The 115343-nt window shown below is 66.1% G+C and carries 98 protein-coding genes and 1 other RNA gene (1 of these 99 running past the window's edge); 39 read left to right on the forward strand and 60 right to left on the reverse strand.

Annotated elements, in window-relative coordinates; genetic code table 11:
• Positions 1–684: IS110 family transposase (locus FHT02_RS14050; RefSeq protein ID WP_184088780.1), on the reverse strand; the 684-nt coding region annotated here is incomplete at its 3' end.
• Between the two features lie 330 nt (positions 685–1014).
• Here FHT02_RS14050 and FHT02_RS14055 point away from each other — a divergent pair.
• Both FHT02_RS14055 and FHT02_RS14060 read left to right on the forward strand, forming a co-directional pair.
• Complete coding sequence (locus FHT02_RS14055) at positions 1015–1692, forward strand: extensin family protein (protein WP_184088783.1); 678 nt, start codon at positions 1015–1017, stop codon at positions 1690–1692.
• Between the two features lie 45 nt (positions 1693–1737).
• Positions 1738–2610 carry an LOG family protein gene (locus FHT02_RS14060; RefSeq protein WP_184088786.1) on the forward strand — a complete coding sequence of 291 codons (873 nt, stop codon included), beginning with the start codon at positions 1738–1740 and terminating at the stop codon, positions 2608–2610.
• A gap of 48 nt (positions 2611–2658) precedes the next feature.
• Here FHT02_RS14060 and FHT02_RS14065 read toward each other — a convergent pair whose 3' ends face one another.
• Positions 2659–3354, reverse strand: a complete 696-nt coding sequence (locus FHT02_RS14065; RefSeq protein WP_184088789.1) for a c-type cytochrome — start codon at positions 3352–3354, stop codon at positions 2659–2661.
• Positions 3355–3455: 101 nt separating this feature from the next.
• On the opposite strand from FHT02_RS14065, the gene FHT02_RS14070 reads away from it, so the two are divergent.
• Positions 3456–4346, forward strand: coding sequence for a prephenate dehydratase (locus FHT02_RS14070; protein WP_184088792.1), 891 nt, complete (start codon positions 3456–3458; stop codon positions 4344–4346).
• Positions 4347–4404: 58 nt separating this feature from the next.
• Here the strand turns inward: FHT02_RS14070 and nudC are convergent, their stop codons facing one another.
• From nudC to FHT02_RS14085, 3 genes are read right to left on the reverse strand one after another with little or no spacing between them, the layout of a single operon-like run.
• Positions 4405–5274 carry an NAD(+) diphosphatase gene (nudC, locus tag FHT02_RS14075; RefSeq protein ID WP_184088795.1) on the reverse strand — a complete coding sequence of 290 codons (870 nt, stop codon included), beginning with the start codon at positions 5272–5274 and terminating at the stop codon, positions 4405–4407.
• A complete protein-coding gene (locus tag FHT02_RS14080) occupies positions 5271–6569 on the reverse strand; it encodes a serine hydrolase domain-containing protein (protein ID WP_184088798.1) in 1299 nt (432 codons plus the stop codon). The genes nudC and FHT02_RS14080 overlap by 4 nt, the downstream gene beginning before the upstream one ends.
• Entirely contained in the window at positions 6557–7627 is a 1071-nt protein-coding gene (locus FHT02_RS14085; RefSeq protein ID WP_184088801.1) for an A/G-specific adenine glycosylase, read from the reverse strand. Before FHT02_RS14085 ends, FHT02_RS14080 begins: the two co-directional genes overlap by 13 nt.
• A gap of 320 nt (positions 7628–7947) precedes the next feature.
• On the opposite strand from FHT02_RS14085, the gene FHT02_RS14090 reads away from it, so the two are divergent.
• The 6 genes from FHT02_RS14090 to FHT02_RS14115 all read left to right on the forward strand — a co-directional run bounded on the left by FHT02_RS14090 (position 7948) and on the right by FHT02_RS14115 (position 15599).
• Entirely contained in the window at positions 7948–8613 is a 666-nt protein-coding gene (locus tag FHT02_RS14090; RefSeq protein WP_184088804.1) for a hypothetical protein, read from the forward strand.
• A 563-nt stretch (positions 8614–9176) separates the two neighbouring features.
• A complete protein-coding gene (locus FHT02_RS14095) occupies positions 9177–9725 on the forward strand; it encodes a DUF721 domain-containing protein (protein WP_184088807.1) in 549 nt (182 codons plus the stop codon).
• On the forward strand, positions 9725–10444 hold the full coding sequence (locus tag FHT02_RS14100) for a DsbA family protein (RefSeq protein WP_246352416.1): 720 nt from the start codon (positions 9725–9727) through the stop codon (positions 10442–10444). Before FHT02_RS14095 ends, FHT02_RS14100 begins: the two co-directional genes overlap by 1 nt.
• 25 nt (positions 10445–10469) lie before the next feature.
• A complete protein-coding gene (locus FHT02_RS14105) occupies positions 10470–11213 on the forward strand; it encodes a DsbA family protein (RefSeq protein ID WP_184088810.1) in 744 nt (247 codons plus the stop codon).
• Between the two features lie 25 nt (positions 11214–11238).
• Positions 11239–14640, forward strand: coding sequence for a chromosome segregation SMC family protein (locus tag FHT02_RS14110; RefSeq protein WP_184088813.1), 3402 nt, complete (start codon positions 11239–11241; stop codon positions 14638–14640).
• Between the two features lie 173 nt (positions 14641–14813).
• Positions 14814–15599 (forward strand): helix-turn-helix transcriptional regulator, encoded by a 786-nt coding sequence (locus FHT02_RS14115; RefSeq protein WP_221239494.1) that lies wholly within the window; start codon positions 14814–14816, stop codon positions 15597–15599.
• A gap of 147 nt (positions 15600–15746) precedes the next feature.
• Here FHT02_RS14115 and FHT02_RS14120 read toward each other — a convergent pair whose 3' ends face one another.
• The 8 genes from FHT02_RS14120 to FHT02_RS14155 form a co-directional block, all read right to left on the reverse strand.
• Positions 15747–15950 carry a hypothetical protein gene (locus FHT02_RS14120; RefSeq protein WP_221239495.1) on the reverse strand — a complete coding sequence of 68 codons (204 nt, stop codon included), beginning with the start codon at positions 15948–15950 and terminating at the stop codon, positions 15747–15749.
• 118 nt (positions 15951–16068) lie between these two features.
• Complete coding sequence (locus FHT02_RS14125; protein WP_184088819.1) at positions 16069–18543, reverse strand: PAS domain-containing protein; 2475 nt, start codon at positions 18541–18543, stop codon at positions 16069–16071.
• Positions 18544–18647: 104 nt separating this feature from the next.
• Positions 18648–19592, reverse strand: coding sequence for a DUF4424 domain-containing protein (locus FHT02_RS14130; protein WP_184088822.1), 945 nt, complete (start codon positions 19590–19592; stop codon positions 18648–18650).
• Entirely contained in the window at positions 19592–20593 is a 1002-nt protein-coding gene (locus FHT02_RS14135) for a glycosyltransferase family 4 protein (protein WP_184088825.1), read from the reverse strand. Before FHT02_RS14135 ends, FHT02_RS14130 begins: the two co-directional genes overlap by 1 nt.
• On the reverse strand, positions 20590–22161 hold the full coding sequence (locus tag FHT02_RS14140) for an alpha-amylase family glycosyl hydrolase (protein WP_184088828.1): 1572 nt from the start codon (positions 22159–22161) through the stop codon (positions 20590–20592). Before FHT02_RS14140 ends, FHT02_RS14135 begins: the two co-directional genes overlap by 4 nt.
• Positions 22158–23279, reverse strand: coding sequence for a glycoside hydrolase family 130 protein (locus FHT02_RS14145; protein ID WP_184088831.1), 1122 nt, complete (start codon positions 23277–23279; stop codon positions 22158–22160). Before FHT02_RS14145 ends, FHT02_RS14140 begins: the two co-directional genes overlap by 4 nt.
• 17 nt (positions 23280–23296) lie before the next feature.
• The gene (locus tag FHT02_RS14150; RefSeq protein WP_184088834.1) at positions 23297–24040 is read right to left on the reverse strand and encodes a hypothetical protein; all 744 of its coding nucleotides are present in this window, start codon (positions 24038–24040) and stop codon (positions 23297–23299) included.
• Entirely contained in the window at positions 24037–24321 is a 285-nt protein-coding gene (locus tag FHT02_RS14155) for a chorismate mutase (protein ID WP_184088837.1), read from the reverse strand. The genes FHT02_RS14150 and FHT02_RS14155 overlap by 4 nt, the downstream gene beginning before the upstream one ends.
• 95 nt (positions 24322–24416) lie before the next feature.
• On the opposite strand from FHT02_RS14155, the gene FHT02_RS14160 reads away from it, so the two are divergent.
• Positions 24417–25430: a polyprenyl synthetase family protein gene (locus FHT02_RS14160; RefSeq protein ID WP_184088840.1), complete on the forward strand. Its 1014-nt coding sequence runs from the start codon at positions 24417–24419 to the stop codon at positions 25428–25430.
• A 50-nt stretch (positions 25431–25480) separates the two neighbouring features.
• The gene (locus FHT02_RS14165) at positions 25481–25624 is read left to right on the forward strand and encodes a hypothetical protein (RefSeq protein ID WP_184088843.1); all 144 of its coding nucleotides are present in this window, start codon (positions 25481–25483) and stop codon (positions 25622–25624) included.
• Positions 25625–25826: 202 nt separating this feature from the next.
• Here the strand turns inward: FHT02_RS14165 and FHT02_RS14170 are convergent, their stop codons facing one another.
• On the reverse strand, positions 25827–26048 hold the full coding sequence (locus tag FHT02_RS14170) for a hypothetical protein (protein WP_184088844.1): 222 nt from the start codon (positions 26046–26048) through the stop codon (positions 25827–25829).
• 60 nt (positions 26049–26108) lie between these two features.
• Between FHT02_RS14170 and hrpB the strand changes: the two genes are divergently transcribed.
• Positions 26109–28622: an ATP-dependent helicase HrpB gene (hrpB, locus tag FHT02_RS14175; RefSeq protein WP_184088845.1), complete on the forward strand. Its 2514-nt coding sequence runs from the start codon at positions 26109–26111 to the stop codon at positions 28620–28622.
• Between the two features lie 27 nt (positions 28623–28649).
• Positions 28650–28931, forward strand: a complete 282-nt coding sequence (locus FHT02_RS14180) for an NADH dehydrogenase ubiquinone Fe-S protein 4 (protein ID WP_184088846.1) — start codon at positions 28650–28652, stop codon at positions 28929–28931.
• A 126-nt stretch (positions 28932–29057) separates the two neighbouring features.
• Here the strand turns inward: FHT02_RS14180 and FHT02_RS14185 are convergent, their stop codons facing one another.
• From FHT02_RS14185 to FHT02_RS14200, 4 genes are read right to left on the reverse strand one after another with little or no spacing between them, the layout of a single operon-like run.
• Positions 29058–29585 (reverse strand): NUDIX hydrolase, encoded by a 528-nt coding sequence (locus FHT02_RS14185; RefSeq protein WP_184088847.1) that lies wholly within the window; start codon positions 29583–29585, stop codon positions 29058–29060.
• Complete coding sequence (locus tag FHT02_RS14190) at positions 29582–30250, reverse strand: TPM domain-containing protein (RefSeq protein WP_184088850.1); 669 nt, start codon at positions 30248–30250, stop codon at positions 29582–29584. The genes FHT02_RS14185 and FHT02_RS14190 overlap by 4 nt, the downstream gene beginning before the upstream one ends.
• A 2-nt stretch (positions 30251–30252) precedes the next feature.
• Positions 30253–31089 (reverse strand): TPM domain-containing protein, encoded by an 837-nt coding sequence (locus FHT02_RS14195; RefSeq protein ID WP_184089161.1) that lies wholly within the window; start codon positions 31087–31089, stop codon positions 30253–30255.
• A 31-nt stretch (positions 31090–31120) separates the two neighbouring features.
• A complete protein-coding gene (locus tag FHT02_RS14200) occupies positions 31121–31702 on the reverse strand; it encodes a LemA family protein (RefSeq protein WP_184088852.1) in 582 nt (193 codons plus the stop codon).
• 133 nt (positions 31703–31835) lie between these two features.
• Between FHT02_RS14200 and mscL the strand changes: the two genes are divergently transcribed.
• Entirely contained in the window at positions 31836–32294 is a 459-nt protein-coding gene (gene mscL, locus FHT02_RS14205; RefSeq protein ID WP_184089164.1) for a large conductance mechanosensitive channel protein MscL, read from the forward strand.
• A gap of 119 nt (positions 32295–32413) precedes the next feature.
• On the opposite strand, the gene FHT02_RS14210 is transcribed toward mscL, so the two are convergent.
• Positions 32414–32842: an RrF2 family transcriptional regulator gene (locus tag FHT02_RS14210; RefSeq protein ID WP_184088854.1), complete on the reverse strand. Its 429-nt coding sequence runs from the start codon at positions 32840–32842 to the stop codon at positions 32414–32416.
• Between the two features lie 59 nt (positions 32843–32901).
• Between FHT02_RS14210 and ssrA the strand changes: the two genes are divergently transcribed.
• Positions 32902–33243, forward strand: a transfer-messenger RNA (tmRNA) gene (gene ssrA, locus FHT02_RS14215).
• Between the two features lie 213 nt (positions 33244–33456).
• Here ssrA and uvsE read toward each other — a convergent pair.
• The 11 genes from uvsE to rimP all read right to left on the reverse strand — a co-directional run bounded on the left by uvsE (position 33457) and on the right by rimP (position 46845).
• Complete coding sequence (uvsE, locus tag FHT02_RS14220; RefSeq protein WP_184088856.1) at positions 33457–34581, reverse strand: UV DNA damage repair endonuclease UvsE; 1125 nt, start codon at positions 34579–34581, stop codon at positions 33457–33459.
• Positions 34582–34607: 26 nt separating this feature from the next.
• Positions 34608–35864: a YihY/virulence factor BrkB family protein gene (locus tag FHT02_RS14225; RefSeq protein WP_184088859.1), complete on the reverse strand. Its 1257-nt coding sequence runs from the start codon at positions 35862–35864 to the stop codon at positions 34608–34610.
• Positions 35865–36068: 204 nt separating this feature from the next.
• Positions 36069–38474, reverse strand: coding sequence for a polyribonucleotide nucleotidyltransferase (gene pnp / locus FHT02_RS14230; RefSeq protein ID WP_184088862.1), 2406 nt, complete (start codon positions 38472–38474; stop codon positions 36069–36071).
• Between the two features lie 171 nt (positions 38475–38645).
• Positions 38646–38915, reverse strand: coding sequence for a 30S ribosomal protein S15 (gene rpsO / locus FHT02_RS14235; protein WP_184088877.1), 270 nt, complete (start codon positions 38913–38915; stop codon positions 38646–38648).
• A gap of 24 nt (positions 38916–38939) precedes the next feature.
• Positions 38940–39953, reverse strand: a complete 1014-nt coding sequence (truB, locus tag FHT02_RS14240) for a tRNA pseudouridine(55) synthase TruB (RefSeq protein ID WP_184088880.1) — start codon at positions 39951–39953, stop codon at positions 38940–38942.
• A 33-nt stretch (positions 39954–39986) separates the two neighbouring features.
• The gene (locus FHT02_RS14245; protein WP_184088883.1) at positions 39987–40574 is read right to left on the reverse strand and encodes a thymidine kinase; all 588 of its coding nucleotides are present in this window, start codon (positions 40572–40574) and stop codon (positions 39987–39989) included.
• A gap of 29 nt (positions 40575–40603) precedes the next feature.
• Positions 40604–41005 (reverse strand): 30S ribosome-binding factor RbfA, encoded by a 402-nt coding sequence (gene rbfA, locus FHT02_RS14250; protein ID WP_184088886.1) that lies wholly within the window; start codon positions 41003–41005, stop codon positions 40604–40606.
• A gap of 48 nt (positions 41006–41053) precedes the next feature.
• Positions 41054–43897: a translation initiation factor IF-2 gene (infB, locus tag FHT02_RS14255; protein WP_184088889.1), complete on the reverse strand. Its 2844-nt coding sequence runs from the start codon at positions 43895–43897 to the stop codon at positions 41054–41056.
• Between the two features lie 8 nt (positions 43898–43905).
• Positions 43906–44610, reverse strand: a complete 705-nt coding sequence (locus tag FHT02_RS14260) for a DUF448 domain-containing protein (protein ID WP_184088890.1) — start codon at positions 44608–44610, stop codon at positions 43906–43908.
• A 63-nt stretch (positions 44611–44673) separates the two neighbouring features.
• Positions 44674–46296, reverse strand: coding sequence for a transcription termination factor NusA (gene nusA / locus FHT02_RS14265; protein ID WP_184088893.1), 1623 nt, complete (start codon positions 46294–46296; stop codon positions 44674–44676).
• Positions 46297–46299: 3 nt separating this feature from the next.
• Positions 46300–46845, reverse strand: coding sequence for a ribosome maturation protein RimP (rimP, locus tag FHT02_RS14270; protein WP_184089167.1), 546 nt, complete (start codon positions 46843–46845; stop codon positions 46300–46302).
• A gap of 215 nt (positions 46846–47060) precedes the next feature.
• On the opposite strand from rimP, the gene FHT02_RS14275 reads away from it, so the two are divergent.
• The gene (locus FHT02_RS14275; RefSeq protein ID WP_184088896.1) at positions 47061–48236 is read left to right on the forward strand and encodes a PQQ-dependent sugar dehydrogenase; all 1176 of its coding nucleotides are present in this window, start codon (positions 47061–47063) and stop codon (positions 48234–48236) included.
• Positions 48233–49417 carry a PQQ-dependent sugar dehydrogenase gene (locus tag FHT02_RS14280; RefSeq protein ID WP_184088899.1) on the forward strand — a complete coding sequence of 395 codons (1185 nt, stop codon included), beginning with the start codon at positions 48233–48235 and terminating at the stop codon, positions 49415–49417. Before FHT02_RS14275 ends, FHT02_RS14280 begins: the two co-directional genes overlap by 4 nt.
• 59 nt (positions 49418–49476) lie before the next feature.
• Here FHT02_RS14280 and FHT02_RS14285 read toward each other — a convergent pair whose 3' ends face one another.
• Positions 49477–49854, reverse strand: a complete 378-nt coding sequence (locus tag FHT02_RS14285; RefSeq protein ID WP_184088902.1) for a hotdog fold thioesterase — start codon at positions 49852–49854, stop codon at positions 49477–49479.
• Positions 49851–50300 carry a PaaI family thioesterase gene (locus FHT02_RS14290; RefSeq protein WP_184088905.1) on the reverse strand — a complete coding sequence of 150 codons (450 nt, stop codon included), beginning with the start codon at positions 50298–50300 and terminating at the stop codon, positions 49851–49853. The genes FHT02_RS14285 and FHT02_RS14290 overlap by 4 nt, the downstream gene beginning before the upstream one ends.
• Positions 50301–50357: 57 nt before the next feature.
• On the opposite strand from FHT02_RS14290, the gene FHT02_RS14295 reads away from it, so the two are divergent.
• Positions 50358–51137: a crotonase/enoyl-CoA hydratase family protein gene (locus FHT02_RS14295; protein ID WP_184088908.1), complete on the forward strand. Its 780-nt coding sequence runs from the start codon at positions 50358–50360 to the stop codon at positions 51135–51137.
• A gap of 2 nt (positions 51138–51139) precedes the next feature.
• Here the strand turns inward: FHT02_RS14295 and rarD are convergent, their stop codons facing one another.
• The 6 genes from rarD to FHT02_RS14325 all read right to left on the reverse strand — a co-directional run bounded on the left by rarD (position 51140) and on the right by FHT02_RS14325 (position 58508).
• Entirely contained in the window at positions 51140–52045 is a 906-nt protein-coding gene (rarD, locus tag FHT02_RS14300; RefSeq protein WP_343056952.1) for an EamA family transporter RarD, read from the reverse strand.
• A 65-nt stretch (positions 52046–52110) separates the two neighbouring features.
• On the reverse strand, positions 52111–52578 hold the full coding sequence (locus FHT02_RS14305) for a GNAT family N-acetyltransferase (protein WP_184088911.1): 468 nt from the start codon (positions 52576–52578) through the stop codon (positions 52111–52113).
• A 14-nt stretch (positions 52579–52592) separates the two neighbouring features.
• Positions 52593–53942 (reverse strand): dihydrolipoamide acetyltransferase family protein, encoded by a 1350-nt coding sequence (locus FHT02_RS14310; protein ID WP_184088914.1) that lies wholly within the window; start codon positions 53940–53942, stop codon positions 52593–52595.
• A gap of 5 nt (positions 53943–53947) precedes the next feature.
• A complete protein-coding gene (locus tag FHT02_RS14315; RefSeq protein WP_184089173.1) occupies positions 53948–54952 on the reverse strand; it encodes an alpha-ketoacid dehydrogenase subunit beta in 1005 nt (334 codons plus the stop codon).
• A 29-nt stretch (positions 54953–54981) separates the two neighbouring features.
• The gene (locus FHT02_RS14320; protein ID WP_184088917.1) at positions 54982–56247 is read right to left on the reverse strand and encodes a 3-methyl-2-oxobutanoate dehydrogenase (2-methylpropanoyl-transferring) subunit alpha; all 1266 of its coding nucleotides are present in this window, start codon (positions 56245–56247) and stop codon (positions 54982–54984) included.
• A gap of 173 nt (positions 56248–56420) precedes the next feature.
• Positions 56421–58508 carry a M3 family metallopeptidase gene (locus tag FHT02_RS14325; RefSeq protein ID WP_246352417.1) on the reverse strand — a complete coding sequence of 696 codons (2088 nt, stop codon included), beginning with the start codon at positions 58506–58508 and terminating at the stop codon, positions 56421–56423.
• Positions 58509–58786: 278 nt separating this feature from the next.
• Between FHT02_RS14325 and FHT02_RS14330 the strand changes: the two genes are divergently transcribed.
• The 4 genes from FHT02_RS14330 to FHT02_RS14345 are packed head-to-tail and all read left to right on the forward strand — an operon-like array spanning position 58787 to position 65334.
• Positions 58787–59482, forward strand: a complete 696-nt coding sequence (locus FHT02_RS14330; protein ID WP_184089175.1) for an ImuA family protein — start codon at positions 58787–58789, stop codon at positions 59480–59482.
• The gene (locus FHT02_RS14335) at positions 59403–61391 is read left to right on the forward strand and encodes a Y-family DNA polymerase (protein ID WP_184088923.1); all 1989 of its coding nucleotides are present in this window, start codon (positions 59403–59405) and stop codon (positions 61389–61391) included. Before FHT02_RS14330 ends, FHT02_RS14335 begins: the two co-directional genes overlap by 80 nt.
• Positions 61388–64750, forward strand: a complete 3363-nt coding sequence (locus FHT02_RS14340) for an error-prone DNA polymerase (protein ID WP_184088926.1) — start codon at positions 61388–61390, stop codon at positions 64748–64750. The genes FHT02_RS14335 and FHT02_RS14340 overlap by 4 nt, the downstream gene beginning before the upstream one ends.
• 11 nt (positions 64751–64761) lie before the next feature.
• The gene (locus tag FHT02_RS14345) at positions 64762–65334 is read left to right on the forward strand and encodes a 2'-5' RNA ligase family protein (protein ID WP_184088929.1); all 573 of its coding nucleotides are present in this window, start codon (positions 64762–64764) and stop codon (positions 65332–65334) included.
• Between the two features lie 11 nt (positions 65335–65345).
• Here the strand turns inward: FHT02_RS14345 and FHT02_RS14350 are convergent, their stop codons facing one another.
• Positions 65346–66353, reverse strand: a complete 1008-nt coding sequence (locus FHT02_RS14350) for a fumarylacetoacetate hydrolase family protein (RefSeq protein ID WP_184088932.1) — start codon at positions 66351–66353, stop codon at positions 65346–65348.
• Between the two features lie 135 nt (positions 66354–66488).
• On the opposite strand from FHT02_RS14350, the gene FHT02_RS14355 reads away from it, so the two are divergent.
• The gene (locus tag FHT02_RS14355) at positions 66489–67778 is read left to right on the forward strand and encodes an adenylosuccinate synthase (protein ID WP_184088935.1); all 1290 of its coding nucleotides are present in this window, start codon (positions 66489–66491) and stop codon (positions 67776–67778) included.
• A gap of 39 nt (positions 67779–67817) precedes the next feature.
• Here FHT02_RS14355 and FHT02_RS14360 read toward each other — a convergent pair whose 3' ends face one another.
• The 9 genes from FHT02_RS14360 to FHT02_RS14400 form a co-directional block, all read right to left on the reverse strand.
• Entirely contained in the window at positions 67818–68237 is a 420-nt protein-coding gene (locus tag FHT02_RS14360) for a hypothetical protein (protein ID WP_184088938.1), read from the reverse strand.
• A 133-nt stretch (positions 68238–68370) separates the two neighbouring features.
• Complete coding sequence (gene aroC / locus FHT02_RS14365) at positions 68371–69438, reverse strand: chorismate synthase (RefSeq protein WP_184088941.1); 1068 nt, start codon at positions 69436–69438, stop codon at positions 68371–68373.
• Positions 69435–69962 (reverse strand): GNAT family N-acetyltransferase, encoded by a 528-nt coding sequence (locus tag FHT02_RS14370; RefSeq protein WP_184088944.1) that lies wholly within the window; start codon positions 69960–69962, stop codon positions 69435–69437. Before FHT02_RS14370 ends, aroC begins: the two co-directional genes overlap by 4 nt.
• Entirely contained in the window at positions 69959–70762 is an 804-nt protein-coding gene (gene fabI / locus FHT02_RS14375; RefSeq protein WP_184088947.1) for an enoyl-ACP reductase FabI, read from the reverse strand. The genes FHT02_RS14370 and fabI overlap by 4 nt, the downstream gene beginning before the upstream one ends.
• Positions 70759–71640: a YihY/virulence factor BrkB family protein gene (locus FHT02_RS14380; RefSeq protein WP_184088949.1), complete on the reverse strand. Its 882-nt coding sequence runs from the start codon at positions 71638–71640 to the stop codon at positions 70759–70761. Before FHT02_RS14380 ends, fabI begins: the two co-directional genes overlap by 4 nt.
• An 81-nt stretch (positions 71641–71721) precedes the next feature.
• Entirely contained in the window at positions 71722–72642 is a 921-nt protein-coding gene (locus FHT02_RS14385; RefSeq protein ID WP_343056953.1) for a DnaJ C-terminal domain-containing protein, read from the reverse strand.
• A gap of 95 nt (positions 72643–72737) precedes the next feature.
• Positions 72738–73631, reverse strand: a complete 894-nt coding sequence (locus FHT02_RS14390) for a transglutaminase family protein (protein WP_184088955.1) — start codon at positions 73629–73631, stop codon at positions 72738–72740.
• Positions 73632–73636: 5 nt separating this feature from the next.
• Positions 73637–76117 carry a circularly permuted type 2 ATP-grasp protein gene (locus FHT02_RS14395; protein WP_184088957.1) on the reverse strand — a complete coding sequence of 827 codons (2481 nt, stop codon included), beginning with the start codon at positions 76115–76117 and terminating at the stop codon, positions 73637–73639.
• Between the two features lie 254 nt (positions 76118–76371).
• Complete coding sequence (locus FHT02_RS14400) at positions 76372–76812, reverse strand: glycine zipper 2TM domain-containing protein (protein ID WP_184088959.1); 441 nt, start codon at positions 76810–76812, stop codon at positions 76372–76374.
• Between the two features lie 564 nt (positions 76813–77376).
• Between FHT02_RS14400 and FHT02_RS14405 the strand changes: the two genes are divergently transcribed.
• Complete coding sequence (locus tag FHT02_RS14405) at positions 77377–77682, forward strand: hypothetical protein (RefSeq protein ID WP_184088963.1); 306 nt, start codon at positions 77377–77379, stop codon at positions 77680–77682.
• A gap of 348 nt (positions 77683–78030) precedes the next feature.
• Here the strand turns inward: FHT02_RS14405 and FHT02_RS14410 are convergent, their stop codons facing one another.
• Complete coding sequence (locus tag FHT02_RS14410; protein WP_184088965.1) at positions 78031–80046, reverse strand: calcineurin-like phosphoesterase C-terminal domain-containing protein; 2016 nt, start codon at positions 80044–80046, stop codon at positions 78031–78033.
• A 285-nt stretch (positions 80047–80331) separates the two neighbouring features.
• Between FHT02_RS14410 and FHT02_RS14415 the strand changes: the two genes are divergently transcribed.
• Positions 80332–83346, forward strand: a complete 3015-nt coding sequence (locus tag FHT02_RS14415) for a TonB-dependent receptor (protein ID WP_343056954.1) — start codon at positions 80332–80334, stop codon at positions 83344–83346.
• A 137-nt stretch (positions 83347–83483) separates the two neighbouring features.
• On the forward strand, positions 83484–84209 hold the full coding sequence (locus FHT02_RS14420; RefSeq protein ID WP_343056957.1) for a DeoR/GlpR family DNA-binding transcription regulator: 726 nt from the start codon (positions 83484–83486) through the stop codon (positions 84207–84209).
• On the opposite strand, the gene FHT02_RS14425 is transcribed toward FHT02_RS14420, so the two are convergent.
• The 5 genes from FHT02_RS14425 to FHT02_RS14445 all read right to left on the reverse strand — a co-directional run bounded on the left by FHT02_RS14425 (position 84167) and on the right by FHT02_RS14445 (position 92141).
• Positions 84167–85546 carry a POT-type proton-dependent oligopeptide transporter gene (locus FHT02_RS14425; RefSeq protein ID WP_184088971.1) on the reverse strand — a complete coding sequence of 460 codons (1380 nt, stop codon included), beginning with the start codon at positions 85544–85546 and terminating at the stop codon, positions 84167–84169. The genes FHT02_RS14420 and FHT02_RS14425 overlap by 43 nt on opposite strands.
• 215 nt (positions 85547–85761) lie before the next feature.
• Positions 85762–86961, reverse strand: a complete 1200-nt coding sequence (locus FHT02_RS14430) for a multidrug effflux MFS transporter (RefSeq protein ID WP_184089180.1) — start codon at positions 86959–86961, stop codon at positions 85762–85764.
• Positions 86962–87142: 181 nt separating this feature from the next.
• The gene (locus FHT02_RS14435; RefSeq protein WP_184088974.1) at positions 87143–87898 is read right to left on the reverse strand and encodes a DsbA family protein; all 756 of its coding nucleotides are present in this window, start codon (positions 87896–87898) and stop codon (positions 87143–87145) included.
• Positions 87899–89266: a M48 family metalloprotease gene (locus FHT02_RS14440; protein ID WP_184089182.1), complete on the reverse strand. Its 1368-nt coding sequence runs from the start codon at positions 89264–89266 to the stop codon at positions 87899–87901.
• A gap of 124 nt (positions 89267–89390) precedes the next feature.
• Positions 89391–92141, reverse strand: coding sequence for an Rne/Rng family ribonuclease (locus FHT02_RS14445; RefSeq protein WP_425506441.1), 2751 nt, complete (start codon positions 92139–92141; stop codon positions 89391–89393).
• Between the two features lie 480 nt (positions 92142–92621).
• Between FHT02_RS14445 and FHT02_RS14450 the strand changes: the two genes are divergently transcribed.
• The 4 genes from FHT02_RS14450 (at position 92622) to FHT02_RS14465 (ending at position 98459) form a co-directional block, all read left to right on the forward strand.
• Positions 92622–93872 (forward strand): N-acetylmuramoyl-L-alanine amidase, encoded by a 1251-nt coding sequence (locus FHT02_RS14450; RefSeq protein ID WP_184088977.1) that lies wholly within the window; start codon positions 92622–92624, stop codon positions 93870–93872.
• A 116-nt stretch (positions 93873–93988) separates the two neighbouring features.
• Positions 93989–96508, forward strand: a complete 2520-nt coding sequence (locus FHT02_RS14455) for a penicillin-binding protein 1A (RefSeq protein ID WP_184088980.1) — start codon at positions 93989–93991, stop codon at positions 96506–96508.
• Positions 96509–96579: 71 nt separating this feature from the next.
• Positions 96580–97707: a peptide chain release factor 2 gene (gene prfB / locus FHT02_RS14460; RefSeq protein ID WP_184088983.1), complete on the forward strand. Its 1128-nt coding sequence runs from the start codon at positions 96580–96582 to the stop codon at positions 97705–97707.
• Between the two features lie 26 nt (positions 97708–97733).
• Positions 97734–98459, forward strand: coding sequence for a class I SAM-dependent methyltransferase (locus tag FHT02_RS14465; RefSeq protein WP_184088986.1), 726 nt, complete (start codon positions 97734–97736; stop codon positions 98457–98459).
• Here FHT02_RS14465 and FHT02_RS14470 read toward each other — a convergent pair.
• Complete coding sequence (locus FHT02_RS14470; RefSeq protein ID WP_184088989.1) at positions 98451–98849, reverse strand: JAB domain-containing protein; 399 nt, start codon at positions 98847–98849, stop codon at positions 98451–98453. The two genes, FHT02_RS14465 and FHT02_RS14470, sit on opposite strands and share 9 nt — an antisense overlap.
• Before the next feature lie 291 nt (positions 98850–99140).
• Here FHT02_RS14470 and FHT02_RS14475 point away from each other — a divergent pair, with 291 nt between their 5' ends.
• The 6 genes from FHT02_RS14475 (at position 99141) to FHT02_RS14500 (ending at position 105614) form a co-directional block, all read left to right on the forward strand.
• Positions 99141–99935 (forward strand): thymidylate synthase, encoded by a 795-nt coding sequence (locus FHT02_RS14475; protein WP_184088992.1) that lies wholly within the window; start codon positions 99141–99143, stop codon positions 99933–99935.
• Positions 99936–100086: 151 nt separating this feature from the next.
• Positions 100087–100557 (forward strand): dihydrofolate reductase, encoded by a 471-nt coding sequence (locus tag FHT02_RS14480; RefSeq protein WP_184088995.1) that lies wholly within the window; start codon positions 100087–100089, stop codon positions 100555–100557.
• 92 nt (positions 100558–100649) lie between these two features.
• A complete protein-coding gene (locus FHT02_RS14485) occupies positions 100650–101576 on the forward strand; it encodes a bifunctional riboflavin kinase/FAD synthetase (protein WP_184088998.1) in 927 nt (308 codons plus the stop codon).
• A gap of 237 nt (positions 101577–101813) precedes the next feature.
• Positions 101814–104642 carry an isoleucine--tRNA ligase gene (ileS, locus tag FHT02_RS14490; protein WP_184089001.1) on the forward strand — a complete coding sequence of 943 codons (2829 nt, stop codon included), beginning with the start codon at positions 101814–101816 and terminating at the stop codon, positions 104640–104642.
• Positions 104639–105160 carry a signal peptidase II gene (gene lspA / locus FHT02_RS14495; protein WP_184089004.1) on the forward strand — a complete coding sequence of 174 codons (522 nt, stop codon included), beginning with the start codon at positions 104639–104641 and terminating at the stop codon, positions 105158–105160. The genes ileS and lspA overlap by 4 nt, the downstream gene beginning before the upstream one ends.
• Entirely contained in the window at positions 105153–105614 is a 462-nt protein-coding gene (locus tag FHT02_RS14500) for a DUF3035 domain-containing protein (protein WP_184089007.1), read from the forward strand. The genes lspA and FHT02_RS14500 overlap by 8 nt, the downstream gene beginning before the upstream one ends.
• 235 nt (positions 105615–105849) lie before the next feature.
• Here the strand turns inward: FHT02_RS14500 and uvrB are convergent, their stop codons facing one another.
• The 3 genes from uvrB to FHT02_RS14515 all read right to left on the reverse strand — a co-directional run bounded on the left by uvrB (position 105850) and on the right by FHT02_RS14515 (position 108823).
• Entirely contained in the window at positions 105850–108045 is a 2196-nt protein-coding gene (gene uvrB, locus FHT02_RS14505; protein WP_184089009.1) for an excinuclease ABC subunit UvrB, read from the reverse strand.
• Positions 108046–108113: 68 nt separating this feature from the next.
• Positions 108114–108596, reverse strand: a complete 483-nt coding sequence (locus FHT02_RS14510; protein WP_246352418.1) for a hypothetical protein — start codon at positions 108594–108596, stop codon at positions 108114–108116.
• A complete protein-coding gene (locus FHT02_RS14515; protein ID WP_184089012.1) occupies positions 108593–108823 on the reverse strand; it encodes a hypothetical protein in 231 nt (76 codons plus the stop codon). Before FHT02_RS14515 ends, FHT02_RS14510 begins: the two co-directional genes overlap by 4 nt.
• 129 nt (positions 108824–108952) lie before the next feature.
• Here FHT02_RS14515 and FHT02_RS14520 point away from each other — a divergent pair, with 129 nt between their 5' ends.
• A complete protein-coding gene (locus FHT02_RS14520) occupies positions 108953–109516 on the forward strand; it encodes a DUF3617 domain-containing protein (protein ID WP_184089013.1) in 564 nt (187 codons plus the stop codon).
• 3 nt (positions 109517–109519) lie between these two features.
• Here FHT02_RS14520 and FHT02_RS14525 read toward each other — a convergent pair whose 3' ends face one another.
• Positions 109520–109960: a hypothetical protein gene (locus tag FHT02_RS14525; RefSeq protein ID WP_184089016.1), complete on the reverse strand. Its 441-nt coding sequence runs from the start codon at positions 109958–109960 to the stop codon at positions 109520–109522.
• Positions 109960–111126, reverse strand: coding sequence for an MBL fold metallo-hydrolase (locus FHT02_RS14530; RefSeq protein WP_184089019.1), 1167 nt, complete (start codon positions 111124–111126; stop codon positions 109960–109962). Before FHT02_RS14530 ends, FHT02_RS14525 begins: the two co-directional genes overlap by 1 nt.
• A 72-nt stretch (positions 111127–111198) precedes the next feature.
• On the opposite strand from FHT02_RS14530, the gene ligA reads away from it, so the two are divergent.
• A complete protein-coding gene (gene ligA, locus FHT02_RS14535) occupies positions 111199–113331 on the forward strand; it encodes an NAD-dependent DNA ligase LigA (protein ID WP_184089022.1) in 2133 nt (710 codons plus the stop codon).
• 163 nt (positions 113332–113494) lie between these two features.
• Positions 113495–115343 carry the 5' portion of a TonB-dependent receptor gene (locus FHT02_RS14540; RefSeq protein WP_184089025.1) on the forward strand. 728 nt of this gene lie beyond the right edge of the window, so 1849 of the gene's 2577 nt are visible here — the first part of the coding sequence; it begins with the start codon at positions 113495–113497; its stop codon lies beyond the right edge, outside the window.

The raw sequence follows: 115343 nt of genomic DNA on the forward strand, positions 1-115343 counted from the left end.
GAAGGAAGTCGCCGTGACCACGCCGACGCCAGGAATCGTCATGAGCAGCTGACAAGCCTCGCTACGGCGAGCATCGGCCAGCAGCTTGCGTCCGAGCTCCGCAGCGCGAAGTCGTACTGCATGCCAGGCCTCTAGCAGTGGCCGGATGATCTCAGCCAGTTCGGCGTTGCCGGCGAGCAGCTCCCCCACCTTTTGCTCGAACCTGGTGCCCATGACAGCAGGAACGATAAGGCCGAACGTCTTCATCAGTCCCCTGATCTGGTTCGACAGCTCCGTGCCGATCCGCACCAGCCGGGTTCGAGCCGCCACCAGCGTCCGGGCAAGCATGCTGTCGAAGCTCTTGACCCGCACTTCCTTGTAGAACCCGACCTCCGCCAGATGAGCAAGGCCATCGGCATCGTTGGCGTCGGTCTTGTTGGCTGCCATGTCGAGCCCGGCTTTCGCGTGCCGCGCGTCGATGCAGATCGCCGGCAATCCCTCTGCGGTAAGCGCGTGATAGAACCAGACCGACAGCGGGCCGGTTTCGAACACCACCCGCTTCGCAGCAGGCGCGTGCTTGCGGATCAGTGCCGCGAGCACCTGAGGATCCGACAAACACTTGCCGCGCCAGACCCGCTTGCCGCCGCGCCGAATAGATACCGCCGTGTCTTTCAGCGAGACGTCGAGTCCGATATATTCATCCATGGCTGTTCTCCGTCCGATGTATGGGCCCGGCTTCCAGTCGTGAGCCCGCACCTTCATCTATCGAGGAACAGCCACCCTCCACACCATCGCTGGTCGAGGTAGCCCGCTCCCGCGATTACCCCATGTTCATCAATCCGGCCCCCGGGTTCGAACAGCGGGTGTCCTAGTCGCGACGAAGGGCCGCCAAGGTGGCGCAGAAAGCATCGGGTCCGCGCTTCGGCAGTTCAGGCGCCGGCGCGTCGGCGCGCCCCGGGACAAATGCGGCAGCCAGGTGCGTAGGCATCGGCAAGTCAAACAGGTGCGGTTCATGCGGCTATGCTATGAGGCGGCATGCGTCTGGTTCGTTGGTCCGCCGTGCTCGCCTCCGTCCTGCTCACCGGCTGCGTGTTCAGCAGCGGGCGCGAGGCGCCCCGGAAGCCCCCAGCGGTGCGCGAGCGCGGCTCGCGTCCGGTCACCTTGCTGCGGCCAACGCCCAAGGAAACGCAGCAATGCTTCGCCGACTTGTCGCGTGAGGAGGTGCGATTCAGCCCGCTTCCCGATCGTGATTTCGGCGGAGGCTGCGAAGTGCTCGGCGCGGTCCAATTGATCGATGTTGGAGTCCCGATCACCAACCTGAAGTCGATGCGCTGTCCGCTCGCGCGCAGCTTCATCGGTTGGCTCCGATTCGCCGTGGCGCCGGCGGCCAAGCAGATCCTGGGCAGCGAACTGGTGCGGGTGGAGAGCTTCGGCACTTATTCGTGCCGCGCGATCGTCGGTGGGGCGTCTAACCGGTTGTCGGAGCATGGGCTGGGCAATGCGGTCGACATTGGTGGCTTCGTGCTGGCCGATGGGCGCAAAATCCGCGTGCTCGGCGGGTGGAAATCCGACGACGCCCAAGTGCGTGACTTCTTCAAGGTGATCCACCGTTCCGCGTGCAAGCGTTTCAAGACGGTGCTAAGCCCTGACTACAACGCCGCGCACTACAACCACCTCCACCTCGACATGGGCCGCGGTCCGTTCTGCGCCTGATCTGGGTGTTTGCAGCGCGCGCCCGATGCTCGTAAGTCGGCGTAAATGAACGACACACGCGTACCGAGCCGGGTCTTCCGCCCCGCTCAAGAAGAAGCCGGCAATGCCAACACGGGCAGCGGCACCCCCCAAACCGAGCACCCCGCATACCGGCTCGCCTTCCAGGACATGGACTTCCTGCTGCGCGAAGATCTGCGGCCGGTGCGCTTCCAGCTTGAGTTGCTCAAGCCGCAGCTAATCCTCCAGGAAGCGAACATCGCCTCCACCTTTGTGATGTACGGATCCGCGCGCATTCCCGAGCCGAGCAAGGCGCAGGGCCTGCTGGAGCTGGCCGACACCCCCGAGCAGAAGATCGTCGCCGAGCGGCTGATCGAAAAGTCTAAATATTACGATGTCGCGCGCGAACTGGCACAGCTGGTCAGCAACTTCCCGCTCGATGACGCGGGCAAGCGGCACTTTGTGGTATGCTCGGGCGGCGGCCCCTCGATCATGGAAGCGGCAAATCGCGGTGCGCAGGATGTCGGCGCCGAATCGGTGGGCCTCAACATCGTGCTGCCGCACGAGCAGGCGCCAAACCCGTATGTGACGCCGGGGCTGAGCATGCAGTTCCACTATTTCGCGCTCCGGAAAATGCACTTCCTTCTGCATGCGCGCGCGGTGGCGGTGTTCCCGGGCGGCTTCGGGACGTTCGACGAGAGCTTCGAACTGCTGACGCTGATCCAGACCGGCAAGATCGATCCGATCCCGGTGTTGTTCTACGGCAAGGCGTTCTGGCAGCGCGTCGTGAACTTCGACGCGCTGTGCGAGGAAGGCGTGATCGGCCCGCGCGACCTCAACCTATTCCACTTCGTCGAAACCGCGGAAGAAGGCTGGGAAATCGTGCAGGACTTCTGGCGCGACAAGCAGGCGCAGGGCTGAACAAACGGCGTTGCCCTCCCTCCCCTAGCGGGGGAGGGCAGTGCGCGCTTAGTTGTTGCTCTTGGGCAGCCCAGCCTTTTCCTCGGCCTGGATCTGGTTCTGCTTGCTCTTCTCGGGCGTGTTTTCGCTCGGGGTTGCCTGGTTCGAGATTTCGGCTGGGTCGGCACCTTCCGCGACATTGGCCTGCGCCGCGTTGTCGACGGGCGCCTCACCGGCAGCGGGAGCAGCTGGCAGGGGCAGGTTCGAGCCCTGGCTATTCAGATAGGCGATAATGTTCGCGCGATCTTGCGGGTTTGCGATGCCGGCGAAGGTCATTTTGGTGCCCGGCGCATATTTGCGCGGAGAGGTGAGCCATGCGTCGAGCGCGTCGAAGGTCCAGTTACCCGGGACCGCCTTCAATGCATCCGAGTAGGCGAAGCCGGGGACATGGCCGTGCCCCTTGCCGACCGCGCCGTACAGGTTGGGTCCGATGCCCGAGGCGCCGCCCTGGTTGATCGTATGGCAGGCGGTGCACTGCTTGAACACGTCGGCGCCCTTGGCAGGGTCGGCCTTGGCAAGGCGTACTGCGATCGGTTCAACAGCAGCGGCACCGGCCTCACCCGCTTCCTCGACACCCTCGATAGCGTAGCCCATCTTTTCCGGACGCTCAGAATGGAAGGCGATGCCACTGACGATCGTGAGGCCTAGTGCGGCAATGCCGCCGGCCAGTGCCCAACCCGCAATCGTATTGAACCGATCGTCCATTGCATGCCCCTGAGACTATTCACTTTGCCTTTAAAACGCGGTTCCGCACACCGCAAGCACGGGTTGCCGTAAGTCCTCGCGCTCGCTAGCCGCGGATCATCATGGAGAATTTCGCTGCACCCGCCCGCCCGATCGTGGCCGCGATGTCCGAGCAAGCGTCCGCCGAGCCCAAACGCGCGGTCGCGTTCCAAGGGGCGCCGGGCGCAAATTCGCATATTGCTGCGCTGGAAGCGTTTCCGGACGGACTACCGCTTCCGTGCTTTTCGTTCGAGGATGCGATCGATGCCGTGCGCGAGGGGCACGCCGACCGGGCGATGATCCCGATCGAGAATTCGCTGCACGGGCGCGTGGCGGACATTCACTTCCTGCTTCCCGAATCGGGGCTTGCTATCGTCGGGGAACACTTCCTGCCGATCCGCTACGGCCTGATGGCGATGGGCGGGAGGGAGAATGTGCGACAGGCGATGAGCCATCCCCAGGCGCTGGGGCAATGTCGGCACTGGTTGAAGGAACATGGAATCGCGCCGGTTTCCTATCCCGACACGGCCGGGGCTGCGGCCGTAGTGGCAGAGATGCAGGATCCCACGGTGGCGGCCTTGGCACCGCCTGGGGCCGCGCAACTCTATGGGTTGCAGCTTCTGGCGACCGATCTGGCGGATGCGGATCACAACATGACGCGCTTCGTGGTGCTGGCGCGCGAAGCCCGGGCGCTGGAGGACGTAGGGCCGTGCATGACGACGTTTGTTTTTGAAGTGAAGAACGTGCCGGCGGCCTTGTACAAGGCGCTGGGCGGGTTCGCGACCAACGGCGTCAACATGACCAAGCTGGAGAGTTACCAGCGGGGTGGGAGCTTTGCGGCTACGGAATTCTATGCCGATGTGGTGGGTCGGCCCGGAGAGGCGCATCTGGACCGGGCTTTGGAGGAATTGCGGTTCCATTCGAAGTGGATGCGGGTGTTGGGGAGCTACCCTCAGGCGAGGCCGCGACCTTGAGGCCAGCATCTGGTCGACGCGGAAAACGTTGGTCCCCGCACGTCGACAGACGAAATATTCACGTTTCCGACCAACGGCTTAGCAGCGTATAGGCAATCGCATAAGGCGGCGGTGCGACGAAGGGCGCCGCGGGGTCGCGCGACAAGGCCTGGCGCACTTCCTCGCGGGTGAACCAGCGCGCATCCTCGAGTTCGTGGACGTCCATCGTGATCGCATCATCCTGCGCTTGGGCGACGCAGGCGATCATCAGCGAGGACGGGAACGGCCAGGGCTGGCTGGCGACATAGCGCACCTGATCCACGCAAACGCCTGCTTCTTCAAGCACTTCGCGGGCGACGGCTTCCTCGATCGATTCGCCGACCTCAAGAAAACCGGCAAGCGCGGAATAACGGCCGGCGGGCCAGCTGGGCTGGCGGCCGAGCAGCGCGCGGCCATCATGTTCGGCGATCATGATCACGACCGGATCGGTCCGCGGGAAATGTTCGGCGCTGCATGTCGGGCATTTGCGGCCCCAGCCGGCGCGGAAAATCGCGGTCTTCGTGCCGCAATTCGCGCAAAAACCGTGCCGCGCATGCCAATCGACCAGACTGCGCGCGGCCGCATAGAGCGCCGCATCCTCGGCACGGAAGCGGTCAAGCGCGGCGTTGAGCGCAGGCGAACGTCCGCCCGGCAGCCGCTCGCCCGGGAGCGGCGCCGCCGCGAAGCGCGGCCCCCCTTCCCCATCGAAACCCAGGAACAGAAGTTCGCCCGAGGCAGCGTCGAGGCCGGTCCAGCCGAGCCGGCCATCGGCGTTCACTTGAGGATCGAGGCCGTCGAGCACCAGCAGCCGCGCGCGCGGATCGGCCTGCGCCGCGGCGAGCATGGCGTCGTCGTGACGGATTCGGTCGGCGCGATCGAGCGTGCCGCCAGTAAAGCCGGGCGCGTTCATCGGCGCAGATCGGTGTAAATCGCCTGAGTGGCTTCGCGCTTGAGCGGAGTCTGGCCGAACAGGTTGATCATCACCGTGGCGCGGACGCGGTTGGTGGGGTCGACCCAGCCGAGCGATCCTGCGGCGCCGGCCCAGCCGAACGTGCCCTTGCCCGGGCCGCCGGGCTGATCGGCAAGCGAGACCGAGCCGCCGGCACCGAAGCCGATCTGATTATTGCCCGAGGTCGCCTGCAACACGCTGCGGTCGACACCGGCGGGGAGCAGATCGGACATGGCGATCTGCACGGTTTCGGGCTTTAGGATCCGCGCGCCGTCCAGCGTCCCGCCGTTCAGCAGCATGTGGAGAAAGCGGTCATAATCGCGCGCCGACATGACGAGGCCCGCGCCGCCATAGGGGAAGGAGGGCGGCTGGAGCCACACCGAGGTGGCGCCGGGATCGAGCGGGGCGCGGCTGTCGCCGAGCTGCGCATAATTGGTCGCGAGCAGCCGCGCCTTGTCGGCCGGCACGGTCCAATAGCTGGCGGTCATGCCGAGCGGCTGGAAGATGCGGGTTTGCACGAAGCTGTCGAACGGCATGCCGCTGGCCACTTCGATCACGCGGCCAAGCACGTCCAGGCCAATCGAATAGCTCCACTTTGCGCCAGGCTCGGCGATCAGCGGCAGCGTGGCGACGCGGTTGGCGAATTCCTCGAGGCTCTTTGGCCGGACGGCGCGCATGTTGGGCTCCATCGCGGCGCTGACCGCGGCGGGATTGATGCCCAGGCGGTTATATTCGTCGAGCAACGCCCCCTTGGTGACGATGTTGTAGCCAAGCCCCGCGGTGTGAGTGAGCAGGTTGCGCACGGTGATCGGGCGCGTGGCCGGGCGGCTGGTCAGGCCCTTTGCGGGATCGACCAGCACCTTCATGGTCTTGAACGCCGGCATGAAGTCGCTGATCGGCTGGTCGAGGCCGAGCTTGCCCTGTTCGACCAGGATCATCGCGGCGATGCCGGTGATCGGCTTTGTCATCGAATAGACGCGCCACAGGCTGTCGGCATCCGCAGCGGGCGCAGTGGCTTCGTTGGCGATACGTCCGGCGGCGGCGATGCGCGGGGCGGCGTCGCCCTGCCCCACCGCGATGACCATGCCGGGCACGCGGTTCTCGGCGACCCAGCGATTCGCCAGCGCATCCACAACCGAGGGTGCGGTGCGGGTTGCCGGTGCCGGGCTGGCCGGTTGCTGCCGCAGCGCCTGGCCCCATGCCGGCGCCGTGAGCGCGAGCGCGCCCGTAACACTCAACCCGATCAGCTTGCGCATCGCATACTCCCGAACCTGTTCGCCGCCTTGGCAAAGACGGTGGGCAGTCCGGCGGACGCGAGGTCCGCGACCGGCCACCATTCGCCTTCCAAAACCTCATGCGGGCCGATTGTTGCAGCGGCAAGCGCGACCTGAAGATCGAAATGGGTGAAGCCATGGGCGACGGTGTGGTCGTGCAGCCGCCAATCCGCCGCGACCGGCGCGCCCTCCAGGCCCGGCGCCACAGCTTCCCATGGACCGGTGGGCAGCGCGCGCATGCCGCCGAGCAGTCCCTTGGCGGGGCGGCGGACGAGCAGGACATGGCCGTCGCGCTCGGCCCAGAACATCGTGCCGTAGCGCTGGGGCTTTGGGGCTTTCTTGGCTTTATACGGGAACAACTCGGGCGTGCCGGTGCGGAAGCCGTCACATTGGTCGCGCAAGGGGCAGAGCAGGCAGCGGGGCGCGCGGGCGGTGCAGATGCCGGAGCCCAAGTCCATCATCGCCTGGGCGAAGTCGCCGGCGCGGGTGTCGGGGGTGATCGCGTCGGTGTGAGCGCGAATCTGCGGGCGCGAAGCGGGCAGCGGGGTTTCTATTGCGAACAGGCGCGACACCACGCGCTCGACATTGGCGTCGACCACCACCGCGCGGCGGCCAAAGGCAATCGCGGCGATGGCGGCGGCGGTATAGGCCCCGACACCGGGCAGCGCGCGCAGGCCCTCCTCCGTGTCCGGCATGCGCCCCAGCCGCGTCACTTCGCGGGCGCAGGCGAGCAGATTGCGGGCGCGGGCATAATAGCCGAGCCCCGCCCAGGCGGTCATGACATCGGCATCGGCGGCGGCGGCGAAGGCTTCGAAGGTTGGCCAGCGGGTGGTGAACTTCTCAAAATACGGGATCACGGTTGCGACTTGCGTCTGCTGGAGCATGATCTCCGACAGCCAGACGCGGTACGGATCCGCGGCATTGCTGCCCGGGGCTGCGCGCCAGGGGAGGCGGCGGGCGTTGGCGTCGTACCAGTCGAGGAGGAGGCGGGATATCAAGGGGCGGTCCGGGTGGCGGGGGTGGGAAGGTCGTAAACTCATAAGGAATGGGCGGGCAGCGGAACGTCTCCTTTCGCGCGCCAGACGGCAGGGGGGCGCTTACTCGGCGAGTTCGGCGGTAGAAGCCGTTAACCTTACAAGCCTTATGCAAGGATGTATGCAGCTGGCTGACACGCGGTCGCGGCGCCTCGCAATTGTCCTGCTTGCGTGTTTCGAGATTTTCGGTCAGCTTCACCGAACAGACGGCGCGTCAGACTTGAAGATGTTCGCGGGCGTGGTGCACGTGAATGATATGTTGCACGAAGGGCTGTCATAACGGACGGTACGAGCGAGTTTTGCACTCTTGACCAGCAGGTGGCGTAATGATCGGACTTGTTCTTCTTCCTTTGTTTGCTGCTCAAAGCCAAACTCCCCAACTTCCTCAGCAGGCGTACGTTTCAAGATCGCCGACGCGTCTAGGCGACAACATGCCTCGACCGGAGCAAAGCCCTCGTTTGGATCCAGCATCGGTGGCGCAGATGCAAGCTTTCGGTCATTGCGTTGCGATGCGTCAGCCGGCGAAGTCTGCAGCCTTGCTGCAGATGGACTTTAACACGCCCCAGTATACTCGCGCGCTGAAGAAGCTCGCTTCTTCGGAATCGAGCTGTATCGGGCGGAGCGCGAAAGTTCGGTTCGCCGGGGTTCTTTTCGCGGGCGCGCTCGCAGAGCAGTTGCTGGCACGCACTGACAATCTTGCGGGTGCGCTCGCCTATGACCCTGCCAAGCCGTCGGTCAAGACGTTCAGCCTGACCGACTACGTAGCCGCCTGCGTTGCCCGCACCTCGCCTGAAAAGGTAGCAGCACTGTTGGTAACCCCCGCAGTAAGTGAAGCTGAACAAGCCGCGATCAGTCAACTCGCGCCGGTAGTAGAACAATGCGTGCCAGCGGGTCAGCAAGCGCGCTTCAACCGGCCAGGCTTGCGGGCGATCCTGGCCGCCGCATCGTATCGCATGGTCGAGGCAGGCAGAGCGGTCGGGATCCGCAGCTAAGCCTGCGCTCCGCCGCTGAGCAACGAACGGAGGCTTCCAAGTCACGCGGCAACTTGGCTTAAGACTAGGGTCAGCCGCCGTTGATCGCAACGACGGCCTCCAGACGACCCGCTACGATCTCCCCAGATCGCAAATCGGACGATTGCTGCCATGATGCCCCTCTCCTGCTTACGAGAGAGGGCAGAGACGGACCGGAGGTCTGGCGATAGGGTGAGGGTTTAGTGGGAATGACCCGCGAGGGGAATCCCACTGAACCCTCTCCCGGCTTCGCTGCGCTTGCCACCCTCTCCCGCAGGCGGGAGAGGGATGGAAGATCCCTCGGTGGGCGTTCGCGTTCCCCTCCCTGCAAGGGAGGGGTTAGGGGTGGGTATGGAAAAGGACGGGCTCGATGTCCGGCCTCTTCCCCTCCTTGCGGGCATGTAGCGGGCTCGCTGCGCTCGCACCCACCCCCCTGCCCCTCTCTTGCAGGGAGGGGAGCTTTGAGTGCGGGAAGCGGGGACAGTGTGCCGCATTGCGCGAGGAACGTTGTCGGGCTGGGGCCCCTATGGCATGGGAGGAGCGCAATGACGAAGACCCCCCGTGCCACCACGCGCCAGCCCAAGATGGAGCCCAAGCGTTCGAATCGCGTGCGGCCGGTATCCGAGCTGCTGCCCGAAGTGGGCGGCGCGGCGTTTCGCAAGTTCGGGTTCGTCCAGCATGCCGTGGTCAGCCGCTGGAGCGAGATTGTCGGGGAGCGCTATGCGCGGGTGTCGGTGCCCGAATCGATCCGCTTTCCCCAGGGCAAGCGTGCCGAGGGGGTGCTGAGCCTGGTGGTGTCGGGTGCCCATGCGCCGATGATGCAGCATATCGGCCCCGAGATCATCGAGCGGGTGAACCGCTTCTTTGGATATCAGGCCGTCGCGCGGCTGGCGATCAAGCACGGCGCGGTGCAGCGCAAGGAAAAAGCGGCCGCGCCGCCGAGCCTGAAGCCCTTGTCCGCAGCAATGGGCGAGAGCCTGCGCGGGATTGTCGATCCCGAGCTGAAGGCGGTGCTGGAAGCGCTGGCAGCGGGGGTGGTGGCGAATGGGGACAAGGCCGAGCAAAGCTGGCCGAAGCTGGGCAGGATCGATTGATGCGGATGATGCATGTTCTGGGCGCGGCGGTGCTGGCGCTGGGGTTGAATGGCGCGAGTGTCGCGCAGCCGCAGCGCGCGCCGGCGGCGGCGGCGAAGCGCTGGGTCGACGTGGTGGTGCGCACGCCCGAAGGCGGATACCGCCAGGGCAATCCCAACGCGCCGGTCAAGCTGGTCGAATATGGATCGCGCACCTGCCCAAGCTGTGGGCGCTTCGCGGCCGAGGGGATGGCGCCGCTGCGCGCCGAGTTCATCGCCAGCGGCAAGGTGAGCTATGAATATCGCGACTTCCTGATCCACGGCGCGCCCGATCTGGCGCTGGCGCTGGTCAACCAGTGCGTGCCGGCTGGGCGTTTCTTTCCGGTGCTCGACGCGATCTATGCCGGGCAGAGCGGCTTTGCCGAGCGGCTGGACACGTTTCTGAAAAAGTCGCCGCAGGTGGCCGAAGGCTATCAGAAGCTGCCGCCGCCGCAGATGGCGACGCGCTTTGCCGAAGTGATGGGCGTGATCCCGTTCATGAAAGCGCACGGGCTTGGCGAGGCGCAGGCGCGCAAGTGCCTGAACAACCCGGCGCTGGTGCAGGGCATCGCGAAGACCCATGCCGACGGCGCCAATCTGCACGATGTGCAGGGCACGCCGGGCTTTTTCGTCAACGGGCGTGCGGTGCGCGCCTTTACCTGGGACCGGTTGCAGCCCGAGCTGCGCGCGGCCGGCGCCTGAACCCCTTTCCTTGGAGAATAGACCGATGCGTGCAGCCCTTGCCCTGATCCCCTTTGCGATGCTCGCCAGCTGCGGCGGCGGCAATGACGGCAACAGCGCGGCGCCGGTGACCTCGAGCACGCCCGTCGCCCAGGTGGCGGCGCCGGCGGGCAAGGCGTGGGTCGATGTGGTCGAGAAAACCGCCGAGGGCGGATATCGCCAAGGCAACCCGAACGCGCCGATCAAGCTGGTGGAATATGGCTCGCGCACCTGCCCGACCTGTGGCCGGTTCGGCACCGAGGCGCCCGAGCCGCTGCGCGAAAAGTATATCTCGACCGGCAAGGTGAGCTATGAATTCCGCGACTTCCCGATCCACGGCGCGCCCGACCTGGCGCTGTCGCTGTTGAACCAGTGCGCGGGGACGCAGGCGTTCTTCCCGATGCTCGACCAGATCTTCGCGAACCAGCCCGCATTCTTCGAGAAGCAGGAAAAGCTGCCCGAGGCAGTGGTGCAGCAGCTGGGATCGATGAGCCCGCCCCAGGCCGCGATGGTGATCGCCGAGCAGATGGGCATGATCGACTTCGCCAAGCAACGCGGCATCCCCGAAGCCAAAGCGCGCCAGTGCCTGGTCGATCAGGCAGCGATCAAGCAGATCGCCGACGTGATGGCCGACGCGACCAACAACAAGGGCGTGACCGGCACCCCGACCTTCTTCATCAACGACCAGAAGATCGACGCGGCATTGTGGTCGCAGGTCGAACCGGCGCTGCAGGCAGCCGGGGCGCGCTAAGCGAACGCCGCGGGGGGCGGCCGCGATGCAGATCAAGCGGCTGCGGCTGACGGGGTTCAAGAGCTTCGTCGACCCCGCCGACCTGCGCATCGAGCCGGGGCTGACGGGGATCGTCGGCCCCAATGGCTGCGGCAAGTCGAACCTGCTCGAAGCGTTGCGCTGGGCGATGGGGGAGAACAGCGCCAAAAGCTTGCGCGGCGGCGGCATGGAAGACGTGATCTTTGCCGGCACGCAGACCCGCCCGGCACGCAACTTCGCCGAAGTGTCGATCCTGGGCGAACAGGACGATGACGAGGAGCTGGAAGTCGTCCGCCGGATCGAGCGGGGGACGGGCTCGGCATACCGCATCAACGGGCGCGACGTGCGCGCCAAGGACGTGGCGCTGCTGTTCGCCGACGCGGCGACGGGGGCGCACTCCCCTGCCCTGGTGAGCCAGGGGCGGATCAGCGCGGTGATCGCCGCCAAGCCAGCCGAGCGCCGGGCGATGCTGGAGGAAGCCGCGGGGATTGCCGGGCTGCACGTGCGGCGGCGCGATGCCGAGGCCAAGCTGCGCGCGACCGAAGCGAACCTGGTGCGGCTGGACGAAGTGATCGGCGACCAAGAGGCACGCGCGGCATCCCTGCGGCGGCAGGCGCGGCAGGCCGAGCGCTATCGCGAATTGTCCGAGCGGATCCGCCTGGCCGAGGCGCGGATGATCTATGCGCGGTGGCGCGACGCGGCGGCGGCGGCGGATGTCGCCAAGCGGGAGGCGGCGGCGGCGCAGGCGCTGGTGGCGCAGCGCGCGGCTTCGCAGGACGCGGCGGCGGCGGCGCAGGCGGCGGCGGTGGCGGTGCTTGCCGGCGTGCGGGCGGACGCGCTGGCGCTGCGCGACCGGGCAAGCGCGGCGATGCACGCGCTGGCGGCGCTGCGCAGCGAACGCGCGGGGGTTGCGCGGCGGATCGGCGAACTGGCCGACGCGGCGGCGCGGCTGGAAGAGGATCGCGGGCGCGAGGGAGCGCTGGCGCACGACGCGGCGGAGGCGCTGGCGCGGCTGGGCGACGAGGTGAAGGCGCTGGAAGCGCGGATCACGCAAGCGGGCGCGCGCATGCCAATGCTGGAAGCGGCGCTGGGCGAGGCCGAGCGGGCGGCGCGGGATGCCGAGGTGGCGCTGGCGCAGGCGCTTGCCGCCCAGGCGAGCGAGGCGGCGGAGGCGCGCGTGGCCGAGGCGGCGCTGGCGGCAGCGCGGACCCGCGTGGAGCGGACAGGCCGCGAGCGGGCGCGGGCCGATGCGGAGATCGCCGCGCTCCCTGCCGCCGAGCCGTTGCGCGTGGAGAAAGCGCGGGCTGGCGAGGCGCGGATCGCGGCTGCGGCGCAAAGCGAGGCGGCACGGACGGGACTGGCTCAGGCAGAGGCAGAGGAGCGCGCCGGGCTGACCGGGCGCGACCGGGCGCAGGCGGCGCGGGCGGCGGCGCATGCCGAGCTGGCGCAGATCGACAGCGAAGCGGCGGCGCTACGGAAAGCGACCTTGCCAAGCGGAAAGGACCGGCTGCTCGACCGGGTGCGAGTCGATGCGGGCTATGAGCGCGCGCTGGCGGCGGCGCTGGGGGACGATCTGGAGGCGGGGCTGGACGCGGGGGCCGAGCGGTTCTGGGCGGGTGCCGAGGTGGCGCCCGCGGATCCGCCGGTGCCGGCGGGGCTGGTGGCGCTTTCGGCGCATGTCGAGGCGCCGGCGCTGGCGCGGCGACTGCGCCAGGTGCTGGTCGCGGAAACCGATGACGGACAGGTGCTGGCAGTCGGGCAGCGGCTGGTGACGCTGGGCGGCGCGCTGCGGCGTTGGGACGGATATCGCGCAAGGTCCGGCGGGGCGGCGGCGGCGGCGCGGCTGGAGCGAGTGAACCGGCTGGCGGCGATCGAGGCGGCGCGGCCCGCGGCGATGGTTGCGGTGGAGACCGCAGCCGCCGAACTGGCGGCGGTCGACGCGGCGGTGGAGGCGGCGAAGCGGGCGGCGCAGGGGTATCGTTTGGCACTTGGGCAGGCGGAGAGTGCCGCTCGCGAGGCGGCGCGGGCGGAGGACCGGGCGAGCGCGCAGCTTGAGCGGCTGGAGGCGCAGCGGGCAGACCTGGAAGCGCGGGCGCGGCGCAGCGCGGGTGAGCAGGACGAAGCGGCGGGGGAACTGGCACGGGCGGAAGCTGCCGAAGCGGCACTGCCCGACGGATCGGCGACGCGGGAAAAGGTGTCGGCGCTTTCGCGTGAGGCCGAGGCACGGCGCGCCGCGGCGGCGACGGCGCGGGCGGAACGCGGCGGCCAGGAGCGCGAGATCAGCCAAGCGCGCGAGCGGCTGGCCGCAGCGGCGGCGGAAGCGAAGAGCTGGAAGTCGCGGGCGGGCGATGCGGCGCGGCGGGCGGCGGAAATGGACAAGCGTGCGGCGGCGCTTGCCGAGGAGAGCGCCAGCTTGGCCGAGCGGCCAGCAACGCTCGACGCGGCGGTTGCCGAGGCCGAGCGGGACAGTGACACGCTGCGCGCGGACTCGGCGGCGGCGCAGGCGGCGGAGCGCGAGGCCGAGACGGCACTGCGCGCCGCCGAGGATTCGGTGCGGGCTGCCAACGAAACGCTGGCCGAGGCGCGCGAGACCCGAGCCGGCGCGCTGGCCCGGGCCGAGAACCAGGAATTGCGGCGCGTGGAGATGGGGCGGCTATCGGGCGAGCGTTTCGAATGCCCGCCGCCGGTGCTGCCGCAGCGCGCGGGGTTCGACTCCGCCAGCGTGAGGACGCCCCAAGAGGAATCCAGCGCGCATGAGCGGCTGACCGCCGAGCGCGAGCGGATCGGGCCGGTGAACCTGGTGGCCGAGGCCGAGCTGGCCGAGCTGGAGGCGGCGTCTTCGACCAATGCGCGCGAGCGCGAAGAATTGACTCAGGCGGTGCATCGGCTGCGCGGGTCGATCGGCACGCTGAACCGCGAGGGGCGGCAGCGGCTGCTGGCGGCGTTCGAGGCGGTGAACGGGCATTTCCGGCGGCTATTCACGACGCTGTTCAATGGCGGGCAGGCGCATCTCCAGATGATCGATTCGGACGACCCGCTGGAGGCAGGGCTGGAGATCCTGGCGCAGCCGCCGGGGAAGCGGCTGCAATCGCTGACGTTGCTGTCCGGCGGCGAGCAGGCGCTGACCGCGGTGGCGCTGATCTTTGCGCTGTTTCTGACCAAGCCGGCGCCGATCTGCGTGCTCGACGAAGTCGACGCGCCGCTGGACGACGCCAATGTCGACCGCTTTTGCGGGCTGCTCGAGCGGATGAGCGCGGAAACGCGGACGCGCTACCTGATCGTCACGCACAATGCCGCGACAATGAGCCGGATGCACCGGCTGTTCGGCGTAACGATGGTCGAGCAGGGCGTGAGCCGGCTGGTGTCGGTGGATCTGGGCGGAGCGGAGAGCCTGTTGGCGGCGGAGTGACATTGGGCGCCGCGACTTTCACCGATGCGCAGGCGGACCATCTGAAGCCAGCCCGACTGAGAGGACGTTGAGCCAGATTGTCGGCGCAGCGGAATGGGAACAGGAGATGGGGTACCAATGGGTACCAGACAATCGGAGTTGGTACTGGCTTTTAAACCGCTACGTTGGCCGACATGAGCATGGACGTGATAGACGAGAGCACGCGAGCAGCGGCCCTGCGCCTGACTACGGCTGAGCGGGAATGTCTCAAGCGTTGTCTGAACCATCAAACTGCCAAGCAAATGGCTCTCGATCTTGGTGTCTCTCCTCATGCCGTGGAGAAGCGGTTAAAGATGGCGCGCGCCAAGCTGGGCCTGTCCTCATCGCTTGAAGCTGCGAAGCTGGTGGAGGCGCTAGAGCGGTCCGGTCGGCTGGGACCTGGATCGCCGGACCTTCCGCCGGGGAATGCTAAATCCGATAAAGCCGGCTCCGTCGCCGCCCCGCGAAACGAGACCTCAGGGAATTTGCGGCTGCACCGGGTTTATGTGGTCTCCGGAGTAACGCTAATGAGCCTTTTTGCCGCAGCAGCCATGATCGTGTGGGTTCAGTCATCTGGCGCTATCGACGGGCAGGCAAGCTCGCCGCCGAGCGTCCCGTCTGCACCCTCCGCCGCACCCAGCTCCGTGCCGACTGCCGGCACCGAGGCTGCCTTGCGTCGCCTTGTCGCCGGTCTGGCGAGCGGCTCGCCCGATTACGACAAACTCTCTCCCCAGTTCGCCGAGGTCGTCCGTAAGGATCTTCCCATGACTCATCCCATGTTCAAATCGCTGGGCGAGCTGAAGTCGGTCACTTTCCGCCAGCGTGGCATGCTAGGCGACGACGGCTACGACCTAGTGTTTGCCAACGGCAAAGTCTTGATGTCGGTCGTGCTCGACGCCGAAGGCAGGATGGCCGGCGGCATTCTCAGGCCCGAGGGGTAAATCCCCGCGGCGCATCGATCCGTCGGAGACGGGGACGTGCGTAAGCGCCGGTCTAGACCTACCTTTCTAGAAGCCGACGCCTCCGCTTCCGTCCTCACTTCGGGCCGTTCGAGGCTTCTTCGTCCGGGAAGCGGACGCGAGCAGTTGTCAGCCTGACCAGCGGGTGCGCGGATCTTCCCGAACGAGAGCGACGGTGTTCACGTCTCGCTCCTGGATGCTGATCACGTGCTTGGCGGAGAAGGGGAGTTCGGTTCCAAGCCAGACCTCGTCGTTCTCAGCGACGGCGTTCTGCTCGTTGTCTAGGACGCCGAGATACCCGTCTGGTGTGCGCTTTCGAACAAGGACCCACATGCGCTCCACCGAAACATCCTCGTCAGGGTTGTCGACGACATATGAAGCGCGGCGTTGCGCTCCCCGCGCACGCCAGCCCTTTGACATGCATCGGTGACCGTCCCGCCTCGCTTCCCAATCAGGTCTGAGCGCCGGGCCGGTGGGCGACAGTGCTCATCGCTTCGAAAAGTGCCTTGGCGACACCTTCGGCCGAATAAGGCTTGTGAAGGAGCGGAAAGCCGTGTCGTCCTTCATCGACCAAGACATGGCTGTATCCGCTCGTGAGCACGATCGGCATGTGTGGAAAATTCTGCCGCACCGAGCGTGCAAGCTCGATGCCGCTCATCCCGGGCATGACAACGTCGCTGAAGATCACATCGAACCGACTGTCAGCGGAGAGCTTCTCCAAAGCCGTGTGACCGCAGTCCGCTACTTCAGCTTCGAAGCCGAGGTCCTGGAGTAGGTCGACCGCAAAGTTGCGAACATCCGCGTTATCCTCAACAACCAAAACGCGCCCGCCCTTAGGCAGCGGCTCCATCTCATGCTCTTGCGGGGAGCTACTCGGACGATCGTCGCGAGCTAGCAGCAGGAGCCGAAAGATGGTCCCAGCCCCCAACCTGCTCTCAACCTGGATTTCACCGTCGGATTGTTTGATGAAGCCATATACCTGGCTCAAGCCAAGGCCAGTGCCTTTGCCGACTTCCTTTGTCGTGTAGAAGGGCTCGAAAATGCGGTTCAGTTTCTCCGGCTCGATGCCGTGGCCGGTGTCGGCGACCTCGACGCACACGAGCGCGCTCTCGCCCTCCATTTCCCTGCGAATGGCAATCTTCAATTCGCCCTCGCCATCCATGGCGTCGCGCGCGTTGACAGCCATGTTGACGAGCGCGGCTTCGAACTGGGCAATATCGGCTTCCACGAAGCAGTCCGAGCACCTTGCGTCGATCTCGAGGCATATTCTCGAACCAAGCACGCTGCGCAGCATTTCGGCGATGGAGGTGATCCGCTGTCCGGCGTCGAAAACTTCCGGCCGCAATGCTTGCCGCCGGGCAAATGCCAGAAGCTGGCCGGTCAGTCGCGCGGCACGTTCCGCGGTGTCGGAGATCGCGTCGATGTAGCGGCGGCGCTTTTCCTCGGTCAGCCCATCGCGTCTAAGAACGTCGGCCGAGCCCCTGATCACGGTGAGCAGGTTGTTGAAGTCATGCGCGATGCCGCCGGTGAGCTGCCCAATGGCCTCCATCTTCTGGCTTTGACGAAGTGCGTCGTTCGCGATCTCGAGCTCGCGAGTTCTCTCGACCACCCGTTGCTCTAGGCTCTGATTAGCGCGTTGAGCAGCCTCGAACAGCCGAGCATTGTCGATGGCAATGGCAGCCTGCCCGGCAAGACCTAGAAGGAGCGGCTCGGCTTCTTCGCCGAATATTCCCGGTTCGGGGTGCGCGAAGAAGAGCCCGCCGATAACCTCTCCGGACCGCGACGTGACCGGCACGGCAAGATAGCTGCGAACTGGCAGATGCCCCTGCGGCATTCCGTTGTGCGGCGAGTTGTTGCCGTAACGGGGGTCCTTGGTGATGTCGTCCGAACGGACCACACCTTCCCCTTGGAACGTGGGGGCGAACACCTCGGTCGCGCGAGGATGACCAAAGCTGTCGAACTGTTCTCGCTCAGCGCCTGACAAGGTGTAAAGCAGGAAGCTTTCGCCGTCATCGTTGATGACGTTGTAGAAGAACGCTCCGAACTTAGCCCCACTCAGCTCGACCCCTGCGTCGGTCACGATCTGAACAACGCGGTTCAGGTCGAGCTCGACCGCCAAAGCCTGCCCGGTGCGATTGAGGACCTCGAAACGCACCTGCTTCGCTTTTTCCTGCTCGATGTTGCGAGCCTCGATGACCGTGCCAGCGGGAGCGCCGCTTTGATCCAATAGCGGGCTCGCCGTGAAAGCTACGGGGTAGAAGCTTCCATCGGGCGCGACGAAGATCTCTTCCCCTTGCATCTGCGCTCGCTCGGGAAAGGCGCGATCGATCGGGCAGTCTGCAAGCGGATAATGGGAACCGTCGGGCTTTGTGTGATGAACCACGTCATGCAATGGCCGCCCTCGCATCTCCTCGAATGCGTAGCCCGTGAGCTTCTCGGCTGCTGCGTTGGCGTAGACGCATTGCTGTTGGTGATCCATCAGGAATACAGCCATCGTCGTATTGCCGAGGATTGCGTCGAGCCGGCGGCTGGTCTCACGAAGACGTTCCTGCGCCGCCAGCTCCTTCGTCACGTCGCGGTAGAACGCCGCAACGCCAGCTTGCACAGGAACGATCCGAGACTCGAGCCAAGCACTGTGCCCACCGTCCCAGCTCTGGTGGTGCACTGCCGTTTGCGCCTCGCGATTGAGCATCACCCACTTGAATTGCTCGCCGAGTTCGCTTTCCTCCACGCCGGGAGCAAGCTCCCACAGCGTTCGTCCGAGCAAATCCTCCTTCGCTCGGCCGTCGAGGGCGATGGCAGCCCTGTTCACGTCGACCAGGCGAAACCCCCTATCAAGAAGGAAGAACGCCTCCGACATATTCTCCAGAACGTCGCGGGCGTAATCGTCCGCGTGCGGATCGGCGCCGGAGCGTGAGTGAGTCAAAGCAACCTCAACTGGATAGAGCTGCCCGTTGATCTCAGCTAAGCTGTGTCTGACCCCTGGGTAGCAAGGCATTGCAGCATGCCTTTGGCTTACGCAAGAAGGCGTTAGCGCCCGATCAGGAACAGGACCGAGAGGTTTTTATCCGGGCGCCAGTTGGTCTTGGTCATCTCGAATTGGGTGGGGCCGATCTTGCGCACGCCTTCGCCGCAGAAGCTCACCAGGTCGCCGGGTGCTTCCTTGTCGACCACCAGGCGGAAGCGGCCGATCGGCTTTTTCCAATTGCCGCCGGTGACCAGCACATAATCGACCCATTGCTCGGGATAATGGCGCCCTGCCCGGCTTGCGGCGCGCAGCGTGCGCAGGAGCGGCGCGTCGACGCAGTAGCGCGCGGCGGTGTCGGCGTCGCCCTGCGCCTCACCGAGCATGGTGGCGACGGTGCCGCCGACCGAGGGGGTATAGCCATGTTCGACCACCACCGGCACGCCGGCGGGAAAGCGCTGCTGCCAATGGTAAGTGACCCGCAGCGTCCAGGCGGGTTCGCCGTCGTCGTCGATCAGCCCGAGCCGCACGGCCTCGGCGCGCTTGGCGGCGGGCAGGCGGCCGAGCGCGGCACGGGCTTCGTCGCGGTGCGGCGCGAGCGGCACATGGTTGGCGGTGAGCCAGGCCGTGCGTTCAACGTCGCCGACAAAGACGCGCTGTTCGATTTCGCTCTGCACCGGCTTGCCATCGACGCGGGTCGCGAAGCCGAGGAGATTGGCCGGCGCGTCGACCGGGATCGACACGTCCTGCATGAAGAAGCCCGGCCCGCCGATGGGGGGCATGGGGAAGGCGACGCGCAGCGTCACATCCTTGCCGCTGGTGTTGCGGAAGACATAGCGAACCTGCACCCGCGAACGGGAGAGGTGCAGATCCTCCGACTGCATTTCCACCGCATCGTTCTTGACGAGCACCAGCCCGCCGGCCGCGAGCTGGGCGGTGGTGTCATTGGCGTTCACGGCGCCAAACGGCAGCGCCAGCAGCGCACCCGCAAACAACCAGTGCCGGATCATCATGCCCCCAGGATGCGTTCGTATAAGGCGATGTATTTATCGGCCATCGCCTCAACCGAGAAGTGGTCTTCCATCCGGCGGCGGCAGGCGGCGCGGTCCACCGCCAGCGACTCGACGGCCTGCGGTGCTGCTTCGGCCGATCGTACCAGTATGCCGGTGTCGGGGGTGATGAGTTCGGGCATGCTGCCGCGACCGATGGCGATTACGGGGGTGCCGCAGGCCATCGCCTCGACCACCGACAGGCCGAAGGGTTCGTCGAAGTTGATGAGGTGGAGGAGCGCCCTTGCGCTTCCGAGCGCCTTCACCCGTGCTTCGCCGCCGACGGGGCCGTGATAGACGATGCGGTCGTTCAGATGGGGCTTTACCGCGCTCTCGAAATAGCCCTGATCCTGGATGATGCCGTAGAGGTTCAGGCGGCGGTTGGTGGCCTGGGCTACAGCAATGGCTTCGGCGGCGCCCTTGTCCGGGTGCATGCGGCCGAAGAAGAGCAGGTCTTCGCTGCCCTGCGCGTCGAAGGGAAATTCGTCCAGGCGGATGCCGTGGTGGATGGTGGCGGCGTAATGGAGGCTCGGGTGCCGGTCGGCGTCCGAGATCGCGACATAGTGCACGCGGTCCTCGAACGGCTTGTACATCGGCAGGATGCGGTCGGACGAGAAGCCATGGATGGTGGTGACCATCGGCGTGTCGACCAGAGACGCAAAGGCATGGGCGGGGAAATCGGCCTGGTTGTGGATCAGGTCGAACTCGGACGCGCGGCTGAACAGGTGGCTCAGGTGGCGATATTCCCAGACCTTCGCGTCGATGCTGGGGTCTTCCTCATAGGATGCTGGGACGACGCCGGCGAGCGTGCCGGAGGTGATCGAATCCTGCGTGGCGAACAGCGTGACGTCCAGGCCCTTGGCGACCAGCGCCTCCGTCAGCAGGCTGGTGACGAGTTCCCACGGGCCGTAATGGCGCGGCGGGGTGCGCCACGCGATGGGAGCCAGCATTGCGATCTTCATGCGAGGATAAGGCCTTCGTTGGGCAGGAGGAGCGCCGGGTCGGGGGTGCCGCCGCGGGTGGAGAGAATGGGCGTGAAGCCTTCGGCCCATTCAGGGATCGAGAAGGGTTGTGGCTGGTCGCCGAGGTTTAGGACGATCAGCAGGCGCTGGTCGCCGTGGCGGCGTTCATAAGCGAGGAGGTCGCCGCTTGCCTCGACCGGGTACCAGTCGCCGACGGCCAGCGCAGGATGCCGGCGGCGTAGCGCGAGCAGGTCGTGGTGGAGCTGCCACATCGAGCCGGGGGCATTGCGCTGCGCGGCGACATTGCGGGTCTGCCAGTCGGGGTGGAGCGGCAGCCAGGGCGTGCCGGTGGTGAAACCTGCGTTCGGGCTGTCGTCCCACGCCATTGGCGTGCGGACCGGATCCCGGCCCAGGCCAATGCCGGGCTCGCGCAGTTCGCGCGGGTCCTGGACCTGATTCGCGGGAATCGCGACGTCGGCCATGCCGATCTCGTCGCCATAATATAGCGTCGGCGTGCCGCGCAGGGTCAGCAGCAGCATCGCGGCGACGCGCGCCTGTTCGGGGCCGAAGCGGGTGGCGGCGCGGGGGCGGTCGTGGTTGCCGAGCACCCAATTGGGCCAGCCGCCCGGGGGCAGCGCGGCGTCATAGTCGGCGATGATCTTAGCCAAATCGGCTGCGTTCCAGGGGGCGTCGATCAGCTGGAAGTTGAAGGGCAGATGCACGCCCGGCGCGTCGGTGCCATAATAGCGCATGAGGCGGTCCAGCGGCAGGTAGATCTCGCCGATCAGCACGCGCGCGGGATAGGCGTCGGCAAGGGCGCGCATGCGCGCGGCGAGGGCGTGCACTTCCTCCTGGTCGGTGGAGTGCAGCTGGAGGACACTGAACATCTCGCCCATGCCGGGCTTGTAATCGGGGTTGGGCGGATTGTCGGGGAAGCCGGCGTGCTTGACCATGTGCCAGAGCACATCGATGCGGAAGCCGTCGACGCCGCGATCGAACCAGAAGCGCATCGCGTCGAACATCGCCGCCTGGACCTGCGGGTTGCGCCAGTTGAGGTCGGGCTGTTCCTTGAGGAAGGCGTGGAGATAATATTGGCCGGTGGCTTCGTCCCACTGCCAGGCCGAGCCGCCGAAATCGCTGATCCAGTTGTTGGGGGGCGAGCCGTCGGGGTTGGCGTCGCGCCAGATGTACCAGTCCCGCTTGGGGTTATCGCGCGAGCTACGGCTTTCGAGGAACCAGGGGTGCTGGTCGGAGCTGTGGTTCGGGACGAAATCGAGCAGGAGCTTGAGGCCGCGGGCGTGGGCGGCCTTTAGCAGCGCGTCGAAGCCCTCGAGGGTGCCGAAGCGCGGGTCGATGCCGGTGTAATCGGCGACATCGTAGCCGAAATCGGCCATCGGGCTGGGGAAGATGGGCGATATCCATACCGCATCCACGCCGAGTTCAACCAATGCGTCGAGGCGGGATTCGATGCCGGGCAAGTCGCCGATGCCGTCGCCGTTCGCGTCCTGGAACGAGCGTGGATAGATCTGGTAGATGACACCCGATTGCCACCAGAGCGGATCGGTCACGCGAAGCGTTCCTTGGGCGTGTGAGTGATGCGGCAGGCGAGGTCGGCTTCCCCGTGCGCCACGATGTAGTGATCGCCCGCGTCGACGATTCCCGTTGTGAAGACCACCGGAGTGGGCAGGTACATCTGGTGGGCGATGTCGGCGGTGAGTGCAGGATCGGCTTCGAACAGCGGCGCGCCGTCCTCGAGCCGCAGGATGCGGGCGGGATCGTCGCGGTCGAGCAGCGCCCAGAAGCTGCGATAGACGCCGACCAGCCCCTGCTTCTCGACACCGTGATAGAGCATCAGCCAGCCATCGTCGGTCAGGATCGGCGGGCTGCCGCCGCCGATGCGTTGGGTGCTGGTGGTGCCCTTGCGCGCGCGGATGCCGGGGGTGTCGAGCGGCTTCCAGTGGAGGCCGTCGGGCGACTGGGCCATGTTGATCGCGGGACCGCCGAGCCATTCGCTGTCCTGCGGATAGGCGAAATAGACTTCACCCAGCGGGCGGGTGAGCGCCATGTACTTATCCGCGACCTTGCCTTCGAAGAGCAGCATGTCCTTGTTCTGATGGTCGAGGACGACACCGAGCAGATCGTAGTCGAGGCCGTTCGTGGAGCGATACATCGCGGTGCAGTGGCGCTCCGCCGAGACGCCGCAGACGGTCATCCACCAGGTGTCGCCGACGCGGCTGATGCGCGCGTCCTCGACGCCATAATCGAGGAAGGAGGCGCTGGGTTCGATCGCCTTGTCATAGTGGATGCGGACGATGTCGCGGCCCTGAACGTCGAGTTCGACCGGGAGCAGCCAGGACAGCGAGGTGAGGCCGAGCAGGCGGGGGTTGCGGTCCTTCAAGGCGAACTGACGGGGATCGTCGATATGGAGCCCGTGCAGGGCATGGCGGTCGAGGACGTATCCTTCTGGCGTCCAACGGATCGCCCGGGCGCTGTCGCCTTGCACCGGATCGCGCAGCGCTTCGGCCACGCGGACCATGAGCAGCAGGTTGCCATTGGGAAGCCGGGTTAGCCCGGGATTGAAGGCGCCGAGCACATAGGTCGGCTCGGCGATCGAGCGGCGCAGCGGGGAACGGGAAAGATCGACATCGTCCGGGCGGAAGATCAGATAATCGTCGCCTGCGGGCATGCGCCCCTCCCCTTGCGTCAGCAGCCGGTGATGCGGCTATCGCCCCCTTCGAGGACGAAGCGGTTGCCACGGCGAACGTATCGCTCGGCGAACGAGTCGGTTCCTTTATAGCGGACGGTGAAATCGGAATCGCGGTGCACGTCGGTCAAGGTGCCCTCATACGCTTCACCCTTGGCCTCGGTCATCCCGCTGGTGTCAAAGGTGGTGGTGATGCTGGCGATTGGGGCCGGGCCGATCGGGCGCAGTTCGATGAGGTCGGTGAGGCCGACGGTGCAGCCCTGCCAGGTGCCGCCGCCCTCGACCACGATCACCGGCAGCCCGGTGAAGGCGCCAGAGACGGACCATCTGGTGAGATTGCCAAAGCTGCCGCTGACCGCCGCATCGGGATAGCTGTTGACCAGCGCGAAGCGGTCGCCCTCGGCACGAAGATAATAGGCCGCGATGATGCCGGGCTCGCTGTGGCCGGCATCAGGATTGTGGCCGTGGCGAAGCAGCACCGGGCCGAACGGCGTGTCGATCAGCTTGTCGTCGCCGTCGAAGCTGTAGCTGTCGAGCTTGGCGGGCACCACCGCGCGCGCAGCGGCCAGACGGGCGGGATTGTCGGCGGCAAGCGTCGGGACCGGGCTGGGCGCCGCGGCCAGGGTCGCCTTGGCCGTGGGCTGCGCCTTTTTGTGCTTGGGCGCATAGTCTTCAGGCAGCGCGTTGCAGGCCGACAAGGTCGCGAGCAGCAGCGCCGCAGCAGCGGCGGGACGCAGAGTCACGCGCCGTCCCGCAGCTGAACATGGTGGCGGATCACTTCGTCGATGATGAAGCGCAGGAACTTTTCGGAAAATTCGGGGTCGAGATCGGCGTCCTTGGCGAGCGCGCGCAGGCGGGCGATCTGGGCTTCCTCGCGGCCGGGATCGGCGGGGGGCAGGCCGGAGACGGCCTTATACTCGCCCACGGCCTGAGTGACCTTGAACCGCTCGGCGAGCAGGAAGACCAGCGCGGCATCGATATTGTCGATGCTCTGGCGATAACGGGTAAGCGTGGCGTCCGGCATATGAAAAGCCCTCCCCGGCCCCTTTCGCGTGACGCACGCTGCGGTGCAACCCCATCCACTTGCCTTTACGGCAGCAACAGGCCAGAGGCGCAGCCATGAGCGCCACCATCCATCGCCTGGGCTCACGCCCCGAGCCCTCGCTGGAGCCCCTGCTCGGCCTAGTGGCGCACGACATGAACATGGTGAACGCCGTCATTCTGGACCGGATGCGTTCGGACATTCCGCTGATCCCGGAGCTGGCCGGGCACCTGATCGCCGGGGGCGGCAAGCGGATGCGGCCGATGCTGACGCTGGCGAGCGCGCAGCTGCTGGGCTTCACCGGCACGCGCCACCATGGGCTGGCGGCAGCGGTGGAGTTCATCCACACCGCGACGTTGCTGCACGACGATGTGGTCGACAGTTCGGACCTGCGGCGCGGGCGACGGACGGCGAACATCATCTGGGGCAATCCGGCGAGCGTGCTGGTGGGCGATTTCCTGTTCTCCCGCTCGTTCGAGCTGATGGTCGAGAGCGGAAGCCTGAAAGCGCTCAAGGTGCTGAGCAATGCCAGCGCAGTGATCGCCGAGGGCGAAGTGAACCAGTTGACCGCGGTGCGCCGGCTGGACCTGTCCGAGCAGCGCTATCTCGACATCATCGGCGCGAAGACCGCGGCGCTGTTCGCCGCCGCCTGCCGGATCGCCGCGATCGTCGCCGAGCGGCCCGAGAGCGAGGAAGCGGCGCTGGACGCCTATGGCCGCAATCTGGGGATCGCGTTCCAGCTGGTCGACGACGCGATCGACTATGTCTCCGACGCGACGACCATGGGCAAGGATGCCGGCGACGATTTCCGGGAAGGCAAGATGACGCTGCCGGTCATCCTGGCCTATGCGCGCGGCGACGAAGCTGCGCGCGGCTTTTGGAAAGAAGCGATTGCGGGGCGTCGCGTGGCGGACGAGGACTTCGCCGAAGCGGTGCGGCTGGTGCAGGCAAGCCGGGCAGTGGACGACACGCTGGCGCGCGCCCGGCATTATGGTCAGCGGGCGATCGACGCGCTGGGCGGCTTCGCCAATGGCGCGGCCAAGGACGCGATGGTCGAGGCGGTCGAGTTCGCGGTGGCGCGGGCCTATTGATGCGCGGGGCGCGGCCGCCGCTGCGGGACGGGTACGACCGGATAGGGCCGGTGCATCCTTACCTGGCGTTTGCCGGCGTACTGCTGCTCGATATGGTGATCTTGCTGGTGGTGCTAGGCGCACTTTCGGCGCTGGGTGACTCAATCGAGGACGCGCTCTGGCCTGGCGGGTTTGATATGATCCGGGGGCTTTAGGCGGGTCGCCCCGGCCAAGGGGGATCACTATCGTTTCTTCGTCACCCCGCCTTGAGCCGGGGTCCCGCTGCCTCCCAGCGTCAGAAGAAGCGGGATCCCGGCTCAAGGCCAGGATGACGCGAAATGGTTTATTCGCCTTCCCGATGCCTTGCAGCTGGACCCCGGCCTTCGCCGGGGAACAGCTGCTGGCGCTGGAAGTGCCTTATTCCTTTTCTTCGGTGTCCGCGTCTTCGTCGTCGTCGACGCCGAGCATGTCCTCTTCGTCAGTATCGAGCTGTTCCTCGATCGCTTCCACGATCAGGTCGAGCTGCTCGTAGCTGGCGGTGAACTCCATCGTCTCACCATCCTCGTCCTCGAGGTGGAGGACGTAGTCGCCTTCGGCGTCGGTGGTGATGGTGAACTGTGCAAGCGTGCGTGCGGCCATGGTGTTTGCTCCTATCCTTCGATTGCGCCCAACACGGGTTCGCGCAATTGGTTGCGCACGATGCGCGAGACTCTGCCAATCCATGCCGTGTTGCCGGTGTTGCTCGACGTTCTGCGGGACGCGTCGAACGCCGTGCTGGTGGCGCCGCCCGGGGCGGGCAAGACCACGGCGGTGGCCCCTGCCCTGTTGAACGAGCCCTGGTGCACGGGCGAGGTTCTGTTGCTGTCGCCGCGGCGCCTGGCGGCGCGCGCGGCGGGCGAGCGGATGGCGGCGCTGGCCGGCGAGGCGGTCGGACGCACCTTTGGCTATGCGACGCGAATGGATGCCAAGCGATCGGCGGCGACCCGCGTGACGGTGGTGACCGAGGGCATCTTCGTGAACCGCATCCAGGCGGACCCGGAACTGGCCGGCGTGTCGGCGGTGCTGTTCGACGAAGTGCATGAGCGCAGCCTGGACAGCGACTTCGGGCTGGCGCTGGCGCTCGACGCACAAGCCGGGCTGCGGCCTGACCTGCGGCTGGTGGCGATGTCGGCGACGCTGGATGGGACGCGCTTTTCCGGGCTGATGGGCGATGCGCCGATGGTGGAAAGCGAGGGGCGGAGCTACCCGCTGACGCTGAAGCATGTCGGGCGCGCCGCCGAGGCCCGGATCGAGGATTCGGTCGCCACGGCGATCCGGGGGGCGCTGCGCGAGGAAGCGGGCGGCGTGCTGGCGTTCCTGCCGGGCGTGGCCGAGATCGAGCGGACGGCGGAGCGGCTGGAGATGCCTGCTGGCGCGGTACTGCACCGGCTGCACGGCAGCCTGGAGCCCGGCGCGCAGCGCGCGGCGATCGGGCCAGACCCGGAGGGTCGGCGAAAGGTGGTGCTGGCGACGTCGATCGCGGAGACGTCGCTGACGCTCGACGGCATCCGGGTGGTGATCGATTCGGGGCTGGCGCGGCGACCGCGCTACGACCGGGCGGCGGGGATGACGCGGCTGGTGACCGAGCGTGCAAGCCAGGCGTCGGTGACGCAGCGCGCGGGGCGTGCGGCGCGGCAAGGGCCCGGCGTCGCCTATCGTTTGTGGGAAGAGGCCGCGACGGCGGGGCTGCCGCGCTTCGACTCGCCGGAGATATTGGAAGCCGATCTGTCGGCGCTGACGCTCGACTGCGCGTTGTGGGGGGTCAGCGATCCGCGGCAGCTGGCTTGGCTCGATCCGCCGCCCGAAGCGGCGGTGGCGGAGGCGCGGGCGCGGCTGGGGGTGCTGGAGGCGCTGGACGGCGACGGGCGGCCGACCGAGCACGGCAAGGCGATCGCACGCATGCCGCTGCCCCCTCGCCTAGGGCACATGCTGGTGCGCGCGGGCGAGATGGGGCTCGCGCGGACCGCGGCGCAGGTGGCGGTGCTGCTGGGGGAGCGTGGGCTGGGCGGGAACGAGCCCGATCTGGAGCTGCGCCTGCGGCGCTGGCGCAGCGAGCGGGGGCAGCGGGCCGAGAATGCGCGGCGGCTGGCGGAGCGGTGGTCTAAACTCCCTCTCCCGTCTGAAGGGAGGACGGGGGGAAGGGGGATGGACCCGAAGCGTGCCGCCCTGCCCCTCTCCCAACCCTCTCCACAGGGGGGAGAGGGGTTTGCGGTGGCGATCTGCATTGCCCTGGCCTTTCCCGACCGCGTGGCGAAGCGGCGTGATGGATCGGGCGAGACCTGGGCCTCGGTGGGCGGACGTGGGTTCAAGCTGGATCCGACCTCGTCGCTGGCGCGGGCGGAGTGGCTGGCGGTGGCGGAGACGCAGGGCATGGCGTCAGGCGCGCGTATCCTGTCGGCGGTGGAGATCGATACTGCGCAGGTGGAGGCGCTGTTCGGAGAGCGAATCGAAACACGACGACGCGTGCGCTTCGATCCCGTGACCGGACGGACCGAGGCCGTGCGAGCGCGGCGGCTGGGGGCGATCCGGCTGTCGGGCGGTCCCGATTCGGCAGCCGATCCAGGCGAGATCGCGGCGGCATTGCTGGAGGGCGTGCGTGCGCACGGGCTGGACCTGCTGCCCTGGTCGGAGACGGCGCAGGCGCTGCGGACGCGGGCGACTTATGGCGGCTATGCCGCGCTGTCGGACGAAGCGCTGGTCGAGCGTCTGGACGAATGGCTGCCGCCGCTGCTCGCGGGCAAGCGGCGGCTGGATGCCGTGGCGGCGGAGGGACTGACCCAGGCGCTGCAGAACCTGCTCGGCTGGGAGGGGCAGCGGACGCTCGACCGCCTGGCGCCTCCTCGCTTCGAAACCCCGGCAGGATCGAGCCACGCGATTGATTATGCGGCCGAAGGCGGGCCACGAGTGGAGTTGCGGGTGCAGTCGCTGTTCGGGCTGGCCGAGCATCCGACGATCGGCGAAGGGGTGCCGCTGGTGCTCAGCCTCACATCGCCGGCCGGGCGGCCGATTCAGACGACCAAGGACTTGCCCGGCTTTTGGGCAGGGAGCTGGGCCGCGGTCGCCAAGGAGATGCGCGGGCGTTATCCGCGCCATCCCTGGCCCGACGACCCCGCCAATGCGTCGGCGACGCTGCGCACGAAAAATGCGGATGCAAGACGCGCCGCCGCGCGTTAGAGCAGGTGCGATTATCGGAGGCCTGACGTGAAGACCGCTCGTATTTTCCAGCGTCCCAAGAACTCGATGCAGTCGGGACGCTCGCGCCTGGACGTTTGGATGCTCGAAATGGAGCCGACCAAGGCCGAGGAAGCCGACCCGCTTACGGGCTGGAATGGCGGCGGTGACGTGTCCAACCAGGTCCGCATCACCTTCCCCACGCTGGAGGCGGCGAAAGCCCATGCCGAGCGCGAAGGCTATGCGTACCATGTCGTGCCGGCACCCGAGCGGAAGCTGAAGTTGCAGGCATACGCGGACAATTTCCGGTAACTCGACCCTCCTCCGCAGGGGGAGGTGGCACACGCAGGCGCGACGGCGGGTATCGCGCTATCGAGAGCGGAATACCCTCCACCACTCGCTCGCGCGAGCGGTCCCCCTCCCCCTCCGGGAGAGGTTCTAAGAACGCTTCAGCAGGTCGCTTGCGAGGAGCAGGAGCATCTTGACGTCCATGCCGAAGCCCTCGGCGCGCTTTTGCGCCACGAATGCGGTGATGTCGGCCATGGGAACGCGGTGGACGTTGATGTCCTCTTCGGCGACGCCTCCGCCTTCGCCGATCTTGGTCAGCCCGGTAGCGCGGACGAGGTAGAAGCTTTCGCTGACCATGCCGGGCGAGGCGTAGAATTCCCCCAGATTCTCGACCGCCGCGCAGGTATAGCCGGTTTCCTCCTCCAGCTCGCGGCGCGCGGCGCTTTCCACCGTGTCGGTATCGTGTTCGTCGCCGATCAGGCCAGCGGGGAGCTCCAGGCAGCGCCTGCCGAGCGGCACGCGATATTGGTCAACCAGCAGGACGTGACCGTCATCGTCAATCGCGACGATCACCGTCGCCTTGATGCCGCGCGCGCGGGAGACGAACTCCCATTTGCCCTGGCGCTTGGCCTGAATCCACTTGCCTTCCCAGGCGATTTCGATGGGCTCTTCGCTCATAGCTCGATCAATCGATCCGGCAGTTCGTTGGTGTCGCCTTCGCTGCGCGGGAAATGTTGCGTAAGAATGGCGCCAATCTGCGCCACGGCTTGCGCCATGCCGTCGCCGGGCCGGCCATCCTTTACGTCCGCGATCAGCGCCGCCATCGCGTCTCCCCACACGTCAGGGGCGACGCGCGAGTGGATGGCTTCATCGGCGATGATCTCGGCGCGGTGCTCGGCGAGGCTGAGGTAGAGGAGCACGCCGGTCGACGCCTTGGTGCGCTTTTCAGCAGCGGTGCGGAACAGCTTCATCGCGGCGCGGTGAACGCGGCGGGCCTTGGTGGCCCCGGGGGTCAGCGCCATACGCACCGGGTCGAGCGCGAGCAGGACACGCGCCACCAGGAAGGTGACCGCCATCAACAGCAGCGCGAAGGTCAAGTACCAACGCGGCGGCGTTTCCGACCACGCATCGATCAAGCGGGCGTGGAGCCACTCGACGGGCATGGGCATCCAGGCAAGCAACGCCAGGACGAGCAGCATGGCCAGCACCGTCCAGTGCAGCGCAACGTCGTGATACGCGTCCGAGCGGCCCGCGACGACCGTGACGATCTCGCCATCGGTGGCCAATTCCGCCTGGGTGACTGCGGCGGTAACGCGGTCATGATCCGCCTTGCTGAGCCGCATCGTCACCAACTCCCCGAGGCGCCGCCGCCCCCGAATGATCCACCGCCGCCGCCGAAGCCGCCGCCTCCGCCGCCGCCACCCCAGCCGCCGCCACCGCCCCAGCCGGAACCGCCGCCACGACCGCCGCGGCTCATTTCGTCGGCGATGCTCCACAGGATGATCGGCAGCGCGCCGCCGCCGTTGCCGCGATAGCGCCGGGCGCCGCCGCGGCCACGCCGACCGCCGAACAGCATCGGCAAAATGACAAAGGCAAGGATCACGCCCCAGAAGATCAGGCCGACGGGAATGCCTCCACTTTGCGCCTTGCGGGCGCGGGGCTGCGCCTTTTGCGCGGCCTGCTGCGCCCGCTGCTCGGCGGCTTCGAGCGGCAGCTTCATCTGCTCGCCGACCGCGAGCGCGCCGGCGACCACGCCGCCGCCCATGTCACCAGCCTTGAAGCGCGGAATGATCGTATCGTTGACGATCGCGCTCGACAGCGCGTCGGTCATGATCGGTTCGAGGCCATAGCCCACCTCGATCCGCACCTTGCGTTCGGTCGGCGCGACGATCAGCAGGATGCCGTTATTCGCCTCCGACTGGCCGATCTTCCAGGCGCGGCCGAGCCGATAGCCATAATCGGCAATGTCATAGCCACCCAGATCAGGAATCGTCGCGACGACGAACTGGCGGGTGGAGGCCTGCTCGACCTGCTGCGAAATCTGCGTGATCTGCGCCTCCTGCTCGGGCGAGAGCAGGTTGGCGGCGTCGACCACGCGGCCCGACAGCTTGGGAAAGCTCTGCGCCTGCGCCGCGAGCGGCAGCAGGAGCAGGCTGAGGACGAACGCTAGCGCGCGTTGGATGGTCACGCTGTTTCCCTGGATCCTGAACGGATCAGTTTGTGTTCCCGAAATCGACCGTCGGCGCCTTGTCCGCACCGGCCTGCGCCTGGAACGGCGTCATCGGCTTCGCGCCGTAGAAGATCTTGGCCCCGACCGCGTCGGGGAAGGTGCGGATGCGGGTGTTATAGGCCTGCACCGCGCCGTTATAATCGCGGATCGAGATCGCGATGCGGTTCTCGGTGCCTTCCAGCTGCGACATCAGCGTAGTGAAATTGCCCTGGCTCTGGAGCTGCGGATAGGCCTCCTGCATGCGCTGGAGCGACAGAGTCAGCCCGTTCTGCGCCTGGTTGAACGCCGACATCTTGGCCGAATCGGTCAGGTCGTCGCCGGTCACCTGGACCTGCGTCGCGCGGGCGCGGGCGCTCACCACGTCGTTGAGGATCTTGCCCTCCGAGCCGGCGGCGCCCTTCACGGTTGCGACCAGATTAGGAATCAGGTCGGCGCGGCGCTGATAATTGGTCTGGACGTCGGCCCACTTCGCCTTGGCTTCTTCCTCGGCAGTGGGAACGCTGTTGAGGCCGCAGCCCGCCAGCAAGATGGCGGGGACGAGCGCGGTCGCAGCACGAAACTTCATCGGGAATGATCCTCCAAACCCAGTTGAGGCCCTGATATGGCCGCAGGTGTCTTATACGGCAAGAACACTGGAGCCCGAAAGCGAAATCGGACATGGAACGAACCGCACGGCATTGGACGGAGAAATGGACGGCATGTGGAAGGAGTTCCGAACCTTCATCGCGCGCGGCAACGTGCTCGAGCTGGCGGTGGGCGTCATCATCGGCGCGGCGTTCAGCACGATCACCAAATCGCTGACCGACGACCTGATCATGCCGGTGGTCGGATGGCTGTTCGGCGGGTTCGATTTTTCAAGCTACTTCATCCGCCTGGGACCCATCCCGGCGAGCTATGCCGGCTCGCCGGACAATTATGCGGCGCTGAAGGCCGCGGGCGTGCCGCTGTTCGGATTCGGCCAATTCATCACAGTGGTGATCAACTTCCTGATCCTGGCCTTCATGGTGTTCCTGCTGGTGCGCGCAGTGAACCGGGCAATTCATGTGGTCGAGCATGAGAAGAAGACCGGCCAGGCGGTGCCTGCGCCCGAGCCGGAGGATGTGAAGCTGTTGCGCGAGATCCGGGACGAATTGAAGCGGCGGAACGAGGGGGCTTAGGCTGTCGCTTGCTCCGTCGTCCCGACCTTGAGCCGAAATCCCCCTTCTTCTTCTTCTATCGGGTCAAGGCGCGGGACCCCGGCTCAAGGCCGGGTTGAAGGAAAATAGCAGGCTTCCGCTTACGCCGCGGCGAGCACCGTCGCGGTGGCGTCGACCAAGCTGGTGCCGTCCAGGATGCGCGCGGTTTCGTCACGCACGCGCGACATGGCGAGGCGAATCGCGCAGGTCGCCTCATCCTTACAATCGTTGCACGGGCGATAGGCGGTGCGGCTGACGCAGGGAACCAGTGCCAGTGGCCCCTCGATCACCCGGATGATCTCGCCCAGCGAGATGAGATGCGGCGCGCGCGCAAGACGATAGCCGCCCATCTTGCCGCGAGTCGACAACAGGAAGCCGGCGTCGCGCAGATCGGCCAGAATCAATTCCAGGAACTTGCGCGGCACGTTCGCCTCCGTCGCGATGCGGTTCATCGCCGTGGGCACGGTTGCAGGCTGCCCGGCAAGGAAAAGCATCGCGCGAAGCGCGTAGCGAGAACGCTGCGTCAACATGATGCACCTCCCATGCCAATCCAAGTCAAGCGTGTGAAGTGGCATAACCGCTCACAGCTGGCCTTTTCATGAACCGATCGAGCCCCTATATGCATTCGTGCCGGGCTTGCTCGGCTATGGGGATAAACGAAGGCGTGCAATAGACGCAGCGGACCCGGGGGCGGTACCCGGCGGCTCCACCATAATCCTCGCGAAAGCGGGGCTCATGATGGGGCCGAACTAGGATCGACGTGTGTTGAAAAGCGCTATCTATCTCTCAGCGTGGGCCACTGTGACGGTCTGAAACACAAGTGCCAACGATAACGAAGCACTCGCTATTGCGGCCTAACCCCACGGCTTAACGGCCTAAGGTTAGACTAAAATGCGCGGTTGGACCGCACCGGGCAACAGAAGCGGATTCCAGCGGTTTGGGGAGCACCGGGCAACAGAAGCTCCCTACTAACTACCCAGATCAAAACTACCCAGATCAACAAGCATTCGAACCGGTCGGCTCTGCCTTCATCCTTCCTCGCTTTAGCGGGGAGTGGCGCGATTCAGCGCCACCGCGGGTTGCGTCGCTCGCGGCGGGCCCCCGCCACCAGCTTCGCTGGTCCCCCTCTCCGTGCCGGGGGGATTTATTCCGCGGCTAGCGCTTGGGCGCCTTCGTCGACGTCGGGCGCTTCCTCCGCATTCACTCCGCTCTCCAGTGCCGCCTCGTCCCGTGCGAGCGCGTCCGCATCCTCGGCATGGATGCCGAAGCGGGCGGCCACGTCGGGCGCAAAGCGGAGCAGGTCGGGCCGCAGCTTGAGCAGGCTGATGTCCTTGGACTTGCCCTCCATCATAACATCGAACTCAAGGCCCTGCGCCATCCGCATGAAGGTGGCGAATTCGAATGGGTTGGTGAAATCGGAATGACCGGTCCAGATCGGCGGACGCAGCACGGTGCGGATACGTGCCTTGGTGCCCGCCGCCGCGCGCTGCTTGTCGGTCAGCTTCTGCTTGATCTCGCGCAGCTCGGTACGCGGCGAGGAGAAGTGGATCTTGGGCCGGACGCCCTGCGGCCAGCTCGCCAGGAACCGCTCCAGCGTGTCGCGTATGTCGAGCCGTTCGGGATTGAGGCACCAGAAATGCTGATAGTCGAAGATCAGCGGGACGCCGGTGCGTTCGTGGATCCACAGCGCGTCGGCGGCGGAGAAGCGGATATCATCATTCTCGAGCACCAGCCGGCGGCGGACATGCTTGGGGCATTGCTCCCACCCTTCGATCCAGCGGGCGCGGCTCGCCTCGTGATCGCCATAGACCCCGCCGACATGAGTGACCATCACCGCCTCTGGCCCGCACTCCATGCGGTCGAGCATCTCGGCCTGGCTGGAGAGATCCCAGATGCTCTTTTCGGTCAGCTTCGGGTCGGGCGAGTTCAGCAGCACATATTGGGAGGGATGGAAGGACAAGCGCATGTCATATTCGCGCGCCTTTGCGCCGAATGCGCGAAGCTCCGCCTCGCTTTCCGCCACCTGGTTGTGGAACTGCGGCAAGTCGGGATGCGTGGCGTAGGGCGCCAGGTCCGACGACAGGCGGTACATGTCCAGCTGATGCGCGTGGAGATAGTCGAGGATTTGGCTGACATGCTCCAGCGAGCATTTAAGGTGCGGGTTCTTCTGCCAGCGGCGCGTGTCGTTGCTCTTTAGGTCGGACTTTCCCATCACCTTGACGGGAAAACCCAGACGGAGCGGGCGAGCGGGGGTCGTGGATTCAGCCATGCTCCCGAAACGCACGGTAAGCGAAGTTAGTCGCGTGCCCGCAGCCAGGAGAGTCCCGTTGCCGCGGCGATCAGCGCCACGCCTGCCCCTGCCTTGCCGCGCCGGCGCACCATCGCCAGACCAACCGTGACGAGCCCGGTGGTGACCCAGCCGATCTTTGGCAGGCCAGAAATCCGCGCCGCACGCGCAACGGCGCGCCCGGCAACAAAGCCGGTGCCCGGCTCGGGCGCCGGAGCGGCAGGGGTGCTGGGGGTGCGGGCAACCGGCCTGGTAGCGACGTTCGGCGCAGCGCCTGACGGTTCAGGGGGCTTGGGCTTGGCAGGCGCATCCTCCGCGTCACCATCCGCCGCGACATGGTCCGCCACCCAGGCCCGGCGCGTGCCCATCGGCTGTGGCGCGCCGGTGGTGGTGTCCTTGGCTGTCTGGTGCTCCAGTTCCGAATTGAGTTCGGCGCCGAAGAGCAGGACGTACGACGCCAGATACAGGAAGGTAAGCAGCGCGACCACGGCACCAAGCGAGCCATAGGTCGCGTCGAACTTGGCGATGTACCGGACATAGGCGCCGAAGCCGAGGGTGAGGCCCAGCCAGAGCAGCGCAGAGAAGATCGAGCCGGCGGAGAGCCAGGTCCACTGGGCCTTGCCGCGCGAAGGGCCGACGCGGTACAGCGCCGCGGCAGCGCCCGCCCCGGCGAGCGTCAGCAGGACATAAGTGACCACCGTGCCCAGCAACGGCAGCACCGTCGCGTCATAATGCATCCATCGGCCAAGCGCGGCGAGCGCGGTAAGTGCACTCGCGGCCAGGATCGCGGCGAGCACCGCCGCGGCGGTGATCGCCAGCGCGGTGAGATTGACCATGATGAAGCTGCGCTTCTCCTGCTCCTCATAAGCGATGTTGAGCGCGGTGATGATCGCACCGGCGCCGTTGCGCGCGCCGAAAATGGCCAGCGCCAGCGCGATCAGGATACCGAAACCCTTCTTGCCATCCGAGGACTGGACCAACTCCATCAGCTGCGCGCCGACCGTGCGGGCGACGTCGGCGGGCACCAGCGACGTCAGCGCCTGCATATCCTCAACCACCGTCTTGGGATCGGCGAAGATGCCGTAGCAGAGCAGGATGGCAGTGAGCAGCGGGACCAGCGCGAGGAACCCGTAAAAGGCCACACCCGCAGCGATCAGGCCGATATTGTCGTCGCCGGACTCGTTCCAGACGCGGACGGCAACCTGTTTCCAGCCGGCAAGCGGCATCTTCCAGGGACTCGTCGCGTCCCTTCCCTTGGCGTCCATCCTTGGCCCCCTGTTTGTTGCGGCTACACGCCGCCTTGATAGGTGAAAGCGCGCAGTGGGGCGGGACGTTCCGGAGGGGCGATAGATCCCATCCCGAAGGGCTAGTCGGAATGTCCGAGTACAATCCCTTCCTTCCGGGGGAGGACCTAAAGAAAAAGGGACCCGGTTTCCCGAGCCCCTTTTCTGTTTCCGATTGTCGGAAGCTTAGTCGTCGTTGCCGGTGAGGAACGAGGGCAGGCCGATATTCTCGCCGCCTTCTTCCTTGCCGCCTTCCGACCGCTCGCGACGCGGGCCACGATCGCCACGGCCTTCGCCGCGGGGACCACGATCACCACCTTCGCTGCGCGGGCCACGATCACCGCCGCCTTCGCGGCGTGGACCACGGTCACCGCCACGGCCGCCGTCACGACGACGGTCGCCGCCGCCGCCCGAGCGCTCGCCACGGTCGCCGCGCGGGCCACGGTCGCCGCCTTCACGCGGTTCGCGTGCCGGACGGGTGTCCTCCAGCTCTTCGCCGGTTTCCTGATCGACGACGCGCATCGACAGGCGAACCTTGCCGCGCTGGTCGATCTCGAGGACCTTGACCTTCACTTCCTGGCCTTCCGACACGACGTCGGTCGGCTTCTCGACCCGCTCGTTCTTCATTTCCGAGACGTGGACGAGACCGTCCTTGCCACCCATGAAGTTCACGAATGCGCCGAAGTCGACGATGTTGACGACCTTGCCGTTGTAGACCTTGCCGACCTCGGCCTCTTCGACCAGGCCCTTGATCCAGGCGATCGCCGCCTCGATCTGCGCGGGGTCGGAGGACGACACCTTGATCACGCCTTCGTCGTCGATGTCGACCTTGGCGCCGGTGGTGGCGACGATCTCGCGGATCACCTTGCCGCCGGTGCCGATCACTTCACGGATCTTCGACTTGTCGATCGAGAAGGTCTCGATGCGCGGCGCGTGCGCCGACAGCTCCGAGCGGGTCTCACCAAGCGCCTTGGCCATTTCGCCCAGGATGTGCGCGCGGCCTTCCTTGGCCTGATGAAGCGCGGCCTCGAAGATCTCCTTGGTGATGCCGGCGATCTTGATGTCCATCTGCATCGTGGTGATGCCTTCGGACGTGCCCGCCACCTTGAAGTCCATGTCGCCGAGATGATCCTCATCACCCAGAATGTCGGACAGGATCGCGAAATCCTTGCCCTCGAGGATCAGGCCCATCGCGATGCCGGAGACCGGGCGCTTGATCGGCACGCCGGCGTCCATGAGCGCGAGCGAACCGCCGCACACTGACGCCATCGACGACGAGCCGTTGGACTCGGTGATGTCGCTGGTCAGGCGGATCGTGTAAGGGAACTCTTCCTTGGTCGGCAGCACCGGGTGCAGCGCGCGCCATGCCAGCTTGCCGTGACCGACTTCGCGACGCCCGGGAGCGCCGAAGCGGCCGACTTCACCGACCGAGTAAGGCGGGAAGTTATAGTGCAGCATGAAGTGCTGGTACGACAGGCCGCCGAGACCGTCGATCATCTGCTCGGCGTCGCGGGTGCCCAGGGTTGCCGTGGCGATGGTCTGGGTCTCGCCGCGGGTGAACAGCGCCGAGCCGTGCGCGCGCGGCAGGAAGTGGGTCTCGGCTTCGATCTGGCGGATCTGCGTGGTGGTGCGGCCATCGATGCGCTTGCCGTCCTTGAGGATGGCGCTGCGGACGATGTTCGCTTCCAGCTTCTTTACCAGCTTGAGTGTGCCGAGATACTGCGCCGGGTCGCTTTCCTTGAGGTCGGCGAACGCTTCGCGTGCCTTGGCGCGCGCGTCGTTGAGCGCAACCTGGCGCTGCTGCTTGTCGGTCAACTTATAGGCGGCGGCAATGTCCTTGCCGATCACGCTATCGAGCTTCTTGAGCGTCGCCGACTTGTCGTCGACCTTGCTCAGCTCCCACGGATCCTTGGCAGCCTGCTCGGCGAGCTTGACGATTGCCTTGACGATCTCGCGGCAGGCGTCGTGCGCGAACAGCACGGCGCCGAGCATGATCTCTTCCGAAAGCTCCTTGGCTTCGGACTCGACCATCATCACGGCGTCGTAGGTGGCGGCGACGACGAGATCCAGTTCCCCCTCCGCAACCTGCGCGTCGGTCGGGTTGAGGACGTACTCGCCATCGACATAACCGACGCGCGCAGCGCCGATCGGGCCCATGAACGGCACGCCCGAGATGGTCAGCGCAGCCGACGCCGCGACCATCGCAAGGATGTCGGGCTCGTTCTCGCCATCATAGCTGAGAACCTGGCAGATCGCGTTGATCTCGTTGTAGAAGCCTTCCGGGAACAGCGGGCGGATCGGGCGATCGATGAGACGCGAGACCAAAGTCTCCTTCTCGGTCGCGCCGCGCTCACGCTTGAAGAAGCCGCCAGGGATGCGGCCGGCAGCGCTGAACTTTTCCTGATAGTGGACGGTCAGCGGGAAGAAGTCCTGGCCTTCCTTCACCGACTTGGCGGCGGTGACTGCGCAGAGCACCACGGTTTCGCCGAGCGTCGCGATGACGGCGCCGTCGGCCTGGCGGGCAACCTTGCCCGTTTCGAGGGTCAGCGTCTTACCGCCCCACTCGATCGATACGGTTTTCTTGTCGAACATGAGATTTCCTTCACTCCCGCTGCCCGATGCGAGCGGGGGCCTTTGATCGAGCCGATAGTGGCTCGTGGAGATCGGCCGAATTGCCGCGCTCCAATGCGCTCCCGGTGGGGAGCAATCCGGCGATAAAGCGCCGAAATGACAAAAAGGCGACCCGAGGGCCGCCTTTCTGGGTTACTTGCGAAGACCGAGCTTCGCGATGAGAGCGGTGTAGCGGCTCTGGTCCTTCTTGCGGAGGTAGTCCAGGAGGCTGCGACGCTTGTTGACCATCAGCAGCAGGCCGCGGCGCGAATGGTTGTCCTTCGCGTGGGTCTTGAAGTGCTCGGTCAGGTTGACGATGCGCTCGGTGAGGATCGCGATCTGAACTTCGGGGCTGCCGGTGTCGCCGCTTTCGCGGGCGTGCTCGGTGATGAGCGCTTCCTTGCGCTCTGCCGTGATCGTCATGTGTCTTTCCTTCGACATCGCTTCTTACAGGTTGAACCCGCGGACGACCCGGACTTCCCCGGATTGGACCTCTACCAGCGCCACCGGGGTTTCCCCTGCGAGCGCGAAATACTGGCCTTCGTCAGCGTGTATCCCGGCCAGAACCCGCCCCTGTCGGAGCAGCCCTGCCTGGTCGGGGGTGAGGGATAGAGCCGGGATGTCGTCCAGCCCCGCCCTCAGCGGCAGGAGTATGCGTTCAAGCTGCCGGGCCTTACCGGCATCGGCCAGATTGTCCAGTGAAATCGCGGATTCGAGGGTGAAGGGACCGGCCTTGGTGCGGCGTAACATGGTAACGTGGCCGACCGTGCCGAGCGCCAGCGCGATGTCGCGCGCGAGGCTGCGGATGTATGTGCCCTTGGAAACATGGGCAGTGAGGGTGATTTCTCCTAAATCCTCCCCGAGCTCGTCTCGAGGGGGACCGCCGGCCGCAGGCCGGGGGTGGAGGGACGGCTGCGGTGGAACACCGCCGTCTTCGCCGGCGACCCCTCCACCATCGCTGCGCGATGCCCCCCCTCCCCGCGCTAGCTCGGGGAGGATCTTTAGGGAGTACACCGTCACGCTGCGGCTCTTGAGGACTACCTCCTCTCCTGCCCTCGCGAGGTCGTACGCGCGCTCGCCATCCACCTTCAGCGCCGAATAGGCGGGCGGCACCTGCTCGATCGCGCCGGTGAAGCGCGGCAGTACGGCTTCTACTTGTGCGAGCGTAGGCCGCACCTGGGACGCGGCGATCTCCACGCCCTCCAGGTCGAGCGTGTCGGTCTGCATTCCGAAGCGGACCGTGAAGGCATACACCTTGTCGCTGTCGAGCATGCGCCCGGCGAGCTTGGTCGCCTCGCCGATCGCGACCGGCAGCACGCCGGTGGCCAGCGGGTCGAGCGTACCGCCATGGCCGACCTTGAACTTGCCATAGCCGCCGTCGCGCAGCGCGCGCTTGACCGCGCTAACGCCCTGAGTCGAGCCGAGCCCGAGCGGCTTATCGAGAAGGATCCATCCGTGCATCGAGTGGCGCCTATCGAAGCAGACGCGCGGGCGCTACCGCGACGTGCGGCCCATGCGCTGCATGAAATGCTGGCGGCACAAAGCGACATAACGTTCGTTGCCGCCAATCTGCTTCTGCTCGCCCTGGCGAATGGCGCGGCCATAATCGTCGACGCGCAGGTTCATCGTCGCCTTGCGCCCGCACTCGCACACCGACTTGATCTCGATAAGCGCGTCGGCAAGCGCGAGCAGCTCGGCCGAACCGGGAAACAACGCGCCTTGAAAGTCGGTGCGCAGGCCATAAGCGAGCACCGGAATGTCGTCCTCATCGCACAAAGCCGCAAGCTGGTGCACCTGCTGTGGGCTGAGGAACTGCGCCTCATCCACCAGCACGCAGGCGAGCGGGGCCTCGAAATGCGCGTCCTGGGCGATGCTTTGCAGATCGGTTTCGCCATCGAACGGCACCGCCGCCGCGCGGATACCCAGGCGCGAATCGATCACGCCCTTGCCGCCCCGATCGTGCACGCCCGCAGTGAACAGCAACGTGTGCATGCCGCGCTCGCGATAGTTGAAGTCGGCCTGGAGCAGCGTGGTTGATTTGCCCGCGTTCATCGAGGCGTAGTAGAAATACAGCTTGGCCATGCGATGCCCCCGGCGCAGCGTTGCCGCCGTCAGTCCTGCGCGTCCTCACCCAGGTCGCGTGCAACCTTGGGATCGCGCAGCAGCTGGTCGATATGGCTGCCCTCGTCGAAGCTCTCATCGGCAAGGAACTTGAGCTTGGCCGCGTACTTCATCTTCACGCGGTGCGCGACTTCGCGCTGGAGATAGGCGGTGTTGGTGCGCAGCGCTTTGAGCACCGCGTCCTCGTCACGCCCAAGCAGCGGCTTCACGAACACGGTGGCGTGGCGCAAATCGGGCGACATGCGCACTTCGGTGATCGACACCATGTGCTTGGCGAGCGTTTCGTCATGCACGTCGCCGCGCTGGAGAATTTCCGAGAGCACGTGACGCATCTGTTCACCCACCTTGAGCAGGCGGACGGAACGGTTTTCGGGAGTTTCGGCGTGTTTCATGTCAACCTCGGCTCCCTCTCCCGCACATGCAGGAGAGGGAGAGCCTGATTAGAGCGTGCGCTCGCGCATCTCGACTTCGAAGGTTTCGAGATAATCCCCCGCCTTGATGTCGGTGAAGTTCTGGCTGAACGTCACACCGCACTCCAGGCCGGCACGCACTTCGGGGACATCGTCCTTGAAGCGGCGCAGCGAGGCGATCTCACCCTGGTAGATGATGACATCGTTGCGGGTGATGCGGGCCTTGAGCGCCTTGCGGATGATCCCTTCGGTGACCAGCAGACCGGCGGCCTTGCCGTGCTTGCCTGCGGAGAACACTTCCTTGATCTCGGCGCGGCCGACCACGGTTTCGAACGCTTCCGGCCCGAGCTGCCCCGCCATGCCGGCACGAATCTCGTCGGTGAGTTCATAGATCACGTCATAATATTTGAACGCGACCTTCTGACGATCGGCGATTTCGCGTGCCTTGGCGTTCGGACGGACGTTGAAGCCGATGATCGGCGCACCGCTCGCACCTGCCAGCGTCACGTCGCTTTCGGTGATGCCGCCGACGCCCGAATGGAGCACGCGCGCACGGATCAGATCGGTGGAAATCTTGTTGATCGCCGCGACGATCGCCTCGACCGTGCCCTGGGTATCCGCCTTGACGACCAGCGGATATTCCATCGCCTGCTTTTCCTTGAGCGCCGAGAACATGCTTTCCAGGCTGGCAGGGGCGTTGGTGGTGCGCTTGTTCTGGATCACGCCGGCGCGATATTCCGCCACTTCGCGGGCACGCGCCTCGTTCTCGACGACCTGCAGCGGATCGCCCGCCATCGGCACGCCCGACAGGCCAAGGATCTCGACGGGCATTGCCGGGCCGGCTTCCTTGATCTGACGTCCCTTGTCGTCGACCAGCGCACGGATCTTGCCGCTTTCGGCACCGACGACGAACACGTCGCCGACCTTGAGCGTGCCGCGGTTGACCAGGATCGTCGCGACCGGGCCGCGGCCCTTGTCGAGCTTGGCCTCGATCACCGTGCCCTCGGCCTCGCGGTCGGGGTTGGCGCGCAGTTCGAGCAGTTCAGCCTGAAGCTGAATCTTCTCAATCAGCGCGTCGAGGCCCATCTTCTTGAGCGCGGACACTTCGACGTTCTGGACGTCGCCGCCCATCTCCTCGACCACCACTTCATGCTCGAGCAGACGCTCGCGCACCCGCTGCGGATTGGCGCTGTCGAGGTCGACCTTGTTGATCGCCACGATCATCGGCACGCCGGCCGCCTTGGTGTGGTTGATCGCCTCGATCGTCTGCGGCATCAGCCCATCATTCGCCGCCACCACCAGCACGACGATGTCGGTGACATTGGCGCCGCGCGCACGCATTTCGGTGAACGCTTCGTGGCCCGGCGTGTCGAGGAAGGTGATCTTCGACTTGTCCTTCAGCGTAACCTGATAGGCGCCGATATGCTGAGTGATCCCGCCGGCTTCGCCGCGCACCACGTCGGTGCCGCGCAGCGCGTCGAGCAGCGAGGTCTTGCCGTGATCGACGTGACCCATGATCGTCACCACCGGCGGACGCGGCTGGAGCTTGTCCTCGGCTTCCTCGACCGTATCGACCTGAATGTCGACGTCGCTCTCGCTCACACGCTGGATGTTGTGGCCGAACTCGGTCACCAGCAGCTCGGCCGTGTCCTGGTCGATCGTCTGGTTGATCGTGACGGGCATGCCCATCTTGAACAGCGCCTTCACCAGGTCGCTGCCCTTTTCGGCCATACGGTTCGCGAGTTCCTGCACGGTGATCGCATCCGGCACGACCACGTCGCGGACCTGCTTGATCTGCGGCTCACGCGGGCCACCGAAGTGACGGCGATTTTCCTTGTCGCGAGCACGCTTCAGCGCGGCGAGCGAACGGGCACGCGCGCCATCGTCGCCACCAAGAGCGCGATTGACGGTGAGCTTGCCCGATTGACGGCGATCGTCCCCCTTGCGGTCACGCTGCTGCGGACGCGCGGGCTCCGGCCCGCGGCGGAGCGGCAGACCACCACCAGCGGCTGGACGCGCAGCACCACCAGCGGCCGGTGCAGCACCGGCCGGGCGCTGCCCGGCAGGCTGCGCCTGCTGGGCAGGTGCGGGCTCGGGCGCAGGCTTGGGCTGCGGCTTGGGAATTTCCGGACGCTGCACGGGCGTGAAGCGGCGCGGCGCCGGCAACGACGGATCGAGCTGCAGCGTCATCGGGCGCGGTGGTGCCGCGGGCGCGCGGGCCGGTGCAGGCGCTGGCGCTGGCTTCGCGGCAGGTACCGGCGCGGCGGCGACGGGCGCAGGCGCGGCGGCGACGGGTGCAGGCGCAGGCGTCTCGACCGGTGCCGAAGCAGGTGCTTCAACAGGCGCCGGAGCGGGTGCCGCTACCGGAGCCGGGGCAGGCGCCTCCACCTTGGGCGCAGGTGCAGGTGCGGCGGCAGCTGCCTTGGCAGCCTCTGAAGCTTCCGCTTCGGCACGGGCACGCTCTTCGCCGCGGCGGCGATCTTCCTCGGCAGCCTCGGCGCGCGCGCGCTCTTCACGGCGACGCGCGTCTTCCAGCGACTGCATGCGCTGCGAGTCCGCTTCGCGGAGCAGGCGTGCCTGGCGCTCCTGCGCGGTCTCGTTCGAAACCGGCGGACGGGGCGCTGGCGCAGCCGGACGTGGCGCCTGGGGCGCAGGTGCGCTTGCGACGGGCTCCGGAGCAGGTGCCTGCGCCTGTTCTTCGGGGGCAGGCCCGCCCTGCGGACCCAGCACGCGGCGCCGCTTCACTTCCACGACCACGGTGTTCGAGCGGCCATGGCTGAAGCTCTGCTTCACCTTGCCCGTCTCGACCGTGCGCTTCAGGCCCAGCGGCTGGCGCATGCCAAGTTTCGGCTTTTCGTTGTCGGAGTCGCTCATGCGGGCCTTCAAAATCCTTCAGTCAGTCGTTCGTCTTGCGGCGGCGAACCCTGTGGGAGCGCCGATGCGCCCTGCGAAGGGGATTCGCAAGCGCTGGAGCCGAGTTCGGGTCCGATAAAGTGCAGCCAGCGGTCGAGCACCTGGCTCACCCGCCCAGCGGCTTTGGCGTCTGTCACGCCGGCGTGTACCACATTTTCGCGGCCTAGCGCCAAGGACAATATGGTGCGTGGAAGCGGCAATGTTAAGCCCCTCTTCCCCGAACCCTCCGCGTCCGAGCCCACCCGCCATGCCTGGGCGAGCTTGCCGGCGCCGTCGGCACCCGCGTCGCTGGCGTGCAGCAACAGGTGCAACTGGCCCGATCGCGCGGCATTCTGGATGCGCTCGCCGCCGATCGCGACATGGCCGGCCTTGAACTCCAGGCCGAGCCGGTCGAGCAGCTGGCGTTCGAGCTGGGTGCCGATGCGCTGGCCCAGATCGTCGGGAATGCGGATGTCGCCGGTCTTGAACGCACGCGACAGCGCACCTTTCAACTTGCCCTTGGCCTGGGCTATTTCCAGCTCGGCACGCGCCACACTGATCCAGGCGCCGCGGCCCGGCGCCTTAGCGCGGACGTCGGGAAGGACTTCGCCATCCGGCGAAAGCGCAAGCCGGATCAGCCCTTCGCGCGGCGCTTCCTCACGGCTGAGGATGCAGGTGCGGATAGGATCGCTCACTTGCGCCCCTCCCTTTCAAAGGAGGGGGCAAGATGGAACGTCAGCCCTAGGCAGCAAGCCCGATCATTGTTCGGATTCCGCAACAGCGTCCTCCGTAGCTTCGGGCGCTTCGTCCGCAAACCAGTGCGCGCGGGCGGCCATGATGATCTCGTTGCCCTGCTCGTCCGACAACCCGTATTCGGCAAGGATTCCGCCCTTGTCCTCGGCACGTTCGGCGCGGGGATTGTCGTTGCCGCGGCGGCGCGGCTCGGCACGCTTTTTGGCGACCAGCTCGTCCGTCGCCAGATCGGCCAGGTCGTCAAGCGTCTTGATGCCCGCCTTGCCCAGCGTGACCAGCATCGCTTCGGTCATGTAGGGGATCGAGGCGAGATCGTCCTCGACGCCCAGGCTGCGACGCAACTCGCGATTGGCTTCCTCGCGGCGATCGAGTGCTTCCTGCGCGCGGCTCTGCAGCTCCTGGCCGAGCTCCTCGTCGAACCCTTCGATGCTCGCGATCTCGGCGAGTTCGACATAGGCGACTTCCTCAAGGCTCGAAAAGCCTTCGGCGACCAGCAGCTGCGCCAACGTCTCGTCGACATCCAGCTCGTTCTGGAAGCTTTCGGAGTTCTGGACGAACTCCTGCTGGCGCTTCTCGCTCGCATCGGTCTCGGTGAGGATGTCGATCGCCTTAGCGGTCAATTGCGAGGCGAGACGGACATTTTGGCCGCGACGACCAATGGCGAGGCTCAACTGGTCGTCGGGAACGACCACTTCGATGCGGTCCTCTTCCTCGTCGATTACCACGCGCGCCACGTTCGCCGGCTGGAGCGCGTTCACCACGAAGGTCGCGGTGTCCGGCGACCAAGGGATGATGTCGATCTTTTCGCCCTGCATTTCCTGCACGACGGCCTGAACGCGGCTGCCCTTCATGCCGACGCAGGCGCCGACCGGATCGATCGAGGAATCATGGCTGATCACGCCGATCTTGGCACGCGAACCCGGATCACGGGCAGCCGCCTTGATCTCGATGATACCGTCGTAAATCTCGGGCACTTCCTGCGCGAACAGCTTCTTCATGAAGTCGGGATGCGCGCGGCTGAGGAAGATCTGCGGGCCACGATTCTCGCGGCGGACGCTCAGCACGACCGAACGAACGCGGTCACCGACACGGACCACTTCGCGCGGGATCTGCTGGTCCCGGCGGATCACGCCCTCGGCGCGACCCAGATCGACTACGACATGGCCGAACTCGACGCGCTTGACGACGCCGGTGATGATCTCACCCACGCGGTCCTTGAATTCCTCGTGCTGGCGCTCGCGCTCGGCGTCGCGCACCTTCTGGAAGATGATCTGCTTGGACGCCTGCGCCTGGATCCGGCCGAACTCGATCGGAGGCAGCGGGTCGACGATGTAGTCACCGACCGCAGCGCCCTTCTGGAGCTTTTCCGCCTGCGCGACGTCGACCTGCTTGAAATAATCGTCGACCGCTTCCACCACTTCCACGACGCGCCACAGGCGCAGGTCGCCCGTGCTCGGGTCGAGCTTGGCGCGGATGTCATTCTCGATGCCGTAGCGGTTCTTGGCGGCGCGCTGGATCGCGTCTTCCATCGCCTCGATGACGATGGCGCGGTCGATCAGCTTTTCCTTCGCAACCGAATCGGCGATGGCGATCAGTTCGGCCCGGTTGGCAGTGATGGCAGTGGCCATGGCTTACCCTTCTACTTCGATGATGTCGTCGGCGCCCTCGGCAGAGAGCGGAGCGGTTGCGGCAATAAGCTTGTCGGTGATCGTCAGCTTGGCGTCGGCGATCTGCGCGAAGGGCACAGTCACGACCTTGTGCTTGCGCACGTCGATCGAGACCTGATCGCCCTCGACGCCCAGCAGGTCGCCGGTCAGCTGCTTGCGATTGTCTTCGGTCGGCTCGGTCAGGTTGATCCGGGCCTCCTGCCCCTTCCAATCCTCAAAATCCTGCAAGCGCGTCAGCGGGCGGTCGATGCCCGGCGAGCTCACTTCGAGGCGGTAGGCATAGTCCAGCGGATCGCGGCCTGCGGCTTCCAGTTCGTCCAGCTTGTCCGAGATGCGGCGCGACAGATCGGCGCAGTCATCGATGCTGAGCTGGCGGGTGTCCGGGCGCTCGGCCATGACCTGCAGCGTCGGATCGGACTTGCCGCCGAACATCTTGACGCGCACGAGCGCGAGCCCGAGCGCCTCCGCTTCGGGTTCGATCAGGGTCGTCAGTGCGGCGATGTCCGCCAAGCTCAAGTCTCCGGCAATAGGTAAGCGGCTTCGGCGCCGGAGCCCTGCGGGCCCCGACCTCGGCATGGTTGAGATGTCGAGAAAGCATGGGCGATATACGCGTTTCGCACAGGGTCGGCAAGTGCGGCTTCTCGCGTCAGGTCGGAAAGCGATGACGGAGCCGTAACGGCCCTCATGCGTTGCGTACGCAACATGCCCCGTGAGGATCAGCGCACATGACCGCCAAAGCCCGCCTTCTCCTCGTCCCCGTGCTGCTCGCCGCCTGCAATGCGGAGAATGACGCCAGCGCCAAGGGCCGTGGGGCTCCAGCGCAAGCCGTCGGCGGCCAGCCATTCACCGTGACGCCGGTCACCGACTTCGATTCGCCCTGGGCGATGACATTCCTGCCCGACGGGCAGATGCTGGTCACGGAAAAGAAGGGCACTTTGCTGCTCGTCTCCGCCGACGGCAAATCTCGCGCGGCGGTGCACGGCACGCCCACGGTCATGAGCGAAGGCCAGGGCGGGCTGATGGATGTGGTGCTGCACCCTCGCTATGCGCAGAATCACCTAGTCTATTTCAGCTATTCCGAAGCCAACGCGCAGGGGTTGAAGGGCGTCGTGCTGGCACGCGGCGTGCTTGATCCCACCGTGCCGGTCTGCGTCCGGGCGCCCTGCGACGCGGGACCCAGCCTGAACAACGTCCAGGTTCTGTTTCGCGCCAACAGCTATGTCGACGGCAACGGCCATTTCTCCGGGCGCATCGCCTTTGCCAAGGACGGCAAGCTGTTCTTTACCAATGGCGACCGGCAGAAGTTCACGCCGGCGCAAGACCCGAAGGTCACGCTGGGCAAAGTGCTGCGCTTGAACGACGACGGCACGCCCGCGTCTGGCAACCCGCTTGCTGCAAAGGCCTTCCATCCAGCAGTGTGGTCCTATGGCCATCGCAACCTGCTGGGCCTTGCCTTCGACGCGCAGGGGAATCTCTGGGAGCAGGAGATGGGCCCAAAGGGCGGCGACGAGGTCAACTTGGTCCTGCCCGGCCGCAACTATGGCTGGCCCAACGCGTCGAACGGTAGCCATTATGACGGCCGCGACATTCCCGACCACAAGCGTGGCGACGGCTATGAAGCGCCCAAGGTGTCCTGGAACCCGGTGATCAGCCCGGGCGGGCTGATGGCCTATTCCGGCAAGATGTTCCCGCAATGGAAGGGCGACCTGTTCATCGGCGGCCTGTCGAGCAAGTCGCTGGTTCGGGTCGACGTGAACGGCACGCGTGCAGCCAAAGGTGACCAATGGCCGATGAACGCTCGCATCCGCGATGTGGAGGAAGGCCCGGACGGCGCGATCTGGCTGCTGGAGGATGGCGGCGAGTCGCAGGGCCGCCTGCTCAAGCTGGAGCGCGCCAAGTGAGCCGCGCGCGCTGGGTGGCAGCCGCGGCGCTGCTAAACCTTGCCGCATGCGGCGGCGGGGACGGCAATGGTTCGGTGGTGCCCCCCGCTCCGACGCCGAGCCCCTCTCCAACCCCCTCGCCGACGCCAACGCCCACACCGGCAGCGCCGATCACGGGCGTGCAGTCGACCGCGGTGACGAGCTTCGACAATCCCTGGGCGATGGTGTTCCTGCCCGATGGGCGCATCCTGGTCACCGAGAAGGCCGGCACGCTTCGCATCGGGACCACGAGCGGCCTCAAGTCCGCCCCGCTCGGCGGTGTGCCCGCCGTGCGCAACGAGGAGCAGGGCGGATTGCTCGACGTGGCATTGCACCCCGGCTTCGCAACCAACCGCTTCGTGTATCTGAGCTATGCCGAATCGGGCACAGGCGGCAGCGGGCTGACGATCGCGCGCGGCACGCTGAACGAAGGTGCGGCAGGACCAAGGCTCGACAATGTGACGGTTCTTTGGCGCCAGACGCCCAAGGTCTCCGACCCGGGCCAATATGGCGGCCGCCTGGCTTTTGGTGCCGACGGCAAGCTGTACGTGACCGCCGGCGACCGGCGTGCGGTCAATCTCGTGCAGAACAACGGCAACACGATCGGCAAGATCGTCCGCTTGAATGACGACGGCACGCCGGCGGCGGGCAACCCATTTGCGGGCACGGCAGGAGCACTGGCCGAGATATGGACCACCGGCCACCGCAATCCCTATGGCCTGGCTTTCGACGTGGCCGGGCGCTTGTGGGAAAGCGAGATGGGGCCAAAGGGTGGCGACGAGCTCAACCTGATCACCGCAGGCCGAAACTATGGCTGGCCCACCGTTTCCAACGGCGACAATTACGATGGAACGAGCATTCCCGATCATAGCGCGGGCGACGGCTTCGAGGCGCCGGCGGTGTCGTGGAACCCGGTGATCGCGCCGGGGGGAATGATCATCTATTCGGGCGACCTGTTCGCCGCGTGGAAGGGTGATGCCATCCTCGCCGGCCTGGTCGGCCAGGGTCTGGTTCGCGTCGACTTGAACGGCACCGCCGGCAGCGAAGCGCAGCGGATCGGCCTGGGCGCGCGGATTCGCGAAGTTGAACAAGGGCCGGACGGCGCGATCTGGGTGTTGGAAGACGCCGCCAATGGTCGCCTGCTGCGGCTGGTACCGCGGTAATGCGCGCGCCTGAGCACGCCTAGGGGCGAAGGTCCAGAACCTTCCAGGCAACGTACGCCTCACCGCGCGATAAGATAATTGGTCCGTGCACTGGCGATGGGATTGTCGGGGTCGTCCTGCCACGCGATTGCCTCAACATTCGCCACCCGTGTCCCCAGCCGAATGACCGTCCCTCGAGCATATGTCGGTTTGTCGCGCCCGCCCCGCATGTAATCGACCGTGAGACCGATCGGCTTGAACCGCCCACCGCCCTGCGTGGCAAGCGCCTGTTCCAGCGCGGTGATCGCCGCCATTTCCAGCAGCCCGCCGATAGCCCCGCCGTGCAGGAAGCCGGGTCGGCCCACCACGTCCATGGCGAACGGCATCACCAGCGTGGGCGCGTGCTCTCCCGGTTCGATGCTGAGCCCCAGCAATTCGGCATAAGGCGGGATCGTCACCGGTAGCCTTCCACCGCCATGAAGGTCGCGGCGACGTTCGCCACCGGATTATCGGGGTCGCCGTCATGCGCCTGCCCGCGCACGAACGCGACCGAACGGGTGATGCGATAGCACTCCCCGCGCCCGATCACCGTGCGTCCGGCCCGGGCCGGGCGCAGATAGTCGATGCGCAGGTCGAGCGTCGCATGCGGCTTGAACAAGTCGAGCTTCAGCCACACCGCCACGCTGGTCGCCATGTCCATCAGTGCAAGGATCGGCCCCGATGCGATCACGCCGGTCGCAGGGGCGCCGATCAGCTTCTGGGCATAAGGCAGCGCCAGTTCGGCCCAGTCGGCACCATGATTGTGATATTCGATCCCCAACGTCGCGCCATGGCCGGCGAAGCGGCCTTCGAACAGGCGCTTAGGGTCGAACCGGCGGGCAGTCCGCGCATCGTCCTCGTTCATAGCAGCTTGGTAGCATAGCGACTGCGCGGTACGAAGCCGTGTTGAGAGGAGTCGGGAATGACTGAAGCGCGCGTTACGATGACGGTGGCAGACGGCGTGGCTGATGTGCGCCTCAGCCGTCCCGACAAGCTGAACGCGCTCGATCCATTAATGTTCGCTCAACTGGCTGCCGCGATCGAGGCATTGCACGCGATGGCGGGCCTGCGCGTGGTGGTGCTGTCGGGAGAAGGCCGCGGCTTTTGCGCGGGACTGGACATGGCCAGCATGGCTGGGGGCAGCACAGACCTTTCGCTGGAGGAACGCAGCCACGGCCCGGCCAACCTGTTCCAGCAGGTCGCCTGGGGCTGGCATTTGCTGCCGGTGCCGGTCGTCGCCGCGCTGCACGGCGTGGCGCTGGGCGGCGGGCTGCAGATCGCCAGTGGCGCCGACATACGCATCGCCGCACCGGGCACGCAGCTGTCGGTGATGGAGCTGAAATGGGGCATCGTGCCGGATATGGCGGGGTTCGCGCTGTGGCGCTCCTTGGTGCGTGACGATGTGCTGCGCGAACTTACCTACACCGCCCGCATCTTCGAAGCCGAGGAAGCGCTGGGACTTGGCTTCGTGACGCGGATTGCGCCGGACCCGCACGCAGAAGCCATGACGCTGGCCCGCATGATCGCGAGCCGCAACCCGCATGCGGTGCGCGCGGCCAAAAGGCTTGCCAATCACGAGGGCGACGCGACGGCGCTGCTTGCGGCGGAGAGCCATGAGCAGGCGGCCCTGATGCGGTCGCCCAATCAGATGGAGGCAGTGATGGCCAACCTCGAAAAGCGTGACCCCCGCTTCACCGATTGAGTTCAGTCCGAAGCCGTCGGAACACGCATGCGCACTGCCCGCAGACTGTCCCACGCGTACAGCGCACAGCCGCTCCAGATCAGCGCGAAGGTGACGATGTGGACCCGCGTGACCGGTTCGTGGAACAGCAGCACCGCCTCGGCGAATTGCAGCGTCGGAGCGATATATTGCAGCAGCCCGATTGTCGCGAGCGGCATGCGCCGCGCCGCGGCCGCGAACATGAGCAGCGGAGCGGTGGTAATCGCCCCGGCAAGGATCAGCAGCAGATCGGTGCCGGCCGACTGACCGAACGCGCTTTCCCCCTGTGCGCTTGCCTGCACCAGCACCAGGATTGCCAACGGCGCCAACAGCACCGTTTCGACGGTCAACCCGCCCAGGGCATCGATCGCCACGACCTTACGGATCAGCCCATAGAAGCCGAAGCTCAGCGCCAGCGTCAGCGATATCCAGATCGCGCCGCCGCCGTTGAGCGTCAGCACCAGCACGCCGGCGGCGGCGATGCCGATGGCAACGCCTTGCCAGCGCCGCAGCCGCTCACCGAGCAGCGCGACACCCAGCCCGACGCTGACCAGCGGGTTGATGAAATATCCCAGGCTCGCCTCCAGCACATGGGCGTGCTGGACCGACCAGATATAGACCAGCCAGTTCGTCGCGATCAGCGCGGCGCTGGCGGCTAGCATCAGCAGCGTGCGGCCGCGCACCGCGCCGAAAATCGCTCGTGCCCGCCGCAGCAACAACACCACGGCCACCAGAAGGATCACCGACCAGACCACGCGGTGGCTGAGCACCTGCAGCGCCGGCACTGCCATCAACACGTGGAAGTAGAGCGGCAGGACGCCCCAGATGATATATGCGCCCACCGCGAGCAGCAGCCCGCCGGTGTCGCCCAAGGCAGTGGACCGGTTCACCGGTTAGCCATTGCCCAGCTTGTTGCGGTGCGGCAAGCTAGCATCGCTTGATCCGGCGCAAGCGGTCAAAGGATCCGCTGCATGTAACAGGCGGCGTCACCATAGCTGGCAAGCTTTCCGGGCGGTGCTTCAACGGTGCGGAAACCCTGCGCCTCCCAAAAGGCGGCCGACGCTTTGACCGAAACCAGCGCGATGCGCGACGCGGCTAGCGCCCGGGCGCGCTCCAGCAACAGCGTGATGCCCGCCGCGGCCCTGCCCTGCCTTCTGGTTCTAGGCAGCAGCGCTAGGTCGTGGAGGTACAGTGCGCCCCGCTCATCGGGTAATGCCCCGAGCAGCGTGTCGAGCGGCGGGATCGCACCCGCCGGCCAGGGATAGGCGATCAGGTACCCCGCTATCCCCGCTTCGTCCTCCAGCACGAAGCAGAGCTGCGGACACAGCGCCAGCCGCTCGGCAAAGCAGGCGCGGCCCTCCGGATGATCCGGAAAGGCGATAGCGGCGACCGCGACGACATCGTCGAGGTCGGCCGCCGTCATCGCCCGCCAGCCCATCAGTCGGCGAACAGCAGGACCGGCGTTTCGAGCAGCTTCTTCACTGCCTGCACGAAGCTTGCCGCGTCATGCCCGTCGACCACGCGGTGATCGCAGCTGATCGACAGGTTCATCAGCTTGGCGCGGACAATGTCGTCGCCCCCATTCCGATTCTTGGCGAACATGGGCCGCTCGACGATCTTGTTCGGGCCGATGATCGCCACTTCCGGGCGGTTGATCACCGGCGTGGTGGCGATGCCGCCGAGCGGCCCGAGTGAGGTGACGGTCAACGTCGAGCCACTGAGTTCTTCCGACTTCGCCTTGCCCGTCCGCGCCGCCTCGGCAAGCCGGGTGATCTCGCTGGCCAGCTGCCAGACATTCTTGTCCTGTGCGTCACGGATCACCGGCACCATCAGCCCGGCATCAGTCTGCGCGGCCATGCCCAGGTGGATGCGGCCATGCCGCGTCACCACGCCGGCTTCGTCGTCATAGCGCGCGTTGAGCATCGGAAACTCGGGGATCGCCCGGCAGATCGCCACGATCATGAAGGGCAACATGGTGAGCTTGGGCCGGCTGCCCCGATTGGCATTGAGGTCGCCGCGCATCGCCTCGAGTGCGGTCACGTCGATCTCGTCGACATAGGTGAAGTGCGGGATCGCGCGCTTGGATGCGGCCATGTTCTCGGCGATGCGGCGGCGCATGCCGATGACCTTGACCGGCTGATCCTCGCGGGCGCGGGACGCGTGGGGAGCATGATAGCCCTGCGTGCTGCCATAGCGGAGGAATGCGTCGAGGTCGGCATGGCGGACACGGTCGCCATCCGCCTTCACCTCGGCGAGATCGATGCCGAGGTCCGCGGCACGGGCGCGGACCGCCGGCGAAGCAAGCACCTTCGCTTCCTCCCCGGCACGAGGAGGGGGACCAGCCGAAGGGTGGTGGAGGGGCGTAGCAGCGGGGGAAGACGGCTGAGGCGCTTCCAACGGCGTCGCCTGCGGCGCGCCCCCACCGACTGCGTCGGCGGTCTTCCTCCCCGTGCCGGGGAGGACTTGCGCTTCCTCAACCCCGGGGTTCTCGGCTTCGATCTGTTCCTCGACCTCCTCCGAAGCCGGCGGGGCTTCCGCACCGTCGCCGTCGGTCTCCACGATCATCAGCGCCGACCCGATCGGCACCTGGTCGCCGACTTCCCCGGCCAGTTCGACCACAACGCCCGACACCGGCGATTCCATTTCGACCGTCGCCTTGTCGGTCATCATGTCGGCGACTTGCTGGTCCTCCTCGACACGGTCGCCGATCTTCACATGCCAAGCCACGATCTCAGCCTCGGCAATGCCTTCGCCGATGTCCGGCAGACGGAAGGTAAAACGAGCCATGGCAGTCAGTCCTTCAGGATCTTCTTGAGCGCCTCGCCGATGCGGACGGGGCCCGGGAAATACGCCCATTCAAGGCTATGGGGGTATGGCGTGTCAAAGCCAGTGACGCGCTCGATCGGCGCCTCCAGGTGATAGAAGCACCGCTCCTGCACCAACGCCGCCAGCTCCGCGCCGAAACCTGAAGTGCGCGTCGCCTCGTGCACGATCATGCACCGCCCGGTCTTCTTCACCGACGCCTCGATCGCGTCGATGTCGAGCGGCACCAAAGTGCGCAGGTCGATGATCTCGGCGTCGACGCCCATCTCCTCCACCGTGCTCGCGACGACATGCACCATCGTGCCGTAGCACAGGATCGTCACTGCCTCGCCCTCGCGCACCGTCGCCGCCTTGCCCAGCTCGACGCGATAATGCCCCGCGGGCACTTCGCTTGCCGGATGCGCGGTCCAGTTCCTAGCCGGCCGGTCGTAATGCCCGTCGAACGGGCCGTTATAAATGCGCTTGGGCTCCAGAAAGAGCACCGGATCATTGTCCTCGATCGCGGCGATCAGCAGCCCCTTGGCATCGTATGGCGTCGACGGGATCACCGTCTTGATGCCTGAAACGTGTGTGAAGATGCCTTCCGGCGACTGGCTGTGGGTCTGCCCGCCAAAGATGCCGCCGCCATAAGGAGAACGCACCGTGATAGGAGAAGTGAAGTCGCCGTTGGAGCGATAGCGCAGCCGCGCAGCCTCGCTCACCAGCTGGTCCAGCGCGGGATAGATGTAATCGGCGAACTGGATCTCGGGCACCGGCCGCAACCCGTACGCACCCATGCCGATCGCCACGCCGATGATGCCGATCTCGGTGATCGGCGTGTCGAACGCGCGGGTCTTGCCGTACTTCGCCTGGAGGCCGGCGGTGGCGCGGAACACGCCGCCGAAATAGCCGACATCCTCGCCCATCACGACCATGTTGGGGTCGCGTTCCATCATCACGTCCATGGCCGAATTGATCGCCTGGATCATGTTCATGCGGGGAGTGCCCGCCTGCGCGGCGTCGCTCATATCCCCGCCGCCTTGCGCTCGGCGATCATCTGCTGCTGCTGTTCCTTCAGGTGCCAGGGAATGTCCTCGAACACGCCCTCGAACATCGTCTCGAATGGCTGGTGCATGCCGTGGCCCAGAATGCCGTTCTTCTCGGCTTCCTTCTGCGCGCGCTTCACTTCCTCGGCGCACTCGCGATCCATCGCCGCCTGACGCTCCTCGTCCCACTCGCCGATCGCGACCAGGTGATCCTTCAGTCGCCGGATCGGGTCGCCCAGCGGCCATGCGGTCGGCTCCCCCGCCGAGCGATAGGCGGTGGGATCGTCGGAGGTCGAATGCCCTTCGGTACGATAGGTGAAATGCTCGATCAGCGTCGGCCCCTGGTTGGTCCGCGCGCGCTCGGCCGCCCACTGCGTCGCGGCATAGACCGCCAGCGCGTCGTTGCCGTCGACGCGCAGCCCGGCAATCCCATAGCCGATCGCGCGTGCCGCAAAGGTCGTCGCCTCGGCACCCGCAAAGCCCGAAAAGCTCGAAATCGCCCACTGGTTGTTGACGACGTTCAGGATAACCGGCGCCTTGTACACGGTGGCGAAAATCATCGCCGAGTGAAAGTCGCCCTCGGCGGTCGATCCGTCGCCGCACCAGGTCGCGGCGATGCGCGTGTCGCCCTTGGCTGCGCTCGCCATCGCCCAGCCCACTGCCTGCGGATATTGCGTGGTAAGATTGCCGGAGATCGAGAAGAACCCGTAGTCTTTCGACGAATACATAATCGGAAGCTGGCGACCCTGCAGTGGATCGGCGCTGTTCGAATAGATCTGGTTCATCATGTCGACCAGCGGGTAGCCACGGGTGAGCAAAATGCCCTGCTGGCGATAGCTGGGGAAGCACATGTCGTCCGACGCCATCGCCATCGTCGCGGCCACCGACACCGCCTCTTCGCCGGTCGATTTCATGTAGAAGCTGGTCTTGCCCTGGCGCTGGGCGCGGAACATGCGCTCGTCGAACGCGCGGGTCAGCGCCATCGACCGAAGCATTTTCCGCAGCGCATCGGCATCGAGCCGGGGATTCCACGGCCCGACCGCCTGGCCCGCATCGTCCAGCACCCGGATCAGCGTATAGGCAAGTTCGTGGAAGCTGTCGGCCTTATCGGCGGTGTCGGGACGGCGGGCCGAACCGGCGGGCGGCACGTCCACGTCGCTGAAATCGGCTTCGTCGCCCGGACGGAATTTGGGCTCGGGCACGTGCAGCGAAAGCGGCGGCAGATTGGCGCGCGGGGCGTCCATGGGCTCTCCAGAATTGACCCGAGTCGTTCTTCCAGAACGCGCGGGATCGTGTTTCCGGTGCTTGTTATAAAATTTCAAACGCCCTGTCGAGTTGGGGCAGCAGCCCTGACGTAGATAGTTTCAGGTGATACCGCCCCCCTCGCCACCCAATGCGAGGGGGGCGGTGCGACTGCTTACTGCGTCGGGAACCCGCGCCGCTTGAACAGCGCCTTCACATCGGGATCCCGCCCGCGGAATGCCTTGTACGCGTCCTTGCGGTCGGTCTCGTTACCCGTCGCCAGCAGCGTCTTGCGGAACCGTTCGGCGGTCGCCTTGTCCCACGGGCCGCCCGCTTCCTGGAACGCCGCCCAGGTGTCGGCATCCATCGTCTCGGACCACAGGTACGAATAATAGCCTGCCGAGTACGCATCGCTGGAGAACAGGTGATTGAACTGCGGCAACCGGTGCCGCATCACGATTTCGCGCGGCATGCCGATGCTCGCCAGCGTCTCACGCTCGAACGCGTCCGGATCGCTCACCGGCACCTCGCGGTCGTGCAGCTTCATGTCGACGATCGCCGAAGACAGATATTCGACGGTGTCGAACCCCTGGTTGAAGGTCGACGCCTTCTCGATCTTCGCCACCAGTGCCGCTGGCATCGACGCGCCGGTCTGGTAATGCTTGGCGAAGCGGTTGAGCACCTCAGGCGTCATCAGCCAGTTCTCGTTCACCTGGCTGGGATATTCGACGAAGTCGCGCGGGGTGCCGCCCAGGCCCGGATAATAGACGTTGGACAGCAGGCTGTGCAGCGCATGGCCGAACTCGTGAAACAGCGTCGTTGCATCGTCGATGCTGATCAGCGTCGGCTGCCCCGCCCCGCCCTTGGTGAAGTTGTTGTTGTTCGACGCCAGCACGATGTGGTTACCGCGCAGCCCCGAACGCCCGCGATAGCTGGTCGCCCACGCGCCCGACCGCTTGCCCGCCCGGGCATAGCCGTCGAAATAGAAGATGCCGACTTCCTTGCCGGTCTTGTGGTCCAGAACCTGGAAGGTGCGAACGTCTGGATGGAAGACCGGGATCTCCCCGGTGTTTTCCTTGAAGTCGAGGTCGTAGAGCTGCCCCGCCGCCCAGAAGGCGCCGTTCAGGATGTTGCCCAGCTCAAGATACGGCTTCATCTCATTCTCATCCAGGTCATACTTCGCCTTGCGCACCTTCTCGGCGTAGAAGCGATAGTCCCAGGGCTCGACCGTGATCTTGGCGCCTTCGCTGTTGGCCAGCGCCTGCATGTCGGCGACTTCCTGTTTCACCCGGCCGACCGCGGCGGGCCATACCGACATCATCAGCTTCGTCGCATTCTCCGGCGTCTCGGCCATGGTGTCGTCCATGCGCAGCCAGGCATGGTTCTTGAACCCCAGGATCTTGGCGCGCTCCTGGCGCAGCTTCAGGATCTGGGCGATGGTCGCGTTGGTGTCGTTCGCGTCGCCATTGTCGCCGCGGTTGATGAACGCGTTGTAGATGCGCTGCCGCAGCGGCCGGTTGGTCGCGTACATCAGCAGCGGCTGGACCGAGGAGCGGGTGTTCTTCACCGCCCACTTGCCCGGCTGGCCCATCGCCTTGGCTTCTTCGGCCAGGCTCGCCTTGAAGCTGTCGGACAGTCCGGCAAGCTCGGCTTCGTTGTCGAGCACGATTGCCTTTTCCTCGTCCGCCAGCACCTTGCGGCTGAACTCGGTATAGGCGCGCGACAGCTCCTGGTTGATCCGCTTCACTTCGCCCTTTTGCGCGTCGTTCAGCAACGCGCCCGAAGTGACCGCATCGCGATAGTCGCGCTCCAGCAGCCGCATCTGCTGGGCGTTGAGGCCCAGGCTCTGGCGCTTGTCGTACAGCGTCTTCACCCGCGCGAACATCTTGGGGTCCAGGCTCAGCTCGGTGAAGAAGGCCGAGATCTTCGGGCTCCATTCGGTGGCGATCGCCTGCACCTCTGGGGTCGCCAGATTGCTCTGGTACACGCCCCACACGGCGAACAGCCGGCCCATCTGCTCGCCCGACAATTGGCTGGCTTCGATGGTGTTCTTGAAGGTGGGTGCGGCGGGGTTGTCGCGGATTTTCACGAATTCGGCGCGAGCGTTGGTCATCGCCTGCTCGAACGCGGCCGGGAACATCGCCGGCTTCACCTTATCCCAGGGCGGAACCCCTTCATGGCCGCCGGGCCACGGCGTCAGCAGCGGCGCGGGGTCGACCGCAGCGGTGGCGGCGGGGGCGGCTTGGGGGGCGGTCTGGGACATTGCGGCTCCGGAGGGCAAGGCGAGGAGTGCCGGGGAAGCAAGCAACGCAAGACGTGGGCTGAGGATCATTCAGTTGGCTCCGAAGGCAGTGCGAAAAGCGCACAGCCTAGGGAATATACGCAGCGTGGCAATGGCTTGTGGATGAATCGCATTGCCTGGTTGACTCAACCGCCAGTTGGAACAGAATAGGAACATTGCCGTTCCCCGAGTCCCCCCTATCGAGTCGCGCCGTGCCAGATCCTGCTATCCTGACCCAGCTTCGCGAGCAACTCCGCGCCATGGAAACCGGCGGGTTCAAGCGCCGCCCGGTGCTGCCCTTCGGCATAGGCGCGCTCGATAAGCGGCTGGGCGATAAGGGGCTGCGGCTCGATGCGCTGCACGAGGTTGCCGGCACCACCCCCGACATGGGCGACGATTGCGCGGCAACCTTGTTCATGGCCGGCATCGCCGCACGCGCCTGGGGACCGGTGCTGTGGGTGGTGCGCCGCCACGATCTGTTCGCGCCCGGGCTGTCGCAAGTCGGGCTCGACCATAAAAGGTTGATCTATGCCGAGGCGGTCGACGACGCCGAAGCGCTGGCGATCATGGAGGAAGGGCTGCGCCATCGCGGCCTGGGCGCGGTGATCGGCGAAGTGAAACGCGTGGCGATGCCCGCCACCCGCCGGCTGCAACTGGCGGCCGAGGGCGGACGGACAATCGCCCTGCTCATGAAGCGCCATTCGCGCGAAGGCGTCGATCCGCTCGGCGCGCCCTCAGCCGCAGTGACGCGCTGGCGGGTGGCCTCGGCCCCGTCGACCCCGCTGCCGGTGGAGGGGATCGGCCGCCCGCGCTGGCGCCTCAGCGTCGCGCGGCAACGCGGGGGGGATTCATTCGAACTAGAAGTGGAGGCATGCGATGCCACGGGTCGCTGCGATCTTCCTGCCAAGCTGGGCAATCGACCGGCTGCGGCGGGCAGAGCGACGCGCGCCGCCTGAGGCGCGCGCCCCTGCCGGTCTCGACGCGATCAGCGCCGCCATGGCCGCCGAGCATGCCAAGGGTTGCTCGGTGCCGCGTGGTGGCGGCTGGCGTCCCGGCGCGCGCTGGGCGCGGGACAAGCGCCAGGCCCACATCGACGCGCTGCCCGAGCACCAGCGCCCGCCGATCCGCGACCTCGGCCGCTGCGACGTCGCCGCAGACCACGCCTTCAAGCGGATCAAGACAGACGCATGGGGACATCCTCAACTCCCCCCCGGCACGGGGGGGGGGACCGCCAGCGCACCTGGTGGTGGAGGGGGGGCCGCCCCGAAGGTTTCGCTCGCGGCGATTCCCCTCCACCATGCTTCGCATGGTCCCCCTCCCCGTTCCGGGGAGGATTTAAGCGCCCCGCTCGTCACGGCGCTGCGCACCGGCAACCGCCAGCTCGTCGCCGGCGCCTGCCCCGCCGCGCAGGCGCTCGGCATCACCCCCGGCATGGCACTCGCCAAGGCCCGCGCACAGGTGGCGGGGCTCGACATCCGCCCCGCCGATCCCGAAGGTGACCGCGCCGATCTCGAGCGGCTGGCGATCGCGCTCGCCCGCCGCTGGACGCCGACGGTTGCGATCGAGGGTGAGGACACGCTGTTCCTCGATTTGAGCGGCGTCACCCATCTTCATGGCGGCGAAGCTCGCATGACGCGGCGGCTGGTACGCATGCTCGCGCGGCTCGGCGTCACCGCACAGGTCGCAGTGGCGGATACCGCGGGCGCAGCCTGGGCCGCCACCCACGTCCCCGCGGAATGCAACTTCGGCGGATGGGGCGAAGGCAACGTCCTGCTCTGCCCGCCCGGCGAGCACCCCGCCCTGCTTGCCCAGCTTCCCACCGAAGCGCTGCGCCTGGATGCCAAGCAGATCGAACTGCTCCACCGCTTGGGCGTCAACCAGATCGGCCAGCTGCTCGCCATGCCGCGCGCGCCGCTGGTGCGCCGCTTCGGGGCGAGCATCGTGCTTCGCCTCGACCAGGCGCTCGGCCACCTCGCCGAACCGCTCCACCCGGTGGTGCCGCCCGAGCCGCTTGCCGTGACGCAGCGTTTCGCCGAACCGATCGCCAGTCCGGAAGCCATTGCCCATTGGCTGGGCGAACTCGTCCCCAGGCTTGCCCTCGCACTCGCTCAGGCGGGTCTCGGCGCGCGCCGTGTCGAGCTGGTCGCGGATCGCATCGATGGCGTGCCGCAGCGGATCGCGATCGGCCTCGCCCGCCCCAATCGCGATCCCGCCCACCTGCTGCGCCTGCTGCTGCGTCGCATCGAGCAGGTCGCGCCCGGCTACGGCATCGACGCCATGACGCTGCACCTGCGCCGCGGCGAGCGGCTGGGGCCCGAGCCTGTGACCGAAAGGCTGGACGAAGAGGCAGCACCCGACCTCGCCGCGCTGGTCGACACGCTCGCCACGCGGATCGGCGAACGGCGCATGTGGCGCACCCGTCCGGTCGAAAGCGACGTGCCCGAACGCAGCGCCGCGCGCGCGCCGGTGCTCGATCCGCCCGAACGGACGGCGGCTACGCTCAAAACCGGGGACGTCCGCGGCCTTGACCGTCAGGCTGCGCTGCATCCCTGGCATCCCGGCTGGCGCAAGCCCGCCCGGCTGCTGCGCCGGCCCGAACGGCTCGACCATGTCATGGCCGAACTGCCCGACCAGCCGCCCCGGCGCTTCACCTGGCGCGGCCAGGCGCACAAGGTCATCCGCGCCGACGGACCCGAGCGCATCTTCGGCGAATGGTGGAAGCGTGATGCCGAACGCCATGCCGTGCGCGACTATTTCCATGTCGAGGACGATGCCGGTCATCGCTATTGGCTGTTCCGCTCGGGCGATGGCGAGCGCCCGGTCACCGGCGATCTCAGCTGGTATCTGCACGGGGTGTTCGGATGACTTATTCCGAACTTCAGGTGACCACGCATTATTCGTTCCTGCGCGGGGCGTCAGCGCCCGAACAATTGTTCAAAGCAGCCGCAAAGATGGGCATGCCCGCGCTCGGCATAACCGACCGCAACTCCGTGGCGGGCGTAGTCCGCGCCTTGCACGCGGCGGAGGAGATCAAGGAAAAGTCTGGAATCTGGGTGCGCCCAGTCGTTGGTTGCCGCCTCGACCTGGTAGACGGCACATCGCTGCTGGTTTGGCCTGAAGATGGAACAGCCGGGAGCCAGCTCACGCGCATGCTCACGCTCGGCAAATCGCGTGCCGACGCGCAGCATGGCGAAAAAGGGAAGTGCTTCCTCCATTGGGAGGATGTGGCGGAGCATGCGCAAGGCTTGGTAAGTGCTTTGGTCCCCGGTTTTGCCGACGCCGGCGATCCGCTGTCGCTGCGCTGGATGGCGGAAATATTCGAGGGCCGCGGGTATGTCTGTCTGACGCGCCAACGGCGTCCCGGCGACGCCATGCGGCTATACCAGCTGGATCAGGCCGCGCGTCGGCATGGCCTTACCTCTCTCGCGGCCGGCGACGTGCTCTTTCACCATCCCGACAGGCGCATGCTTCAGGACGTGGTGACCGCAATCCGTGAAAAGTGCACGATCGACGAATTGGGCTTCAGGCGCGAACGCAGTGCCGATCGCCACCTCAAGCCGCCCGAGGCCATGGCGTGGCGGTTTCGCCACTTTCCCGAAGCGTTGGCTGCAAACGAAGCGATCGTGGAGCGATGCACCTTTTCACTGCGGGAAATCCGCTATCGCTACCCCGACGAGATCGTGATGAGTGGCCAGACGCCCCAGCGTGCGCTGGAAAAGCTCGCCTGGGCCGCGCTGCGCCGGCAATTCGGGGGCTCTAAGCCCCGCCCTTACGCCAAACTGCTCCTAAAGGAGCTGCGGCTCGTGAAGCGGCTCGATTACGCGCCCTATTTCCTGACCGTACACTCAATCGTCGAATATGCGCGGAGCCAGAATATCCTGTGCCAGGGGCGCGGATCGGCCGCCAACTCGCTGATCTGCTATGTGCTTGGTGTCACCTCGATCGACCCGATCAAGCACGAATTACTGTTCGAGCGCTTCATCTCGGGCGAGCGCCAGGAGCCGCCCGATATCGACATCGATTTTGAGCATGAGCGGCGAGAGGAGGTGATCCAGTGGATCTATCAGACCTACGGCCATGACCATGCTGCCTTGACCGCCGTGGTCAGCCGGTTTCGCACGCGCGGCGCGGTACGCGAGGTCGGCAAAGCCCTAGGATTGCCCGAAGACCTGACCGGCAGCCTTGTCAGTCAGACTTGGGGCTCGTCCGAAGCAGGCGTGCCTCAGGAACATCTCGATGCACTGAACCTTGATTCGAGTGATCCGCGACTGGCTCTGACCCTCGACTTAGCGAAACAGCTGATCGGCACCCCGCGCCACTTGTCCCAGCATCCCGGTGGCTTCGTGCTGGCGCAGCATCGCCTCGACGAGATCGTACCGATTGAACCGGCAACGATGGCCGAGCGTCGGGTTATCGAGTGGGAAAAGGACGACATTCAGACGCTTGGTCTGATGAAGGTCGACATTCTTGGCCTCGGCATGCTCGGCTGCATGCGCAGGGCCTTTGACCTGCTCGAACGGCGGAAGGAAATCCGGCTGACGCTCGCGTCGCGTGCGATGCAAGACGATGACGATACGACCTTTGAGATGATCCAGCGCGCCGACACGCTGGGCACCTTCCAGATCGAGAGCCGCGCACAGATGTCGATGCTGCCGCGGTTGAAGCCGAGGGAGTTTTACGACCTCGTCATCCAGGTCGCTATCGTACGTCCCGGGCCGATCCAGGGCGATATGGTGCATCCCTATCTGCGCCGTCGAGAAGGTAAGGAGAAGCCCGAATATCCCAAGCCGGAGCTGGAAAGGGTGCTGCACAGAACCTTCGGCGTGCCACTGTTCCAGGAGCAGGCGATGAAGGTAGCGATCGTCGGCGCCGGCTTTACTGCGGCGGAGGCAGATGGCCTTCGCCGCTCCATGGCCACGTTCAAGATGACCGGCGGCGTCAGCCATTTTCATGACAAAATGATCAACGGCATGGTCGCCAATGGTTATGCGCAGGACTTTGCCGAGCGCACGTTTCGGCAGATCGAAGGCTTTGGCAGCTACGGCTTCCCCGAGAGTCATGCGGCTAGCTTCGCCAAGATCGCCTATGCATCGTCCTGGGTGAAGTGTCACCACCCCGACATCTTCTGCGCCGCGCTGCTCAACGCGCAGCCGATGGGCTTCTACGCGCCCGCCCAGATCGTCCGTGACGCACGCGAGCATGGCGTCGAGGTGCACCCCGTCTGCGTCAACGCCAGCGAATGGGACACCAGCGTGGTGGACGCGTTGTCGGCGCCGCGCGTGCGGCCGCTGCGCTTCGCCGGTACCGAAGCGGACTGGGCAGACCTCAGGCCCCTGCGGCTGGGCATGCGGATCGTTCATGGTCTGGATGAAAAGCAGGCTACGAAAATCATCGATGCCCGGGTCAATGGTCCCTTTTCGTCTGTGCACGATGTCTGGCGCCGCGCTGGCGTCACGGTGGCGGCGCTCGAAAAGCTGGCACGCGCCGATGCGTTTCAATGCTTCGGGCACAATCGGCGCGAGGCATTGTGGGCGATCAAGGCATTGGGCGACACGCCGCTGCCCTTGTTCGCTGCCGCCGACGAACGCGAGGGGCAAATACTGCCCGAGGCGGCGGAATCACCGGTGGCGCTGGTGCCGATGACGCAGGGCCGCGAAGTGGTCGAGGACTACCGCGCCACCCAGCTGACGCTACGCGCGCATCCGGTCGCCTTTCTGCGCGAAGGGCTCGCACACGACCGCATCATGCCGTGCGGCAGGCTGGTCGAGGAGCGAAGCAAGGACAATTTCGTGCTCAAGGACGGCGCTCGGATAACCATCGCCGGCATCATCCTGGTCCGACAGAAGCCGGGCAGTGCCAAGAGCGTGTTCATCACGATCGAAGACGAAACCGGCATCGCCAACGCGATCGTATGGGAGCGCAACTTCCGCATCTTCCGCCGGATCATCATGTCGGCGACGATGATCGCGGTGCGCGGCCGGGTCCAGCGCGAGGGGCTGGTGGTACACATCATTGCCGAGGAAGTGATCGACCTCACGCACCTGCTCCGCCAGGTCGGCAATGCCGATCTGCCGCGAATGACGGCGCCGTCAGATGGCGCCCGCAATGGTGGCGCGGACCCACGCACGCGGAAGCACTGGAACCCTCCGCCGTCGCGCTATGCCGCGCTGGCCGGCCCGTATGACGACACGGTCATCCCTGTGAAGTCGCGCGACTTTCATTAGGAGTAACAACCATGCTCGGCTTTGCTTCCGAAGCGACTACCCTGCGTTCCTACCACCGAGAGCAGCAGCTCTACTTCATGACGAAACCGCCGCACGCACTGGCGTTGGAAATTGATCGGCAGCGTCGCATTCTCGGCCTGCAGGACACGTACCCGTTCGAGCACTTTCACATCACGCTCCAACCTCTCGGCGACATCAGAACCCTGTCGCCCACACAGCTCGAACAAATCCGCTTTGCCGCGGCTTCGCTCCAAGCTGAACCACCCTTGTTTCTGCTCGACCAGATGAAGAACAACGCGCTCATGGGCTCGAATGCGCGCGCTTTGCGGGTGCTTCAACGAGAGCTTGTGCACCGCATAATCGGCTTGGGCATTCCGCTGTCCGACTATGATTTCGATCCGCACCTGACACTTGCCTATGGCAACTGGCAGAAGCAGGCCGAAACGGTTTTGCCATTCCATTGGCGTATGGAGGAACTGCTGCTTATCAACAGCATCCAAGGCGAGGGTCACAAGCTCCATGGCCGCTGGGAGCTAAGCGCCAAGCAGGGTGCATTCGATTTTATGACTTTGGCGCAGGGCTGAGCGACGGACGCTCAGCTCGCCTCCACCGCCTGCTCGATCACGCCGAAGATCGGATGATGACGCTCGTCCTCCATCCAGATGCGCACCGTGTCGCCGGCCTTCAGGAACGGCGTCTCGGGCTTGCCGCGCAGGATCGTCTCCACCGTACGCACCTCGGCCAGGCAGGAATACCCGACGCCACCGTCGGCAATCGGCTTGCCGGGGCCGCCGCTCGCGTCGCGATTGGATACCGTACCCGAACCGATGATCGTCCCTGCGCCCAGCCGCCGCGTCTTCGCCGCATGCGCAATCAGCGTGCCGAAGTCGAAGGTCATGTCCTCGCCCGCTTCGGCCCGGCCGAAGGGCTCGCCATTCAGGTCCACCATCAGCTTGCCGTGCAGCTTGCCGTCCTTCCACCGCTCGCCCACGGCGTCGGGCGTGACGAAGACCGGCGAAAAGCTGCTCGCCGGCTTGGACTGGAAGAAGCCAAAGCCCTTGGCGAGTTCGCCGGGAATGAGGTTGCGAAGCGACACATCGTTGGTCAGCCCGATCAGCCGCACCGCTGCCAGCGCTTCGTCACGCGTCGCGCCCTGCGCCACGTCGCCGGTAACCACGACCACTTCTGCTTCAAGATCGCAGCCCCATGCTTCATCGGCGAGCGGGATCGAATCGCGTGCGCCGAGGAACCCGTCCGATCCGCCCTGGTACATCAATGGATCGTGCCAGAAGCTTTCCGGCATCTCCGCCCCGCGAGCCTGACGAACCAGCGCGACATGGTTCACATAAGCCGACCCGTCCGCCCATTGATAGGCGCGCGGCAGGGGTGCCGCCGCCATGCGCTCGTGAAAGCGCTCCCGCGGGATCGCCTCGTGCGCCAAGTCGGTGCCAAGGTTGCGCAGATCTCCCTCAAGCCGCTCCCAATCGTCGAGCGCAGCTTGCAGCGTCGGCGCGATATGGCTGGCATCCGCACACCAGGCCAGGTCGTCGGACACCACCACGAGCTTGCCGTCGCGTCCATGCTTGAGGCTCGCCAGTTTCATGCACTCTCTCCTTTTTCCCATTCATAGCCGCAGCACCGATGGTGTCGAGTTGCTGCGTGGAGGGGCAGTGAAGTGCACAAGTCCGTGGACGCAGCCTCCGCAGACGATTAGGGCGCCCGCGAAAGGAAGCGGAACTTGGCAAACGTCGCAGTGATCGGCGCCCAGTGGGGCGATGAAGGCAAGGGGAAGATCGTCGACTGGCTCGCGGAGCGCGCCGACGTGGTCGTCCGCTTCCAGGGCGGGCACAATGCCGGCCATACGCTGGTGGTGGGCGAAAATGTCTACAAGCTGTCGCTGCTCCCGTCGGGCATCGTCCGCGGCACGCCCAGCGTGATTGGCAACGGCGTGGTCCTCGATCCCTGGGCGTTGCGCGACGAGGTGGAGCGGATTCGCGGCCAAGGCGTGGATGTCACCCCCGACACGCTGATGGTGGCGGACACCTGCCCGCTGATCCTCCCCTTCCATCGCGATCTGGACGCCTTGCGCGAAGATGCGAGCGGCGCGGGCAAAATCGGCACCACGCGGCGGGGCATCGGCCCGGCATATGAAGACAAGGTCGGCCGCCGCGCGATCCGCGTGTGCGACCTTGCCCATCTCGACGAACTGGGACCGCAGCTTGATCGCCTCGCCGCACATCACGACGCGCTGCGCGCCGGCTTCGGTGAGCCGCCGATCGACCGTGCGGCCTTGGTGCAGGAATTGCGCGAGATCGCCGGCTTCGTCCTGCCTTTCGCCAAGCCGGTATGGCGCATGTTGAACGAGGCGCGCGCACGCGGTCGCCGTATCCTATTCGAAGGCGCGCAGGGCGTGCTGTTGGATGTCGATCACGGCACCTACCCGTTCGTTACTTCGTCCAACACCATTGCCGGCGCTGCAGCGGGTGGCTCGGGGCTTGGACCCAATGCCGTAGGCTTCGTGCTGGGCATCGCAAAGGCCTACACGACTCGCGTGGGTTCAGGGCCTTTCCCGGCCGAACAGGACAATGAAATCGGCGAGAGGCTGGGCACGCGCGGGCGCGAGTTCGGCACGGTCACCGGCCGTAAGCGGCGTTGCGGTTGGCTTGACGCCGTGCTGCTGCGCCAATCGGTCGCGGTGTCGGGCATTACCGGCATCGCGCTGACCAAGCTGGACGTGCTGGACGGCTTTAAGGAAATCAAGGTTTGCACCGGATATACGGTGCGTGGCCAGTCGCTGGATTATTATCCTGCGAATGCCGCGGATCAGGCACTGGTGGAGCCGATCTACGAGTCCATGCCAGGATGGTCGGAATCGACTGCCGGCGCGCGCAGCTGGGCCGAGCTGCCGGCTGCGGCCATTAAATATATCCGCCGTGTCGAAGAACTGATCCAATGCCCTGTGGCATTGGTGTCGACGAGCCCGGAGCGTGAGGATACGATCCTCGTCCGGGATCCCTTCGCGGACTGAGGCAAACCCGGCGGCAGCTGCCGCCGGGTTTCCTTGGCCTTACAGGCGCGGTGGAACCGTGCCCGTCGTCGTGGTGCCGGTGGAACCGGTCGTCGCGGTGCTGCCGGTACCCATGGGCGACGAGCCCGGCTGACCCAGCGTGTCGCCACTCTGCGGGACGGTATCCGGCGTGGTCGTGGTCGTCGACCCCGAACCCGTCTGGCCGGTTCCGATGGTTCCCGAGCCGGTTGTACCGGTCGTACCAGTGCGCCCAGAGCGGCGGGTGCTGGTCGTGCCCGCGCGGTCATGACCGCTATGCGTCGAGCTGGTGCTGGTGCCCGCCCCCGTCTGTGGCGACGTGGTGGTCGTCGTCTGACCACCGCCGGCCGTGCCCGTGGAGCCGCTGCCGGTCGTCGTCTGGGCAATCGCTGCTGCCGGGAGCAACAAAGCGCCGGCGAGGATCAAGGAAGTAATACGCATGTATCGAACTCCTGCGCTTGTGGAACGTACAGGAGGTAAAACGAGCATAGATGACTGTGGTTGCGATTCTTTTTGTCTGCTTGCCGTATTCGGACCACTGCCCATCGTTGCCCATGCAACTTGGATCAGGTTCTTAGCCCACCTGCGCGCGATGCAACAGCTTCTGGTCGGCGAGCACCAGTGCCATCATGGCTTCGACGACCGGCGCACCGCGAATTCCGACGCACGGATCATGGCGACCCTTGGTCGCGATCTCGGTGGCTTCGCCGCTCGGGCTGATGGTGGGCACGGGAGTGAGGATCGAACTGGTCGGCTTGAATGCAACGCGCACGCGCACCGCTTGCCCCGTGGAGATGCCCCCAGCAATGCCACCGGCATGGTTGGCCAGAAACGCCGGGCCATCGGTTCCGGGGCGCATCGCATCGGCATTCTGTTCACCGGTAAGCGCCGCCGCTGCGAAGCCATCGCCGATCTCCACGCCTTTCACGGCGTTGATCGACATGCACGCGGCGGCAAGTTCGCTGTCGAGCTTGGCGTAAAGCGGAGCGCCCCAACCGGCAGGCACGCCCACCGCTTCGCAGGCGATCACCGCACCGAGCGATGAGCCGGCCTTGCGCGCGGCATCGACCAATGCCTCCCAGCGGTGCGCCGCTTCCGCGTCGGGGCAGAAGAACGGATTGCGGTCGATCTCCTGCGCATCGAACGCGGCTTGATCGATGGAGTCGCCGCCGATCGCCTCTACCCAGGCGCGGATACGCACTTCGGGTATCACCAGTCGCGCCACTGCGCCCGCCGCCACGCGCGCCGCGGTTTCGCGCGCAGAGGACCGCCCGCCGCCGCGGTAGTCGCGGAAACCATATTTGGCGTCGTACGCATAATCAGCGTGGCCGGGGCGATAGGCCTGCGCAACGTCCGAATAATCCTTCGACCGCTGGTCGACATTCTCGATCATCAGGCTGATCGGTGTGCCCGTGGTGCGCCCTTCGAACACGCCCGACAGAATCCGCACCTGATCTGGCTCCTGGCGCTGCGTCGTGAAGCGCGATTGGCCCGGCCGGCGCTTGTCGAGGAACGGCTGGATGTCGGCTTCAGACAGATTGAGCCCGGGCGGGCAGCCGTCGACCACCGCGCCCAGAGCCGGTCCGTGGCTCTCCCCCCATGTCGTGAAGCGGAATACGCGTCCGAAGCTGTTGTAGCTCACCAGTCCCCGCTCAGTTGCGCGAACGCCGCCGCGTGCGTCGCTGCGCCGCGCTCGCCGCACGGCATGGCGCCACCTTGCAGCGGCAGCGCCAGCAGATAGTCTCCGGCGTAAGGCGAGGCAAACCCGCGCGCCCAATCTGGCGAGAAGCCGAACCGCGCATAGAAGTCGGGCTCGCCGAGCACGAAGCAGAGCATCGCACCCGCGGGGCCCAGATGCGCCAAGCCAGCCTGCACCAGCGCCTCACCGACGCCCGCGTCACGATAGTCCGGTGCGACCGCCAGCGGCGCAAGCGCGACGGCGGCGATCGATTTGCCGCCAACCTCGGCGGTCATGCGGCTAAACACCACTGCCCCGGCCAAGGCGCCGCTGTCCTCGTCGTCCGCGACGAGCATCAGCACCATGTCACCGTCCATGCACAGACGCTGGACAAAGCCCGCCTCTTCACTCCTGGCGGAAACACGCCGGAGCAGCGCGTCGATCGCCGCCACGTCGCCGCCCGTTGCCGGGCGAACCGCGATGCTCACGCGAGCGCGATGTCGGGCGCGTCCTCGGCCTTCATACCGATGACGTTGTAGCCCGCGTCCACATGATGCGTTTCGCCGGTGACGCCGCTCGACAGATCGCTGAGCAAATACAGGCCGGCGCCGCCGACATCTTCGATCGTAACGTTGCGCTTGAGTGGCGAATTGAGCTCGTTCCACTTCAGGATCAGGCGGAAGTCGCCGATGCCGGACGCAGCCAGCGTCTTGATCGGCCCTGCAGAGATTGCGTTGACGCGGATCTTGTCGCGGCCGAGATCGACTGCGAGATACTGAACGCTAGTCTCCAGTGCTGCCTTTGCGACGCCCATCACGTTGTAATGCGGGATCACCTTCTCGGCGCCATAATAGCTCAGTGTCAGCAGGCTGCCACCGTTCGGCATCATCTTCGACGCGCGCTGCGCAACCGCGACGAACGAATACACGCTGATATTCATCGTCATCAGGAAATTATCGAGGCTGGTGTCGACATAGCCGCCGCGCAGCTCGTTCTTGTCGGAAAACCCGATTGCATGAACGACGAAGTCGATGGTGGGCCAACGCGCCGCCAGTGCTTCGAACGCCGTGTCCAGTGCGCCCATGTCAGATACGTCGCAGTCGATCAGAAAGTCGCTGCCAAGCTGTTCGGCCAGCGGACGCACACGCTTCTCCAGCGCCTCGCCCTGATAGCTGAACGCCAACTCAGCGCCTTGTTCACGCAGCTTCTGCGCGATGCCCCACGCCAAGGAACGATCATTGGCGAGTCCCATGATCAGCCCGCGCTTTCCCTGCATCAATCCCGTCACGACGCCACGTTCTCCTTTTCAGGAGCCTCCCCTAGCTTGTCCGGGGGTACTTCCGCCAGAGCCGCGTTGAGTTCCGCGCCGATCACCACGCCCAGGCCGATGATATAGAAGAAGATGAGCGCGATCATCACGCCCGCCAGACTGCCATAGGTGAGATCATAGCCGCCGAGCGTCGAAAGGCTGAGCGGCAGCGCCCAGCTGGTCGCGATCCACCATGCCGTAACGAATGCCGGCCCGGGCCATTTCGGGCAGGCATGCTTGCGGTAGCGTTGGGGGGTTAGCGAGTAGAACAACAAATAGAGCGCGCCGAACAACACCAGAGCCGGCGCGAACCTGGAAACCGAAACGATTTGCTGGGCATCGGTCGCCAAAGGCAGAATCTTGTACAGGAACTGCTCCACCGCACCTAATACGACCTGAAGGCTCAGCGCGATCAGCGCGAGCATGACGGCGCCGATGATCAGGCCGACGGCACCGAGCCGATAGCGCCAAAACGGGGTGCTGGATTGAGTTCCATATGCCGAACGAAGGATGCCGCGCAGCGTTTCGATGAACCCTGCCGTCGTCCAGAGTCCCACCAACCCGCCGAACCACAGCAGATTGCCGGTCCGCGCCTGCAACACGTCGGAAATCGGCTTGCGCAGCACGTCGGCGACGTCAGGCGGAACGGTCTGCAGAAAGACCTCGAGAGTACGGACCCCTTCGGCGTTCCGCCCTACCAGCTGTGCGATCGCGGCCGCTACGATGAAAAAGGGGAACAGCGTGACGAGCGAGAGATAGGCGAGGTTTCCGGCGTACGTGAAACCTTCGTTGAACGTTCCGATCGCCACGCGCTTGGTCACGACGAAGAAGCGCTCCGAAAAGCCCATCTCGCTCATTCGCCCATGCAGCGTGCTGCCAAGGCCACGCCGGCGTGCTTCCGGCGACTCCGGCGATATCCCCTGTTCGGTCACATGGGCTCAGACGCCCATGCGGCCCCGCGGGTTCCCCTTATTCTGCCAACCTTGCGCAAACTCGATCAGCGCATCGTCATCGACTGGAAGATCGACCATCAGCGTGACCAGCAAGTCGCCTCGGCCACCGCCCTTCTTGTGGAAGCCACGGCCCTTGAGGCGCAGCGTCTTCCCAGAGGTCGACCCCTTGGGCACCTTGAGCATCACCGCGCCGTCCGGCGTCGGCACGCGAACCTCCGCGCCCAGCACTGCTTCGGATAGGCTGATCGGCAGGTCCAGGCGGATGTCGTCCTCGGCACGGGTAAAGAAACGGTGCGGCTGCACTTCGATGCTGACGATCGCGTCACCGGGGCCACCCGGCCCCTCATCGCCTTTTCCGGCGAGACGCATCTGGGTGCCCGTCTCGACGCCCACCGGCAGTTTCAAGTCGATGCTCTTGCCGTCGCGAAGCGTGATCCGCTGCGGGCTGAGTCTGGCGGCATCTTCGAAAGAGACAGCCAGACGGTAGGTCACATTAGCGCCCTTGACCGCGCCGCGCCTGCCGAACCCGCCAAAACCGCCGCTGAAGCCACCATTGCCGCGCCGCGCACCGCCGCCGAACAACCCGTCGAAGATATCGCCGAAGTCCGCGCCTTCCCCTCCGAAATCGGGTTGGAAGCCACCCTGCGGACCGCCACCGCCGCCATAGCCGAACGGCGCGGCGGGATTGCCATCGCCGTCGATCTCGCCGCGGTCATAGCGGGCGCGCTTGTCCTTGTCGTTGAGCAGGTCATAGGCCTGGGTCACGCTGCTGAAGCGTTCCGCGGCCTTTGGGTTGTCCTTGTTGCGGTCGGGGTGGAGCTCCTTGGCGAGCTTGCGATACGCCTTCTTGATGTCGGCTTCGCTCGCGCCTCGTGCCACGCCCAGAGTTGCATAAGGATCGGCCACTAATTTCCCCGTTGAACAAACAAATGCATATCCGCTCATAGAGGCGGATCGTTTGAATGGAAGATTGTCGCACGCGCGGCGTTACGCAAGGCTCCTCAAGCCGCGGCGATGTCCTCCAGCGGCTCGACATCCACGGAAACGTCCATCTTCTGCGCACCCGAGCCAAGCACGATGCCGTCAATGGGCGCGACATCGGCATAGTCGCGGCCGATGGCGACCACGACGTGATCCTCGGCCATCCAGATCCCATTGGTAGGATCGATGCCGATCCAGCCGAGCCGTGGGCCCGCCCAAACGAGCACCCACGCATGGGTGGCATCGGCGCCGACCAGGCGCGGCTGACCGGGCGGCGGCAGGGTACGGAGGTAGCCCGAACAATAGGCCGCAGGCATGCCGGCGCTGCGGAGCCCGGCGATCATGATCTGCGCAAAGTCCTGACACACGCCGCCCCGCTTGGCGAAAGCGTCGCGCGGCGATGTGTCGACCAGCGTGGCATGCGGGTCGAAGAGGAACTCGCGCTGGATGCGGAGCGCAAGGGCGAGCGCGGCGTCTAGGATGCCGCGGTCCGGCGCAAGGTCGGGCGCGCACCATTCGGCGATGCCCTGGTCGAGCGGGATCAGCGGCGAAGGGAAGAGATAGGCCGCAGGACTGCCGGGCGATGCGTCGCGGCTGTTGCGGGTCCAGGCGGCGATCTGCGCCAGGGGCGGATCGTCCGGCTGAGGCATGGGGATGGGACGCTCGACGCGAACGCGCGCACGGCTTTCGATGGTCAGCGACGTGGCCGGCGCATCGAGGACGAGACGGACGACGTTGGCAAGTCCGGCTTCGGCGCGGGCGGGGAAGGTACGGCCCTGCGGATCGATCCGGAGCTCATACGCCTCCAGCTGTTGGCCAGACCACAGGATCGGCTTGAGACGGAGGTTGTTGCGGGCGAACGCGACCGGCTGGTCATAGTGAAAGCGGGTGCGGTGGCGTATTTGGTAGAGCATCTCGTCTACACCCAGATCAGCGAAGCGGATCGCAGCGGCTGGTTGCCCTGAAGGAAATAGCGCTTTGATATCGCAGCAGAAAGTTCATCGATCCGCGACAAGAGCCCGTTCAGCAGGGGATCGTCGAGCCCGTGCACCCTGGTGGTGACCAGCGTGGCCGCGAGCATTCGTGCCTGCTCCTGCTGCGGCTCGGCCAACCCATCGTCCGATAGCACCGGCAACGCATTGAGATGGCCTGATATCGCAGCAACCTGGAAAGCGACCCCGCGCGGGTTGCCCGGATCCAAAGCGACGAGATCGAGCACCGCCGCCCGCGCGATTCCGGCAAGATAGCGCTGGCGATAGCTGATCTGGCTGTCGGCAAGATCGAGCAAGGTAGACAGATCGTCGGCGGTCGCGTCAGCCGCGCCAAAGATGCGAAGGAAGCGCAGCGTCGCCTGCGCCCGCTCGACGCGGCGGCCAAGATCGTGGAAGCGCCACGCATCGGTACGCGCCATATGTTCGGCGGCAAGTCCGGCCAGCGCGGAGTAGCGGCGCTGGAGCGATCCGGCGCGGTCGAGCAACACGCCGCGTTCGGGAAATGGCGCGTCGAGCAGCCGGATCATGTCGGCCGAGAGACGGTCGCGCGAGACTTCGCCGATCAACCGCGCCTGGGCGTTGATCGCGCGGACGCTGTACCAGTCGCCCTCGCCTTCCATCGCCGTACGGACAAGCTGCGTCAGGTCGGCGCGGCGCAGCCCCTTGGGCGTTGGTGCAGCATTGGCGGTGACCACGAGGCGCGCCAGACGGTCGACGGTGGCTGCGTCGAGCGCGGCGCCAGTATCGGCAGTGATCGAATGGCCCAGCAGCACACGAAGCACGGCGAGCAGCGCCTCGCCCCGTTCGAGGTACCGGCCCAGCCAGAAGAGATTGTCGGCGACACGCGACGGCAAGGTGCCCGGGTTCCGGCGAAGTGCGACGCCGTCGCCGGCCGGAAGCAGCGACACCGGCGCCACCGGCTCTGGGCCATGCACGCAGACATCGGCGGACCAGTCCCCTTCCCCCATCACTGCCGCGCGCACATCGGCATGGCGGCCGATACGGGCGAAGCCGCCCGGCAGGACGGTCCAGTCGCCATCGGGACCGCGGGCAGCGAACACGCGCAGGGTAAACGGACGCGCCGCCAAACCGCCATTGTCGGGCACCGGCATGGTAGAAAGGCGCACCACTTCCTGGCCGACATAATCCTGTGGGCGTCGCGCGAGGTCTTCGAGCAGCGCGGCACGCTGGACCGCGTCGAGCGAGGCGCCGAGCACAGGTCCGGAGCCGGGCAGCCCGAGCGGCGCGGGTCCAAAGGCGGAGCCGACCACCAGATCGTCGAGATGGTTGGCGACATGGGCCTGTTCGGCATCACCGCCGCACCACCAGGTGGCGATGTTCGGCAAGGCGAGCGGCTCCCCGAGCAAGTGCGCCGCCAGCGCGGGGAGAAAGGCCGCGAACGCCGCCGCCTCCACAAGCGCCGCGCCGGGGGCGTTCGCGACGACGACATTGCCCGCCGCCATCGCATCCACCAGCCCTGCCACACCGATGGTGGAGTGCGAATCCAGCGCCAGCGGGTCGAGCAGCCGCGGATCGAGCCGGTGCCACAGCGCATCGATCCGCTTCAGCCCGGCGATGGTGCGGACGTACAGCTGGTCCTCGATCACCGCCAGATCGGCGCCCTCGACCAGCAGGAAGCCGAGGTAGCGCGCGAGATGCGCCTGTTCGGCATAGCTGGGATTGAGCCGGCCTGGCGTCAGCAACGCGATGCGCGGGTCCGCACGGCGGCAGCGCGCGGCAAGCCCGTCGCGAAATGCCGCGAAGAAGGGCGCATGCCGTTCGATGTTGAGCCGCGACTGGAGCCCGCCCGCGGTGCGTGCCATCGCCAAACGGTTCTCCAGCGCGAAACCGGCGCCTGCGGGCGCGCGAAGATGGTCGGCGAGCACGCGCCACTCACCAGTGGGACCGCGGCAAAGGTCGAACGCAGCGAAATGGAGATGGCTGCCGCCCGGCGGGTGGAGCCCGTCGAGGGGGCGCAGGAAGTACGGGCTGCCGGTGACGAGCACCGCCGGAACATGGCCATCGTGCACCAAGCGCCCGGGGCCGTAGAGATCGGCGAGCACGGCTTCCAGCAGCCGGGCGCGCTGCGTCACGCCGGCGGCGATTCCCTGCCATTCGCCCTGTTCCAATAAAAGCGGCACGGGGGATAGCGGCCAAGGCCGCTCCTTGCCTTCACCCGCGATGCGAAAGCCGGTGCCGATATCCTCCGCATGCCGCCGCGCGCGTTCGCGCACCGAGCCCCAATCGTCCCCGGTGATACCGGCGAGCTCTTCGAACAGCGCCCGCCAGGCCGGATCGAAGCTGTCCGCGCAGAGCACATCGCTGCCGCCGGCATGGCCGCAGTGATCGGCGATCCAGCGGTCGGCGATGGTGGCGGCATCGAACAAGGGCGCGGCAGGGCTGGCCAAAAGCGCTTCCCCGGATTGGTTTAAGGGCGTTGGGCGGGTGATGGGCGAAAGGGGGTGGGTTAGCAACGAAGGAACATTGCGGAGGTTGCGTCGCGGGATTGCCCCCTGGCGCTGTCGGGTCAATGCCTCGGGCCGGTCATCGCAGTTCAGCCGAGCGGAGCCGGCATGCAGGCCGGATGGCAATCGCGGGCGCAAAGGAAAGAAAAACGGGCAGGGTTTCCCCTGCCCGCTTCATCGATCGGCTTGGCTGCCGCTTAGCGGCAGCGGACGTTGCCGCGATCCACTTCACGGCCGAGCAGCGCGCCGCCGCCGGCGCCAAGCAGCGTGCCGAGCGTACCGCCCCCGATAAGGTTGCCGAGCACGCCGCCGCCGATGCCGCCGACCACCAGGCCAGTGGTGCCGTCATTGCGGCGGCAATAAGCGCGGCCATCGCGGCCCTTGTAAATGCGATCGTTGCGCCCGAGGCGACGTTCGCGGTCGCGGCGGCCCTCACGATAGCTGCGGGTCGGCTCCCAATTCCGGTCGTTGTCGCGCCAGCGGTAATCGCCACGGTTGCTATCGCGCCGGCGATACTCGCCACGGTTGTTGTCGCGATCGTCGTTGCGATAGTGGCGGCTGGATTGCGCCTCAGCAGGGGCCGCTGCCATCGGGACGGCCATCGACGCCATCACGAATGCGGCTAGGATCTTCTTCATGCAAAAACTCCTTCAACGCGCTTGCAGCTGGGGGGGGGCAGGCCGCAGCGCACGGACGAGGCGTCCTGGGCTGAGGAACGGCGCGATAAGGGGGTAAGTTCCCCGGGGGCGCCAGGCGTCGACTTTCGAACCCGGCCTTTTCACGCCTGATCTTCGTTGCCGCCGCGCTTGTACGCTCACCGGCCATCCGTGTTGAAACATGGCCGCGCGAGGCGATGGACCTGATCCGATCAGTCCGGCCAATGATGGAGCGCACCACCAAGTCGTGGTGCTCGACGCCATCGCCAAGCGCATCCAGACCAGCCTCATGCCGCCGCCCCCGGGGGCAAGCCGGTCGCCAGCCGCTTGCTCCGCGCCATGTTGAAGGAAGCCATGGAGAATATCTGCACGCTCGACCGCCGTCTAATGATGATCCCCGATGTCGGTCCCCGGCATTTGCTCGCGCATCTTGACGGCACACGCGACCGCCGCGCTTGGCGCCATCGCGCGCGAGGCGGGGCTGGACCCGCACGAGGCGCCGGAGAAGAGCTTGCAGACGCTGTTTTCCGAGCGCCTAATGGTCCCATGACCCACGCCGCGCTCCTCCTGCTACTCTGCGCGAATTGCGCCGCGCCTGCGGCTGGCCTCGATCCGCAGCGCTTGGTCCGCCCGCTGCCCCGCCAGGTCCAGCGGTTCATCACCCGGCGCAACGGCTGCGATCATTTCCGGGGCGAGGAGCCCTATGACGCCGACCGCAATGCCGAGATTTCGCGGCAGCTGACGCGCCTATGCACTGGTACCGATGCGGAACTCGCCCGGCTGAAGCGGCGTCATGCCCACAACCCCGCAGTGCAAAGGGCGCTGGCCGGGTACGAGCTTCAGGCGGAATAACAGCGGGGGGCGAGGCGATCACCGGATCGTCGGCAGGAATGCCGCAAACGTACCCGCCGATGTCGCCACGGCAAATCGCATCTTACCCGCAGGAGATCGCCGTTCCTTCGACGATCAGGCACCACGTCGAGGCTGTCCCCTGAACGGCGCCAATGCCTATCTTTTAGTAGGAGATACAACGGAGGGAGTGCCAACCTCCCCTCGCCGGGCGAAAGCTGAACTGCGCCGGGATCAGAGCGGGGATCGATTGGACGCGCGGGCACAGGGCGGGCGCAGTGTCACCCGCCTCACCGCCGCAGCCGCACGGCGCACTGACTGCAGGCAGGCACCACGCGGCTTCCGCCACGATCAATCCGGAACTCTCAGCCCATCCTTGAAGGCGTTCCACTTGTCCCAGCGGAAGGTGCGGGCCGGGCGATCCGGCCGCACTTCGAATATCAGTGTCTCGCGCACCGCTTCGCCTTGCGGGCGTGTCGCGGTTACCAGCGCGCTGTGCACACCCGGCGCGATTTCCTGGGGCAGGCGCAGTTTCCAGAGATGCGCGCTATGGTCGGCCACCGAACCCTGGGGCTGGGGCGGCGATGCCGGAAATCGGGTTTGGCGGCCTTGGATGAAGCCCTGGTTCTCGGCGACGCCAGAGCGGCTCTGGATGGCGGTGCGCGCCACCGTCAGCTGGCGCTCGAGCGCGAACGGATCAGCATAGTCCGGGCCGCTCCGGCTATCCTCCCCCCGCGCTTCCTGGGTGTGCGTCATGGCGATGAAAGGCGCGCCGTCGATCGAGACCTGCACGTTTGTCGCGCTGTCACCCATCCAGACATTGGCGGTGATCCAGCTGCCGCCGGCCAGATCGGCTGGCGTGAGCAGTTTTTCGTCGGGCAGGTCCTGCACGCTGAGCGGGGGCACCGGTCCGCGCTTCTCGCGGTCGGCGGCGCGCCAGGCGAGCAGCGTCGTCGCCCAGCGGCGGAAATCCGGGGTGTTGACCGACAACCACATGGCCTTGTCCCGCGGCAAGCCGGTCGCACGGTAATCGAGGGTGTAGTGCAGGCCGCGAACCTGCATGTCGACATAGCCGCGCGGCGATCCATCGCCTTCCAGGCTCATCGGAATACCGGCGACGTCATAGTCGCCGCCCCACCAGTCGCCCGCAACGGCGCCAGCGATCAAGTGGCGGAACGGCAGCTTGTCGACCCCCACCGCGGCCTTCCAGCCATTATAGGACTCGCCGGGCGCCAGATTTTCCAGCGTGTGGCTGTGCCCCGACAGGTCGAGCGCCTGGCGGCCCTCGAGCAGCGCGTAGAGTTCGGGCGCGTTGTCGGTCTGGTGCGCCCATTCCTTGGCATTGTCGAAGCCTACCAGCGGGATGTGGTGGCCGAGCACGATCAGCTTGCCGGGATCGGTTGCCTTTACCAGGTTGGCGATGAACGCCATCTGGTCGTCGGTGAAGCGGCCATTATAGCTCTTCTGCGGATATTCGACACAGAATGGGCGCGTACCGTTGCGGTTGTCATGCTTGCCGCAGGGGTAAACGACATTGTCGAGCGCGATGAACAGCACGCGGCCGACTTCGAAGGCATAGGTGGCCGGCCCGTAGAGGCGGCGCCAGGTGTCGGACGCGTCGGAGTCGCGATCGGCATCCGAATCATAGTCGTGATTGCCCTGCACCCACCATTGCGGAACCTTGATCTCGCCGAGCACCTCGGCAAGGCGCGGGATCAGGCCGAGATCGTCGCCGACCAGATCGCCCAGCGCGAAGATGCAGGCAGGTGCGGCACCCGTGCGGTCCTTCAACTCGCGCACGATCGAGTCGCGGGCATAGCCGATCTCGTCGCCCGAATAGACCTGGACATCACCCAGTACCGCGCAGTTGAAATCGTCCTTCACCACGCTGGGTGCGAGCGGAAAGTTGATCGCGCGTGGCACCGGCCCGGTCTTCGGCATGCCACCGAAGCGCATCGGCTTGGGCGAGCCTGCCGGCTTATGCTCGTAGGAGAATTGCGGGATGAAGCGCCGGTCGGTCGGCACGCGCCAGCCGCTCGGCTGCACCACGAACACCGACATGTCGCTGCGCACGGGCAGGCGGTAGCCTCCGTCGGCGCCGGTCTTCACCACCTCGCGTCCATTGGACACGTTCACTCCGCCAAGGCCATGCTCGTCGCCGTCCAGCACGCCGTTGCGGTTGGCATCGTCGAACACCGTGCCGTGCACGGTGCGGGCGTAGGGATCGATCCCAGGCACGACCTCTATCGACGCGAAATAGGGGGAATCGACGGGCGCTCGCTCCTGCGCAAGCGCACTCCACGCCAGGACCAGCGCCCCCAAGGCGACGACTAGCAGCAAGTGATGCAGCCACTTGGCCTTGATCATGCCCAAACCCCCTTTGTGCGGCGACCCTACCGCTGGCGGCGCGCCCTACGCGGCCTCTCAACGGAACTCAACACTAAAACCACATTCTCGTTAACGAGGAAGGCGAGCGACGTAAGCTCAACCGGAGAAGCCCGTCTGGAATTTGGACTATGTGACTGATACCGCTTTTCATGTCACAAAATGTCAACACGGCCCGCTTAGTGGCGGCGCGGGATCGACGAGGCGGGCTGGCGCAGGGCGAGCCGCATCTTCGATGAACAAAGATCAATGAATGGGGGTCTCATCGTGAAGTGCTTTTCGCGAACCGTGCGGCGTGCCGCGCCGCTGCGTGCTGCCTTGCTGCTGGGTGCAGCCGTTCCAGCCGTGACGCTTGTCGCGCCGGCGAGCGCGCAGGACTATACCAACATCGTCGCTTCGGGTCGCGTGATGGGCGAGAACGGCGCCCCGGTCGCCGGCGCCACGGTGACCATCACGTCGTCGGACCGGGGCATAACCCGCACCACCCAGACCAACGAGGCGGGCGCGTACAGCTTCGCCCAGATCACGCCGGGCGCGTACGACTTCCGCGTCACCGCCGCGCAGTTCGCGCCCTATGAGGAGCATCAGGTCCAGCTGACCCGCGGCAATGGCGGCGCCAACAGCTTCCGCCTGATCCCGCTCGGCGCGGATGCACCCGAAGAGATCGTGATCCGCGGATCGCGCGTGCGTACCGCAGACTTCAACGACACCACCACCGGCGCGGTGATCGACCTGGCCGACATCGACAAGCGCGTGCCGGTTGCGCGATCGCTTCAGGAGGTCGTGCTGCTTTCGCCAGGCGTCGTGCGCGGATCCTCGGGCTCGAACGGCACCTTCGCCAACCAAGTGGCGATCAGCGGTTCGGCGTTCACCGAGAATGCGTATTTCGTCAACGGCCTCAACATTTCCAACTTCCGCATGGGCCTGACCCCCGTCGAAGTGCCCTTTGACTTCTACAAGACCGTGGAAGTGAAGACCGGCGGCTTTCCCGCCGAGTTCGGCCGCGCCACCGGCGGCGTGATCAACGCCGTCACCAAGTCGGGCAGCAACGACTTCCACGCCAGCGTGCTCGGCACCTGGGAGCCGAACGGCCTGCGCTCCTCCTCGCCCGCGACGATCGAGCTGGACAATGAAGACGCCACCGCCACCCGCCGCGAACTGGTGTTCCAGGCGAGCGGCCCGATCGTGAAGGACCGCTTGTTCTTCTACGGTCTCTACAATCTGCGCGACTTCACCTCGTTCACCCCCGACGCCGACCAGGACAATGCGACGGAGGTGAAGAACCGCAGCCCGTTCTGGGGCATCAAGGTCGACGGCTACATCACCGACGACCAGCATCTCGAATTCACCTACTTTGACAGCACCAACGACACGCGCACGCGCAGCCTGAACTATGACCGCGACAGCGGTGAACGTGGCGACGTGGTGGGCGGCACCAACCAGCGTGCTGGCGGCATCAATTATGTCGGGCGCTACACCGGCACCTTCGCGCCGTGGCTGACGGTTTCGGCCGCATATGGCGTGAACAAGCTGCGCGACGGATCGCTGCCGCTCGACATCACCAACGAGAAGGTGCTGGATTACCGCACCAACCCCGCCGGCACCGATATCGGCCTCAACCGCGTCAGCGACGCCTATGGCCAGACCGATGACAAGCGCGACTTCTACCGCGCGGATGTCGACTTCAACTTCCAGCTGCTCGGCGGGCACCACCTGCGCATCGGCTATGATCACGAGAACAACAAGTCGACTCAGATCCACCAGACGATGGGCGACGGCTTCTTCAAGATCTTCACTGCCAACGCCGAAACGGCCACGCGGCTGGGCGTCCCGGTCGGCACCGATTATTACACGACCCGCGTGTACCGGAACAACGGCAGCACCACCGTGAAGAACGAAGCCTTTTACCTCCAGGACGACTGGTCGCTGCTCGGCGACCGGCTGAAGCTCCAGCTAGGCGTGCGCAACGACCGCTTCAGCAACCAGGGCGTGGACGGCGAATCCTACTATGACTCGGGTGATCTCTGGGCGCCGCGGCTCGGCGCCTCGTTCGACGTGTTCGGCGACGGGCGGACCAAGGCCTATGGCTTTTTCGGCAAGTACGCGCTGCCGATGGCGGGCGACATCAACCTGAACGTCGCCGGCGGGCTGGTCACCTATACCCGCTACAATGTGTTCAATGGCTTGAACCCGGGCGACAACACCCCCGTGGCGGGCGCAGCGATCCTGGGCCCGTCCAACTTCCGCGCGTGCCCCGACACCGGCATCATCAATTGCGAAGTGTCGGCAGACGGCACGCCCGCCGATTACTCCGGGGCGATCGCGCACAACCTCAAGCCGCAATCGGTCAACGAGTTCATCCTGGGCGGCGAGCACCAGTTCAGCGACCGCATCCGCGTGGGCGCGTATTTCACGCACCGCACGCTGCAGAACGCGATCGAGGACATCTCGATCGACTTCGGCGCCCGTGCCTATTGCGTCGGCGCCGGCTTCACCGCCGCGCAGTGCACCGCGGCCTATCCCGGCGGCAGCAACTGGACGATCGCCAATCCCGGGCGCGACCTGACGGTGCGGATCAACCGCCTGCCCGATGGGACCACGCCAGTGGTGACGCTGCGCGCGGAGGACCTTCGCTATCCCAAGCCCAAGCGGAACTACAACTCGCTCACCTTCACCTTCGATCGCAGCTTCGACGGGGTGTGGGGCCTGGCCGGCTCGTACACCTGGGCGATGGACAAGGGGAATTACGAAGGCGGCATCCGATCGGAGAACGGCCAGCTTTCGGTGAACCGCTCCGCCGACTTCGATTCGCCGGGGTTCACCAACGGCTCCTATGGCTATCTGCCCAACGACCGCCGGCACACGCTCAAGATGTACGGCAGCTTCCGGCCGTTCAAGTTCCTCGATCTTGGCAGCAACGTGCTGATCCAGTCGCCGCAGCATAACAGCTGCATCGGCACGGTGCCGATCGAAGTCGACCCGACCGCTTATGGCTATCATGGCTATAGCTATTACTGCCGCGGCGAGCTGATCCCGCGCGGCACCGCGTTCGACGGCGACTGGCTGTACCAGATCGATGCCAGCGCGGTGGCACGCCTGCCGCTGCCGCGAGTCGACGCGTCGCTGCGCTTCGACGTGTTCAACCTGTTCAACATGAAGTCGGTCACGGCGTATAACCAGTCGGGCGAACTGAGCGACGGTTCGGCCAACCCGCTGTACCGCACGCCGGTGGCCTATCAGTCGCCGCGCTATGTGCGGCTTCAGTTCCGGCTCGGCTTCTAGACGCGCTTCAGATCGGGCCGGATCGGCTTATGCCGGTCCTGCCCGATTGACCGCTTCGGTCAGCGACGGCACGGTCGCGGCCAAGTCCTTCAAGGAGGGGACAGTTTATCCTGAAACGTACGCAACGACAGCGCGAGATCGTCGCGCGGCTGCGCGGCGGGCTGGCAGTCTCGGTCACCGGGCTTGCCGCGGAACTGGACGTGTCCGATGAGACCATCCGCCGCGAGCTTCGCACGCTGGAGGAACAGGGCGCGATCGTGCGCGAACATGGCGGCGCACGCCTCGCCGCATCGGCATTCGAAGGGCCGCTCACCCAGCGCATGGAGGAGAATGCGGAGGCCAAGCTGCGCATCGCCCGCGCCGCCGCGGACTTCGTGTCCGATGGCGCGATCCTGTTCATCGATTCGGGTACCACGTCGTGCTTCATCGCCCGCCAACTCGTGGAGCGGCGCGGGCTGACGGTGATCACCAACTCGCTGCAGGTCGCCGCCGAACTGGGCAGCATCAACGACAACCGTCTGTTCCTCGCCGCGGGAGAGATGGACCCGGGCTACCGCGCCTTTTCCGACCACAGCGCGCAGGCCTATGTCGCGCGCTTTACGCCCCACCTCGCAATCCTGTCGGTCGGCGCCATCCATGCCGAGCGGGGGCTGATGGACTTTCATCCGGGCGAGGCGGCGATGAGCCGGATCGCGTACCAAACTTCCGAACGGGTGCTGCTAGGTGCCGATTCCTCGAAGTTCGGCCGGCACGGGCTGATGCACACCGCCGCGCTGGAGGAGGTCGACATTCTGGTCACCGACCAGCCGCTGGCGGACGATTATGCCCGCGCCTTCGCGCATGCGGAGGTCGTTGTCGCCTGATCCGCAGCCGGCCTTGCCCGCCAAAGCGCAAGCGCAGCCGGAGGGACGGCGCCCAGCAGCGCGATCGCGGCATGCAACGACCAGAACTGTGCTGCGGGCATGCGCCCGTACAGCGCGCCGACCGGTCCGATCCACAGGCTCGCGGCAAAACCGTGCAAGTAGAACAGGCCCACCCAGAGCCCCACGTCGCGCGGCGCGGCGGCGGCGGTGACCAGGCTGAGCCCTGCCGGCCAGACCAGGACGATGGCAAGGTCGATGCAAGCGAGATATGCGAGGACCACGACCAGCGGCAACGCCTGACCGCCGGCGACAAGCTCGGCGCAGACAAGCACCAGATTGCCCACGGCGCAGGCGACGCACCCAAGCGCGATCTCCCAAAGCGGTTCCGTCACCCAGCCGCGCCGCGCGAGCAGGCGCAACCCGAACTGCGCCAGTGGAATCAGCGCGATGGTGAACAGCCCGTCCAGCGCCAGCAGCCAGGCGGTGGGTATCGTCCATCCCGCCACTTGCAGGTTCACGCGCGCTCGTGCCCAGGGCATGAACATGTTGCCCAGCTGTTCATAGGCGGCGAAGCACAGGTAGGTGGCGGCAAGCGTGGCGACCAGCAGCGCCCAATCTCCGCGTCTATGGCTGTTGGCGACTCGGTCGGAGGGTGTTTGGGGCATTTGCACGGCCCCCCCGCCACGCTGCCGGTCGGCCAAATGCCAGCTCAGCAGCCCGAGCAGCACCATGCCCGCTGCCGCGGCGCAGGCGTAGCGCCAGCCCGCCTTCGCCTCCAGCGCCCCGCACACCAGCGGGCCAACCGCCATGCCGCCGTTTAGAAAGCCCAGGTAGATCGCATAGCCGCGCCGGCGCGCGGTCGCGTCGGCAAACAAGGCGCCGACGATGACCGAAAGGTTGCCCTTGAGCACCCCCGCTCCCACCGCGAACAGGGCGAGGCCGGGCAGGAACAACACACGGCTCGCCATGAGCGCGAGCCCTGCCAGTATACAGGCACCCGCGAGATAGATGGCCCGGCCGCGCCGCGCCAGGCGGTCGCCCAATATGCCGCCCAGCGGCACCGACAGGTACAAAAGCCCGGCCGTCACGCCATAGAGTTGCGAGGCCAGCCCGGATGTCGACAACGGCCCGAAGATTCGCTGGAAGAAGTGTTGCAGCGCGCCGGCGCCCAACACGTCCCGCGCGCCGTCTGCCAGCACATGATCGATCAACACCAGCGCGAGGATGGATTTGATCCCGGCGAGCGAAAAACGCGCCGCGCATTCTGTGGCCGCAAACGCGTAAAATGCCTGTGGCGCGGCGCGCCTGTTCGGAACAGCACCTGTTGCGCTACCCATCTGCCCCTGACCTTTCGCAAGGCCGGGTAGGTGCCAATCATATCAGGTTCGTGACATGCCCGGCAATTCCGCTGGGGGCACCTGGTATCGACGCGTCCTGAACCACAGGCCGGACGGGGAACGCGTATCCTCGAGTGACTCCGGCGCTTCGGCGGAGGTGGTGCGAAAGACGTGCGCTTCGTCGCTACCCAGCGCGAAGGCAGGAGGCTCGGCGCCTAGCGAGGCTCCATGCGCGGCCGGAATAGTTGCCCGCCTTCGATGAAGTAGACGAGCACCAGCACGGCCACGCCGATCGCGAGGTAGCCGATCGCGAGCGGCAGCGTCGTGCCTGCGTAGGATTGGCCGATGGCCGAGCCGACAAGCACTGCGCCTATGCTGGTGATGAAGCCCTGTATGGACGACGCAGTGCCGGCGATATGGCCGACCGGCTCCATTGCCATGGCGCCGAAATTCGCGCCGCACAGGCCGATGCACGTCATGCTCAGCGCCTGGAACACCATGAAGCTGATCAGCGTCTCCCAGCCCCACTCGATTACCAGGACATGCACGACGGACAGGAAGATGAGCGCGAGAACGGCGGACTGGGAAATCAGCCTCGTTCCCAGCCGCTCGACCAATCTGCTGTTGGCGAACGACGCCATCCCCATCGCGCCTGCGCAAAGGGCGAAGAGCACAGCGAAACGCTGGCCGGCCCCGAACTCGTCCACGAAAATCTGCTGGGCGGAAGATACGAATGCGATGATGCCGCCGAAGGTCAGCGATGCCGCCGCGGCATATCCCACCGAAAAGCGATTTGAGAGGGTCAGGCGGTAGCTTTGCTTCAGGCTGGCGATCGAGATCGGGACACGCCTGGCCACGGGCAGCGTTTCGGGCAGGCGCACGAGCGTCCAGGCGAGCACAAACGCCGCGAACATACCCAGCGCATAGAAGATGAAGCGCCACGGCCCTAGGGCGAGCAAGCCCTGTCCGAGCGTGGGCGCCAGGATTGGCACGATGAAGAAGATCATCTGCGCGACCGACATGGTTCGTGCCATTTGCCGGCCCGAGGCGCCGTCGCGCACAATCGCCACCGCCAGCACGCGCGTGGAGGCCGACATGAGCCCTTGGAGCAGGCGCGCGGCAAGCAACGCCTCGAATGTGGCAGAGCTTGCCGCGAAGATGCTGGCGGCCACGAAACCTACCAGCGTCGTTATCAGGATCGGCCTGCGTCCGAAACGGTCCGCCAGTGGTCCGTACACCAGCTGTCCGATGCCAAACCCCACCATGTACACGGTCACCACCCACTGCCGGTGGTTGGCTTCGGTCACGAACAGATCCCGGCCGATATCGGCAAGCGCCGGCAGCATCAGGTCCACACCCAAGGCGTTGACGCCCATGAGCGCCGCGATGAACGTGACGAATTCGCGGGGATGCATGCCCGCGGGTGCGGAATGGGACCTCATGTAGCTCCTCTTGCGGACCATGACGGTCACCACAAGCGGTTTGATCGGCGATCAATCCGCGCGGGAGCGGAAGTCGGCGCTGTCTTTCCTGGCGTTCGCCTGGAACCAAGTACCTCGCGAACCTTCACTCCCCTGACGGGAAGAGCGGGTCCAGCTACTTTCCCGCCCGCGCCGCCGCCACTGCCTGTGCCAGCCCGTCATAGGTCTGCGCGCCATAGATCAGCTTGCCGCCGATCACCCAGCTCGGCGTGCCCGTCATCGCCAGCTTCTCGCCAAGCTGGCGATTGCGCAGGATCTCGGCCTCGACCGGCTTGGACGCCGCGGTCCGCGCCGCGGTGGCCTTGTCGAGCCCGGCCTTGGCCGCGGCCTGCTCGATGCCTTGGGCGGTCGGTCCGGCGGCGTAAAGCGCTTCATGGAAGGCGCGGAACTTGCCCTGCTCGGCGGCGGCGAGCGCCCAGCGCGCGGCCGTGACGCTCTCAGGCCCCAGCACGGGATATTCGCGGTAGACCACCCGTACGTTGGGATCCTTGGCCAGCAATTCGCTGATCCCGGGCAGGCTCGCGCGGCAATAGCCGCAGGCATAATCCAGGAACGCGACCACCGTCACATCGCCGTCGGGATTGCCGGCCCAGGCCCCGGCATAGGGCTTGGCCAGCGCATCGATCTGGCCCGGCACCGCACCTTGCGCCGCCGCCTGCGCCTGCTGCGCCTTGGCGCTCTCGCGCGCCTGGAGCCGCTCCATCGCCTCGGGAAGCACTTCGGGATGCTCGAGCAGATATTGGCGGATCGTCTCTCCTGCCACCTGCGGCGCAGTCGCGCGGGCGATCCAGGCATAGATCGCCGCGCCCAGCGCCGCGGACAGGATCAGCACCCCCGCCAGCACGAGCGGACGCAACGGCTTTTCGGTCATTCAGTTGCCCCTGCGCTTGTTGCGCTTGTCTTCTTCCATCGCAGTTTGCGACACCATCATGATGTCCTGCGCACGGATCCAGTCGGACGATCCCTGCGGCAGTCCGTTCATCGCCGCGCGCGCGCTGATCAGCGCGGTGCGCGTGTCGCCGACCAGGTTTGAGCGCTCGGCGGTTGCCAGCGCGGTACGTGCCTGGTCGCCCTTGCGGTCATACACCGTGCCCAGATTGACCCAGGCGAATGGATTCTCACGGTCGCGTGCCACCGCCTGGCGCAGCACGCTCTCGGCCTCGGCCAGGTTCGCCTTGTCCTCGGTCGCGATCAGCGCGTGGCCAAAGGTCGCGGCGATCAGCGGCTGGCTGTTCGACCGGCGCGTCGCCTCGCGCAGCGGCGCCAGCGCCTCGGCAGGCTTGCCCGATTCGAGCAGGATCTGCCCTTCGAGTTCCAGGAAATACGGATCGTTCGGCGCCGCCTTGACCAGCGCGCTCGTCTCCGCTGCCGCCTGATCGGGATAGCCCGACTTGTGATAGGCATAAGCCCGCGCATAATGCGCCGGCAGCGACTCGTCGCTTGGCGGATAGAGGCGCAGCGTCGCCTTGGGCTCGTTCACATAGCCGCGCAGCTTGGCTTGGATCCGCTTGAAGCGCGTCTCGAAATCCTGGTTGATGGGCTTGTTCCAGGCGGCATTGGCCTGAAGATCGGCGGTCAGCGTCTCGACGCGCTGCTGCGACATCGGGTGAGTCTGCGCGAACGGATCGACTTCGGGGCTGGTCGAATAATAGCCATAGCTGTGCATCTGCTTGGTCAGCTTGTTGAAGAAGCCGAGCATGCCCTTCCCGCTGATCCCCGCGGTGCCGAGATAGCGCGCGCCCGCCGCGTCGGCGGAGGATTCCTGCACGCGGCTATAGGCCAGATACTTACCCATCGCGGCGCGCTGACCCATCATCATCATGCCCGTGCCCGCCTCGGGCGAGCCCGCGGCGATCGCCGCCACGCCGAGCAACAGGCTCAGGATCGAGATATTGGTATAGCCGCCGTCGTTCTGGAACACGGCATGGCCGCCGACGATGTGGCCGATTTCGTGGGCGATCACGCCCTGCACCTGGTTGGCGCTGTCGGCGGCGTCGAGCAGCCCGGTATGGATGTAGACGATCTGCCCGCCCGCGACAAAGGCGTTGATCGAGGGATCCTGGATCAGCACCACCTTGGCATTGGCAGGCGACAGCCCCGCCGCCTGGAACAGCGGGCGGGAGATGTCCGACAGCCACGCCTCGGTCTCGGCGTCGCGCAGCATCGACTGCGCCATTGCCGGCTGAACGGCGAAACAGGTGAGGCAGAGCAGGGCCAGCCAGGCGACGACGCGCTTCATCCCCACGATCATCCTTCCACTCTCCATTCGCGGGCCGCTGTTCGGCCCGGCGCCTGAACCCGGCGTGAAGGAGGGGGAGCGGCGGCGATGCGCCGCTCCCCTTGTCCGATCAGGCCTTGTCCGATCAGGCGCCGAAGGTGCGCTGCCACCAGCCGCGGCGCGGCGTCTGGCCGTCGCCACTATCCGCGGTGTCCGCGTCGCCACCGTCTTGCGCGGAGGCGTCGGCCAGGGGCGCTGCCTCGGCGGCCGGCGCTTCTGCGGGCGCTTCGGCTGCGGTGGCGGCCTCAGCCGGTGCGTCAGATGCGGCATCGGCCTTTTTGCGGCGCGTCCGCTTGGGCTTCGGCGCAGGCTCGGCTTCCGCTTCGGGCGCTTCCGCCGCAGCTTCGGCGGGCGCTGCTTCTGCAGCGGCATCGGCCTTCTTGCGGCGTGTGCGCTTGGGCTTGGGGGCGGGTTCCGCCTCGGCCTCGGGCGCTTGCGTCACGGCTTCGGCAGGCGCGGCCTCGGCACCCGCTTCGGGAGCAGCGTCGGCCTTTTTGCGGCGCGTCCGCTTGGGCTTGGGGGCGGGCTCCGCTTCTACTTGCGGCGCCGCTTCGGCTTCGGCCTGCACCGGCTCTGCCTCGAGCGCAGCCTCGGCGGGCTCGGCGGCTGCGGCGGCCTCGGTCGAACCGGCGGCATCGCTCACCGCGTCCTCGGCGCCGGCGCTGCCGCGGCGACCACCGCGACGGCCACGGCGGCGGCGCTTGCGCCCGCCTTCGCCTTCATCGCTATCAGCAGGCTGCGAGGACTCGTTTTCCGCCGGTGCACGATCCTCGGCTTCGGCTTCTGCCTCCACGTTACCCTCGGCCTCGCCCTCTTCGCCGACGGCTTCCTCGCCGCCTTCCTGCTCGCGGCCACGGCGGCCACGGCCCCGGCGGCGCCGGCGGCGCTTGCCGCGGCCCTCGTCGTCACCTTCGGCGCGCGGACGCTCCTCACGGGCGCGGGGCGCTTCGGCTTCCGCCTCTTCGGCCTCTTCCTCTTCCTCGTCGACTTCCTCGACGTAGTCCTCTTCGTCCTCGGGCTCTTCGACCAGCGCCTCGATCTTGGGCGCATAGGCCGGCGGCGGGCCGGCAGCCTCCACGGCCATGCGCGCGCCTTCGATCTCGCCGTCGGCGATCACTTCGATCAGGACGCCATAACGGTCCTCGATCTCGGCCAGTTCGGCGCGCTTGCGGTTGAGCAGGTAGAAGGCCGCTTCCTGGCTGGCGCGCAGCGTGATGTGCGAGCCGCGGCCGCGTGCAGCCTCGTCCTCGATCATACGCAGCGCCGACAGGCCGGCCGACGACGCGGTGCGGACCAGGCCCGAGCCCTCGCAATGCGGGCAGGTGCGGGTCGATGCTTCCAGCACGCCGGTTCGCAGCCGCTGGCGGCTCATTTCCATCAGGCCGAAGGCTGAGATGCGGCCCACCTGAATGCGGGCGCGGTCGTTCTTCAGCGCCTCCTTCATCGCCTTCTCGACCTTACGGACGTTGGACGAATGATCCATGTCGATGAAGTCGATCACGACCAGCCCGGCCATGTCACGCAGCCGCAGCTGGCGCGCGATTTCCTGCGCAGCTTCCAGATTGGTCGCGGTCGCGGTCTGCTCGATATTATGCTCGCGGGTCGACCGCCCCGAGTTGATGTCGATCGACACCAAGGCCTCGGTCGGGTTGATGACCAGATAGCCGCCCGACTTCAGCTGGACGACCGGGTTGTACATCGCCGACAGCTGGTCCTCGACGCCCGCGCGCTGGAACAGCGGCACCGCATGGGCATATTGCTTCACCTTGCGCGCATGGCTCGGCATCAGCAGCCGCATGAACTCCTTCGCTTGGCGATAGCCGTCCTCGCCCTCGACAATCACTTCATCGATGTCGCGATTGTAGATGTCGCGGATCGCCCGCTTCAACAGGTCGCTGTCGCCATAGACCAAAGCCGGCGCAGAGGATTTGAGCGTCTCCTCTCGGATCCCGTCCCACAGCCGGGCGAGATAATCGAAGTCGCGCTTGATCTCGGTCTTGGTGCGCTGAAGCCCCGCGGTGCGGACGATGCAGCCCATCGAGGGCGGCAGCTTCAGGTCCGCCATGATGCCTTTCAGGCGCTTGCGGTCGGCGGCGCTCGAAATCTTGCGCGAGATGCCGCCGCCATGCGCAGTGTTGGGCATCAGCACGCAGTAACGGCCGGCAAGGCTCAGATAGGTGGTCAGCGCCGCACCCTTGTTGCCGCGCTCTTCCTTGACGACCTGGACCAGCAGCACCTGGCGGCGGCGGATCACGTCCTGGATCTTGTAGCGGCGGCGCAGGTTCATCCGGCGCTGGCGCAGCGCATCGGCCTCGTCACCATTGCCGCTGCGCTTGCCGCGGCGGCGGCCACGGCCACGCGCTTCGCCGCCCTCTTCCGAGCCGCCCTCTTCCGAGCCTTCCTCATGCTCGGCGTCTTCGTCTTCTTCGTCGTCGTGCTCGTGATCGACCAGCTCTACGCCGTCCTCACCTTCGGCATCGGCCTCCAGGTGATCGTCATAATCCTCGTCGCCATCCTCCTGGGCGCGCAGTGCCGCTTCCTCGGCGGCATGCTCGGCCTCTTCGCGCAGCAGCGCTTCGCGGTCTTCCTTGGGGATCTGGTAGTAATCGGGATGGATCTCGCTGAAAGCGAGGAAGCCGTGGCGGTTGCCGCCATAATCGACGAACGCGGCCTGGAGCGAGGGCTCGACCCGCGTGACCTTGGCTAGATAGATATTGCCCTTGAGCTGCTTGCGCTCGGCAGACTCGAAATCAAATTCCTCGATCCGATTCCCTTTGACGACGGCGACCCGGGTTTCCTCCCGGTGGCGTGCGTCGATCAGCATACGCGTGGTCATTGAATGTTCTCCGGGCGCGCCGGCTCATGTCCCTCACGGAACGGGGCGCGTGCGCGCGATATTGAATGCGGGCCGCGCCGGACGTTCCGGGCGCAGTCTCGCTGGATGGAAAAGATGCTGTTGCTGCACGGGCACGCGCGGACCGGCGGTCCACTGGCTCCACCACGGCCGCGCTGCCGGCGAAAGCCTGGCGAAGCGGACGGTGGGGAAATTGCCTCATGCGAGCGTCAACCTGAACTGTCACGGCACACGTGGCCGCGGATACTTCCCGATACAAGAGCCGGGATATGGATTGCCTAGCACCCCCCGCACCCTGCGGCAACTACGCGCAACGCAATGATTGTTTCGCGGGGACTACGGACAATTCCTGAACATGGCAGCGCCAGGTTTCCGCATGATTAACCCTGCGATTTAACCGCGACTTGAGCCTCTTCGCCTATGATGTCCGTGTCAGGGTAGACGCGTATCGAGTACCAAGTCATGCAATTGTGCTGGACCCCCAAGGGCCCTGCGCGGCATATCGCGCGGGTGTTGTTCCTGTTCGCCCTGCTCTCCGGTTGGCTGACCGGTGCTCCGAGCTGGGCGGGCGTCGTTCAAGAAGTGCGCGTTCGCGGCGATCGCATCGTCGTGACCTTCGACGCGCCGGTCGCCAGGGCGAGCAGCTTCGTGCTCGCCGGCCCACAGCGCATCGCGCTGGACGTCGATGGCGCCGAACCAGGCAGCGCGGCCTATGCCGATGGCCCGGTGGCGACGATTCGCCAGGGCGCGCAGGGGGCCGGCGGCGCCCGCATCGTGTTCGATCTCGCCCGCCCGGCCATCGTGACGGAGGGCAGTTTCGGCCGCGACGGCCGCACCCTCACGCTTCAGATCAAGACAGTGGACGACGAACGCTTCGCCCGCGCCGCTGCCGAGCGCCGCCTGAGCTTCCTGCCGCCCTTCACCTTCCTCCAGCCCGCCGCACGTCACCGCTACTCGGTGTCCATGCCCGTGCCAAAGCGCAGGGCCAGCCTGAAGCTGCCCAAGGTGTATGGCGATGCTGACCGTCCGCTGGTGGTGATCGACGCCGGCCATGGCGGGCACGATCCCGGCGCACTGTCCCCCGACGGCAGCTTGCGCGAAAAGGACGTGACGCTGCGCATCGCCGAGGCGATCAAGCAAGAACTGCTCGCCTCGGGCCGGGTGCGCGTGGCCCTGACCCGCGACGACGACCGTTTCCTGGTGCTCCAGGAGCGATTTGGCCTTGCCCGCCGGCTGAAGGCGGACCTGTTCATCTCGGTCCATTGCGACAGCGCCGCCAATCCCGACGCGACCGGCGCGACCATCTACACGCTGTCCGAAGTCGCTTCGGATAAGGAAGCCGCCAGGCTCGCGGCGCGTGAGAACAAGGCCGACATCATCGCCGGCGTCGATCTGGGCGGCGCCAGCCCCGACATTTCCTCGATCCTGATCGACCTCACGCAACGTGAGACGATGAACATGTCGGCCAACTTCGCCCGGCTGCTCGGTCGCGAGGCCCAGCCGCTTATCCCGATCAAGGCCAATTACCACCGCATGGCCTCGCTGATGGTCCTCAAGGCACCCGACCTTCCCTCGGTGCTGTTCGAGACCGGCTATATTTCCAATCTCGCCGATGCCGAGTTCCTGGCATCGCCCGCTGGGCGCACCAAGGTTGCCGAAAGCGTGCGCAAGGCCGTGGAAATCCATTTCGCCACCCGCATGGCTTCCCGCTGACGACAATCCGATTCCCTCGTTCCGTCCTGCTCTTATAGGACGAAATCGGCGGAGTGGTTTCGCACACGTTTCGATTGGCTTTCATCGCGGCCGAAACTTGCTACACCGCGCGGCAGATGGCGGACGGCGACACTTCAGGCGAAACGGTGCGGATCAGGCGCGGCCTGAGCGGCGCAGGCGGCTTATTCGGGCGGCTGCGGCGGCGCTGGTGGTTCCGCGTTCTGGCGGTGCTGGCGCTGCTCGCAGGGATCGGCGTCTTCCTGCTTTGGCTGTTGTTCGCGCGCAATCTTCCCTCGGTGGAAACACTGCGGACCTATGAGCCGCCGCTGCCGACCAATGTCCGCTCGGCCGATGGGATGCCGATCCACAGCTATGCCCGCGAACGCCGCGTTCAGCTGAGCTTCCCTGAATATCCCAAGCTGCTGGTCGGCGCCTTTCTGTCGGCCGAGGACAAGACCTTCTTCGAGCATCACGGCGTCGATTTCCCGGGGCTGGTGCGCGCCGCCTATGAAGGCATCACCAGCGGATCGACTCCGCGCGGTACCTCGACCATCACCCAACAGGTTGCCAAGAACCTGCTGGTCGGGGACGAGGCGAGCTATGTCCGCAAGGCGAAGGAAGGCATCCTCGCCTGGAAAATGGAGGACACGCTTTCCAAGGAGCAGATCCTCGAACTCTACCTCAATTCGATCGAACTTGGCCGCAACGCCGGTGGCGTGGCCGCGGCGAGCGAGGCCTATTTCGGCAAGGAACTCGACCAGCTCACCCTGCCGCAAATGGCGTATCTGGCGATCCTGCCCAAGGGACCAGCCAATTACGCGCCTGAGCGCCACGCGGATCGTGCGCTGGAACGCCGCAACTGGGTACTCGGGCAGATGATGGCCAACGGCTATATCGACGCGGCGCAGCATGCTGACGCCGTTGCCGCGCCGCTCGGCACGGTGCGCCGCCAAACGCCCAAGTTCGAGCGCGTCGGCGGCTATTTCGTCGAGGAAGTCCGCCGGCAGCTGTTGAGCAAGTTCGGCGAGAAGTCCGACTCCGGTCCCTACAGCGTCTATCAGGGCGGCCTGTGGGTGCGCACCTCGCTCGACCCGCGGCTTCAGGGTTTCGCCCAGAAGGCGCTGCGCGACGGGCTGCTGCGTTACGACCGGGGCCGCGGCTGGAGCGGACCGCTCGCCCATAAGGAGATCGGCAACAGCTGGCTCCAGACGCTGCTCAACACCAATATCGGCCTCGACTACGAGAATTGGCGTGCCGCCATCGCTATCGAGCGGAGCGGCGACGGCTGGGAGATTGGCTTCGACAATGGCCAGACCGGCCGCCTGCCCCGCTATGCCGCCGTTATGCCGGTGCGCGGCAAGGGTGGCGAAGCGTTCTCGGCGATCAAGCCGGGCGACATCATCGCGGTCGCGCCCGAAGGCGCCAACTGGTCGCTGCGCTCGGTGCCCAAGGTTTCGGGCGGCATGGTGGTCGAGGACCCCCGCACCGGCCGCGTGCTGGCGATGCAGGGCGGGTTCGACTCGCGCATCCAGTCGTTCAACCGCGCCACCCAAGCGTTCCGCCAGCCCGGCTCGACGATCAAGCCTTTGGTCTATGCCGCGGCGATGGAGCGCGGGCTGACACCGGCGACCATCGTCGTCGATGGTCCTTTCTGCGTCTGGCAGGGCGCGGGCCTGGGCAACAAATGCTTCCGCAACTTCGGCAACATGCGCGGTGCGGGGCCCAAGACCCTGCGCTGGGGCGTGGAACAGTCGCGCAACCTGATGACGGTCCAGGTCGCCAACCAGATCGGCATGGAGCCGGTGGTCGACCTGATCCAGCGCGTGGGCGTCACCAAGAACAAGTTTCCGCCCTATCTCAGCTATGCGCTGGGCGCGGGCGAGACCACCGTGATGCGCATGGTCAACGCCTATTCGATCCTGGTGAACCATGGCCGCGCGCTCGATCCCACGGTGATCGACTTCGCCCAGGATCGCCACGGTCAGGTGATCTGGCCAGAGAATTGGCGCCCCTGCGACGGGTGCAACGCCCGCGACTGGAACGGCGGCGCCATGCCGCGCCCGGTCCGTCGCGGACGCCAGCTGGTCGATCCGCTCAGCGCCTATCAGATCGTCCACATCACCGAAGGCGTGGTCCAGCGCGGCACCGCCACGGTGCTGCGCGATCTCGACCGGCCGTTGATGGGCAAGACCGGCACTACCAACGGCCCGACCGACGTTTGGTTCGTCGGCGGCGCCGCGCAGATGATCGCGGGCCTGTATCTCGGCTATGATTCGCCCACCAACCTGGGCGGCTATGCCCAGGGCGGGTCGATCGCCGCGCCGATCTTCAAGCAGTTCGCCATTCCCGCGTTCGAGGGCATGCCCAAGCTGCCCTTCACCGCGCCCAAGGGCATCCGCATGGTCCGCATCGACCGCGCGAGCGGGCGCAAGGTCGCAGGCGGCTGGCCGTCCAACGACCCGCTCTCGCCGATCATCTGGGAAGCCTTCAAACCCGAAGCCGAACCCCGCCGCGGCCGCCGCTCGATGGAGCAGGACCCGCAAACCAGGGCAAAGGCCGCCGCGCCCAAGGCCGCCCCCAAGGCCGAACGCCAGAGCGACAGCGATTTCTTGCAACGCGAGGGCGGAATCTACTAGCGGGCGTCTTATATCTACCGTCGTCATCCCGCCTCATCGGGTGACGTCAGGCTTTGAAAGGTTCAACGAACATGCGCGCCGAAGCGCAGGCTCACGTCAATCAGATCCAGGCAGCCCTGGCGCTGCTCCGCCGTTCCCTCGATTGGGACCGCGCGCTGCGCCGGCTGGACGAACTCAACGCCCGCGTCGAGGATCCCACGCTGTGGAACGACGCCAAGGCCGCGCAGGATGTCATGCGCGAACGCCGCCGCCTGGACGAGGCGATCGGCGCCACCCGCGCCATCGAGAGCGAGCTCAACGACACCGTCGAGCTGATCGAGATGGCCGAGGCCGAGGGCGATGACGAGATGGCGAACGACGGCACCGCCGCGCTCGCCGCGCTCGCCGAGCGCTCTGAAAAGGACAAGGTGGTGGCGCTGCTCTCGGGCGAGGCCGACGCCAACGACACCTATGTCGAAATCAATTCAGGCGCGGGCGGCACCGAAAGCCAGGACTGGGCCGGCATGCTGCTGCGCATGTACACCCGCTGGGCTGAGCGCACGGGCATGAAGGTCGAGCTGGTGGATTATCATGCCGGCGAACAGGCTGGCATCAAGTCCGCGACTCTGCTGATCAAGGGCGAGAACGCGTACGGCTATGCCAAGACCGAGAGCGGCGTCCACCGCCTGGTCCGCATCTCGCCCTATGACAGCGCCGCCCGCCGCCACACCAGCTTCTCCAGCGTGTGGGTCTATCCGGTGATCGACGACAATATCGACATCGAGATCAACGAAAGCGAACTGCGGATCGACACCTACCGCGCGTCCGGCGCGGGCGGTCAGCACATCAACACCACCGATTCGGCGGTGCGCATCACGCACTTGCCCACCGGCATCGTCGTGCAGTGCCAAAACCAGCGGTCGCAGCACAAGAACAAGGCCGAAGCCTATAACCAGCTGCGCGCGCGCCTGTACGAACGCGAGCTGGCCGAGCGGGAGGCCGTGGCCGACGCCCAGAACGCGACCAAGACCGATATCGGCTGGGGCCACCAGATCCGTTCCTATGTCCTCCAGCCCTATCAGCTGGTGAAGGACCTGCGCACCGGCGTGACCTCCACGGCCCCGTCCGACGTGCTCGACGGCGCGCTGGATTCGTTCATGGCCGCCGCCCTGTCGCAGCGCGTCACTGGCGAGACCGTGCAGGTGGAGGACGTGGATTGAGGCCATGCCTCGTCCTGAGTGCCGCGATGCTGCTCGTCGCCTGTGACGGGGGCGCGCGCACGCCGGGCGAGAAGCGCGCGGATCCGGGCAGCGGCTTCCCCGCCGCCGATCGGCCGGTGGCAAGCATCGTCTCGGCGCGCTGGTCGACCGAGGAGGCCCGCGACCGGCTGAAGGAAGCCGATCGGGTGATGAACCTGGCCGGCATCAAGCGTGACATGACCGTCGCCGATATCGGCGCCGGCGAGGGCTATTACACGATCCGCCTGGGTCAGCGCGTCGGCAAGGAAGGCCGTGTCGTCGCCGAGGACATTGTTCCGCAAGTGATCGAGCGGCTGGGCGAGCGCGTGGTGCGCGAACGGCTGGCCAATGTCAGCGTGCGCCTGGGCCTTCCCGCCGATCCGCGCCTGCCCGAAGCGAGCTTCGATCGCGTGCTGATGGTTCACATGTACCATGAGATCGAATCGCCCTATGAGTTCCTGTGGCGGCTGCGGCCGTCTCTGGCCCCGGGCGGGCAAGTGATCGTGGTCGACGCCAACCGCCCGACCGAGCAGCACGGCACCCCGCCCAACCTGCTGCGCTGCGAATTCGCCGCGGTGGGATATCGCCTGATCTCGATGCGGCAAATGCCTTCGGCCGGCGGCTATCTGGCGATTTTCGGCGCCGAAGGTGCTCGGCCCGAACCCAATATGATCAAGGCGTGCCGCAGCGGCGTCCGCGCGACCCCCGCAGCGATCCAGCAGGGTTCAGAGTAAGCCCAGGGTCCGGAAGCTGGTGACGCCGCGCGCCGCGATGATCAGGTGATCGATCAGGCGCACCTGCAATCCCTCCAATGCCTGCGCCACCAGGCGCGTCGTCTCGCGGTCCGCGGCGCTCGGGGTCGGATCGCCACTGGGATGGTTGTGCGCCATCACCACGGCACAGGCGTCGAACGCGAGCGCATCACCGGCAATCGCGCGGATCGGCACGGCTATCCGGTCGACCGCGAGCGACCGGACATGCCGCACCCCCAGCAGGGTCCGGCCCCGGTCGAGATAGGCGAAGGCGAGCACTTCCACCGCCTCACCCGCCAGCGGCTCGAACAAAGCCTGCGCCGCGGCGGCATCGTCAATGCGCCGAGGGGCCGGAAGAGGTTGGTCCGCCATGCCGCTAAAGCTGCGCCCGGCGTGCGGAAATCCGAAGCCCGTCCCGGTCCAAAATGGACCCATGCTCCGTCCGATTCGGAGCAACCCCAAATCCTCCCCTGCAAGAGGAGGTGGCGCGCGTCAGCGCGAGGGAGGGGTGTCCCCGTCGCAGGCAGATCCCGCCCCCCCCCGGGTCGGGGACATGCCTCCATCAACCCTTGGGGCCGGCAGCCCCTCCCAGGGATGACCGACGCCCGGCACCCACCGCAACACGCCTTGCCCCGCCCCGCTCCGAACCGCTAGGCATTCCCCATGCGGCAATATCTCGATCTCATGGAGCGCGCGCTCCACCATGGCGCGGAAACCATGGATCGCACCGGCACCGGAACCCGTTCGGTCTTCGGGCACCAGATGCGCTTCGATCTGAGCGAGGGTTTTCCCCTCCTCACCACCAAGAAGCTGCACCTGCGCTCGATCCTGATCGAGCTGCTCTGGTTCCTGCGCGGCGACACCAATGTCGCCTGGCTTCAGGAGCGCAAGGTCAGCATCTGGGACGAATGGGCCGATGAGAATGGCGATCTCGGCCCGGTGTACGGCAAGCAATGGCGCGACTGGGAAACCGCCGACGGCCGCCATCTCGACCAGATCGCCGAACTGATCGAAACGCTCAAGATCAATCCGCACTCGCGCCGGATGGTCGTCTCGGCCTGGAATCCGGGCGACTTGCACGCCATGGCGCTGGCGCCCTGCCACTGCCTGTTCCAATGCCATGTCGCGAACGGCAAATTGAGCCTCCAGCTCTACCAGCGCTCGGCCGACATCTTCCTGGGCGTGCCCTTCAACATCGCCAGCTACGCGCTGCTCACCCATCTGCTCGCGCAGCAGACCGGGCTGGAGGTCGGCGAGTTCATCTGGACCGGCGGCGACTGCCACCTATACTCCAACCATCTCGACCAGGCCCGCGAACAGCTCACCCGCACGCCGGGCCCGCTCCCGCGCCTCGAAATCCTGCGCAAGGCGCCGTCGATCGACGCCTACGAGTACGAGGACTTCGCCATCCACGACTACCAGGCCCAACCCCATATCAAGGCGCCGGTGGCGATATGAGGGATGACGGCAACTCCTCCCCGGCACGGGAAGGGGGGCCGCGCCCACCGGGCGTGGTGGAGGGGGCTCTCCACAGAGCTCTTCGCCCGCGGCACTCCCCCTCCACCATGCTGCGCATGGTCCCCCTCTCCGTGCCGGGGAGGATTACATCTTGATCACCTTCCACCTCGCCCGCGCCACCAACGGCGTCATCGGCCGTGACGGCCAACTCCCCTGGCGCCTGCCGGCGGACCTCAAGCGATTCAAGGCGCAGACCATGGGCAAGCCGATGGTCATGGGGCGCAAGACCTTCGAAAGCTTCCCCAGCCCCCTTCCCGGCCGCCGCCATATCGTCCTCACCCGCGACTCAAACTGGTCCGCCGAGGGTGCGGACGTCGCCCGCACCCCCGAACAGGCCCTCGCCATGGCGGGTGAGCACGCCGCCATCATCGGCGGCGCGGAGATCTTCGCGCTGTTCCTCCCGCTCGCCGATCGCATCGAACTGACCGAAGTCCATCTCGATGCCGATGGCGACGCCAGCGTACCCGCCTTCGGCCTCGGCTGGACCGAAACCGCGCGCGAGGACCATTCGGCGCAGGGTGACCGCCCGGCCTACAGCTTCGTCACCCTCGACCGCGCCTGACGCACCGCTTCGACAGCAAGGCCGCGTCACCCCGGCAGCGCCCGAATGACGAAGCCCTAGCCCCCACCGGCCACCCGCCCTATAGGCACCCCATGGAGCGGCTGGACGGCGGCGCGGCGGTTCCGCCGCGGCTGAGGGGCGCGATTGTCGCGCTGGGCAATTTCGACGGATTTCACCTGGGTCATCAGGCGGTGGTGGGCCGTGCCATCGATCGCGCCCGCGCCGAAGGCCGCCCGGCGATCGTCGCCACCTTCGATCCCCATCCCAAGCGCTTCTTCCGGCCTGACAGCAGCCACTTCCGCCTCACCACGCTCGACCAGCGCCAGCGCCTGTTCGCGCAGGCCGGTGCCGACGCCATGCTGGTATTCCCCTTCGACAGCGATCTCGCGGGCCTCGGCGCCCGGGGCTTCGCGCAGGAACGCCTGGTCGAGCACATCGGCGCAGGCGGCGTGGTGACCGGCACCGACTTCACCTTTGGCAAGGGCCGCGAGGGCGATGTCGCCGCGCTCGCCGAACTAGGCCGCCAGCTAGGCTTCTCCGCCGACATGGTGCCGCCGGTGACGCTCGACGGCGAGACCGTCTCCTCCAGCAGCATTCGCGAGCATCTGCGCGCCGGCCGGCCGCGCGACGCCGCCCGCCTGCTCACGCGCCCCTTCGCGATCGAAGGGGTGGTTGAGGGCGGCGCGCGTCTCGGCCGCACGCTCGGCTATCCCACCGCCAACATGGTCCTCGCCAACTATCTGCGCCCGGCCTACGGCATCTATGCCGTGCAGGGGCGCTTGCCCGATGGCGGCGTGCTGAACGGCGTCGCCAATCTAGGCATCCGCCCCACCATCGAGCCGCCGCTCGAACTGCTCGAAAGCTTCTTCTTCGACTTTTCCGGCGACCTCTACGGCCAGCGCATCGAAGTGTCGCTCCACGACTATCTGCGCCCCGAGGCCAAGTTCGACAGCCTGGACGCGCTCAAGGTTCAGATGGACAAGGACGCCGCGCAGGCGCGGGCGCTGCTGACCAGCTAATCCTCCCCTTTTAGGGGGAATACCAAACGCCCTTTCGGTTCCCCGGCGAAGGCCGGGGCGCAGCTGCGATGCGCTGGAGCAAGCGTCCTGCGGCATCGAGCCTCGGCCGCGACCGGGCCCTGGCCTCCGCCGGGGAGCCAGGAAGAAGAACCAGGCACCCCCAAAATGACACTTAACCCCGATCCCCCAACTCCGCCTTTGCAAGCTTCCCGCGCTTCCTTTAATCCGCGCGCACTCATGAGCGACACCAACGACACCTCGCGCGACTGGCGCGACACCGTCTTCCTTCCGAAGACCGATTTTCCGATGAAGGCCGGCCTTGCCGCCAAGGAGCCCGCGATCCTCGAGCGCTGGGCCAAGATCGGCCTGTACGACCGCCTGCGCCGCGAACGTGAAGGCCGCGAGCGCTTCATCCTCCACGATGGTCCGCCCTATGCGAATGGCGACATTCACATGGGCCATGCGATGAACAAGATCCTCAAGGACATCATCGTCCGCAGCCAGTCGCTGATGGGCAAGGACGCGCCCTACGTGCCGGGCTGGGACTGCCATGGCCTGCCGATCGAGTGGAAGGTCGAGGAAGCGTATCGCGCCAAGAAGCTCAACAAGGACGAAGTCGACCCCGTCGCCTTCCGGGCCGAATGCCGCGCTTATGCCGAGAAGTGGGTGCAGGTGCAGCGCGGCCAGTTCGAGCGGCTGGGCATCATGGGCGATTGGGAAGACCCCTATCTGACCATGAAGTTCGAAGCCGAAGCCACCATCGTCGGCGAACTGCTCAAGTTTGCCGAGACCGGCCAGGTCTATCGCGGCGCCAAGCCGGTGATGTGGTCCCCGGTCGAGAAGACCGCGCTCGCCGAAGCCGAAGTCGAATATGAGGACATCACCTCGACCCAGATCGACGTGGCGTTCGAGATCGTCGAGGCGCCGAACGCACCCGAACTGGTCGGCGCGCATGCGGTGATCTGGACGACCACGCCGTGGACGATCCCGGTGAACCAGGCTTTGGCGTACGGGCCTGAAATTGAATATTTCCTGGTCCGCTTCGACGAAATGGAAGGTGGCGCCAACACGCTGCTGATCGCCAAGGACCTGCTCGACAGCTTCGGTGCGCGCATTGGCCATCCGGTGGTGCTCAAGATCGGCGACACGCCGGGCACGGTCACGGCGCTTGCTTCCATCAAGGGTTCGCAGTTGGACGGCGCCGTGGCCCGCCACCCGATGCACGCGCTCGGCGGCTTCTTTGCCAAGCCGCGCCCAATGCTCGCCGGCGACTTCGTCACCACTGACGCGGGCACCGGCCTCGTCCATATGTCACCCGATCACGGCGAGGACGACTTCCTGCTGTGCAAGGCCAACGGCCTCGAGCCCGTGTTCGCGGTCGACGCCGCCGGCTTCTACCGCGCCGACTGGGGCTGGCTGGGCGGCCAGGGATCGGTGATCAACAAGAAGTTCACTGCCGCCGACGGCCCGATCTGCACCGATCTGCGCGAAGCCGGCGCGCTCCTCGCCGCCTCGGACGACTTCAAGCACAGCTATCCGCACAGCTGGCGCTCCAAGGCCAAGGTGATCTTCCGCGCCACCCCGCAATGGTTCATCCCGATGGACCGCGCGTCGCACTCGAAGGAAGAGGGCGTGCCGGAGAGCAACGGCGCCACGCTGCGCGACCTTGCGCTCAACTCGATCGAGCAGACCCGCTGGGTGCCCGAACGTTCCAAGAACCGCATCCGTTCGATGGTCGAAGGGCGCCCGGACTGGGTAATCTCCCGCCAGCGCGCCTGGGGTGTGCCGATCGCGCTCTACGTTCACCGCCACACCGGCGATTACCTCCGCGACGCCGCGGTCAACGCGCGCATCCTCACTGCCTTCCGGGCCGGCGGCGCCGACGCCTGGTTCCAGGCCGATCACCAGGCGCTGCTCGGCTCGCAATATGACGCAGCCGACTATGAAGTCGTTACCGACATCCTCGACGTATGGTTCGACAGCGGCTCGACTCACGCCTTTGTGGTCGAGGCGCGCTATGGCGCGGGCACCCGCGCCGACCTGTATGTCGAGGGGTCGGACCAGCATCGTGGCTGGTTCCAGTCTTCACTGCTCGAAGCTACCGGCACCCGCGGCCGCGCGCCGTACGATGCGGTGCTGACGCACGGCTTCGCGCTCGACGGCAAGGGCAAGAAGATGTCCAAGTCGCTCGGCAATGTCGTCGATCCCCTTAAGATCATTGGGGAATCCGGCGCCGACATCCTGCGCCTGTGGGTTGCCCAGACCGACTATTTCGAGGACGTCCGCATCGGCAAGGAAGTGCTCGCCGGCACCGGCGATACCTACCGCAAGCTGCGCAATACCTTCCGCTACCTGCTCGGCGCCCTCGACGATTTCCGCGTCGACGAGATGCTGGCCGTCGCCGAAATGCCCGAGCTGGAACGCTACATCCTGGTGCGCCTGGCCGAACTCGACACCGAGCTTCGCGCAGCCGCCAACGCGTTCGAGTTCAACCGCTACACCCGCGCATTGACCGACTTCGCCAACGAGGACCTGTCAGCCTTCTTCTTCGATATCCGCAAGGACTCGCTCTACTGCGACGCGCCCAGCGATCCGAAGCGCCGCGCCTACCGCACCGTGCTCGACATCCTGTTCCACGCACTCGTCCGCTACGCCGCCCCGATCCTCGCCTTCACTGCCGAGGAAGTGTGGCAGGCGCGCTTCCCCGGCGAGGACAGCTCGGTGCACTTGCTGGAATGGCCCGAGGTACCGGTGGTCGAGGGCAAACTGTCCGCCGACTGGTCGCAGGTCCGCGCCCTTCGCGAGCGCGTGACCGAGGCTATCGAGCCCTATCGCCGCGAGAAGAAGGTACGCTCCAGCCTGGAGGCCGAAGTCACCACCCCCGAACTGCCGCTGCCCGGCGATAGCCTGGCCGAACTGTTCATCGTGTCCAAGGTCACGCCCGGCGACGCCGTCACGGTTACGCCCACCGATCGCCTTAAATGCGGCCGGTGCTGGCGGCATCTTCCCGAAGTTGCGGAGGACGGCGCGTTGTGCGACCGCTGCGCGCAGGTGGTGGACGCATGAACATGAACCGTCGGATCGGGCTGCTCGTCGCGGCCCTGGTGTTTCTGGTCGACCAGTTCACCAAATACTATGTCACGGGCCCGTTGGGCCTTAACGTGCAGGACGCGTCGCTGACGGTGCTGCCGATCTTCGATCTTCGCTTCGTCAAAAATGTCGGCGTGTCCCTGGGGCTGTTGCCCGCAAGCGGCGCGATGACGCGCTGGCTGCTGGTGCTGCTGACCGGCGCGATCGCCGCCGGCGTGTGCGTGTGGATGCTGCGCGAGAAGAAGCGCCCCGACATCATCGCGCTGGGCCTGGTGCTCGGTGGCGCGATCGGCAACATCCTGGATCGCGCCCGGCTGGGCTATGTTGTCGATTTTGCCGATCTGCACTTCGGCAATTGGCGTCCCTTTTTGGTCTTCAATGTCGCCGATGCGGCGATTACCATCGGCGTGCTGATCCTGTTGATCCGCGCCTTGTTCGTGCGCGATACGCCGGCCGGCAGGCCGGCCCCTGTGGAGAATGAAGTCAATGCGTAAGCTGATCATCCTTGCGAGCGGCATCGCGCTTACCGCCTCGCTGTCGGCCTGCGGCAAGAGCGGCATGAACCGCAACCGTCCCGACGAGTTCGCCGTCGCGCGCCAGGCACCGCTGGTGATCCCGCCCGATTTCGCGCTGGTGCCACCGCAGCCCGGCGCCCCGCGCCCGCAGGACGTCAAGGCGTCCGACCAGGCGCTCGACGCGCTGTTCGGCGGTTCGGCAGCGCGCAGCGCTGGCGAAAGCGCGACGCTGGACGCCGCAGGGCGTTCGGCCGCCGACCTGGGCGCGCGCAGCACCGCGGGCAGCCCGACCACGCCGGTGGTCGACAAGGGTGGCACTACCAGCGAGATCATCGCGGCGCCAGCGGGTAACGGCCGTGAGGCGAGCGCAGGCACGGGTGCCGCGGCGCCGCAGCCGACCACGCCGCCTGCAGGAACGCCGCAGCCGCAATAAGCGCGCGTTTGCGTGGAGATGAGAAAAGGCCGGTCCGCTTGTGTGCGGGCCGGCCCTTTTTCTTGACTTCTCTCGGGGAAGCTCTGCGGCACCCATGTTCCTCAGCAGAGGCCGGAGCCCAGCTGCGACGCATCTAGTGATGAGGGTTTGGCGGCTCGGCTCCCGCCTCCGCCGGGGAACTGCCAGGCCGGGCTGCCTCGCCTCGTCCCCCCTCCCGAAAGAACGATGTGGGGCGTCAGCGCCGCCGCGCGCCGCTGGCGCGGATCTGCTGCTGCTTGCCGTATCGCGTCTTGCGGGTGCCCGGCTTGCCTTCGTTGCTGCGTCCCATGACGGGCGCCTTGTGCTCGTCGGCCGGCAGCCCGAGTTCCTCGGCCTCGAGCGAGCGGATCTCGTCGCGCAGCCGCCCGGCCTCCTCGAACTCCAGGTTCGCCGCGGCATTGCGCATCTTCTTCTCGAGCTCTTCGATATAAGCGCGAAGATTGTGGCCGACTATGTGCGGCCGGTCCGCGTCGATCTCGACCAGCACGCCGTCCTTCGAAGCGACATGGGCGATGATGTCGCCGATGTTCTTCTTCACCGTGAACGGCGTGATGCCGTGCTCGCGGTTATATTCCTCCTGCTTCTCACGGCGACGGCCGGTTTCGGCGAGCGCGCGCTCCATGCTGCCGGTCACGCGATCGGCATAGAGGATCACTCGGCCCTCGACGTTGCGCGCGGCGCGGCCGATCGTCTGGATCAGCGAGGTCTCCGAGCGCAGAAACCCTTCCTTGTCGGCGTCGAGGATCGCCACCAGCCCGCATTCGGGGATGTCGAGCCCCTCGCGCAGCAGGTTGATGCCGATCAGCACGTCGTACACGCCCAGCCGAAGATCGCGGATCAGCTCGATGCGCTCCAGCGTCTCGGTGTCCGAATGCATGTAGCGGACCTTGATCCCTGCCTCGTGCATATATTCGGTCAGATCCTCGGCCATCCGCTTGGTCAGCGTGGTGACGAGGGTGCGATAGCCAAGCGCCGTAGTCTTCTTGCACTCCTGTATCAGGTCTTGGACCTGCTCCTCGACCGGCTTGATCTCGACCGGGGGGTCGATCAGTCCGGTCGGGCGGATGACCTGTTCGACGAACACGCCGCCGGTCTGCTCCATCTCCCACCCGCCGGGCGTCGCCGAGACATAGGTGGTCTGCGGGCGCATCGCGTCCCACTCGTTGAAGCGCAGCGGGCGATTGTCGATCGCCGAGGGCAGGCGGAAGCCATATTCCGCCAGCGTGATCTTGCGGCGATGGTCACCGCGCGACATGCCGTTGATCTGGCCAATCGTCTGGTGGCTCTCATCGACGAATAGCAGGGCGTTTTCAGGCAGATATTCGAACAGCGTGGGCGGCGGCTCACCCGGCAGGCGGCCGGTGAGGAAGCGGCTATAATTCTCGATGCCCGCGCAGCTGCCCGTCGCGGCGATCATCTCCAGATCAAAGTTAGTGCGCTGTTCCAGCCGCTGATGCTCAAGCAGCTTGCCCTCGGCCTCCAACTCCTTCAGCCGCTCGGACAGTTCGTGCTTGATCGCCTCCATCGCCTGCTTGAGCGTCGGCCCGGGCGTGACGTGGTGCGAATTGGCGTAGACGCGGACGCTGTCGAGGTTCGCCACCTTGCTGCCGGTCAGCGGATCGAATTCGGTAATCTCCTCGATCTCGTCGCCGAAGAAGCTGATCCGCCAGGCGGTGTCCTCATAATGCGACGGGAAGATCTCAAGGCTGTCGCCGCGCACGCGAAAGTTCCCGCGCGAGAATGCCGCGTCATTGCGCTTGTATTGCAGCGCGACGAGCTTGCGGATGATCTCGCGCTGGTCCTCGACCCTGCCCTTCTTAAGATCGAAGATCATCGCGCTGTAGGTCTCGACCGAGCCGATGCCGTACAGACACGACACCGACGCGACGATGATCACGTCGTCGCGCTCAAGCAGCGACCGGGTGGCCGAGTGGCGCATCCGGTCGATCGCCTCGTTCACCGAGCTTTCTTTTTCGATGTAGGTGTCCGAACGGGCGACATAGGCCTCGGGCTGATAATAGTCGTAATAGCTAACGAAATATTCGACCGCGTTGTTCGGAAAGAACGACTTGAACTCGCCATAAAGCTGCGCCGCGAGGATCTTGTTGGGTGCCAGGATCAGCGCCGGGCGCTGCAGCTCCTCGATCATCTTGGCCATGGTGTAGGTCTTGCCGGATCCGGTAACGCCAAGCAGCACTTGGTCGCGCTCACCCGCCGCCGCCTGCTGGACGAGTTCGGGGATCGCAAAGCGCTGGTCGCCCGACGGCTGATACTCGCTCACCAATTCAAAACGCTTGCCGCCCTCGCTCTTTTCGGGGCGGTTCGGACGATGCGGAACGAAGCTCTCGCCGGTTTCGGGCTCGTCTAGGTTGGTGCGGATCTGGATGGCCATCGGCTTCCATATTGGGTCTGGAGGGCGGGGCCGCAATCGCTCCGACACGGGCGGTCGCTCGAGTCATCTCAGCTGCGGCCGGCCTGTCCCGATTGCGGAAAGACCAGGGGCCGGTCGCCAAACCGGGACAGCAGGGCCTTCTCGCGATAATAAGGGTGCATCGCTTCGACATCCACCTCGTCGGGATATTGAAACGCGACCGAAAACGCGCCGTTCTTGAGGTCATATTCCATTATCGACCAGCGCCTGCTCGCCGGTTCGGCGAACCAAGCCGAAAGCAGCAGCAGTTCAAGGTCGCTTCCTTCTGATTCGACGTAGCGCACGACCTTGCCGTCGGCCTTGAACACGCTGGGCGTGATCCAGCCCATGCCGACTTCGACATACAGAAAGGCGCCATTCGCGCTTTCGCCGGCAACGTGACGAGTTCCTGCGCGATCGCGTCCAGCGCCGTGTTGAGCTTGGCGCGCGAGGCACGCGCGGGCGCGCACGCGGCTTGGCAGCGCGTGGCTTGTCCGCTGGCTTACTGGCCGATCGCGCCGCGGGAAGATCATGCGGTAGTGCCGGGATGATGATCGTCGCCGGCGGCTTCTTCCTGGTTCTGCTGCGGCGCGGCGGGCGATCTGACTCGGCGGACGCCGCGCTGGTGGCGGACGGGCCCGACCCGCAGCGAACTGGCCAAAGCCGCGGGCGTACAAAGGGTGGCGACGGTAAGCGCCATGCCTAGGATTGCAGGAAACGCTTTGGAGGACTCGATCTGCCGCGATGCCATGGTCTGCATGGGACTCTCCCCTGTCCGACTGCATTGTACCAGCAACGCTGGAACAAAGCAAGAACTTCGCCGGGCAATTGCAAATCATCGGCTTTTCGCGTCTGAGGAGGCGACAACGATCCGGGGACTTTGATTCACATGCGCATCTTGCTGCTTGCCGTCGCGACGCTCGCACTGTCCGCCTGCCAATCGGCGGCGGAGAAGCGGGCCGCGGAGACCGGCGAGATCGACGCGACGAACGCGACCACCGAGGAAGTGTCGAAGCTGATCCAGATCGCGCAGCCTAAGGCAGCGATGACGCCGGGCAAGTGGACGTTGGCGCTACGTGTGGTTTCGACCGACCTGTCGGCGCTATCGAGCGCGGCGCGCGGGACACAGGAACAAGCGATCAAGGCGCTGGAGCGCAACTCCACTGCCTGCCGCACCAAGGACGAGCTGAAGCCGATCGACTTGTCGCAGCTGGAAAAGGTGGCGGGCACCTGCACCTATCCGCGCTATCAGTCCAAAGGCGGCAAGCTCGACGCGGTGATCGAGTGCAAGAAGGACGGCGCACCCGACACGGTGCTGCACGCCGTGGGCACCACCGGCCCGAACGGATTCGACGTCAAGCTGGACCAGAAGACCGGTGCGCCGGGCCAGGCGGGCTACATCGCGCTGACGCTGCAGGCGACCGGCAAACGCGTGGGCGCCTGTCCCGCCTGAGCCTCAGCGACGGCGATAGGCGATGCGCCACATCGCCAGCGCAATGCCGCTGGCAAGGATCGCGATCAGACCGGCAGTGAGCAGCGCGCCGACCCAGCGGAACAGCGCGACATCGCTCGCCAACGGCTGAGCGTCGAACAGCCCGAAGCCGCGCGTCTGCGCCGCAACGAACAGCGCGAGCGCAAGCACGATGCCCGCGAGCGCGGCGGCGACCGGGCCGCGAATGCCCGCGACATGCAGCACCAGCCATAAAGGGCCTGCCAGCACGGTAAGCGCCAGCGCCCCGAACAGAGTGCCGAGCACCAGGCCAAGAGCGAGCGCCTGCGCGCCGTGTCCGCCGGGCAGGAGCAGCAGCATCGTGAGCAGGCCGAGCATCAGCGCTCCGGCGCCGAGCGCCAGCCCCGCGCGATCGATGCTGGTGCCGTAACGGCGAGGCGCGCCCATCAACGTAGCGCGTCGAATCGGCCGGCACGGATGCAGGCGTCGAGCTTGGCGAAGTCGGGCGGGGTTCCCCCAGCAGCAAGGGGCGGCACATCGACAGGCTGGCCGATGGGGGTAGACGCGAAGCGGCGCGGGTCGGCGCCCGCGCACTCCTGCATCGCCCGAAGCAGCCGCGGCGGAGTATCATAGGCCTCGCGCGAGAGACGGAAGGTGCCCCAATGGATCGGGATCGCCTGGGGCTGCCCCAACCCCTGCCAGATGTGCAGCGCGCCGAGCGGGCCGACATGGCTGCCCGCTGCCATCTGCCTTTCTTGGAAACGGAAGGCGCCGATCGGGATCGCGGCAAGGCGAATGGGGCCGAGCGCCGCGGCTTCGGCAGGCCATTTGCCGTCACCCAGCCCGGTATCGCCTGAGAAGAAGAAATTACCACCCGACAGCTCGACCACGAAGCTGGACCACAAAGCACGGTTGCGGTCGGAGAACCACCGACTGCCCCAATGGTGATTGCGGGTGACCGCCACGCGCACCCCCTGTCGGGCTTCGAGCGACTGCCCCCAATCCAGCGCCCGCGCGGGCACCCCTGCCCCGCCGATCACGCGATCGTTGCCGAGCGAGGTGACGATCAACGGACGGTCGCGCTGCCACAGCCGCTTCAAGGTGGTGAGATCCATATGGTCATAATGGTTGTGGCTCACGAGCACTAGGTCGATGCGCGGCAGATCGTCGAACTCGACGCCTGGCGCCGCCACGCGTCGGGGACCGAGGCCGAGCGGTCCGGCGCGGTCGCTCCAGACGGGATCGGTCAGGATGTTGAGGCTGTTGGTCTGCACCAGCAGCGTGGCATGCCCGACCCAGGTGACACGCATCGTCTCCCCAACGACTCGCGCGGCGGGTTTGCTCGGCCGCACCGGCACCCGGTCGGGCCATACCGGCCGGCCGTTATCGCCGAGCAGATAGCGCGCGACGAAGCCGAACCGACTGCTGCTCCGCGATGTCCGAAGCCGGTCGTCATCGCCATCGGGATTGAAGAAATGTGCACCGTCAAAATGCGCGCTCTGCGGGCCTTCATAATAGATGCGGTCGAGGAAGTGCGGAAGCACCGTTGCCGCCAGACAGAGGGCGACAACGATCCATAGCAGGACGGCGAGGGCAAGCTTTACGACGCGCATGTCCCGTCATCGCGGGGTGGAGGCGTGTGATCAAGCTTGATCGCCGGGGCACCCCTACCCTAACCGTGCGTCATGACCGCCGAGCTGCCCCGCACACCGGAAGATGCCGCCGCCGAGCTGGAGCGGCTGGCTGCCGAGATCGCCCGCCATAACCGGCTCTACCATGGCGAGGACGCGCCCGAGATCAGCGACGCACAGTATGACGCGTTGATGCGGCGCAATGCCGCGATCGAAGCCGCCTTTGCCGATCTGGTGCGCAGTGACTCGCCGTCGCGCCAAGTTGGCGCGGCGCCCTCCAGTCACTTGGCCAAGGTGACGCACGCGCGGCAGATGTTCAGCCTCGACAACGCCTTTTCTGCGCAGGACGTGGCCGATTTTCTGGGCCGGGTGCGCCGCTTCTTGAGCCTAAGCGACGGCGAGACAGTGGCGCTTACCGCCGAGCCCAAGATTGACGGGCTATCCTGTTCGCTGCGCTATGAGGGCGGCACGCTGGTGCAGGCGCTGACCCGAGGCGACGGACGCGTGGGCGAGGACGTGACGGCGAACGCCCGAACCATTGCCGACATCCCTCCGACGCTGACCGGGGCGCCCGACGTGTTCGAGGTGCGCGGCGAGGTCTATATGGCGAAGGGCGACTTCGCCGCGCTCAACGCCCGCCTGCTCGCGGAGGCCGAGACGGCGGGCAAGGAAGCCCGCCAGTTCGCCAACCCCCGCAACGCCGCCGCGGGATCGCTGCGCCAGAAAGATGCCGCGGTCACCGCTACGCGGCCGCTCCGCTTCCTTGCTTGGGGTTGGGGCGAGACCAGCGCGCTGCCCGGCGACACGCAAGCGGCGGTGATCGCCGCGCTTCGAGGGATGGGGTTCCCTGTGTCCGATCTGTTCGCGGGGCCGCTCGACCTCGACGCGGCGCTGGCGCAGTATCGCGCGATCGAAGGGGTGCGCGCCGACCTGCCGTTCGACATTGATGGCGTCGTCTACAAGATCGACCGGCTCGATTGGCAAATCCGGCTCGGCTATGTCGGGCGGGCGCCGCGCTGGGGAATCGCGCACAAGTTCCCGGCCGAGCGGGCGCAGACGACGCTTCAACGGATCGACATTCAGGTCGGGCGCACCGGCAAGCTGACGCCGGTTGCGCGACTGGAACCGGTAACCGTGGGCGGGGTGGTGGTGACCAACGCGACGCTTCACAATGCCGACGAGATCTCGCGGCTTGGGGTGCGACCGGGCGACCGAGTGGTCCTTCAGCGCGCCGGCGACGTGATCCCGCAGATCGTCGAGAACCTCACCCGCGACGAACCGCGCGAAGCCTGGACCTTTCCAACGCACTGCCCCGACTGCCAGTCGGAAGCGGTGCGCGAGGAGGGCGAAGTCGATATACGCTGCACCGGTGGGCTGATCTGTCCGGCACAGCGGCTGGAAAGGCTGCGCCACTTTGTAAGCCGCGGCGCGCTCGACATCGAAGGCTTGGGCGAGAAGACGCTGGTCGAGTTCCTCGACCTGGGCTGGATCGCCGAGCCCGCCGACATCTTCCGACTGCGCGCGCACCGCGACGAGCTGCTCGGGCGGGAAGGGTGGAAGGACAAGTCGGTAGACAACCTTCTCGCCGCGATCGAGGCGAAGCGGTCGCCCGATCCCGTGCGCCTGCTCTTCGGACTCGGCATCCGCCACATCGGCGTGGTGACCGCACGCGACCTGCTCAAGCGCTACGCCAACCTGCCCGCACTTCAGACGCTCGCCGACGCGTTGATCGCCCTGCGAGAGAACTGCCCGCCGGTGTTGGGTGAGACGCCGCAGAAGCACCAGGCGCGGCTCGACAAAGCTGTGGCAGAGCATGTCGGCGTGGAGAATGTCGGCGGGGCGGCCGGCCACGCGCTCGCCGACTTCTTTCATGAGCCGCACAATAGAATGCTGTGGGACGACCTGCTCAGCGAAGTCTCTCCACCCCCTTTCGTGGTGGAGACCCGCGCGTCAGAGGTGAGCGGCAAGACGCTCGTTTTCACCGGTAAATTGGAGACGCTGAGCCGCGACGAGGCGAAAGCCCAGGCCGAATCGCTTGGCGCGCGAGTCGCGAGTTCGGTATCCGCCAAGACCGATCTGGTGATTGTCGGTGCTGACGCCGGATCGAAGCGCAAGAAAGCCGACGATTTGGGCATCCGCGTCGTCACAGAAGCCGAGTGGCAGGCGATCGCAGCCGCCGCTACGTGACTTTTTTGCAACGCAGCAAAGTTAAACCGGTGGTTAACGCGCTGAGTTCATGACGGTTCCGGCAACTGTCACAGAGTCGACATAAATCGACCTCATGGGCGGCGCCAGACGGTGAACCCCACCGCGTGACAGTGCCGGCTCGGCACACCGAAAGGGACATTTAATGCGCACCAAGCTTTATGCTGGCGTGGCCTTCGCCGCGCTGATGATTCCGGTCAGCGCCTTCGCGCAGTCGACCGGCACGATCGAGGCAGAAGGTCAGTCCGAAGAAGTCGTCGTCACCGGTCAAGCCGGCCCGCGCGAAATTGGCGGCGTTCAGATCCCGGATCAGCCCAAGGCCCGCGCCGTGCTGACCCAGGAATTCATCGCGCGTCAGCAGCCGGGTCAGTCGATCCTTGAAACGATCAACTTCGTTCCGGGCGTCAACTTCACTAACAACGATCCCTACGGCACCTCGGGCGGCAACCTGCGCATCCGCGGCTTCAGCGGCGACCGTGTGTCGGTCACCTTCGACGGCATCCCGCTGAACGACTCGGGCAACTACTCGGTCTATTCGAACCAGATGCTCGACCCCGAGCTGATCGAGCAGGCGAACGTGAACTTCGGCGCAACCGACGTCGACTCGCCAACGGCCAGCGCTTCGGGCGGCACCGTCAACTACCGCTCGCTGATGCCCACGGACGAGATGAGCGCGATCGCAGTCTACACGCGCGGCACGTACGACTTCAATCGCGTGTTCGGCATGATCAACACGGGGGAGCTGACGAAGTTCGGCACCAAGGCATGGATCGCCGCCAGCAACGAAACCTATGAGCAGTTCCGCGGCTATGGCGAACTGAGCAAGCAGCAGTTCAACGCGAAGATCTATCAGCCGATTGGCGGCAATGGCGACTTCATCGCCCTGGCGGGTCACTATAACCGCAACCGCAACAGTTCGTATAGCAACCCGACCAGCGCCAACATTCGCACGCTGCTCGGCACGAGCGTGGTTCCGGCCACTGCCACCGACTCGAACCCGTTCACGCTCGATCTGTCGAACGAGCAGTATGATCAGGTGTTTAACAATCGTGATTCGGGCGTGACTGGGCCCTACGACCAGTTCTGCTCGCCGCCCTCCGCCAATGTGGCTTTCGGTAATGCAGCCCCGCAGATCGACGCGACGAGCTGCGCTAATTCCTCGCTCACAGCGATCAACCCGTCCGACACGGGCGTAATGCGCCTCAACTCGCGCTTCGAGCTGACCGACAGCCTGCTGTTCACGTTCGATGGCGGCTACAGCTTTACGCGTGCCAACGGCGGCGGCTCGACCGTATTCAACGAGAGCGGCGTGCCCGTTGGTACTGTCGGAGGGGTCCCCGGTGACAATAACTACCAGGGCGGCCGCCTAACCGGCGGCGTCGACATCAATGGCGACGGCGACACGCTCGACCGCGTTCGCGCATATTATCCGTCGAACACGCGCACCCAGCGCTTCGTGGCGATCGCCGGCCTACGTTATCAAATCGACCCGAACAACTTAGTTCGCGTCGCCTATACCTGGGATCGGGCACGTCATCGCCAGACCGGTGAGGCCAGCCTGCTGAACTCCATCGGCCGTCCCTATGACGTTTTCGGCTTCGACGGGGAGACCGATCGTCCGGTGCTCGACGCGCAGGGTAATGTGCTCAACAAGCGCAACCGTCTGTCCTACGCCATCCTGCATCAGGTTTCCGGCGAATATCGCGGCAAGTTCTTCGACAACCGCCTGAACGTGAACTTGGGCGTGCGCGCGCCGTTCTTCCGCCGCAATCTCAGCAACTTCTGCTACACGATCGCGGGTCAGTCGAGCGACGCCTATTGCACCTCGGAGACCCCAGCGCAGGTCGGCATCAACCCGGTTCGTGGTCAGTACGGCGCGCCCTATCAGAACCGCGTCGAGACCTACAGCGCGGTGCTGCCGAACGTCGGCTTCACCTTCGATCTGGTCGATCGTTTGAGCCTGTTTGCTAGCTATGCCAAGGGCTTCTCGGCTC

The sequence above is a fragment of the Sphingomonas xinjiangensis genome (assembly GCF_014199255.1).
Lineage (GTDB): Bacteria > Pseudomonadota > Alphaproteobacteria > Sphingomonadales > Sphingomonadaceae > Sphingomonas > Sphingomonas xinjiangensis.

What these genes read in the sequence shown, in the direction of transcription:
- FHT02_RS14055 (WP_184088783.1), top strand. Translation starts at nt 1,015, where the DNA reads ATGCGTCTGGTTCGTTGGTCCGCCGTGCTCGCCTCCGTCCTGCTCACC.
- FHT02_RS14060 (WP_184088786.1), top strand. Translation starts at nt 1,738, where the DNA reads ATGAACGACACACGCGTACCGAGCCGGGTCTTCCGCCCCGCTCAAGAA.
- FHT02_RS14065 (WP_184088789.1), bottom strand. Translation starts at nt 3,354, where the DNA reads ATGGACGATCGGTTCAATACGATTGCGGGTTGGGCACTGGCCGGCGGC.
- FHT02_RS14070 (WP_184088792.1), top strand. Translation starts at nt 3,456, where the DNA reads ATGGAGAATTTCGCTGCACCCGCCCGCCCGATCGTGGCCGCGATGTCC.
- nudC (WP_184088795.1), bottom strand. Translation starts at nt 5,274, where the DNA reads ATGAACGCGCCCGGCTTTACTGGCGGCACGCTCGATCGCGCCGACCGA.
- FHT02_RS14080 (WP_184088798.1), bottom strand. Translation starts at nt 6,569, where the DNA reads ATGCGCAAGCTGATCGGGTTGAGTGTTACGGGCGCGCTCGCGCTCACG.
- FHT02_RS14085 (WP_184088801.1), bottom strand. Translation starts at nt 7,627, where the DNA reads ATGAGTTTACGACCTTCCCACCCCCGCCACCCGGACCGCCCCTTGATA.
- FHT02_RS14090 (WP_184088804.1), top strand. Translation starts at nt 7,948, where the DNA reads ATGATCGGACTTGTTCTTCTTCCTTTGTTTGCTGCTCAAAGCCAAACT.
- FHT02_RS14095 (WP_184088807.1), top strand. Translation starts at nt 9,177, where the DNA reads ATGACGAAGACCCCCCGTGCCACCACGCGCCAGCCCAAGATGGAGCCC.
- FHT02_RS14100 (WP_246352416.1), top strand. Translation starts at nt 9,725, where the DNA reads ATGCGGATGATGCATGTTCTGGGCGCGGCGGTGCTGGCGCTGGGGTTG.
- FHT02_RS14105 (WP_184088810.1), top strand. Translation starts at nt 10,470, where the DNA reads ATGCGTGCAGCCCTTGCCCTGATCCCCTTTGCGATGCTCGCCAGCTGC.
- FHT02_RS14110 (WP_184088813.1), top strand. Translation starts at nt 11,239, where the DNA reads ATGCAGATCAAGCGGCTGCGGCTGACGGGGTTCAAGAGCTTCGTCGAC.
- FHT02_RS14115 (WP_221239494.1), top strand. Translation starts at nt 14,814, where the DNA reads ATGAGCATGGACGTGATAGACGAGAGCACGCGAGCAGCGGCCCTGCGC.
- FHT02_RS14120 (WP_221239495.1), bottom strand. Translation starts at nt 15,950, where the DNA reads ATGTGGGTCCTTGTTCGAAAGCGCACACCAGACGGGTATCTCGGCGTC.
- FHT02_RS14130 (WP_184088822.1), bottom strand. Translation starts at nt 19,592, where the DNA reads ATGATCCGGCACTGGTTGTTTGCGGGTGCGCTGCTGGCGCTGCCGTTT.
- FHT02_RS14135 (WP_184088825.1), bottom strand. Translation starts at nt 20,593, where the DNA reads ATGAAGATCGCAATGCTGGCTCCCATCGCGTGGCGCACCCCGCCGCGC.
- FHT02_RS14145 (WP_184088831.1), bottom strand. Translation starts at nt 23,279, where the DNA reads ATGCCCGCAGGCGACGATTATCTGATCTTCCGCCCGGACGATGTCGAT.
- FHT02_RS14155 (WP_184088837.1), bottom strand. Translation starts at nt 24,321, where the DNA reads ATGCCGGACGCCACGCTTACCCGTTATCGCCAGAGCATCGACAATATC.
- FHT02_RS14160 (WP_184088840.1), top strand. Translation starts at nt 24,417, where the DNA reads ATGAGCGCCACCATCCATCGCCTGGGCTCACGCCCCGAGCCCTCGCTG.
- FHT02_RS14170 (WP_184088844.1), bottom strand. Translation starts at nt 26,048, where the DNA reads ATGGCCGCACGCACGCTTGCACAGTTCACCATCACCACCGACGCCGAA.
- hrpB (WP_184088845.1), top strand. Translation starts at nt 26,109, where the DNA reads ATGCGCGAGACTCTGCCAATCCATGCCGTGTTGCCGGTGTTGCTCGAC.
- FHT02_RS14185 (WP_184088847.1), bottom strand. Translation starts at nt 29,585, where the DNA reads ATGAGCGAAGAGCCCATCGAAATCGCCTGGGAAGGCAAGTGGATTCAG.
- FHT02_RS14190 (WP_184088850.1), bottom strand. Translation starts at nt 30,250, where the DNA reads ATGCGGCTCAGCAAGGCGGATCATGACCGCGTTACCGCCGCAGTCACC.
- FHT02_RS14200 (WP_184088852.1), bottom strand. Translation starts at nt 31,702, where the DNA reads ATGAAGTTTCGTGCTGCGACCGCGCTCGTCCCCGCCATCTTGCTGGCG.
- mscL (WP_184089164.1), top strand. Translation starts at nt 31,836, where the DNA reads ATGTGGAAGGAGTTCCGAACCTTCATCGCGCGCGGCAACGTGCTCGAG.
- FHT02_RS14210 (WP_184088854.1), bottom strand. Translation starts at nt 32,842, where the DNA reads ATGTTGACGCAGCGTTCTCGCTACGCGCTTCGCGCGATGCTTTTCCTT.
- uvsE (WP_184088856.1), bottom strand. Translation starts at nt 34,581, where the DNA reads ATGGCTGAATCCACGACCCCCGCTCGCCCGCTCCGTCTGGGTTTTCCC.
- FHT02_RS14225 (WP_184088859.1), bottom strand. Translation starts at nt 35,864, where the DNA reads ATGGACGCCAAGGGAAGGGACGCGACGAGTCCCTGGAAGATGCCGCTT.
- pnp (WP_184088862.1), bottom strand. Translation starts at nt 38,474, where the DNA reads ATGTTCGACAAGAAAACCGTATCGATCGAGTGGGGCGGTAAGACGCTG.
- rpsO (WP_184088877.1), bottom strand. Translation starts at nt 38,915, where the DNA reads ATGACGATCACGGCAGAGCGCAAGGAAGCGCTCATCACCGAGCACGCC.
- truB (WP_184088880.1), bottom strand. Translation starts at nt 39,953, where the DNA reads ATGCACGGATGGATCCTTCTCGATAAGCCGCTCGGGCTCGGCTCGACT.
- FHT02_RS14245 (WP_184088883.1), bottom strand. Translation starts at nt 40,574, where the DNA reads ATGGCCAAGCTGTATTTCTACTACGCCTCGATGAACGCGGGCAAATCA.
- rbfA (WP_184088886.1), bottom strand. Translation starts at nt 41,005, where the DNA reads ATGAAACACGCCGAAACTCCCGAAAACCGTTCCGTCCGCCTGCTCAAG.
- infB (WP_184088889.1), bottom strand. Translation starts at nt 43,897, where the DNA reads ATGAGCGACTCCGACAACGAAAAGCCGAAACTTGGCATGCGCCAGCCG.
- nusA (WP_184088893.1), bottom strand. Translation starts at nt 46,296, where the DNA reads ATGGCCACTGCCATCACTGCCAACCGGGCCGAACTGATCGCCATCGCC.
- FHT02_RS14275 (WP_184088896.1), top strand. Translation starts at nt 47,061, where the DNA reads ATGACCGCCAAAGCCCGCCTTCTCCTCGTCCCCGTGCTGCTCGCCGCC.
- FHT02_RS14290 (WP_184088905.1), bottom strand. Translation starts at nt 50,300, where the DNA reads ATGAACGAGGACGATGCGCGGACTGCCCGCCGGTTCGACCCTAAGCGC.
- FHT02_RS14295 (WP_184088908.1), top strand. Translation starts at nt 50,358, where the DNA reads ATGACTGAAGCGCGCGTTACGATGACGGTGGCAGACGGCGTGGCTGAT.
- FHT02_RS14305 (WP_184088911.1), bottom strand. Translation starts at nt 52,578, where the DNA reads ATGACGGCGGCCGACCTCGACGATGTCGTCGCGGTCGCCGCTATCGCC.
- FHT02_RS14310 (WP_184088914.1), bottom strand. Translation starts at nt 53,942, where the DNA reads ATGGCTCGTTTTACCTTCCGTCTGCCGGACATCGGCGAAGGCATTGCC.
- FHT02_RS14315 (WP_184089173.1), bottom strand. Translation starts at nt 54,952, where the DNA reads ATGAACATGATCCAGGCGATCAATTCGGCCATGGACGTGATGATGGAA.
- FHT02_RS14320 (WP_184088917.1), bottom strand. Translation starts at nt 56,247, where the DNA reads ATGGACGCCCCGCGCGCCAATCTGCCGCCGCTTTCGCTGCACGTGCCC.
- FHT02_RS14325 (WP_246352417.1), bottom strand. Translation starts at nt 58,508, where the DNA reads ATGTCCCAGACCGCCCCCCAAGCCGCCCCCGCCGCCACCGCTGCGGTC.
- FHT02_RS14330 (WP_184089175.1), top strand. Translation starts at nt 58,787, where the DNA reads ATGGAAACCGGCGGGTTCAAGCGCCGCCCGGTGCTGCCCTTCGGCATA.
- FHT02_RS14335 (WP_184088923.1), top strand. Translation starts at nt 59,403, where the DNA reads ATGCCACGGGTCGCTGCGATCTTCCTGCCAAGCTGGGCAATCGACCGG.
- FHT02_RS14340 (WP_184088926.1), top strand. Translation starts at nt 61,388, where the DNA reads ATGACTTATTCCGAACTTCAGGTGACCACGCATTATTCGTTCCTGCGC.
- FHT02_RS14345 (WP_184088929.1), top strand. Translation starts at nt 64,762, where the DNA reads ATGCTCGGCTTTGCTTCCGAAGCGACTACCCTGCGTTCCTACCACCGA.
- FHT02_RS14350 (WP_184088932.1), bottom strand. Translation starts at nt 66,353, where the DNA reads ATGAAACTGGCGAGCCTCAAGCATGGACGCGACGGCAAGCTCGTGGTG.
- FHT02_RS14360 (WP_184088938.1), bottom strand. Translation starts at nt 68,237, where the DNA reads ATGCGTATTACTTCCTTGATCCTCGCCGGCGCTTTGTTGCTCCCGGCA.
- FHT02_RS14380 (WP_184088949.1), bottom strand. Translation starts at nt 71,640, where the DNA reads ATGAGCGAGATGGGCTTTTCGGAGCGCTTCTTCGTCGTGACCAAGCGC.
- FHT02_RS14390 (WP_184088955.1), bottom strand. Translation starts at nt 73,631, where the DNA reads ATGCTCTACCAAATACGCCACCGCACCCGCTTTCACTATGACCAGCCG.
- FHT02_RS14400 (WP_184088959.1), bottom strand. Translation starts at nt 76,812, where the DNA reads ATGAAGAAGATCCTAGCCGCATTCGTGATGGCGTCGATGGCCGTCCCG.
- FHT02_RS14405 (WP_184088963.1), top strand. Translation starts at nt 77,377, where the DNA reads ATGACCCACGCCGCGCTCCTCCTGCTACTCTGCGCGAATTGCGCCGCG.
- FHT02_RS14410 (WP_184088965.1), bottom strand. Translation starts at nt 80,046, where the DNA reads ATGATCAAGGCCAAGTGGCTGCATCACTTGCTGCTAGTCGTCGCCTTG.
- FHT02_RS14425 (WP_184088971.1), bottom strand. Translation starts at nt 85,546, where the DNA reads ATGGGTAGCGCAACAGGTGCTGTTCCGAACAGGCGCGCCGCGCCACAG.
- FHT02_RS14430 (WP_184089180.1), bottom strand. Translation starts at nt 86,961, where the DNA reads ATGCATCCCCGCGAATTCGTCACGTTCATCGCGGCGCTCATGGGCGTC.
- FHT02_RS14435 (WP_184088974.1), bottom strand. Translation starts at nt 87,898, where the DNA reads ATGACCGAAAAGCCGTTGCGTCCGCTCGTGCTGGCGGGGGTGCTGATC.
- FHT02_RS14440 (WP_184089182.1), bottom strand. Translation starts at nt 89,266, where the DNA reads ATGAAGCGCGTCGTCGCCTGGCTGGCCCTGCTCTGCCTCACCTGTTTC.
- FHT02_RS14445 (WP_425506441.1), bottom strand. Translation starts at nt 92,141, where the DNA reads ATGACCACGCGTATGCTGATCGACGCACGCCACCGGGAGGAAACCCGG.
- FHT02_RS14450 (WP_184088977.1), top strand. Translation starts at nt 92,622, where the DNA reads ATGCAATTGTGCTGGACCCCCAAGGGCCCTGCGCGGCATATCGCGCGG.
- FHT02_RS14455 (WP_184088980.1), top strand. Translation starts at nt 93,989, where the DNA reads ATGGCGGACGGCGACACTTCAGGCGAAACGGTGCGGATCAGGCGCGGC.
- prfB (WP_184088983.1), top strand. Translation starts at nt 96,580, where the DNA reads ATGCGCGCCGAAGCGCAGGCTCACGTCAATCAGATCCAGGCAGCCCTG.
- FHT02_RS14465 (WP_184088986.1), top strand. Translation starts at nt 97,734, where the DNA reads ATGCTGCTCGTCGCCTGTGACGGGGGCGCGCGCACGCCGGGCGAGAAG.
- FHT02_RS14470 (WP_184088989.1), bottom strand. Translation starts at nt 98,849, where the DNA reads ATGGCGGACCAACCTCTTCCGGCCCCTCGGCGCATTGACGATGCCGCC.
- FHT02_RS14475 (WP_184088992.1), top strand. Translation starts at nt 99,141, where the DNA reads ATGCGGCAATATCTCGATCTCATGGAGCGCGCGCTCCACCATGGCGCG.
- FHT02_RS14485 (WP_184088998.1), top strand. Translation starts at nt 100,650, where the DNA reads ATGGAGCGGCTGGACGGCGGCGCGGCGGTTCCGCCGCGGCTGAGGGGC.
- ileS (WP_184089001.1), top strand. Translation starts at nt 101,814, where the DNA reads ATGAGCGACACCAACGACACCTCGCGCGACTGGCGCGACACCGTCTTC.
- lspA (WP_184089004.1), top strand. Translation starts at nt 104,639, where the DNA reads ATGAACATGAACCGTCGGATCGGGCTGCTCGTCGCGGCCCTGGTGTTT.
- FHT02_RS14500 (WP_184089007.1), top strand. Translation starts at nt 105,153, where the DNA reads ATGCGTAAGCTGATCATCCTTGCGAGCGGCATCGCGCTTACCGCCTCG.
- uvrB (WP_184089009.1), bottom strand. Translation starts at nt 108,045, where the DNA reads ATGGCCATCCAGATCCGCACCAACCTAGACGAGCCCGAAACCGGCGAG.
- FHT02_RS14510 (WP_246352418.1), bottom strand. Translation starts at nt 108,596, where the DNA reads ATGATCTTCCCGCGGCGCGATCGGCCAGTAAGCCAGCGGACAAGCCAC.
- FHT02_RS14515 (WP_184089012.1), bottom strand. Translation starts at nt 108,823, where the DNA reads ATGCAGACCATGGCATCGCGGCAGATCGAGTCCTCCAAAGCGTTTCCT.
- FHT02_RS14520 (WP_184089013.1), top strand. Translation starts at nt 108,953, where the DNA reads ATGCGCATCTTGCTGCTTGCCGTCGCGACGCTCGCACTGTCCGCCTGC.
- FHT02_RS14525 (WP_184089016.1), bottom strand. Translation starts at nt 109,960, where the DNA reads ATGGGCGCGCCTCGCCGTTACGGCACCAGCATCGATCGCGCGGGGCTG.
- FHT02_RS14530 (WP_184089019.1), bottom strand. Translation starts at nt 111,126, where the DNA reads ATGCGCGTCGTAAAGCTTGCCCTCGCCGTCCTGCTATGGATCGTTGTC.
- ligA (WP_184089022.1), top strand. Translation starts at nt 111,199, where the DNA reads ATGACCGCCGAGCTGCCCCGCACACCGGAAGATGCCGCCGCCGAGCTG.